The organism is Mannheimia granulomatis (assembly GCF_013377255.1).
Taxonomy (GTDB): domain Bacteria; phylum Pseudomonadota; class Gammaproteobacteria; order Enterobacterales; family Pasteurellaceae; genus Mannheimia; species Mannheimia granulomatis.
Genome location: NZ_CP016614.1, coordinates 1675243 through 1790585, shown reverse-complemented (window position 1 = coordinate 1790585; position 115343 = coordinate 1675243). Strand labels below are relative to the sequence as shown.

At 38.5% G+C, this 115343-nt stretch carries 104 protein-coding genes, 1 pseudogene and 1 riboswitch (2 of these 106 only partly in view); of the genes and pseudogenes, 50 read left to right on the top strand and 55 right to left on the bottom strand.

Annotated features, from left to right (window positions below; genetic code table 11):
• Window positions 1–728, top strand: partial view of a BaiN/RdsA family NAD(P)/FAD-dependent oxidoreductase gene (locus tag A6B41_RS08280; RefSeq protein WP_027074109.1) — the 3' portion only. 469 nt of this gene lie to the left of the window's left edge; only the last 728 of its 1197 coding nucleotides appear in the window; its start codon lies beyond the left edge, outside the window; its stop codon occupies window positions 726–728.
• Window positions 729–785: 57 nt separating this feature from the next.
• Here the strand turns inward: A6B41_RS08280 and infA are convergent, their stop codons facing one another.
• Entirely contained in the window at window positions 786–1004 is a 219-nt protein-coding gene (gene infA / locus A6B41_RS08275) for a translation initiation factor IF-1 (RefSeq protein ID WP_005598198.1), read from the bottom strand.
• Between the two features lie 110 nt (window positions 1005–1114).
• Window positions 1115–1774 carry a YtjB family periplasmic protein gene (locus tag A6B41_RS08270; RefSeq protein WP_027074110.1) on the bottom strand — a complete coding sequence of 220 codons (660 nt, stop codon included), beginning with the start codon at window positions 1772–1774 and terminating at the stop codon, window positions 1115–1117.
• A gap of 86 nt (window positions 1775–1860) precedes the next feature.
• Between A6B41_RS08270 and serB the strand changes: the two genes are divergently transcribed.
• The 3 genes from serB to A6B41_RS08255 all read left to right on the top strand — a co-directional run bounded on the left by serB (window position 1861) and on the right by A6B41_RS08255 (window position 3489).
• Entirely contained in the window at window positions 1861–2724 is an 864-nt protein-coding gene (serB, locus tag A6B41_RS08265; RefSeq protein ID WP_027074111.1) for a phosphoserine phosphatase SerB, read from the top strand.
• Between the two features lie 17 nt (window positions 2725–2741).
• Complete coding sequence (locus tag A6B41_RS08260; RefSeq protein ID WP_027074112.1) at window positions 2742–3233, top strand: YajQ family cyclic di-GMP-binding protein; 492 nt, start codon at window positions 2742–2744, stop codon at window positions 3231–3233.
• Window positions 3234–3315: 82 nt separating this feature from the next.
• A complete protein-coding gene (locus A6B41_RS08255) occupies window positions 3316–3489 on the top strand; it encodes a DUF5363 domain-containing protein (protein ID WP_167325176.1) in 174 nt (57 codons plus the stop codon).
• 51 nt (window positions 3490–3540) lie between these two features.
• Here the strand turns inward: A6B41_RS08255 and A6B41_RS08250 are convergent, their stop codons facing one another.
• Together A6B41_RS08250 and mdh are read right to left on the bottom strand one after the other, a co-directional pair.
• Window positions 3541–3834: a hypothetical protein gene (locus A6B41_RS08250; protein ID WP_027074113.1), complete on the bottom strand. Its 294-nt coding sequence runs from the start codon at window positions 3832–3834 to the stop codon at window positions 3541–3543.
• Between the two features lie 73 nt (window positions 3835–3907).
• Window positions 3908–4867 carry a malate dehydrogenase gene (gene mdh / locus A6B41_RS08245; RefSeq protein ID WP_032847366.1) on the bottom strand — a complete coding sequence of 320 codons (960 nt, stop codon included), beginning with the start codon at window positions 4865–4867 and terminating at the stop codon, window positions 3908–3910.
• A gap of 196 nt (window positions 4868–5063) precedes the next feature.
• Here mdh and argR point away from each other — a divergent pair, with 196 nt between their 5' ends.
• Genes argR through uvrD form a run of 3 tightly spaced genes read left to right on the top strand, consistent with a single transcriptional unit; the run spans window position 5064 to window position 8715 of the window.
• On the top strand, window positions 5064–5525 hold the full coding sequence (gene argR, locus A6B41_RS08240) for a transcriptional regulator ArgR (protein WP_027074115.1): 462 nt from the start codon (window positions 5064–5066) through the stop codon (window positions 5523–5525).
• A 48-nt stretch (window positions 5526–5573) separates the two neighbouring features.
• A complete protein-coding gene (locus tag A6B41_RS08235; RefSeq protein ID WP_027074116.1) occupies window positions 5574–6476 on the top strand; it encodes a TIGR01777 family oxidoreductase in 903 nt (300 codons plus the stop codon).
• A 40-nt stretch (window positions 6477–6516) separates the two neighbouring features.
• Window positions 6517–8715: a DNA helicase II gene (gene uvrD / locus A6B41_RS08230; protein ID WP_027074117.1), complete on the top strand. Its 2199-nt coding sequence runs from the start codon at window positions 6517–6519 to the stop codon at window positions 8713–8715.
• A 56-nt stretch (window positions 8716–8771) separates the two neighbouring features.
• Here the strand turns inward: uvrD and A6B41_RS08225 are convergent, their stop codons facing one another.
• Both A6B41_RS08225 and A6B41_RS08220 read right to left on the bottom strand, forming a co-directional pair.
• A complete protein-coding gene (locus A6B41_RS08225; protein ID WP_027074118.1) occupies window positions 8772–9401 on the bottom strand; it encodes a class I SAM-dependent methyltransferase in 630 nt (209 codons plus the stop codon).
• A 153-nt stretch (window positions 9402–9554) separates the two neighbouring features.
• Window positions 9555–9770, bottom strand: a complete 216-nt coding sequence (locus A6B41_RS08220) for a YdcH family protein (protein WP_027074119.1) — start codon at window positions 9768–9770, stop codon at window positions 9555–9557.
• Between the two features lie 191 nt (window positions 9771–9961).
• Here A6B41_RS08220 and A6B41_RS08215 point away from each other — a divergent pair, with 191 nt between their 5' ends.
• A complete protein-coding gene (locus tag A6B41_RS08215; RefSeq protein ID WP_027074120.1) occupies window positions 9962–10810 on the top strand; it encodes a hypothetical protein in 849 nt (282 codons plus the stop codon).
• A 71-nt stretch (window positions 10811–10881) separates the two neighbouring features.
• Here the strand turns inward: A6B41_RS08215 and adk are convergent, their stop codons facing one another.
• Together adk and A6B41_RS08205 are read right to left on the bottom strand one after the other, a co-directional pair.
• Window positions 10882–11526: an adenylate kinase gene (gene adk, locus A6B41_RS08210; RefSeq protein WP_027074121.1), complete on the bottom strand. Its 645-nt coding sequence runs from the start codon at window positions 11524–11526 to the stop codon at window positions 10882–10884.
• Window positions 11527–11712: 186 nt separating this feature from the next.
• Window positions 11713–13005 carry an AmpG family muropeptide MFS transporter gene (locus A6B41_RS08205; RefSeq protein WP_027074122.1) on the bottom strand — a complete coding sequence of 431 codons (1293 nt, stop codon included), beginning with the start codon at window positions 13003–13005 and terminating at the stop codon, window positions 11713–11715.
• Between the two features lie 160 nt (window positions 13006–13165).
• On the opposite strand from A6B41_RS08205, the gene metH reads away from it, so the two are divergent.
• From metH to A6B41_RS08190, 3 genes are read left to right on the top strand one after another with little or no spacing between them, the layout of a single operon-like run.
• Complete coding sequence (gene metH / locus A6B41_RS08200; RefSeq protein ID WP_027074123.1) at window positions 13166–16876, top strand: methionine synthase; 3711 nt, start codon at window positions 13166–13168, stop codon at window positions 16874–16876.
• Window positions 16877–16929: 53 nt separating this feature from the next.
• Window positions 16930–17547, top strand: a complete 618-nt coding sequence (locus A6B41_RS08195) for a hypothetical protein (RefSeq protein ID WP_027074124.1) — start codon at window positions 16930–16932, stop codon at window positions 17545–17547.
• Window positions 17548–17563: 16 nt separating this feature from the next.
• Window positions 17564–18397: a restriction endonuclease gene (locus tag A6B41_RS08190; protein WP_027074125.1), complete on the top strand. Its 834-nt coding sequence runs from the start codon at window positions 17564–17566 to the stop codon at window positions 18395–18397.
• 139 nt (window positions 18398–18536) lie between these two features.
• Here the strand turns inward: A6B41_RS08190 and A6B41_RS08185 are convergent, their stop codons facing one another.
• Together A6B41_RS08185 and A6B41_RS08180 are read right to left on the bottom strand one after the other, a co-directional pair.
• Window positions 18537–18779: a hypothetical protein gene (locus A6B41_RS08185; protein WP_027074126.1), complete on the bottom strand. Its 243-nt coding sequence runs from the start codon at window positions 18777–18779 to the stop codon at window positions 18537–18539.
• Window positions 18780–19019: 240 nt separating this feature from the next.
• Window positions 19020–21185: an SEC-C metal-binding domain-containing protein gene (locus tag A6B41_RS08180; protein ID WP_237052465.1), complete on the bottom strand. Its 2166-nt coding sequence runs from the start codon at window positions 21183–21185 to the stop codon at window positions 19020–19022.
• A gap of 113 nt (window positions 21186–21298) precedes the next feature.
• Between A6B41_RS08180 and A6B41_RS08175 the strand changes: the two genes are divergently transcribed.
• Entirely contained in the window at window positions 21299–21442 is a 144-nt protein-coding gene (locus tag A6B41_RS08175) for a hypothetical protein (RefSeq protein ID WP_156930217.1), read from the top strand.
• A 90-nt stretch (window positions 21443–21532) separates the two neighbouring features.
• Here the strand turns inward: A6B41_RS08175 and A6B41_RS08170 are convergent, their stop codons facing one another.
• From A6B41_RS08170 to oppB, 3 genes are read right to left on the bottom strand one after another with little or no spacing between them, the layout of a single operon-like run.
• Window positions 21533–23128 carry an ABC transporter ATP-binding protein gene (locus tag A6B41_RS08170; RefSeq protein WP_027074128.1) on the bottom strand — a complete coding sequence of 532 codons (1596 nt, stop codon included), beginning with the start codon at window positions 23126–23128 and terminating at the stop codon, window positions 21533–21535.
• 9 nt (window positions 23129–23137) lie between these two features.
• Window positions 23138–24037: an oligopeptide ABC transporter permease OppC gene (gene oppC, locus A6B41_RS08165; protein ID WP_027074129.1), complete on the bottom strand. Its 900-nt coding sequence runs from the start codon at window positions 24035–24037 to the stop codon at window positions 23138–23140.
• A 21-nt stretch (window positions 24038–24058) separates the two neighbouring features.
• Complete coding sequence (gene oppB / locus A6B41_RS08160; protein ID WP_027074130.1) at window positions 24059–24982, bottom strand: oligopeptide ABC transporter permease OppB; 924 nt, start codon at window positions 24980–24982, stop codon at window positions 24059–24061.
• Window positions 24983–25274: 292 nt separating this feature from the next.
• Between oppB and A6B41_RS08155 the strand changes: the two genes are divergently transcribed.
• Window positions 25275–26381 carry an MBL fold metallo-hydrolase gene (locus A6B41_RS08155; RefSeq protein WP_027074131.1) on the top strand — a complete coding sequence of 369 codons (1107 nt, stop codon included), beginning with the start codon at window positions 25275–25277 and terminating at the stop codon, window positions 26379–26381.
• An 89-nt stretch (window positions 26382–26470) separates the two neighbouring features.
• Here the strand turns inward: A6B41_RS08155 and ruvB are convergent, their stop codons facing one another.
• The 11 genes from ruvB to A6B41_RS08100 form a co-directional block, all read right to left on the bottom strand.
• Window positions 26471–27475 (bottom strand): Holliday junction branch migration DNA helicase RuvB, encoded by a 1005-nt coding sequence (gene ruvB, locus A6B41_RS08150; RefSeq protein WP_027074132.1) that lies wholly within the window; start codon window positions 27473–27475, stop codon window positions 26471–26473.
• Between the two features lie 10 nt (window positions 27476–27485).
• Window positions 27486–28091, bottom strand: coding sequence for a Holliday junction branch migration protein RuvA (ruvA, locus tag A6B41_RS08145; protein ID WP_027074133.1), 606 nt, complete (start codon window positions 28089–28091; stop codon window positions 27486–27488).
• 110 nt (window positions 28092–28201) lie between these two features.
• Window positions 28202–28828, bottom strand: coding sequence for a LysE family transporter (locus tag A6B41_RS08140; protein WP_027074134.1), 627 nt, complete (start codon window positions 28826–28828; stop codon window positions 28202–28204).
• Between the two features lie 7 nt (window positions 28829–28835).
• Entirely contained in the window at window positions 28836–29309 is a 474-nt protein-coding gene (locus tag A6B41_RS08135; protein ID WP_027074135.1) for a phosphatidylglycerophosphatase A family protein, read from the bottom strand.
• Between the two features lie 5 nt (window positions 29310–29314).
• Window positions 29315–30295 carry a thiamine-phosphate kinase gene (gene thiL / locus A6B41_RS08130; protein ID WP_027074136.1) on the bottom strand — a complete coding sequence of 327 codons (981 nt, stop codon included), beginning with the start codon at window positions 30293–30295 and terminating at the stop codon, window positions 29315–29317.
• Window positions 30296–30358: 63 nt separating this feature from the next.
• Window positions 30359–30772, bottom strand: a complete 414-nt coding sequence (nusB, locus tag A6B41_RS08125; RefSeq protein WP_027074137.1) for a transcription antitermination factor NusB — start codon at window positions 30770–30772, stop codon at window positions 30359–30361.
• Window positions 30773–30848: 76 nt separating this feature from the next.
• Window positions 30849–32153, bottom strand: a complete 1305-nt coding sequence (gene pilQ, locus A6B41_RS08120) for a type IV pilus secretin PilQ (RefSeq protein ID WP_027074138.1) — start codon at window positions 32151–32153, stop codon at window positions 30849–30851.
• An 8-nt stretch (window positions 32154–32161) separates the two neighbouring features.
• Window positions 32162–32569 (bottom strand): hypothetical protein, encoded by a 408-nt coding sequence (locus A6B41_RS08115; RefSeq protein WP_027074139.1) that lies wholly within the window; start codon window positions 32567–32569, stop codon window positions 32162–32164.
• Complete coding sequence (locus A6B41_RS08110) at window positions 32562–33107, bottom strand: hypothetical protein (RefSeq protein WP_027074140.1); 546 nt, start codon at window positions 33105–33107, stop codon at window positions 32562–32564. Before A6B41_RS08110 ends, A6B41_RS08115 begins: the two co-directional genes overlap by 8 nt.
• Before the next feature lie 3 nt (window positions 33108–33110).
• The gene (locus A6B41_RS08105; protein WP_027074141.1) at window positions 33111–33629 is read right to left on the bottom strand and encodes a hypothetical protein; all 519 of its coding nucleotides are present in this window, start codon (window positions 33627–33629) and stop codon (window positions 33111–33113) included.
• A 195-nt stretch (window positions 33630–33824) separates the two neighbouring features.
• Window positions 33825–34319, bottom strand: coding sequence for a hypothetical protein (locus tag A6B41_RS08100; RefSeq protein ID WP_237052464.1), 495 nt, complete (start codon window positions 34317–34319; stop codon window positions 33825–33827).
• 123 nt (window positions 34320–34442) lie between these two features.
• On the opposite strand from A6B41_RS08100, the gene A6B41_RS08095 reads away from it, so the two are divergent.
• The 12 genes and pseudogenes from A6B41_RS08095 (at window position 34443) to A6B41_RS08040 (ending at window position 47835) form a co-directional block, all read left to right on the top strand.
• Window positions 34443–36998, top strand: coding sequence for a penicillin-binding protein 1A (locus tag A6B41_RS08095; protein WP_027074142.1), 2556 nt, complete (start codon window positions 34443–34445; stop codon window positions 36996–36998).
• Window positions 36999–37239: 241 nt separating this feature from the next.
• Complete coding sequence (gene aroK, locus A6B41_RS08090) at window positions 37240–37761, top strand: shikimate kinase AroK (protein WP_027074143.1); 522 nt, start codon at window positions 37240–37242, stop codon at window positions 37759–37761.
• Window positions 37762–37794: 33 nt separating this feature from the next.
• The gene (aroB, locus tag A6B41_RS08085; protein ID WP_027074144.1) at window positions 37795–38883 is read left to right on the top strand and encodes a 3-dehydroquinate synthase; all 1089 of its coding nucleotides are present in this window, start codon (window positions 37795–37797) and stop codon (window positions 38881–38883) included.
• Between the two features lie 12 nt (window positions 38884–38895).
• Complete coding sequence (locus A6B41_RS08080) at window positions 38896–39723, top strand: Dam family site-specific DNA-(adenine-N6)-methyltransferase (RefSeq protein ID WP_027074145.1); 828 nt, start codon at window positions 38896–38898, stop codon at window positions 39721–39723.
• 82 nt (window positions 39724–39805) lie between these two features.
• Complete coding sequence (locus A6B41_RS08075; protein ID WP_027074146.1) at window positions 39806–41164, top strand: sodium-dependent transporter; 1359 nt, start codon at window positions 39806–39808, stop codon at window positions 41162–41164.
• A gap of 159 nt (window positions 41165–41323) precedes the next feature.
• Window positions 41324–42499, top strand: a complete 1176-nt coding sequence (locus A6B41_RS08070) for a phosphoglycerate kinase (protein ID WP_027074147.1) — start codon at window positions 41324–41326, stop codon at window positions 42497–42499.
• 101 nt (window positions 42500–42600) lie between these two features.
• Window positions 42601–43677 carry a class II fructose-bisphosphate aldolase gene (gene fbaA, locus A6B41_RS08065; RefSeq protein WP_027074148.1) on the top strand — a complete coding sequence of 359 codons (1077 nt, stop codon included), beginning with the start codon at window positions 42601–42603 and terminating at the stop codon, window positions 43675–43677.
• Between the two features lie 223 nt (window positions 43678–43900).
• Window positions 43901–44578 (top strand): annotated as a pseudogene (locus A6B41_RS08060) (peptide ABC transporter ATP-binding protein); the annotation flags it as partial.
• A gap of 135 nt (window positions 44579–44713) precedes the next feature.
• Entirely contained in the window at window positions 44714–45352 is a 639-nt protein-coding gene (locus tag A6B41_RS08055; RefSeq protein ID WP_027074150.1) for a nitroreductase family protein, read from the top strand.
• Window positions 45353–45459: 107 nt separating this feature from the next.
• Window positions 45460–45993, top strand: a complete 534-nt coding sequence (locus tag A6B41_RS08050; protein ID WP_027074151.1) for a TIGR00645 family protein — start codon at window positions 45460–45462, stop codon at window positions 45991–45993.
• 69 nt (window positions 45994–46062) lie between these two features.
• Window positions 46063–47433 carry a glutathione-disulfide reductase gene (gene gorA, locus A6B41_RS08045; protein WP_027074152.1) on the top strand — a complete coding sequence of 457 codons (1371 nt, stop codon included), beginning with the start codon at window positions 46063–46065 and terminating at the stop codon, window positions 47431–47433.
• 99 nt (window positions 47434–47532) lie between these two features.
• Entirely contained in the window at window positions 47533–47835 is a 303-nt protein-coding gene (locus A6B41_RS08040) for a hypothetical protein (RefSeq protein WP_237052462.1), read from the top strand.
• 114 nt (window positions 47836–47949) lie between these two features.
• Here the strand turns inward: A6B41_RS08040 and pgi are convergent, their stop codons facing one another.
• Window positions 47950–49590: a glucose-6-phosphate isomerase gene (gene pgi / locus A6B41_RS08035; protein ID WP_027074154.1), complete on the bottom strand. Its 1641-nt coding sequence runs from the start codon at window positions 49588–49590 to the stop codon at window positions 47950–47952.
• 31 nt (window positions 49591–49621) lie between these two features.
• Window positions 49622–49870 carry a ubiquinone biosynthesis accessory factor UbiK gene (ubiK, locus tag A6B41_RS08030; RefSeq protein ID WP_027074155.1) on the bottom strand — a complete coding sequence of 83 codons (249 nt, stop codon included), beginning with the start codon at window positions 49868–49870 and terminating at the stop codon, window positions 49622–49624.
• A 178-nt stretch (window positions 49871–50048) separates the two neighbouring features.
• Window positions 50049–50093, top strand: a riboswitch (PreQ1 riboswitch).
• A 3-nt stretch (window positions 50094–50096) separates the two neighbouring features.
• On the opposite strand from ubiK, the gene queC reads away from it, so the two are divergent.
• Genes queC through A6B41_RS08015 form a run of 3 tightly spaced genes read left to right on the top strand, consistent with a single transcriptional unit; the run spans window position 50097 to window position 51805 of the window.
• Window positions 50097–50753 carry a 7-cyano-7-deazaguanine synthase QueC gene (gene queC / locus A6B41_RS08025; protein WP_027074156.1) on the top strand — a complete coding sequence of 219 codons (657 nt, stop codon included), beginning with the start codon at window positions 50097–50099 and terminating at the stop codon, window positions 50751–50753.
• Window positions 50754–50756: 3 nt separating this feature from the next.
• On the top strand, window positions 50757–51179 hold the full coding sequence (queD, locus tag A6B41_RS08020; protein ID WP_027074157.1) for a 6-carboxytetrahydropterin synthase QueD: 423 nt from the start codon (window positions 50757–50759) through the stop codon (window positions 51177–51179).
• A complete protein-coding gene (locus A6B41_RS08015; protein ID WP_027074158.1) occupies window positions 51179–51805 on the top strand; it encodes a 7-carboxy-7-deazaguanine synthase QueE in 627 nt (208 codons plus the stop codon). Before queD ends, A6B41_RS08015 begins: the two co-directional genes overlap by 1 nt.
• A 90-nt stretch (window positions 51806–51895) precedes the next feature.
• Here the strand turns inward: A6B41_RS08015 and A6B41_RS08010 are convergent, their stop codons facing one another.
• Together A6B41_RS08010 and A6B41_RS08005 are read right to left on the bottom strand one after the other, a co-directional pair.
• The gene (locus tag A6B41_RS08010; RefSeq protein WP_027074159.1) at window positions 51896–52954 is read right to left on the bottom strand and encodes a hypothetical protein; all 1059 of its coding nucleotides are present in this window, start codon (window positions 52952–52954) and stop codon (window positions 51896–51898) included.
• A 239-nt stretch (window positions 52955–53193) separates the two neighbouring features.
• Window positions 53194–54495, bottom strand: coding sequence for an isochorismate synthase (locus A6B41_RS08005; protein WP_027074160.1), 1302 nt, complete (start codon window positions 54493–54495; stop codon window positions 53194–53196).
• Window positions 54496–54686: 191 nt separating this feature from the next.
• Here A6B41_RS08005 and A6B41_RS08000 point away from each other — a divergent pair, with 191 nt between their 5' ends.
• The 4 genes from A6B41_RS08000 to priA all read left to right on the top strand — a co-directional run bounded on the left by A6B41_RS08000 (window position 54687) and on the right by priA (window position 59744).
• Complete coding sequence (locus A6B41_RS08000) at window positions 54687–55904, top strand: pyridoxal phosphate-dependent aminotransferase (protein ID WP_027074161.1); 1218 nt, start codon at window positions 54687–54689, stop codon at window positions 55902–55904.
• A gap of 99 nt (window positions 55905–56003) precedes the next feature.
• Window positions 56004–56897, top strand: a complete 894-nt coding sequence (gene rarD, locus A6B41_RS07995; protein WP_027074162.1) for an EamA family transporter RarD — start codon at window positions 56004–56006, stop codon at window positions 56895–56897.
• 16 nt (window positions 56898–56913) lie between these two features.
• Window positions 56914–57534: a LysE family translocator gene (locus A6B41_RS07990; protein ID WP_027074163.1), complete on the top strand. Its 621-nt coding sequence runs from the start codon at window positions 56914–56916 to the stop codon at window positions 57532–57534.
• Window positions 57531–59744, top strand: a complete 2214-nt coding sequence (gene priA, locus A6B41_RS07985; RefSeq protein ID WP_027074164.1) for a primosomal protein N' — start codon at window positions 57531–57533, stop codon at window positions 59742–59744. Before A6B41_RS07990 ends, priA begins: the two co-directional genes overlap by 4 nt.
• A gap of 139 nt (window positions 59745–59883) precedes the next feature.
• On the opposite strand, the gene metQ is transcribed toward priA, so the two are convergent.
• The 6 genes from metQ to cysS all read right to left on the bottom strand — a co-directional run bounded on the left by metQ (window position 59884) and on the right by cysS (window position 65842).
• A complete protein-coding gene (metQ, locus tag A6B41_RS07980; RefSeq protein ID WP_027074165.1) occupies window positions 59884–60675 on the bottom strand; it encodes a methionine ABC transporter substrate-binding lipoprotein MetQ in 792 nt (263 codons plus the stop codon).
• A gap of 63 nt (window positions 60676–60738) precedes the next feature.
• Entirely contained in the window at window positions 60739–61569 is an 831-nt protein-coding gene (locus tag A6B41_RS07975; protein WP_027074166.1) for a MetQ/NlpA family ABC transporter substrate-binding protein, read from the bottom strand.
• Window positions 61570–61677: 108 nt separating this feature from the next.
• Window positions 61678–62508, bottom strand: a complete 831-nt coding sequence (locus A6B41_RS07970; RefSeq protein WP_027074167.1) for a MetQ/NlpA family lipoprotein — start codon at window positions 62506–62508, stop codon at window positions 61678–61680.
• A 22-nt stretch (window positions 62509–62530) separates the two neighbouring features.
• Entirely contained in the window at window positions 62531–63208 is a 678-nt protein-coding gene (locus A6B41_RS07965; protein ID WP_027074168.1) for a methionine ABC transporter permease, read from the bottom strand.
• Window positions 63198–64232, bottom strand: a complete 1035-nt coding sequence (gene metN, locus A6B41_RS07960) for a methionine ABC transporter ATP-binding protein MetN (RefSeq protein ID WP_027074169.1) — start codon at window positions 64230–64232, stop codon at window positions 63198–63200. The genes A6B41_RS07965 and metN overlap by 11 nt, the downstream gene beginning before the upstream one ends.
• Window positions 64233–64462: 230 nt before the next feature.
• Entirely contained in the window at window positions 64463–65842 is a 1380-nt protein-coding gene (gene cysS, locus A6B41_RS07955; RefSeq protein ID WP_027074170.1) for a cysteine--tRNA ligase, read from the bottom strand.
• 154 nt (window positions 65843–65996) lie between these two features.
• On the opposite strand from cysS, the gene A6B41_RS07950 reads away from it, so the two are divergent.
• Entirely contained in the window at window positions 65997–66506 is a 510-nt protein-coding gene (locus A6B41_RS07950) for a peptidylprolyl isomerase (protein ID WP_027074171.1), read from the top strand.
• A 70-nt stretch (window positions 66507–66576) separates the two neighbouring features.
• On the opposite strand, the gene A6B41_RS07945 is transcribed toward A6B41_RS07950, so the two are convergent.
• Together A6B41_RS07945 and fdhD are read right to left on the bottom strand one after the other, a co-directional pair.
• A complete protein-coding gene (locus A6B41_RS07945; RefSeq protein ID WP_027074172.1) occupies window positions 66577–67506 on the bottom strand; it encodes an AEC family transporter in 930 nt (309 codons plus the stop codon).
• On the bottom strand, window positions 67464–68321 hold the full coding sequence (gene fdhD, locus A6B41_RS07940; RefSeq protein WP_050436806.1) for a formate dehydrogenase accessory sulfurtransferase FdhD: 858 nt from the start codon (window positions 68319–68321) through the stop codon (window positions 67464–67466). The genes A6B41_RS07945 and fdhD overlap by 43 nt, the downstream gene beginning before the upstream one ends.
• 234 nt (window positions 68322–68555) lie before the next feature.
• Between fdhD and fdnG the strand changes: the two genes are divergently transcribed.
• The 4 genes from fdnG to fdhE are packed head-to-tail and all read left to right on the top strand — an operon-like array spanning window position 68556 to window position 74170.
• Entirely contained in the window at window positions 68556–71627 is a 3072-nt protein-coding gene (fdnG, locus tag A6B41_RS07935) for a formate dehydrogenase-N subunit alpha (protein ID WP_156930219.1), read from the top strand.
• Between the two features lie 2 nt (window positions 71628–71629).
• The gene (gene fdxH / locus A6B41_RS07930) at window positions 71630–72523 is read left to right on the top strand and encodes a formate dehydrogenase subunit beta (protein ID WP_027074175.1); all 894 of its coding nucleotides are present in this window, start codon (window positions 71630–71632) and stop codon (window positions 72521–72523) included.
• Window positions 72523–73197, top strand: coding sequence for a formate dehydrogenase subunit gamma (locus tag A6B41_RS07925; RefSeq protein ID WP_027074176.1), 675 nt, complete (start codon window positions 72523–72525; stop codon window positions 73195–73197). The genes fdxH and A6B41_RS07925 overlap by 1 nt, the downstream gene beginning before the upstream one ends.
• 55 nt (window positions 73198–73252) lie before the next feature.
• Window positions 73253–74170, top strand: a complete 918-nt coding sequence (gene fdhE, locus A6B41_RS07920; RefSeq protein WP_027074177.1) for a formate dehydrogenase accessory protein FdhE — start codon at window positions 73253–73255, stop codon at window positions 74168–74170.
• A 55-nt stretch (window positions 74171–74225) separates the two neighbouring features.
• Here the strand turns inward: fdhE and A6B41_RS07915 are convergent, their stop codons facing one another.
• The gene (locus tag A6B41_RS07915; RefSeq protein ID WP_032847378.1) at window positions 74226–74513 is read right to left on the bottom strand and encodes a hypothetical protein; all 288 of its coding nucleotides are present in this window, start codon (window positions 74511–74513) and stop codon (window positions 74226–74228) included.
• Window positions 74514–74617: 104 nt separating this feature from the next.
• Window positions 74618–75166, bottom strand: a complete 549-nt coding sequence (gene sodC / locus A6B41_RS07910) for a superoxide dismutase family protein (protein ID WP_027074179.1) — start codon at window positions 75164–75166, stop codon at window positions 74618–74620.
• A 182-nt stretch (window positions 75167–75348) separates the two neighbouring features.
• Between sodC and asd the strand changes: the two genes are divergently transcribed.
• Window positions 75349–76464, top strand: a complete 1116-nt coding sequence (gene asd, locus A6B41_RS07905) for an aspartate-semialdehyde dehydrogenase (protein WP_027074180.1) — start codon at window positions 75349–75351, stop codon at window positions 76462–76464.
• 56 nt (window positions 76465–76520) lie between these two features.
• Here the strand turns inward: asd and A6B41_RS07900 are convergent, their stop codons facing one another.
• The 10 genes from A6B41_RS07900 to A6B41_RS07855 form a co-directional block, all read right to left on the bottom strand.
• Complete coding sequence (locus A6B41_RS07900) at window positions 76521–77078, bottom strand: hypothetical protein (protein WP_032847381.1); 558 nt, start codon at window positions 77076–77078, stop codon at window positions 76521–76523.
• Window positions 77079–77146: 68 nt separating this feature from the next.
• On the bottom strand, window positions 77147–77722 hold the full coding sequence (locus tag A6B41_RS07895) for a hypothetical protein (RefSeq protein ID WP_027074181.1): 576 nt from the start codon (window positions 77720–77722) through the stop codon (window positions 77147–77149).
• 132 nt (window positions 77723–77854) lie between these two features.
• The gene (locus tag A6B41_RS07890) at window positions 77855–79039 is read right to left on the bottom strand and encodes an FAD-dependent monooxygenase (RefSeq protein ID WP_027074182.1); all 1185 of its coding nucleotides are present in this window, start codon (window positions 79037–79039) and stop codon (window positions 77855–77857) included.
• Window positions 79040–79120: 81 nt separating this feature from the next.
• A complete protein-coding gene (gene rapZ, locus A6B41_RS07885; protein ID WP_027074183.1) occupies window positions 79121–79987 on the bottom strand; it encodes an RNase adapter RapZ in 867 nt (288 codons plus the stop codon).
• Between the two features lie 12 nt (window positions 79988–79999).
• Entirely contained in the window at window positions 80000–80554 is a 555-nt protein-coding gene (locus A6B41_RS07880; RefSeq protein WP_027074184.1) for a PTS sugar transporter subunit IIA, read from the bottom strand.
• Between the two features lie 41 nt (window positions 80555–80595).
• Window positions 80596–81321, bottom strand: coding sequence for an LPS export ABC transporter ATP-binding protein (gene lptB, locus A6B41_RS07875; RefSeq protein WP_027074185.1), 726 nt, complete (start codon window positions 81319–81321; stop codon window positions 80596–80598).
• Window positions 81322–81331: 10 nt separating this feature from the next.
• Window positions 81332–81838, bottom strand: a complete 507-nt coding sequence (gene lptA / locus A6B41_RS07870; protein ID WP_027074186.1) for a lipopolysaccharide transport periplasmic protein LptA — start codon at window positions 81836–81838, stop codon at window positions 81332–81334.
• A gap of 29 nt (window positions 81839–81867) precedes the next feature.
• Window positions 81868–82452: an LPS export ABC transporter periplasmic protein LptC gene (gene lptC / locus A6B41_RS07865; protein WP_027074187.1), complete on the bottom strand. Its 585-nt coding sequence runs from the start codon at window positions 82450–82452 to the stop codon at window positions 81868–81870.
• Window positions 82453–82619: 167 nt separating this feature from the next.
• Entirely contained in the window at window positions 82620–83423 is an 804-nt protein-coding gene (gene xthA / locus A6B41_RS07860; protein WP_027074188.1) for an exodeoxyribonuclease III, read from the bottom strand.
• A 98-nt stretch (window positions 83424–83521) separates the two neighbouring features.
• Window positions 83522–84898, bottom strand: a complete 1377-nt coding sequence (locus tag A6B41_RS07855) for a Na+/H+ antiporter family protein (RefSeq protein ID WP_027074189.1) — start codon at window positions 84896–84898, stop codon at window positions 83522–83524.
• A gap of 230 nt (window positions 84899–85128) precedes the next feature.
• On the opposite strand from A6B41_RS07855, the gene A6B41_RS07850 reads away from it, so the two are divergent.
• Window positions 85129–86787, top strand: a complete 1659-nt coding sequence (locus A6B41_RS07850; RefSeq protein ID WP_027074190.1) for a putative transporter — start codon at window positions 85129–85131, stop codon at window positions 86785–86787.
• Window positions 86788–86934: 147 nt separating this feature from the next.
• On the opposite strand, the gene malQ is transcribed toward A6B41_RS07850, so the two are convergent.
• On the bottom strand, window positions 86935–89013 hold the full coding sequence (gene malQ / locus A6B41_RS07845) for a 4-alpha-glucanotransferase (protein ID WP_027074191.1): 2079 nt from the start codon (window positions 89011–89013) through the stop codon (window positions 86935–86937).
• 69 nt (window positions 89014–89082) lie between these two features.
• Window positions 89083–91452: a maltodextrin phosphorylase gene (gene malP, locus A6B41_RS07840; RefSeq protein ID WP_027074192.1), complete on the bottom strand. Its 2370-nt coding sequence runs from the start codon at window positions 91450–91452 to the stop codon at window positions 89083–89085.
• A 163-nt stretch (window positions 91453–91615) separates the two neighbouring features.
• Between malP and malT the strand changes: the two genes are divergently transcribed.
• A complete protein-coding gene (malT, locus tag A6B41_RS07835) occupies window positions 91616–94342 on the top strand; it encodes an HTH-type transcriptional regulator MalT (RefSeq protein ID WP_027074193.1) in 2727 nt (908 codons plus the stop codon).
• Between the two features lie 248 nt (window positions 94343–94590).
• Here malT and malG read toward each other — a convergent pair whose 3' ends face one another.
• The 3 genes from malG to malE form a co-directional block, all read right to left on the bottom strand.
• Complete coding sequence (malG, locus tag A6B41_RS07830; RefSeq protein ID WP_027074194.1) at window positions 94591–95481, bottom strand: maltose ABC transporter permease MalG; 891 nt, start codon at window positions 95479–95481, stop codon at window positions 94591–94593.
• 51 nt (window positions 95482–95532) lie between these two features.
• A complete protein-coding gene (gene malF, locus A6B41_RS07825) occupies window positions 95533–97071 on the bottom strand; it encodes a maltose ABC transporter permease MalF (RefSeq protein ID WP_027074195.1) in 1539 nt (512 codons plus the stop codon).
• A 102-nt stretch (window positions 97072–97173) separates the two neighbouring features.
• Window positions 97174–98361, bottom strand: a complete 1188-nt coding sequence (gene malE / locus A6B41_RS07820) for a maltose/maltodextrin ABC transporter substrate-binding protein MalE (RefSeq protein WP_027074196.1) — start codon at window positions 98359–98361, stop codon at window positions 97174–97176.
• A 357-nt stretch (window positions 98362–98718) separates the two neighbouring features.
• Between malE and malK the strand changes: the two genes are divergently transcribed.
• The 3 genes from malK to malM all read left to right on the top strand — a co-directional run bounded on the left by malK (window position 98719) and on the right by malM (window position 102206).
• A complete protein-coding gene (malK, locus tag A6B41_RS07815; RefSeq protein WP_027074197.1) occupies window positions 98719–99837 on the top strand; it encodes a maltose/maltodextrin ABC transporter ATP-binding protein MalK in 1119 nt (372 codons plus the stop codon).
• A 91-nt stretch (window positions 99838–99928) separates the two neighbouring features.
• Complete coding sequence (locus tag A6B41_RS07810; RefSeq protein ID WP_027074198.1) at window positions 99929–101200, top strand: maltoporin; 1272 nt, start codon at window positions 99929–99931, stop codon at window positions 101198–101200.
• A gap of 109 nt (window positions 101201–101309) precedes the next feature.
• A complete protein-coding gene (gene malM / locus A6B41_RS07805) occupies window positions 101310–102206 on the top strand; it encodes a maltose operon protein MalM (RefSeq protein WP_027074199.1) in 897 nt (298 codons plus the stop codon).
• A 145-nt stretch (window positions 102207–102351) separates the two neighbouring features.
• Here the strand turns inward: malM and ttcA are convergent, their stop codons facing one another.
• Entirely contained in the window at window positions 102352–103290 is a 939-nt protein-coding gene (ttcA, locus tag A6B41_RS07800; RefSeq protein WP_027074200.1) for a tRNA 2-thiocytidine(32) synthetase TtcA, read from the bottom strand.
• Between the two features lie 62 nt (window positions 103291–103352).
• Complete coding sequence (gene ubiG / locus A6B41_RS07795) at window positions 103353–104066, bottom strand: bifunctional 2-polyprenyl-6-hydroxyphenol methylase/3-demethylubiquinol 3-O-methyltransferase UbiG (RefSeq protein ID WP_027074201.1); 714 nt, start codon at window positions 104064–104066, stop codon at window positions 103353–103355.
• A gap of 63 nt (window positions 104067–104129) precedes the next feature.
• Here ubiG and A6B41_RS07790 point away from each other — a divergent pair, with 63 nt between their 5' ends.
• The 7 genes from A6B41_RS07790 to A6B41_RS07760 form a co-directional block, all read left to right on the top strand.
• The gene (locus tag A6B41_RS07790) at window positions 104130–104507 is read left to right on the top strand and encodes a pyrimidine dimer DNA glycosylase/endonuclease V (protein WP_027074202.1); all 378 of its coding nucleotides are present in this window, start codon (window positions 104130–104132) and stop codon (window positions 104505–104507) included.
• 110 nt (window positions 104508–104617) lie between these two features.
• Window positions 104618–107311, top strand: a complete 2694-nt coding sequence (gene gyrA, locus A6B41_RS07785; protein ID WP_027074203.1) for a DNA topoisomerase (ATP-hydrolyzing) subunit A — start codon at window positions 104618–104620, stop codon at window positions 107309–107311.
• Window positions 107312–107422: 111 nt separating this feature from the next.
• The gene (locus A6B41_RS07780; protein WP_027074204.1) at window positions 107423–108970 is read left to right on the top strand and encodes a type I restriction-modification system subunit M; all 1548 of its coding nucleotides are present in this window, start codon (window positions 107423–107425) and stop codon (window positions 108968–108970) included.
• Between the two features lie 149 nt (window positions 108971–109119).
• Window positions 109120–110031, top strand: a complete 912-nt coding sequence (locus A6B41_RS07775; RefSeq protein ID WP_027074205.1) for an Abi family protein — start codon at window positions 109120–109122, stop codon at window positions 110029–110031.
• 217 nt (window positions 110032–110248) lie between these two features.
• Entirely contained in the window at window positions 110249–111535 is a 1287-nt protein-coding gene (locus A6B41_RS07770) for a restriction endonuclease subunit S (protein WP_027074206.1), read from the top strand.
• A 15-nt stretch (window positions 111536–111550) separates the two neighbouring features.
• The gene (locus tag A6B41_RS07765; protein WP_027074207.1) at window positions 111551–112645 is read left to right on the top strand and encodes an ATP-binding protein; all 1095 of its coding nucleotides are present in this window, start codon (window positions 111551–111553) and stop codon (window positions 112643–112645) included.
• Window positions 112635–115343: the 5' portion of a type I restriction endonuclease subunit R gene (locus A6B41_RS07760; protein ID WP_027074208.1), read on the top strand. The gene runs 354 nt beyond the window's last position; 2709 of the gene's 3063 nt are visible here — the first part of the coding sequence; it begins with the start codon at window positions 112635–112637; the stop codon falls past the right edge of the window. The genes A6B41_RS07765 and A6B41_RS07760 overlap by 11 nt, the downstream gene beginning before the upstream one ends.

Below are 115343 nucleotides of genomic sequence, written 5' to 3'. Positions count from 1 at the left end.
TTGCCACAGGTGGTTTGTCTATGCCGGCATTAGGGGCGAGCCCTTTTGGCTATCAAGTCGCCGAACAGTTTGGAATTCCTGTTATCTCATCTCGTGCCAGCCTTGTACCTTTTACGTGGAAAGAGAGTGATAAATATTTTGCTGAACTTTCAGGTATTTCGATTCCTATCATGGTTTCAGCTAACGGCAAAAGTTTCAGCAATCAAATGCTGTTTACTCACCGTGGTTTATCGGGGCCGGCGATTTTGCAGATCTCAAATTATTGGGAGTTGGGCGAAACGGTAGAAATTGATTTGCTCCCATCAGAATCCATAATTGATATTTTAAGCGAACTTCGCCAATCTTCGCCGAAATTACAGCTAAAAACCGTATTAGGTCGCTATTTTCCGAAAAAATTAGTGGATCTTTGGTTAGTGCAAAACTTAGTTACGGATAAAGTTATCGCTCAGCTAAGCAAGGCTGATTTAGCGTTTTTAGACCAATTTATCCACCACTGGCATTTCTTGCCTAATGGCACTGAAGGTTATCGTACCGCTGAAGTGACAAAAGGTGGCGTTGATACCGATTTTATCTCATCTAAAACGATGGAAGCAAAAAACGTTGAAGGGCTTTATTTTATCGGCGAAGTACTAGATGTTACCGGCTGGCTCGGTGGCTATAACTTTCAATGGGCTTGGTCATCGGCTTTTGCCTGTGCGGAAGGGATTATTGAAAAAGCTGAAAAATAGAAAAGCAAAAAATAAAGGCAAACCTTAGTAGTTTGCCTTTATTTTTATACGAACCAATTATCTTGCACGGAAAATAATACGTGCTTTGCTTAAATCGTATGGGGTCATTTCAACGGTAACTTTATCGCCGGTTAAAATACGGATATAGTTTTTACGCATTTTACCTGAAATGTGTGCAGTCACTACATGACCATTTTCTAATTCCACACGAAACATCGTGTTTGGTAAGGTTTCTAAAATTGTACCTTGCATCTCAATGCAATCTTCTTTAGCCATTTATTCCTCTTTTAAGTTTTATTTTTTATGCTATTGCCTTTTGGCGAAAAACGGCGGATATTATACGCTTATTCGCTCAAATTACAATCGTTTATCTCTCTCAGTGCTAACTATTTCCGTTGCAGCAAACGGCGACGAGAATGGAATCGCTGTGTTTGTGTTTTTGTTTTATTCAGTATCGGTCTTGAAACCGCATGAGTGTGGTGAATTTTACGGCGGAAGTAGTAATAAAAACTACCTGCCAATAAAATACCGGTTAACACCAAAATAATCATCTCACCATAAAGTTGGTGGAATTGCTGTTCAACTCTGGCTTTGGTTGTTTGTCCATATTGTGCATCAAATGTGACTCGCAAAAAACCTACCAGCATTTGTTGAGAGAAAATCGGTTCTACAATCTGCTGTGTTTTTTCTACCTGATCAGAATGTAGTAAGGTTTTTAAATTTTTTGCATTTTGGCTGCTGGCAAGTAACATGCCTGCGGGCGAGTAGATATTAGCATCAATAATAAAATTTTCTTTAGCAAAGCTATCTAACGCATCAGCTAACTCTTCTGTTTTAGCATTTTTCACCAGCAAAAAGGAGAAAAGATTTGCTTGTTGGCGTACCAATAAATGTGACAGATTGGATACTTGGTTGATGCTGGCAAGTTGCGAGCCAAATTTAAATTGATTTACGCCCATTAGAATAACCGCAATAATTCCGGCACAGATCAATGTAATGCCTGCGAGTAAAAGCGTTTTTGCGATTTTTTCACGAGTGATATACATTAAAATCCCCTTAAAATGATACGTGATTGTAGCACGGTTTTCTGTTAGATTAACGCAGTAAATTTTAAACTTCATAAAAACAGACTATGACAAACACAATTTTTATCTATTCAAAAACTTTAACTGCGGGTGAAATTGAGCAGTTTTCGCAACAAGCTGAGGCAAAGCTTGTGAAACAAGCGGTTTATTTAGGCTATAAAATTGCATTTTTTGACATAAATTTGACCGCTTGCCAGCTGCGTGAAGCCGCAAAAAATGTGAATGCGGACATCAGTGATCTGAACATCGTTCCAAACCTTAATCAAGCGGGTTTATTACTGATGGATATGGATTCGACCGCTATTAAAATTGAATGTATTGATGAAATTGCCAAGCTTGCAGGCACCGGCGAGGTGGTATCAGCGATTACCGCAAGTGCTATGCGTGGTGAACTTGATTTTGAGCAAAGTTTGCGTAAACGTGTCAGCACATTGGAAAATGCCTCTGAAAGCATTTTGCAAAAAGTACGAGAAAATCTACCGCTTATGGACGGTTTTGAGCTTATGGTTTCCACTCTTAAAGCAAATGGCTGGAAATTGGCTATTGCCTCCGGTGGCTTTGACTATTTTGCTGATTATCTGAAAGAAAAATATGAGCTTGATTTTGCGGTATCGAACCAACTTGAAATTGTGGAGCAAAAGCTCACCGGCAAAGTATTAGGCAAAGTGGTGGATTCTCAATTTAAGGCGGAAACTTTGCAAAATTTAGCGAACACCTTTGATATTCCACAAAATCAATGGGTTGCGGTAGGCGATGGGGCGAATGATTTGCCAATGTTAAAAACGGCAAGTTTAGGCGTTGCCTTGCACGCAAAACCAAAAGTGCAAGAACAAGCGAATTTTGTGGTAAACTTTGGTGATTTAACCGCATTATGTGTCTTACTCAATGCGAATAATTTATTTAAAAGTTAATTTTAGAGGAACAAAAAATGCCATCATTTGATATTGTATCTGAAATCACCCTGCATGAAGTACGTAATGCGGTAGAAAATGCAAACCGTGTATTAAGCACTCGTTATGACTTCCGTGGCGTTGAAGCGATTATTGAATTAAACGAGAAAAATGAAAGTATTAAGCTTACAACCGAATCGGATTTCCAATTAGAGCAGCTACTGGAAATTTTAATTGGCTCTTGCGTAAAACGTGGGATTGAGCATAATTCACTAGATATTCCTTCTGAGAGCGAGCATCATGGTAAGCTCTATTCAAAAGAGATCAAGCTCAAACAAGGGATTGAGTCCGATACGGCGAAGAAAATTACTAAGCTGATTAAAGATTCAAAAATCAAAGTGCAGGCTCAGATTCAAGGAGATCAAGTGCGCGTTACCGGCAAATCTCGTGATGATTTACAAGCAGCGATTCAGTTAGTAAAAGGTGCCGATTTAGGACAACCGTTCCAATTCAATAATTTCCGTGATTAATACGATACAAGCGGTGATTTTTGGTAAAAAAATTGCGAAATTTGACCGCTTGTAATCCTAAAATAGATTTGGGAAGTAGAAAATGAGCGAACAAGCAGAAAAGAAAAGCTGGTTTAAAAAAGCTTTAGAAAAATATGATCGTTTTTGTGATGAGCTGGGCGTAAATCAAGGGGCTTGTCGTGGTTGTGTACCGGTAGTAAAGTTTGACCCGGAACTGGAAAAAGAGTCTAAAAAGCCAAATCAAGAAAAAGCCTAAAAAATGCACAATGGTTGTTATCATTGTGCATTTTTCTTTGAGAAAATTGAATTAATCGGCGTAATAGTGTGAGAACCTTAATTTAACGCCCCCTTCATTAGCACAAGGGTTTTGTATGTCAATAGAATAGCTTCCATTAACGCAAAGTGCTGTGGCATTTCTAGGTTTTACCTGTTCTATTTTTTGAAACCCAGATACAGTATTAGATTCACTAATATGAATATTTTTAGGTTGGGAATAGTCGATATTTTTATCCCCTTTTACTACATTAACAGTCTGCTTTGATGAGCAAGCGGCAAGACCTAATGTAATACAGGCGATTATGCCTAGTTTATATGCTTTCATAATCACTTCCTTTTGCTGGTTTTTCTTATAATGTATAAAAAAAGGGCTGATTACTCAACCCTTATCTTGTTTTTTAACCGTTAACGCTGAAATTCGCACCTTGTGCAATTTCATCATTTAAGGTTGGAATTAATTGTTCTAACTGTTTTTGCTCATATTCACTTAATGGGCCGAGTGATAGCACTTCTTCAACACCGTTCACACCAAAGCGAATCGGATAAGCGAAGAATGGTGAGTAACGAGAGTCATCACTGTCAATATAGGCATAACGAATCACGTTTTCACCCATCAAGCCGCGTAATACACCACAAGTAAAGCGTGCTGCAGCTTCTGCCATGGATAAGGTTGCAGAACCACCACCTGCTTTTGCTTCAACGACTTCTGTTCCTGCATTTTGAATACGATGAGTTAAACGCTCAACTTCTTCTTGAGTAAATTCAAGTTTTAGACCATTTGCGGTTGCTTGAGATAATAATGGTAGGATAGTTGGTGCCGAGTGACCGCCCACAACAGGCACTTTTACATATTTCACGTTTTCGCCTTTTGTTTCGGCCACAAAAGTTTCTGCACGGATAACGTCTAATGTGGTTACACCAAATAATTTACGTTTGTCGTAAACACCGGCTTTTTTCAATACATCTGCTGCAATTGGAATTAGGGTATTTACAGGGTTGGTAATAATAGCGATACAAGCATTAGGGCAAACCTGAGCTGCTTTTTCTACCAATTTATAGACAATGCTTGCATTGGTATTAAATAAATCTGCGCGTGTCATTCCCGGTTTACGGGCAACACCGGCAGAAATAACGACCAAATCAGCATTTTCAAGAGCGGGAGCCAAATCATCACCCGCATAACCGCTAACTTTTACACCGGTTGGAATATGGCTTAAATCCACTGCAACACCCGGTGTAACAGGGGCAATATCATAAAGAGCTAATTCGGTTTGTGCCGGTAAATTGAGTTTTAATAATAGGGCTAGAGATTGACCAATTCCACCCGCTGAACCTAAAAGTGCGACTTTTTTAGACATAAATATTCTCCTAAAAAGTGATAGAAATTTAATGAAAGATAGTGTATGAGAATTTATATTCTGATTCAAACATGAATTTTCATTTTTGAGACATACAGCAAATTTTTGTAGGATTTTTTTGTAAGTCAATTGCTTTTTCTGCATAGATAAGCAAAAATTGTGAATATTTTGATATTTAAATGAATAAGAGACAACTGTGGATAAATTAGATAAGCTTTCAGAAGCTTTTAAATTACTATTAAAAGAAGAAAAATTCGGTTCACAAGGTGAAATTGTAGCTGCATTGCAAGAAATGGGGTTTGATAACATAAACCAATCGAAAGTATCTCGAATGCTCTCTAAATTTGGTGCGGTGAGAACACGTAACACTAAAATGGAGATGGTTTATCAGCTTCCGGCAGAGCTCAGCGTGCCGACTACATCCAGCCCATTAAAAAATTTGGTAGTAGATGTTGATTATAACGAAGCGTTGATTGTTGTGAAAACCAGCCCGGGCGCGGCACAGCTTATTGCTCGTTTATTGGATTCTATCGGCAAATCAGAGGGGATCTTAGGTACGATTGCAGGTGACGATACTATTTTTATTACACCGGTTCGTCATGTGCTAACTGAAGATTTAACTAAGAAGATTACGGAATTATTTGAAACATCATTATAGTTAATTTTGAAGGAGGGCTTATGCCCTCCTTTATGTTAAGGAGTATTTATGAAAATTTTAGTAACAGGCGGTACAGGCTTTATTGGTACTGAATTGGTTAGATGCTTGAAATCTGAAAACCATCACTTTACTCTTTTAACGAGAAATAGAGAACTGAAAAGTGATGATAAACAGATTCAATATTGTTACTCGTTAGACGAATTTTCCGATCTAAATGATTTTGATGCTGTGATTAATTTTGCCGGTGAGCCTATTTTTGATAAGCATTGGACAGAAAAGCAGAAAGAAAAACTGTTTAAAAGTCGTATAGAGGTTACCGCTAAGTTGAGCAAATTAATTCAGCAAAGCCAGCAGCCACCGCATACTTTTCTTTCCGGTTCGGCGATTGGAATTTATGGCGATTTGCCACAGTCTTCAAATTTTTATACAGAATCGACCGCTTGTATTGCCGGCGATTTTGCTGCCACACTCTGCCAAGCGTGGGAAAATGAAGCTTTAAAAGCAGCGAGTGAGAAAACCCGAGTTTGCGTTATTCGTACAGGCATGGTGCTTTCACCTAATGGTGGCGCTTTAAAAAAGATGTTGCCTCTCTATAAATGTGGCTTAGGCGGAAAACTCGGTTCAGGCAAGCAATATTGGGGGTGGATAAGCCTGCAAGACCACGTACAAGCGGTTATTTTTTTACTGAAAAATGCAAATTGTTCTGGGGCATTTAATTTTGTTGCACCGAATCCGGTCACCAATGCCGAATTTAATGAAGCGCTTGCTAGAGCGGTGCAAAAACCTGCCATTTTTCATGTTCCGGCATTTATGTTGAAATTAATATTGGGCGAGCGGGCAAACTTACTATTAGACAATCAGCAAATCATTCCTGAAAAATTAGTGAAGGCAGGGTTTCAATTCCAAGATCCGATTTTAAGCGAGAAAGTTTTTCTTAAAGCACCAAAATAAGCTATAATGCTGTATAAAAGAACATATTAAAAGGTGTTTTATGGATTTTTCATTATTGTTAGACGGTTTAAATGACAGGCAGCGAGAAGCGGTTGCTGCTCCTATTGGCAATTATTTAGTATTGGCCGGTGCAGGTTCGGGCAAAACACGGGTGCTAACTCATCGTATTGCTTGGTTGATTGGCGTAGAAAATGTGCCGGAATCGAATATTTTGGCGGTAACCTTTACCAATAAAGCTGCGGCAGAAATGCGACACAGAATTGAGTATACGCTTTCTCAATCAAGTAATAACCGGCTGTTTGGTATGTGGGTCGGTACTTTTCATAGCATTGCCAACCGCTTACTGCGTTCGCATTATTTGGATGCCGGCTTGCCACAAGATTTCCAAATTATGGACACCGAAGATCAGCAACGTTTGCTTAAACGCTTGCTCAAACTGCATAATATTGATGAAAAACATTTCCCACCAAAACACGTCGCTTGGTATATCAATGCACAAAAAGATAAAGGAAAACGGGCAAAAGAGATCGAACACCACAACGATCCCAATGAGAAAAAATTGGTTGAGATCTATCAAATTTATCAAGATGCTTGCGATCGTGCCGGTCTTTTGGATTTTGCCGAGTTGCTGATTCGTGCTTATGAATTATTCAAACACAAGCCTGCAATTTTACAGCGTTATCAGCAACGTTTTCAGCATATTTTGATTGATGAGTTCCAAGATACTAACAATATTCAGTATGATTTGATCCGCTTGCTGGCAGGCGATTCCGGCAAAGTGATGATTGTGGGCGATGACGACCAATCCATTTACGGCTGGCGTGGGGCTCAAGTGGAAAATATCCAACGTTTTCTGGACGATTATGACAATGCTCAAACTATTCGTTTGGAACAAAATTACCGCTCGACAGGCCATATTCTAAATTGTGCGAATGAGTTGATTGCCAACAACGACAACCGGTTAGGTAAAAATTTATGGACAGACAGTGGTGATGGCGAACCGGTGGATATTTACTGTGCGTTTAACGAGTTAGATGAGGCTCGCTTTATTGCTTCACAAATCAAACAATGGAAAGAAGATGAGGGCGATTTGAGCGAATGTGCGGTACTTTACCGTAGCAACAGCCAATCTCGTGTGATTGAAGAAGCCTTAATTCAAGCCAATATTCCTTACCGGATTTATGGTGGAATGCGATTCTTTGAACGCCAAGAAATCAAAGATGCGTTGGCATATTTACGTTTGATTGCCAATCGCCAAGATGATGCTGCGTTTGAGCGGGTAATTAATACTCCAACTCGAGGGATTGGCGAGCGCACCTTAGATCTGCTTCGTCAAATTACCCGTAACCGCCAAATTACTTTGTGGCAAGCGGTGCAAGTGGCGATTCAAGAAGAACAACTTTCAGGGCGTGCCGCTTCCGCATTGTTACGTTTTGTTGAGCTGATTAATGCCTTAGATCAGGAAACCGAGCAGATGTCGCTTGCCGAGCAAACCGATTTTGTGATTAAAAAATCTGGCTTATATGAAATGTACAAGCAAGAAAAAGGCGAAAAAGGTGAGGTGCGGATTGAGAACTTGGAAGAGTTAGTGACTGCAACCAAGCAATTTGTAAAGCCGGATGAAGCAGAAGATTTAACTGACCTTACTGCCTTTTTAACTCATGCCTCCCTTGAGGCCGGAGAATCCCAGGCTTCACAACATGAAGATTATGTGGAATTAATGACCCTGCATTCAGCAAAAGGTTTGGAATTTCCACGGGTCTTTATGGTGGGGGTAGAAGAGGGTATTTTTCCAAGCGGGATGAGCTTTGATGAAGGTAGGTTGCAAGAAGAACGACGTTTAGCCTATGTGGGCATTACTCGTGCCAAGAAAAAACTAACTATCAGCTATGCAGAATTACGCCGTTTATATGGTAAGGAAGAGCGCCATATTCCGTCGCGTTTTATTGCCGAATTGCCGGAAGAAAACATTCGTGAAGTCCGCTTAAGAGGTTCGATTAACCGAGCAGCGAGTTTTGCTCAACCGACGGCATTTGCAAAAAATCCGCAAAAAACGACCGCTTCCATCTTAGATGACGATACTTGGAAAATGGGCCAGAAAGTCAGCCACGCTAAATTTGGGCAAGGCACGATTATTAACGTGGAAGGTTCAGGCGAGGCAACCCGCTTGCAAGTAGCGTTTGTCGGCAATGGCATAAAGTGGTTAATTGCTAAAATGGCAAATTTGCAGAAAATTTAGCAGATAAATATCGTTTCTCTATTTTAATAAGCCGTATCAAAATAGAGAAACTGATTTTAATCTTTTCTCTTAATCACATGCAGTTGATATGGCGGTAAATTTTGGACCACATGGAGTTTCTGTTGATAAGTATTCACATAGTGATCTACTGCCGGTTTAACTAACATATAATGCCTTTGTTCTCCTTCATTATCCGGCGACCAAAGATAATCATCAAAGCTAATTATTCCTCCTTGTCGAACAAGTCGATGAGCAAGTAGAGCATCGAATAATACATCAGGCGCTTCATGCGAGCCGTCAATATAAACATAGTCAAAGTAGCCTTCATAGCCATTTGCCAGCAGATCTATCATTCTTGAATGTGAATAGCCGCGTTTTTTATGTACGGTGGCAGTTGGGTAATGCTCTATAGCAAGCTTAATATTATGCACAAAATTTTGTTCAACTTGCCCCATATTCCAAACTCCTGCATGTTCTGCACCACCTTCCCAACTGTCGATACAGGTAATTTCTACATTCGGTTGATATTCAAGTGCTTTTTCAATAAAAAAGACGGTTGAACGCCCTTCAAAAGAGCCGATTTCTAAAATACGTTGTGGTTTTAGGTAATCAAAAATAGAGTTTAAGCTGGGAATATTATGGCTGAACCAATCGGAGCTGAATTGATATTCTTCCGGAGTAGGCATAATCTGTTTTTCCTGTTCATAGTGAATTAGTAAAGTTATTCTAGTGAATTGTTCAATATTTAGCAAAGAACAATCTTTATTTGACCGTTTTTCATTTCCAAAATAGAAAAGCCCAGAATCTCTGGGCTTTTACTCTACTATTTGATTGAGGTGTTAAGTGGATCTCTGTTTTAGAATGGCATAAAGCTGATCTTTTAGATGCAATTTCTCTTTTTTTAGCATCTCAACTTCTTCGTGGGTGGCAAGTTCTATATTGGCCTCCATATTTTTAATACGTTGATCAAGTTCGTTATGCTTATCAAACAAGCGAGCAAAATGTAAATCGTTTTGTTTTAATTGTGTGATTAAATCACGAAATTCTGGAAACATATTTGGCTCCTATAGGGTTGTTTGGAAATTTTCTTATGTTGAAATACTAGCACTTTTTTGCTTATTTACTGTTAAATCTTTCTATTTTTTTGAACTTGATCACAAAATTTATATCGAAAATTATAATTGTGATAGCAGTATTTAACGCTATAATAGCAAGTAGGAATTTTATTTTTAAGGACACAAAAATAATGCGTTACAAAGTGGTCTTTTCAATGTTGCTTTCTTTATTTGTAGGAACGGCAAATGCAAATTGGACAAAAATTAATGAAGTAGATTATACGTGGGGACCGTTTAATATTTACAATATCACGCTTTTTACAGAAAAGGGCATTTACACTGAGGGCACTCGTCCGTTAATGTTAACCTTACAGTATAAAAAACCGTGGGAAGGGCGTGATTTTGCTGTCTCGCTAGCAAGAACTTGGAATAATTTAGGCATTAAATTACCGGAAAAAGAAGTTGATGAAGTGATTACTCATCTTAGGAAAACTTTTCCTGATATCAAACCGGAAGATAACTTACATTACATTGCCTTAGAAGATAGAGGCTATTTTATTTTAAACGACAAAGTAGTATCTGATATTTTTAATAAAGAGTTTAGTGATGCTATTGTCGCGATTTGGCTTGACCCGAAAATGGATATTAGCCGTCAATTGCTCGATCCTTCTTACAAAGCTCAACCTAAGCCGGTTGAAGTAAAACCGCAAGAGGATGCCGTAGCCAATACAGAAAAAAAGGCTAAAGAAACAGAAGGTGAAGAGAAAGTTAAAGTGAATTCAGAAAAAACAACTGTACCGGCTGAACAGGAATTATCAGCAAAAACACCTTCCATGAGTGAAAAAGTGGACGCTGTCCCGGCTTTAAGCAATATTACATCAGAGAGTCATAGCGAGGGTACAGTAGAAAAGGCTGGGGAAGTAAAACAGACTGAGATAAAAAGCGAAGAAAAGCCGAAACAGGCAGAATTGGAAAATCCGGAAATTTTTATTTCACCGATTTATGATGATTTCTTAATGCTATCGAAAAATTATATTTAAGCGAATTAAAGCAAAAAAACAAGCGGTAAAATTTTCAAGAAATTTTACCGCTTGTTGGTTAAAAGAAAGGATTAACCTAAAATTTTCGCTAATTCCGCACTTACTTCTTCCACCGGTTTTGTACCGTCTAAACGTTCATAACGCGTGTTGCCTGCTTCTGCTTCAGCGGTGTAATAAGCGATTAATGGTTTAGTTTGTTTATGATAAATCGCCAAACGCTCTAATACGGTTTCTGGTTTATCATCTTGGCGGATAATTAAATCTTCACCTGTCACATCATCTTTACCTTCCACTTTTGGTGGGTTGTAAACCACATGGTAAGTACGACCAGACGGTTGGTGAACACGGCGACCGCTCATACGTTCAACAATCACTTCATCAGCTACATCAAACTCTAACACTAAATCAATTTTTACGCCTGACTCTTTTAACGCATCGGCTTGTGGAATGGTGCGAGGGAAACCGTCTAATAAGAAACCGTTAGCACAATCCGGCTGCGCGATACGATCTTTTACTAATGCTACAGTTAATTCATCCGGTACTAATTTACCTTCGTCCATTAATGCCTTTGCTTGTTTTCCTAATTCGGTTCCTTCTTTGATTGCTGCACGGAACATATCGCCTGTTGAGATTTGCGGAATCCCGAATTTATTCATAATAAACTGAGCTTGTGTACCTTTGCCCGCACCTGGTGCACCTAATAAAATCACTTTCATTTGAGAACCTCGCTAAAAATAAAAAATAGTAAATTGTTTTAGGCAGTAACCTTACCGATTACTGTCTAAAATTGCAAATTTTTTTCAACAAAATACAAGGCATTTTGAACATCAGCTTTGCCGATGGCTCCAAGGAGCGAACAAAATTATTTGCAATTTTGTGAGTAAATCTGATCGCTTGTTGCATTAATTTGCTTGCAACTTTTCTTGATTCCACGGCGCGATTTTAAACAGCATTAACATCCCCGGAATACCGATAAAAAAGCAGAACCAGAAGAATTGATAGTAGCCCATCATTTCCACCAAATGCCCTGTGTAGGCGCCTAACATTTTGCTAGGTAGGGCTGCAAGGCTTGTAAAAATTGCTAACTGCATTGCAGTATAGGCCGGGTTGGTTTCACGAGCCATATAGGCAACAAAGGCTGCGGTGCCAAGTCCTACACCTAAATATTCACCTGCCATTACCAAGCCTAATCGCCACAGCTCAGCAGCACCAATACTCTCGGTCGGGAAATGGCCGAAGCTGGAAAGGTAAGCAAATCCTAAAATGGTGATTAATTGCACAAAGCCAAACAACCACAAGGCGCGGTTTACGCCTAATTTCAGCATAGCAATACCGCCGATAATACCCCCGCCAATGCTACACCAAAGGGAGGTCATTTTGACAATGCCGGCAATGTGCGACTTAGTAAAGCCCATATCCAAAATAAATTTAGTTTGCAGGGTAGTCGCTAAAGAATCGCCCAATTTATAGAGAAAAATAAACAAGATTAAGCCAATTGCACCCATGACACCTTTACGGGTGAAAAACTCTTTAAATGGATCGACAAACGCCATATAAAACGGCTTAGAACGATCAATCGGATTGTGCTGAGGCTCTTTGGCAATCAGCGTAATCAGCAAGCAAGGCAGCATAAAACTGGCGGTGATGAAAAATACCATATCCCAATCAAAATGATCCGCTAAAAAGAGTGATAATCCACCGGGAATCAAGCCTGCGATGCGATAAGCATTAACATGGATAGAATTTCCTAATCCTAGCTCGTTATCACTTAGAATTTCACGCCGAAAAGCATCCACTACAATATCTTGTGAAGCAGATAAAAATGCCAATGCAACAGAAAGCGTAACAACAATCGAAATATCTTGTACCGGATCAAACAATCCAAAGCTGGCTAAAATTACCAACAAGCCTATTTGTGAAATGAAAATCCAACTACGACGTCTGCCTAAAAATGGCGGAAAATAGCGATCTAATAAGGCCGCCCAAAGAAACTTCCACGTGTAGGGCAAAGAGGTAAGGGTGAAAGCTGCAATCGTTTTAATATCAAGATTAGCACTGGTTAGCCAAGCGGGCATTAATTGAATTAATACAAACAGCGGTAAGCCTGAACAAAAGCCGGTATAGACACAAAGCAGCATATTTTTGGTGAAAATTTGCTTCCAAATAGAGGGCTGGGGCAGAGTACTAGCGGTCATATTTTTCCTATATTTTGCAAATTGGACAGTGAGCAAAATATAACACAATTTAAAATGCTTCCCCAACCCTTTTCATTGAGATATAGATAGGGTTTGACAGCTTATGAACATCTTCCTATTATTTCGTTAATCTTTAGCTTTGGAAATAAAAAAAATGAATATGCAACATAACAGTGATTTACTACAAAAGTCCCTTGCTGAGAGAATCTTAATTCTTGATGGTGCAATGGGGACGATGATCCAACAATATAAATTAACTGAGGCAGATTTTAGAGGTGAGCGATTTAAAGACAGCCTAATTGATCTCAAAGGCAATAATGACTTACTCACCCTAACCCAGCCGCTGCTGATTTTAGCCATTCACGAAAAATATCTTGCCGCCGGTGCGGATATTATCGAAACCAATACGTTCAGTGCCACCACCATTGCACAGGCGGATTACGACCTACAAGCGGTCGCTTATGAGCTAAATTTTGCGGGGGCGAAGCTGGCACGCACGGCGGCAGATAAATTCTCCACGCCTGACAAGCCTCGTTTTGTTGCCGGGATTTTAGGCCCGACCAACCGCACTTGTTCGATTTCGCCTGACGTAAACGACCCCGGCTTCCGTAACATTACCTTTATGCAGTTGGTGGAAGCCTATGCGGAGGCGACCCGAGGCTTGATTGAGGGCGGGGCGGATCTGATTATGATCGAAACCATTTTCGACACCCTCAACGCCAAAGCCGCTGTGTTTGCGATTGAACAGGTGTTTGACGAGCTGGACGTGAAATTGCCAATTATGATCTCCGGCACGATTACCGATGCTTCCGGGCGTACCCTTTCGGGGCAAACTACCGAGGCGTTTTACAACTCGCTCCGCCACGCCAAACCGCTCTCTTTCGGTTTGAACTGTGCATTGGGCCCGAAAGAGCTGCGTCCGTATGTGGAGCAGATGTCGAAAATCAGCGAAACCTTTGTCTCCGTTCACCCGAACGCCGGCTTGCCGAATGCCTTTGGTGGCTACGATCTCGGTGCAGAAGAGATGGCAGGCTACATTAAAGAGTGGGCGGAACTCGGCTGGCTCAACATCGTGGGCGGCTGTTGCGGCACAACTCCTGAACATATCAAGGCGTTTGCCGAAGTCACAAAAGGCGTGAAGCCTCGTGCCTTGCCGGAAATCAAAACCGCAATGCGTTTATCGGGCTTAGAACCGCTGACGATTGATGAAAATTCGCTGTTTGTGAATGTGGGCGAACGCAATAACGTGACCGGCTCGGCGAAATTTAAAAAGCTGATTAAAGAAGAAAAATTTGCGGAAGCGATTGAAATTGCGATCAATCAGGTCGAAAACGGCGCGCAAGTGATTGACGTGAATATGGACGAGGCGTTGCTCGATGCCAAAAAATGTATGACCCGCTTCCTCAACATTCTTGCCACCGAGCCGGAAGCGGCAAAAGTGCCGATTATGATCGACTCCTCCAAATGGGAGGTGATCGAGGCAGGCTTGCAGACCGTGCAAGGCAAACCGATTGTGAACTCCATTTCGCTTAAAGAGGGCGAGGAGAAATTTATTCAGCAAGCCAAACTCTGCCGCCGTTATGGGGCAGCGGTGGTCGTGATGGCATTTGACGAGGTGGGGCAAGCAGACACAGAAGATCGCAAGGTGGAAATCTGTACCCGAGCCTACCGCATTTTAGTCGATCAGCTCGACTTCCCGCCGGAAGACATTATTTTCGACCCGAACATTTTTGCGATTGCCACGGGGATTGAAGAACACAACAACTACGGTGTCGATTTTATCCAAGCCTGTGAGCGGATTAAGCGAGACCTGCCCCACGCCAAAATTTCGGGCGGGGTGTCGAACGTCTCGTTCTCGTTCCGTGGCAACAATGTGGTGCGGGAGGCCATTCACGCCGTCTTCCTCTATTATGCGATCAAAGCCGGTATGGATATGGGGATCGTCAATGCAGGGCAACTGGCGATTTATGACGATCTCGACCCTGAACTGCGTGAGGCGATTGAAGATGCAGTGCTAAACCGCCGAGCGGATTCCACCGACCGCTTGCTGGAAATCTCAGAAAAATACCGTGGTGTGAAAGTCGAAAGTGCGGACGGAAGTAGCCAAGAATGGCGTAACTTACCGGTGGAAGAACGGCTGAAACACGCCCTCGTCAAAGGCATTACCAACTACATCGTGGAAGATACCGAAGAGGCTCGCCAAAAATTTGCCTCGCCATTAGAGGTGATCGAAGGCCCTCTTATGGCGGGAATGGACGTGGTCGGCGACCTGTTCGGCGACGGTAAAATGTTCCTACCGCAGGTGGTGAAATCCGCCCGTGTGATGAAACAATCCGTTGCCTATTTAGAGCCGTATATCAATGCGACCAAACAGAAAGGCTCGTCCAACGGCAAACTGGTGATTGCGACCGTGAAAGGTGACGTGCATGACATCGGCAAAAACATCGTGAGCGTGGTGCTGCAATGTAATAACTTTGAAGTGATCGACTTAGGTGTCATGGTGCCGGCGGATGTGATTATCGAAACGGCGATCCGTGAAAAAGCCGATCTGATCGGGTTAAGCGGCTTAATCACGCCATCTTTGGACGAAATGGAGTATTTTTTAAGCGAAATGAACCGCTTGCAGCTCAATATTCCGGTGCTGATCGGCGGGGCAACCACCTCCAAAGAACACACGGCGATCAAGCTCTACCCGAAATACAACTACCCTGTGGTCTATACCGCCAACGCTTCTCGTGCGGTAACGGTCTGTGCCACGCTGATGAACCCTGAACTCAAAGCCGAATTTTGGGAAAAAACCAAAGCGGAATACGAAGAAATTCAACGCAAATTTGCGGTGCGAAAACCGCAACGAAACGGCTTATCGATTATCGATGCCCGAGCTAACCGCTTTGACGGTTTCAGCGGCGAATGGGCAAACTACACGCCGCCAACGCCAAAGCAGACCGGTATTATCGAATACAAAAACGTGCCAATTGCCACTCTCCGCCAGTTTATCGACTGGTCACCGTTCTTTATGCTCTGGGGATTGATGGGTGGCTATCCCGATGCCTTTGACTACCCTGAGGGCGGCGAAGAGGCTCGCCGAGTCTATAACGATGCCCAACGGGTACTGGACGAATTTGAGCAAAACGGTAAGCTCAACCCAAGCGGCATTATGGGGATTTTCCCTGCCGTGCGTGAGGGCGATGATATTGCTATTTTTAACGAAAATCGCACCGCTTGTATCGGCAAATCTTACCACCTCCGCCAACAATCGGAGCGTGGCAAAAACAGCAAAAGCCCGTACAACCTCTGCCTGAGCGACTTTATCTCCGACCGTGAAAGCGGCAAACAAGACTGGTTCGGTATGTTCGCCGTCTGTGCCGGCATTGAAGAACACGACTTGGTGGAAGGCTACAAAGCGGCGGGCGATGACTACAACGCCATTCTGCTCCAAGCGGTCGGCGACCGTTTAGCCGAAGCAATGGCGGAATACTTGCACTATGAACTGCGTACCAAAGTGTGGGGCTACACCGTGGAAGATGAAGACAACGGACGCTTAATCCGTGAAGAATATCAAGGCATCCGCCCCGCTCCCGGCTACCCAAGCTGCCCGGAACACACGGAGAAACAGATTATTTGGGACTTGTTAGAGGTGGAACAACGCATCGGTATGAAACTCACCGAAAGCTACGCCATGTGGCCCGCCGCCTCCGTCTGCGGCTGGTACTTCACCCACCCAGCGAGCAACTACTTCACACTCGGCAAAATTGATGAAGATCAGGTGTTGGATTATGCCAAACGCAAAGGTTGGGACGAACTGACTGCGAAGAAATGGTTGAGTGTGGCGATGAAACAGGATGTGAAGTCGCAGGTGGAAAACATATAATGTAGTGGCGGGTTTTAACTCTCCAGTTTCAAATTGTACTTTAAGGAGTGAATATGACAATATTACCTAATGTATATGATAAATTATTTCCCTTAGGGGATTTCGATAACATCAAAGATTATTTTGAATATTTTATCTTTGAAAAAAACACAAGTTTCATTGATGATAAATTGTATAATTCTGTAGAGAGAAAAAAGTGGTTAAAACATTATCCTAGTATAGAGCAATATCCAAATCTTATCTCATATATTCAAGATGAAAATTCGGTCTCATTATCCTTAATATCAGAGGAACTATCAGAAACCAAATTATACTTACCACTTGGTGAGACCATATTCCATTCTGGGAGCTTACCAAATGGAATAGATTTATCAATAGGAGAGAGTTTTTCTCTAAAAGAGGTATTTTCATCAACATTAGACCCTTATATTGCTAATGTTCATGATGGTGATGATGATATTTATTGGCTTATAACAATAAAGGACGACAGTATTCGCTGTTTCCCCGTGCCAGACGAATATGGTGAAATGGAGATAATAATTTTAGATTCACCTAGAGCAGAAATTATAGGAATAGAGAAGAGAAAAAGAGCAAGAAATTGGAATGGATACGACTCTATTTATGACAATGAAGAAAAAACTATAATTTACATCGATTTATATAAACAATAACAAAGGTGCTTGTAAGATGAAAAACACAGGAAAAGAATATGAAAACTTTGTAGGAGATGTTCAGCAAATACTCTTAAATATGGATGGTTATGAAACTATAAAAGTAGAACAAAACAAAATATTATATGATCGCTCTGGTAATCCAAGACAGTTTGATGTTTATTGGGAGTTCAAAGTTGGTGGACATTTATATAAAAATGTAATTGAATGTAAAGATTACAAATCTCCTATATCAATCGAAAAAATAGATGCATTCACTTCTAAAATTTCTGATATACCAGGACTAAAAGGTATTTTTGCAACCAAAAGATCTTATCAAAAGGGAGCAAAAAAGAAAGCAGAATTCAATAACATTAGTATATTGACGATTAGAAAACCTGAAAATAATGATTGGACATTAGATGATGGAACTCCTCTTGTTCGAGAAATCGTTATCAATTCTATATGCCATATACCTTGTCGTATTTTAGAGTTTACACCGAAATGCAGTGAAACTCCAAACGATGAAATAGAATTCAATGCATTAGAAGATGAAATATTCATTATTGATGGAAATCACAGAACATCTTTATATGAAATAAAAAATAAATTACCCTGTGGGCTAAATAAAGATATTGAAGAATATATTACTCTTGATAATGGACTTATAGAGATAAAAGGAAAAACTTTCAAAGCTGATGGATATTTCATTAAATATCGCTCTTTTCAAAATATTGTTAATGAATTCTCAATAAACGCAATGGATTATACAAAAGCTTATCTTGAAGATCACTTAAACGGTTCAAGAAAATTGATTAAAAATGACGGTGAAACTATATCTTTAAATAGCCTCGAAACTGACTCAGAATAGACTAATTTTACTAACCTATAGATACTCATCTCAGACGAGTATCTTACTATATTTATAGCACCCGTCAAAGATTAATCACAAGCGGTCCCTTTTCCAAAAAACTTTGCAAATTTCCCCGCAAAATCGACCGCTTGTCCTTTTACCCATTCACTACAACCAACTTCCTCACCACCCCACTCAAAATCGGTTCAACAATCTGTTCAGGTAAATGTTGTGTTGGGATGCTATGTAATTGTGATGAAGCCGTAACAATCTCCTGCAATATCTCTTCCACAGCCTGCTTTGATAAACCGGCTAATTTTGCTGTATGAAAAATATGCCGAAGTTGGATTTTATCCCAAAGATAATGCTTATTTTGCTCGCCGTGCCACGCCATCGCCATTTTAACTTTCTGTTTTTGCAAACCTTTCGGGCTAACTAGCGGAAGTGATAAAAAATCAAAAAAGGGTATTGTAGAAACGAGCGGATTAAGTGGGTATTGTGGTTTTCCACATATCAGGGGGAAGTTTGATTTGGGTCAAGGGGAGGGGGCAAGCGGTCAAAGTGCGGTGGGGATTTGCAAAGTTTTGGAGGAATTTGACCGCTAGTAAAAAATGTTATTAGAGCAGGAATCATAAATAGATTATAAGCCAATACAACATTTTTTATATTTTTTACCACTACCACATGGGCACATATCATTACGTCCTATTTTATTTTTATACCCTGATATATGAGAAGAGGAAATAGCTTTTCTAGAGAATGGAAAAATACCACATATTTTATCCATTTCATCAGACTGTTCCCACTTATATGTCTTATTAATTCCGAATCTTAGATCAGCCTTATCAATATCTACAGCAATCCCAAACCAACGATCTGCTTTGTATTTATACTTACGTATTTCACAATGATTATCTAGAGATTGTATTGCAATATCATTTGGTGAGTTAGTACAATGAATAATAAGTCCAATAGAATGATTTTCATCAAATGTTAAAACAAGATTATGTTCTTTTCTATCAATTATACTTTTACGATGGATAATATCAAAACTTTCGTTTAATGTTTTTACCGTATCTTCATTTACCATCAATAACTCTAACCCTAAATCAATTAAATTAGAGTCAGAATTTCTCTCAATATCTTTAATTAATTTTTCGAAAAAAGTCCCTTTATATTTAGTCAGTATTCCATCAACATCATATTGGTTAGAGAGTCCATTTCTCCTAGATTCCATAGCTAAATCAAGATCTACTCCTAAATCGTCACCTAAATGCATAAGAGTAAAATTATCTTGCAGGTATAAATTTTGTTTTAAATGATATGAGAGTATAGTAAGTTCATGATTGGCTAGGAATTTATCAGTATACATTGCTCTACGGTGAATATAGCTTAAGAAGTATAAAGGTGTACATAACATTTCACAAATAACATCTAAAGCAAATATATCAATAACAAATGCAGGTTTAATAATATTATGAACTGTCTGGTTTAAAAAATTTCTAGCTTGAGTTGCTAAAGCAGGATAGTGATCTGAAACAACGGAAAATGGATAAATTTCTGCAAAATCTCGATTAATTTTTAATTTATTTCCTGTTGGAAGAATTAATCTTGTTTTAGAGTCTAATAGGAAAATTCCACATTCTACTGCTTGATCGTATGATAATTGTATAGCCTTCTGAAAATCATCTTGCAGTGCATCATCATTTCCCTGACGAGCGAGTATAGTAAGTTTTTTAGCCTTAGCTTGTAAAATAATTGCTCTATTACCAAAAGTAACAAGTACATCAATTTCACCTAATTTATTACTATTTGTATCTTGTATTTCTACATTTTTGAATACATTATTATTTCCAAAAACAGATTTTAGACGCTCATAAGAAAAATCTTCAGTGAATTGCCCCCTATGTTCCATTGCTATATTTTGATAATTTTTATCCTTGTTAAACCAAAAGAATGGTGTTTCATAAACAGCTTCAGTCAAACTATAGTGTTGAAATAATATAAATTTTCCATTTTCTAATAATAGAATAGGGTAGGCATTAGTAGAGTTAAACGCTCCAAAGCTATTAAATAATGACATGTCTTCATAATTTGATAGACTAAAAGATTTAATGATATCCTCAACTATTTCCTTATCTATTCCAGTGTTAATTGAAATTTCTTTTATAGAGAATGTATAACCATCCAATATAGTCCATAAATAAGGATGTTTAAATTGTAACGATTGTATAGTATTACTAAGTTTTTCTGGAGCAATTTTCTCTAGAGCTATAATTACTTGATGTAACTGATCTACTGAATATCTTTTATTTTCTAAAAACCAATTATTATCATAGCTATATTTAATTTTAGAAAAGTCTCTATATTGAAAGCTATATGCAGACTCACCACCATAAAAGATAACCTCTCTTAACATCTTACCTGATTTTAAGAATGACTTTAATTTTTCAAGGGAATTTAATTTATTTCTATCTGCATATGTGATAGATAAGTGTAATTCTTTGAGTAATTCCTCGGTTTTATTGATAAGCGCTTCAAATTTTGGAGGTATAGGAATTTCTAGTGAAATTTTTTCCTTACACATTAATCCAATTAATAATGAAATCTCCGTTCTTAATAAACGATTTGGCTCATATTGTCCTAACATTTCTTCTCTAGTAACGTTATTTTGAGCAGATTGAATAGTATTGTCTCTATAACAAAAATATGCGATTACGTGAGCATAACCAGGTTGTTTACATAGTTTCTCTAGATCTTTAAAAATAATTTTCTCATCTCTAATATTATTTAATGAATTCATCATTACCTCACTTTAGCTAGATATTTTGATTGGGCTATAAAATAACGCAAGACTTTGCAAAATTCATATGCAATCAACCGCTTGCGTGAGCATAATTATGCTCAAAAAATTAAAAAATGAAACGCCTATTTCTCTTCCTTCTATTCCTCTCTCACACCACTTGGGCAGAAACCTACCTTAACTTGGCGTATGCTATCAGCTCTATCGAAAAAGAAGGCGTTGTAGGTGGAGAGCTTAGCGGGCTTAGTATAGAAAATTAGTGATTTGCAAAAAATTTAGAAAATATTACCGCTTGTAAGTATTTCATAAAGAAAAACCTTACCGTTTTGAGTTTCGGTAAGGTTTTGTTTTTATAGATTAGAGGCTGCAATTAACCGCTTGGTGTAGTCTTGTTGCGGGTTGTCGAAGATTTGCTTCACATCGCCACTTTCGACAATTTCGCCTTGGCTCATTACAATCACTCGGTCGCTTAAGGCATGAATTACGGCAAGATCGTGGCTGATGAAAATATAGCTTAAGCCGTATTTTTTCTGTAAGCGGTTGAGTAGTTCAATCACAGTAATTTGGGTTGAACGGTCAAGGGCTGAGGTCGGTTCGTCCAGCAACACAAATTTTGGCTCTAAAATAATGGCTCTGGCAATGGCAATACGTTGACGTTGTCCGCCGGAAAATTCGTGTGGGTAGCGGTTTATCATAGCAGGATTCAGGTTTACTTCCTCCAAAATCTTCATCGCTTTTTCACGTCGTTCTGCTTTACTCATTTGCGGATAATGCACGGTTAAGCCTTCGGTGATAATTTCACCGACGGTCAAGCGTGGTGAAAGTGAGTTGAACGGATCTTGGAATACCATTTGCATATCTTTTTTCAACGCTTGGTGCTCAGCTTTGCCAAGTTTGTTGATGGTTTTATCGGCAAAGGTGAGATTGCCTCGGTAGTCCAAAATTTGCATAATTGCACGCCCAAGGGTTGATTTGCCTGAGCCGGATTCACCTACAATCCCTAAAGTTTCGCCTGTTTTGAGGTGAAGTGAAATCTCTTTTAACGCATTAAATACTTTTTTCGGTTTGCCGAAAAGTGAGCGTTTTAAAATATAGTCCACCTCAATGTTTTCAGCCTTGATTAGCGTTGGCGTATCTGCCGGCAACTCACCCTTTAAGTTACTCGGAATTGGCGTTAATAGTTCAATAGTGTAAGGGTGCTGTGGGTTGGTAAAGACTTGCTCGGTTTCGCCACGTTCGATAATTTCGCCGTTTTGCATCACGCAAACAAAGTCACTGTATTTATGCACAAGGCGTAAATCGTGGGAAATGAGGATAATCGCCATGCCCATTTCACTTTGTAAGTCGTGCATTAAGTCCAAAATTTCCGCTTGGGTGGTTACGTCTAAGGCGGTAGTTGGCTCATCGGCAATGAGTAAATCGGGCTTATTGATAATTGCCATGGCAATCATAATACGCTGGAGTTGGCCACCCGAAAATTCGTGCGGGTAGCATGCCATTTTCTTTTCGGCATCGGGAATTTTCACCTTTTGCAAGGTTTCTAACACTAATTTTTGAGCTTCAGTTTTGGTTAACTTTTCATTATGGGTTAAAATTGCCTCGGCAACTTGTTCCCCGATTGGCATATAAGGGTTGAGCGAGGTCATCGGTTCTTGGAAAATCATTCCGATACGGTCGCCACGGATTGCTTGCATTGCTTTTTCCGAAAGAGTGAGTAGGTTTTGTTCTTCAAACACAATGCTTGATTTGTCGCCAAACTTCACGATGTTTTTCGGTAAAAGCTGCATAATTGCCATTGAAGTGACTGATTTGCCCGAGCCAGATTCACCTACAATTGCCAAAGTTTGCCCTTTTTCAATTGAAAAAGAGACATTACGTACTGCGTGAACTAATTCTTCGTCCGTTTTTAAATAGACATCAAGGTTGTTTACTTCTAATAATTTCATTCTAAACCTCTATTTATCTTTTGGATCGAGTGCATCACGCAAACCATCACCAATAAAGTTAAAGCAAAATAACGTTAAGCATAAGAAAAAGGCCGGGAAGGCAAGCAACCACGGGTAGGTTTCCATTTGTGCTGCACCATCACTTAGCAATGCGCCCCAGCTACTCATTGGTTCTTGTGTACCTAAGCCTAAGAAGCTTAAAAAGGATTCAAACAGAATTAAAGCAGGCACCTCAAGTGAAGCGTAAACGACTACTAAACCTAATACATTTGGCACGATGTGTCGCCAGATAATTTGACGGCGGGAGACGCCGCAAACAATGGCTGCTTCAACAAACTCTTTATTTTTTAATGCAAGGGTTTGTCCTCGAACAATTCGGGCAAGGTTAAGCCAAGCGACCATTCCGATTGCGATAAAAATCAAGAAAATATTTTGTCCGAAGAAAGTCACCAGCAAAATCACAAAGAACATAAATGGGAATGATCCTAATATTTCTAAAAAACGCATCATTACCATATCAACTTTGCCACCTAAATAGCCGGAAATTGCCCCGTAAATGGTGCCGATAATCACCGCAATTAAGGCACCGGCAATGCCAACCATTAAAGAAATGCGTCCACCAATAGCAACTCGCACTAATAAATCACGCCCTGCGGAATCAGTGCCAAAATAGTGCTGTGAAGCAAAATCAGGGGCATTTCCCATCATATTCCAGTCAGTATCTTCATAGCTAAACGGCATTAGCATAGGGGCAAAGGTAATAAAAAGTAAGACACAACATAAAATAATGAGGCTTGCTACAGCTGCTTTATTACGAAAAAAGCGACGGCGTGCATCTTGCCATAAACTTCTGCCTTCCAAGGTTGCAGTAACATCAACAAGCGGTTGATTTTTATTAGAATTTTGCATATTCCGCTCCCACTCCTTAAATTAAGAATAACGAATTTTCGGATCGATTACCGCGTATAAAATATCGACAATCGCATTAAATAAAATAGTTAAGGTACCGACTAAAATCGTCAAGCTCAGCACCAGTGAATAATCACGGTTTAACGCACCGTTTACAAAAAGCTGCCCGATGCCCGGTAAGCCGAACACGCTTTCAATCACCATTGAGCCGGTAATAATGCCGACAAATGCAGGACCTAAATAGGTAATCACAGGCAGCAGGGCAGGGCGTAAGGCGTGTTTGAAAATAATTTTACCCATAGGTAATCCTTTAGCTTTAGCCGTGCGGATAAAATTCGAGTGCAGCACCTCAATCATTGAACCTCGGGTAATACGGGCAATGCCTGCAACATAGCTGATGGTTAAAGAAAGCACCGGCAGCACCATATAATAAAGCTGCCCACCGTTCCAACCACCGGCAGGCAGCCATTTGAGATAAATCGCAAAAAACAGTACAAGCAGAGGGGCAAATACGAAACTCGGCATAATAATACCCGTCATTGAAAAGCCCATGACCAAATAATCCCACCTACTATTTTGTTTAAGTGCAGCAATAGTGCCGGCAGTTAAGCCGATAGTTACCGCAAAAATAAAAGAGATAATGCCAAGTTTTAAAGATACCGGAAAAGCAGAAGCAATTAGATTGTTCACCGATTGATCTTTATATTTAAATGAAGGGCCGAAATCACCTTTAGACAGATTTTCCATATAAATGAAATATTGTTTATAAAGCGGTTCGTTAAGATGATATTTGGCTTCAATATTTGCCATAACTTCCGGTGGGTAAGCTTTTTCGGTTGTGAACGGGCTACCGGGGGCAAGCCGCATTAGGAAAAATGAAAAAGTAATCAGAATAAACAGGGTTGGAATTGCCTCAAGAAGACGTTTAAAAATAAATTTCAACATAGCGTTACTCTTTGTAGTTATAGAATATTTAATTAATAGCGTAAATTAAAAGTTTTGTAAATAGGGTAAGAGCGGGAGATTGTTTAAGTTCAAGATGCTAGGTTGCAAGCGGTTATTTTTTACTAAATCTTTGCACAGTTGCCTGCATTGAGCATCAAAACAGCTATTTGCAGGTAGTGTGAGCGTAGCGAGTACATTTCTGCTAGAATCAAATCACCTGAGTGTAAAATGGCTTTACAAGCGGTCATATTTTAACAAAGTTTTGCAAATTTACTTAGAAAGCAATAGAGGTATGATTTTTTCATTATTTAAATGGCTGGTTTATATTGCTATCACATTAGCTATTTTAGGTTTTTCTGTGCTAACTTTTAACCCCGTTTTCGGTGGTAAGCCTGATGCGGAAAGCTTAGCAAAAATAAAGGCTTCGCCCAATTATCGTGATAGGGGTTTTGTCAATTTAGAGGAAACCTTCATCCAGACAGGAAATGAACCTATTTCTTGGAAAGATTGGCTGTGGCATAAAATTACTCCGCCTAAAGAGCGATACCCCGCTAAACCTCTACCAACTATGCCGCTAGCCCTTGGACAGTTTAAAAACGGCAGTATGGCGTGGTTGGGGCATTCGAGCATGTTATTCCAAACCGACGGTAAGTTTTTCCTGACCGATCCGCTGTTTTATTCTGCTTCCCCTGTGTCTTTTATGGTGAAGCCATTTGCTATGGAACATACGCCAACGATTGAGGAACTTCCCGACCTTGATGCAGTATTGATTTCACATGATCACTACGATCATTTGGATTATTATGCCATTCAACAATTGGATAGCAAAACCAAGAAATTTATTGTGCCGCTTGGGGTAAAAGGGCATTTACAACGTTGGGGTATCGCAAGCGATAAAATTACTGAGCTGGATTGGGATGAATCGGCTAATGTGGAGAATGTGAAGGTAACCTTAGTACCGGCTCGCCATTTCAGCGGTCGTTCTATTACGGATCAAAATTCAACTTTATGGGGCGGATTTGTGGTGAAGTCGCCCGATATTTCTCTTTATTTCAGTGCAGACAGCGGCTATGGTAAGCACTATCGTGAACGCATTGCAAGATATGGACCCTTTGATTTTGTAATGATTGAAAATGGGGCTTATAATTCGAAATGGGATCAGATTCACGAATTTCCCGAACAAGCTGTTCAAGCCTTGCTTGATGTGAAAAGTACCAAAGCCATGCCAATTCATTGGGCGAAATTTAATTTGTCCGAACACCATTGGACGGATCCTATTGAGCGTTTTCTAGCAGCAGTTAGTCAGCACAATATTGATGTTGCTACCCCGAAAATCGGTGAAGTGTTTAATATTTTCGAGCCGTTACCAAAAGAAAAGTGGTGGGAAGCGGTAAAATAAAAGCTGAGATGAAGCAAAACAATCGGTCATTTTCACAAGATTTTTTGCAGATATTGGCAAATTTTCAAGAGAAAATGACCGCTTATGCATTAGTCAATTTTGGTAATGCCTAAGTGAGCATAGGTGCGGTTGGTGGCAATTCGCCCTCTTGGAGTGCGTTGCAGAAAGCCTTGTTGAATCAGATAAGGTTCCAGCACATCTTCAATGGTATCCCGTTCTTCACCAATGGCGGCGGCAAGGTTATCCACCCCTACAGGGCCACCGTCAAAACGTTCTACAATGGCTTGTAGCAGTTTGATATCCATAAAGTCAAATCCTTCGGAATCAACATCTAGCATGGTAAGCGCTTGTTTGGCAATCCCTGAGGTAATGATACCGTTATTGCGAACATCGGCATAGTCTCGCACTCGGCGAAGCAGGCGATTGGCAATGCGGGGGGTGCCACGAGAGCGACGAGCGACTTCATAAGCCCCGTCCGGTGATAAATTTAAATTTAAGCAATCGGCACTGCGTTTAACGATAGAAGTCAGATCGTCCACCGAGTAGAATTCTAATCTTTGTACAATGCCAAAACGATCCCTTAGAGGCGAGGTAAGCGAACCGGCGCGAGTAGTTGCGCCAATGAGAGTAAAAGGCGGTAAATCTAGCTTGATAGAACGTGCAGCCGGGCCTTCGCCAATCATAATATCAAGCTGATAATCTTCCATTGCCGGATAAAGTACTTCTTCAATTGCCGGCGAAAGACGGTGGATCTCATCAATAAACAGCACATCATAGGGTTCCAGATTTGTCAGCATTGCTGCCAGATCACCCGCTTTTTCCAACACGGGCCCAGAAGTGGTACGGATATTTACCCCCATTTCATTGGCAACGATATTAGCAAGAGTGGTTTTACCTAAACCCGGTGGACCGAAAATCAAGAGGTGATCGAGGGCTTCTTCTCGCAGTTTTGCGGCTTTAATAAAGATTTCCATTTGATCACGTACCGAAGGTTGACCAACATAGTCAGTGAGTAATTTCGGACGGATGGCTCTGTCTATCACTTCTTCCTCACGCTTCGGTGAGGCACTAATGATTCTATCTGCTTCAATCATAAATCTTTACTTATAATGAATTTTTTAACGCTTCACGAATGAGCTGTTCGCTACTCGCGCCGGCTTTGTTTACTTTCTTAATCATTTTTTCTGCGTCAGCCGGTTTGTAACCTAAAGCAATTAAGGCATCAAGGGCTTCATTTGCCGGATCCGGTACATGCGTTGCAACAATTTGATCATGAGATGTTTCCACAAAGAAATCTGTTTGTGCCATGCCTTTGAATTTGCCTTTTAATTCAACTAATAAACGTTCGGCGGTTTTTCGTCCAATACCCGGAATTTTAGTGAGTTTCGCCAATTCTTCATTTTCAATGGCGGTGGCAAATTGGGAAACAGACATTGCAGAGAGAATCGCAAGAGCGAGTTTAGGACCAACACCGTTAGTTTTGAGCAGCTCACGGAATAAGGTTCGGTCTTGTTTTTGGGCAAAGCCAAACAATAAGTGGGCATCTTCACGCACCACCAAATGAGTGAAAAGGCTGGTTTCTTCACCAACTGGTGGCAAGCTGTAAAAGCTTGTCATGGGGAGTAATAGTTCATAGCCAACCCCTTGTACATCAAGTAAGATTTCCGGTGGTTGTTTTTCAATAATGTTGCCGTGTAATCGTCCGATCATGTTTTTGTCCAAAAGTGAAATTTGCGATAGCATAGCAGAAACTGTATAAAATAACACTATTTTATTCTAGTTTGCTGTCGCAAATTTTCGTAAAAATTTAACCGCTTGATCTAATGTATTAGGTGGGTAATACCTTCATAAATCAGCATTAAACCAAATAAAATAAAGATGATACCTGACACATTATCAATATAGTGGCTGTATTTGGCGTAAAATTGTCTTATCGGCTTGCGTGAAAACAGTAAGGCGATAAGTGCAAAATAGAGAAAAGTAGTGAAAACAAATAAAAACAGCAACTCAAACATTTGTGAGGTTTGGCTAAATTTACCTAAATAAGCAGATACTACACTGGTGAAATAAACACCGGCTTTGGCATTAAAAATATTGATTAGTAAACCTTTTTTAATTTCTGTGCAACTGTTTAACGGTATGAGGTTAGATTTATCTTCAACGAAGGTGATATTTTCCCGCACTCGTACCATTTTTAAGCCGATATAGGCAAGATAGCAGCCACCCAATAACATAATGCAGTATTGAAACAGAGAACCAATGTTATTGCTCAGCCACGCTAAGCCAAAAATAGCAAATCCTGCCCAGAAAACAATCCCAAGAGAAATACCGATTGCAGCTAAAATACCGCTTTTAGTTGAATGGCTGGCAGATTGTCTGACTACATAGAAAAAATCGGGGCCGGGACTGGCAAGCCCTGCGAGATGGATAAATAAAATAGTAAGCATAAAATCTTTAAATAAAACAGTACAAAATATGCAGTGAAATGAGGGAGTAAATAGCCGCGAGAATATCGTCAAACATAATACCTAATCCGTTTTCGAGTTTTTCGTCAAAATATCGGATAGGGTAAGGCTTTACAATATCGAAAAATCGAAAACTAATGAAGGTAAAAAAGTAACCGAGCAAGTTATATTCCGGTAGGCAGCTAAACATCAGAAAAATGGCGACAATTTCGTCCCAAACAATTCTACCGTCATCGTGGATACCTAGATCTCGGCTGGTTTGAGTGCAAATATAGCACCCAAAAATAAATGAGATGAGCGTCAGTAGAACAAAAAATAACGGAGATTTGGTTAGATGCCATAATATAATTGCTACAATTAAGCCTGCAACTGTTCCCCAGGTGCCGGGGGCCGGTTTTAATAAGCCTGAGCCAAATCCGAATGCAAAAAAATGGATTGGATTTTTAAGATCGATAGATTTCATACAGTTTATTTTTTGAAGTGATCATAGCCGATATAGCTAGGCAGCGAGTAAGGCTCATTATGACGTAATAAAGTTAGTCCTTCTTTTGCAGAACGAATTTGCCCTATACAAGTATAATTTACCCCGATATTCGTTAATTCTTTTTCTAATTTTTGTTTATTGTCATTGGGTACGGTAAAGCAGAGTTCGTAATCTTCCCCACCGGTTAATGCAAAATGCTCCGCCTCTGAACGAGAGTAACGCTTGAGTAATTCTTCTGAAAGCGGGAGATCTTCCAGATTTACTACCGCACCACATTCGCTGCGTTTGAGAATATGGCTTAAATCAGATAAAAGCCCATCTGAAATATCAATGGCGGCATTTGCGATAGGGGCAATAGTTAAGCCAAGTAACACGCGAGGTATTGGGCGTAAATGGCGTTGGATTAAGTAGCTTTCTTCTGCATTCCAAGTTGGTGTTTCTTCGGTCTGGTTAAGGAGTAATTTTAAGCCGCCTGCGCTATCTCCAAGCGTGCCTGAGACATAGATCCAATCACCTACTTTTGCATTATGGCGAAATAGGCCTCTATCTTGTGGCACAATCCCTTGGGCTGTAATAGTTAGTGAGAGATGCCCCTGTGTGGTATCTCCTCCAATTAAATCGACGTTATAATGGTCCAGAATCTCAAAGAAATGTGTGCTAAATTCCGCCAGCCATTCGTGATTAATTTCCGGTAATGTGAGTGCTAAAGAGAACCACGCCGGTTCAGCCCCCATTGCAGCGAGGTCACTTAAATTGCTTGCAACACTCTTGTAAGCGAGATCAGCCGGTGAAATAGTCGGCAAAAAGTGTGTGCCACAGACAAGCGTATCTGTTGTAATCGCAAGCTGTTGGTTAGGCTTAAGGGAGGTTACTGCACAGTCATCACCGATAGAAAGTAATACATCTTTGCGAGGTGGACGTTGAGAGGCATTAAAGTAGCGTTCAATAATATCAAATTCACCCATAAAATTTCCTTGAGATTATTTATTATCAAAATCCCCAATTTTGTTACAAAATTGGGGAAGTGGCTATTTCTTTCCTAATGCTGGGGCTAATTTGTCTAAAATACCGTTAATGTATTTGTGGCTATCATCGGAACCAAATACTTTTGCAACCTCAATACCTTCATTAATAACTACACGGAAAGGTACATCATGCTCAAATTTTAATTCATAGCCGGATAAACGCAAAATAGAACGTTCAATTGGGTCGATATCGGCTTCATTACGATCTAAATAAGGACGTAATGCTTCATCAATGGCTTCAACATTATTGACAACACCACGGAAAAGTTTACGGAAGTAAGGCATATCAACGCCATTCATATCTTGATCGGTAACAAAGGCTAATTCGACCTCTTCAACTGTATTGTGAGAAATGTACCAAGAATAAATTGCTTGCACTGCACATTCTCTTGCACGGCGACGGGGAGAAACTTTCATAATACCTCTTAATTTCTAACAGCAAAAAATGACGGCTGATTCTATCACAATTCCCCTCTTTTTGCTTAAATTTATGCTATTTTAATTTTGAGGTGGTGATGGTTTTCTCACTAGATTGCAAAATATAAGGGGTAACGAAAATGACTAATTCCCGCTTGCTGATTTTATCTCGGGTTTGGCTAAACAGCCGTTTAATAAAGGGAATTGAGCCTAAAATTGGTACTTTATCTTCTCCTTTTTGGGTTAAATGTTGGAAAATACCACCTAAAACAATGGTTTCTCCGTGTTTGGCAAAGACTTGTGTATTCAATTCTTGTTTATCTATGGTAATTAAACCACTGCTACCGGATTGCGAATTAGGAGAATTTTGAGTCACAATCAGATCCAGTAAGATCTGATTGTGCGTGGAAAGGTGAGGGGTAACTTCCAGCCCTAATACGGCTTCTTTAAACTCAACATCAGTTGCTTCTGATTTTGTGTTATACATCACATAAGGAATTTCCGTACCTTGTTTGATACTGGCGGCTTTTTTATTGGTAGTGAGTAGGCGGGGGCTTGCAATAATTTCTACACTGTTTTCTTGCTCAAGTGCAGAAAGCTCCAAATCTAGTAGGCGACTATTAATTGAGGCAACTTGTAATACCGCAGAAGCTCCATTTGCTACCGGGAAATTAACATTTAAATTGTTAGCCACATTGTTCAAACCATTGCCTTCCAGCTTGCCGCCAAATTTATAATGATCCGGACTTGAGGAAAACATACCCCAGCGTACACCAAGCTCTTGTAGGTGTTCGCTGCTAATAGTTACAATTCTGGCCTCTATAGCAATTTGCTCAGTTGGATGATCGAGTGTTTTTACTAATTTTTCTATATTTCGTAACGACTTTTCGCTGTCTTTAATAATCAAACTATTACTTCTTTCATCAAAATGAATATAGCCGTTTTCCGATAGAAATGTACCACTACCTTTAGTTAAAGAGTCTATTATTTCAGAAGCTTTAGCATAATAAAGTTTGATCGTTTTCGTGATAAGTTTTGGTGGAGCAAGCGGTTGAATTTTCCCATTATTTTGCAAATGAGCGATTGGTGGCATACTTTCTAACTTATTTTCTTGTTTATTGATATAAGCAATATCATTCTCTTGCTTTAACGATAATTTATTGATTTTACTTATTGTTTTTAATATTTCATCAATAGATTTATTGTCTAAACGTAAGGTGGTTTTAGTGTCTATATTATCTTCCAATACAATATTTTTATCGGTTTCTTCTGCTAAATAGGTCAATATTGCAGGTGTTGGGGCATTTTTTAATGAAATAGATAATGTATTTGCTAAGACAAGAGAAGGAGTAAGCAATAATAATGAGAGAATTTTGGACATATAAACCTCTATAATTTTAAGGTGACTTCATAAGGCGTATTACAGTGTTGAGTCAATTTCCAATCAATATAAGTAATAGATTTAAGCGTAATAGTTTTTATCTCAATTTGATGATTGTTGACTAATTCATTTTCCCTGAAGTCAAAAAGCTGATCTTTTTCATCAATAAATAATGCTCTAAAACTATTATCTATTTTTATTAAACCAACTAGTTTTAGTTTTTCAAATTCAGTAGGTAGATTAATAGAAAATAGATTTGTAGAAGGTTTGCAAGCGGTTAAATTTTCATTATTTTTTGCAATATCATTTTCTACCTCTGTTAATTGTTCATTTTCTGTAGTGTTAGTCGTGCCAAAAAAAGGATCTGCCACTGCATTGCAGCAAAGTAATAAAATAGATAAGAAATATTTATTCATATTCTTCCTTATTAGTACTAGGTACTAGAATAGTATTGAGCTCCAGTTTTCTTTCCTGAGTAGATTTAGTTAGAGAAATCATATTGAATTTTAAATAAGGAATCTGATTGAGTTCTTGAATAAAATTAAAAATGGATGAACTATGATGAACTACTTGCAGTTCAATACTTTTTCCTTTTTCTAAATTCCATTGCAGATTATGAATCTGAAGACGATTTTTCTGAGCAATTTGCTGTATGTTTTCGTTAATATTTGTTAAATTAAAGTTTTTATTGTTTAGTGCTTTCTCCTTTTCTAGCAAAGTGTTATATATTGCTTGTTGATGTTCAATAACTTTGGTTTGATTAATTATCTCTTGCTTTGTTTCTATTTCCCAAAAGTGTATTTTAACTACGTTAATTATTGGGTAAATAAGAAAAATAAGTGTTAATATTATCAATATAATCTGCTTTTTATAAATAATGGTAGAGAGAAAAATAAACCCGTTTTTATGTGGGTTTAGATATAAATGCATTAGTTTTTTCTTGATGAATTCCATTTTTTATCCTTGATATTTAAGGGTGAAAATAAATTCAGTTTCATTTTTATTGTTAACACTAATATGATCTGTTTTTAACTCAAAAAATTGTTGTTCTTTGAGGTATTTATCAAGTGCCTGAAAATCTTCTTGTGAGCTGATCTTTCCACTGATTTTTAAATAAAGTCGGTTGTCATGATAAAGTTGAATAGTATTGATTCCGCCTTTTTTTAGCGGAAATTGCATAATCAATGGTATGAATTTTTCTATCTCTTTTTTTGTACTAACAGGTAGTGAGACTTGATTATGGCTCTGTAAATTTGCAATCTTATTTTCTAGAGCGCGACTTTCTGTTTGTAATTGGTTTAATTTCTCTACAAGCGGGTAAATTTCTTGCTTTTTTTGCAAATGATAAAAAATGAGAAATAGAGCTATTCCAATAAGAGAAAATGACACCAATGCCATCTTTTTAATCAGATAGTATGTTGTAAATACCCATTTACTTTGTGCATTGCTGGCTAAATCAATACCTTGCCATTCCATAAACTTGCTCCTACAGCCAGCAGATAGAGATGCTTGTTGTGTATGCTATTTATTTCCGATTCTGAAATTTCAATATCTTCGATTTTGATACAGTTCTCCGGTGCTATTGGGAGAAAACGGATATTGGCTTCAGTGAATTGCACAGTTTTTTGTTGGAAAGAAAACGGTGGAAATTCAGTTTTGTCTGTTAGATTTTTAAAGTAAGTAAGAAATTGCTCTAATATAGCAATGTAGTTCACAATCTAATACGCAAGGTATTTGAGTGAGATTATCTGCATAGCTTTTACGTAATGCATAGATAACAATTTTATTAAGATTGTTATTACTGAGTGGGAATTGTTGATAATCAAAATTTAATGTTTCAATAGAAAGTGGCTGCTCATTTTTCAAAATTTGAATAATGTGTTGGTGTAATTGAATTGTGTTTAAAGTTTTTGGCAAAAAAACAGTTTTTCGCCAAATATAGCTGTGCGAAACAGGGCGAATTAGGTTCAATTTTTCTCTGTGTTGATTGAGTTTTTCGCTTGTATTCATTTGAATAAAGCAAGCTAAGTCAAAGGGCTTTTTTTGCCAGAAAACAGTGAATTTTTCGGTTTCTTTTTTGACTAAGCAGTAGTAATGTTCATCTTCACTTAGCCCTAAAACATAGGGCTGCAAACAAGCTTTTGAAACTTTCTGTAGTAATTTCATAATTGATTAATAAGTAAATATTTGTAATTAATTAGGGCAAAGTTAGCGTTTTTCGCTTATACTTAGGGCTTTAATATTGGCTTTATATTTCCTTTTAGTCATTAACCAAAAGAGATTTTTTCGATGCGGATCGCAAAAATAATATTTAGTACTTTACTTTCGCTCTTCATTTTAGGTGGGGTAATCGCCGGTTTGCTGTATATGCACATCAAATCAGATTTGCCAGATGTGGCAACGTTAAAGAATGTTGAGCTACAACAGCCTATGCAGATTTTTACTTTAGATGGTAAATTGATTGGTGAGGTAGGTGAAGAGCGCCGTATTCCTGTGAAATTGGAGGATGTTCCGCCAATGTTGCGTAAAGCCATTCTTGCAACAGAGGATGCTCGTTTTTATGAACATAAAGGGATCGATCCTAGAGGCATTATGCGTGCATTATGGCGTACCAGCCAAGGGGATACCCAAGGTGCAAGTACTATTACTCAGCAATTAGCAAAAAACTTTTTTCTTACTCCTGAACGAAGCTTAGAACGTAAGGCTAAAGAGGCGATTTTAGCCCTTGAAATTGAACAGGTTTTAACCAAGGATGAAATTTTAGAACTTTACCTTAATAAAATTTATTTAGGCTATCGTTCTCACGGTGTAGCAGCGGCAGCTAAAACTTATTTTAATAAAACGCTAAGTGAGCTTACGCTATCTGAAATTGCAATTATCGCCGGTTTACCGAAAGCGCCTTCTACAATGAATCCGCTTTATTCGGTTAAACGAGCAGAAGATCGTCGCAATGTAGTATTGGGGCGAATGTTAGAAACAGGGGATATCTCTAAAGAAGAATATGAAAAAGCAAAAGCCGAACCTGTGGTAGCAAGCTATTACGGAGCGGCTTTAGAGTTTAGAGCTGACTATGTAACGGAAATGGTACGCCAAGAGATTGTTAAACGCTATGGCGAGAATATCGCATATAACAAAGGCTTGAAAGTGTATGCGACCGTCATTTCGGCAGACCAGAAAGCTGCACAAGATGCTTTGCGTGAGAATTTAATTGATTATGATCGTCGTCATGGTTGGAGAGGGGCTGAAAAATTATGGACAGGTAACTCAGCTTGGGACGAAGAGAAGATTATCGATCACTTAAGTAAATTGCCAAAATCAGAACCTTTTACTCCGGCTGCAGTGATTGAAGTTGATAAATCAAAATATACAATTTTGCTGGCTAATGGTGAAAGCGATAGTTTGAAGCGTGTAAATGCTTCATTTGCAAGTAAAGGATTGAAAGCAGGTGAGCAAATTTGGGTACGCCAAAATAAAAATAAAGAGTGGGTACTGGGACAGATTCCGGAAGTTAATTCTGCATTAGTTTCAATTAATAGCGAAAATGGTGCAATTGAAGCGATTGTTGGTGGATTTAGTTTTGAGCAAAGCCGTTTTAACCGTGCAACTCAATCTTTAGTGCAGGTTGGTTCAGCAATTAAACCATTTATTTATGTAGCTGCAATGAATAAAGGTTTAAGTTTATCCACCACAATTAGTGATTCTCCTATTGTTATTAAAAAGAAAGGCCAGAAAGAGTGGCGACCTAAAAATGCTGATGGTGTTTATGGTGGACCATTACGGGCAAGGGTGGCATTAGGAAAATCAAAAAATATGGTAGCGATTCGTGTATTGCAAATGGCGGGTATTGATTATGTTGCCGGCTATTTACAACGTTTTGGCTTTAATCATAGTCAATATCTGGCAACGGAGTCTTTAGCGCTAGGGGCTGCTTCTTTTACTCCGCTTGAAATGGCTCGTGCCTATGCTGTTTTTGAGAATGGCGGTTATTTAATTGAACCATATATTATTGACAGAATTATTGATGCTCAAGGTTATGAGCTATATCAAGCAAATCCTGTAGTGGCATGCTCTGCCTGTGATAACCCTGTTATTTATCCTGAGCCGGAGTATTTTGAGTCAGTTAAAATTCATGATGAAACACAGGTAAATACCGCACCGGTAACCTTAACAAAAGAAGAAGATTTAGCTGAGGAGAATGCTGAGATTGATCCGGAATTACAGCAAACGAATAATGGTGAAAAAAGTGCTCCAAGTTTAATGGCTGAATCATCTCACCATGTTAAAGGACTTCGTTATGCGCCACATGTTATTAGCAGTGAACTGGCCTTTTTAATGCGTAGTGCTTTGGCAAGTGCAATTACCGGTGAACCGGAGAATGGCTGGCGAGGCACAAGCTATCGTATGCTAAATTCAATTAAGCGTGCTGATGTGGGGGGGAAAACAGGAACAACCAATAATGCTAAAGCTACTTGGTATGCCGGTTTTGGTGCAGATATTTCAACTGTGGTATATGTCGGTTTTGATGATAATAAAAGAAATTTAGGTAAGAATGCCTCGGGTTCTAATACTGCTTTACCGGCTTGGACAAGTTACATGAAAGTGGCTTTGGCTGATAAACCGGTTAAAAAAGATCCTTTACCGAAAAATATTATTGAAGTAAATATTGATCCTAATAGTGGCTTTTTAGGCAATGGACGTAAAGAGTTTTTTATTAAAGGAACCGAGCCAACGAAAAGATATATTATCGAAAGGGCTTATACGGAAAAAGCACCTACTACGGAAACGCAACCATTGCGTTTAGGTTTGCCGCCTCCGGGTGTATTGAAAGGTGGTGAATTATTTTAATTTACAATAAATTTATGGTGGGATTTACTCTTAAAAGTTGAAAAATAGGGGCATTTCTTGCGATAATAACCACCAATTTTATTTTGGGCGATTTGTGAGTTATTTGTATATTCCTTAGTCAATAAATAGATTTTATTGCAATTTTTATAAGAAATCAGACCGCTTGTAAGTCACAAGCGGTCGTTTTTTCTTTTAATTTCACAAATCAAATGTTTATTAAATTTAAAAAGAAGAAAGAATAATGGCTGAAAAACGTAACATTTTTTTAGTTGGGCCTATGGGGGCAGGTAAAAGCACTATTGGTCGCCAGCTCGCTCAAATTTTAGGTATGGAGTTTATTGATTCCGATAGTGTTATTGAGGAAAGAGCCGGTGCGGAAATTGATTGGATTTTTGATGTTGAAGGTGAAGCCGGATTTCGTAAACGTGAAGAGCGAATTCTGAACGAATTAACGCAAAATCATGGTATTGTACTTTCAACCGGTGGTGGTTCCGTATTATCCAAAGATAATCGTAATGTATTGTCTGCCCGTGGTATTGTGGTTTATTTAGAAACGACGGTTGATAAACAATTTGAACGAACTCAACGTGATAAAAAACGCCCTCTATTAAAAACGGAAGATCCACGTAAAACGCTAGAAGAGATAGCGAAAATCCGTAATCCGCTTTATGAAGAAATTGCCGACATTACTATTCATACGGATGAACAAAGTGCGAAAGTAGTTGCGACACAAATTATTGATTTAATAGATAATTTACAATAGTGTAGAGCGACACAGTAGGAAAGGAGCTAAGATATGTTGCAAGTAAATGTTGAATTAAAAGAACGCAGTTACCCGATTATAATTGGTGCGGGTCTATTAAATGATCCTGCCAGTTATCGCCCGTTAAAAGCAGGTGATAAAGTCATGGTGGTTTCAAATCCAACTATTGCAACACACTATCTTGCTACTGTTACACAAGCCTTGACAGAGCTAGGTTGTCAGGTTGATTCGGTTTTAATTCCTGATGGTGAACAGCATAAAACCTTAGACTCATTAAACTTAATTTTTACCGCGCTTTTAGAAAAAAATCACAATCGAGATACCACTCTTATTGCATTAGGTGGTGGTGTAATTGGCGATGTAGCGGGTTTTACAGCTGCGTCTTACCAGCGAGGTATCCGCTTTATCCAGATTCCTACAACCTTATTGGCACAAGTGGATTCATCTGTGGGTGGAAAAACAGCTGTGAATCATTCCCTTGGCAAAAATATGATTGGTGCATTTTACCAGCCGGTTTCAGTTATTGTAGATACTGATACTTTGCACACTTTAGCAAAGCGTGAAGTGAGTGCAGGATTAGCAGAGGTAATTAAATATGGTGCTATTTTTGACCTGCCGTTTTTTGAATGGTTGGAAAAGCATATTGATGATTTAGTTAATTTGCAACAAGATGCTTTGGAATATTGCATTCAGCGTTGCTGTCAGTTAAAGGCAGATGTAGTTGCCCGCGATGAAACAGAAAAAGGCGATCGTGCGTTATTAAACCTAGGTCATACTTTTGGCCATGCTATTGAAGCGAGAATGGGCTATGGTGTATGGCTGCATGGAGAAGCGGTTTCTGTTGGAATGCTTGAAGCTGCTGCCTTATCTCATATTTTAGGTGATTTAAGTGAAGAGGATGTAGGTCGTTTGGAAAAGCTCCTGGCGCGAGCCAATTTGCCGACCGTTTCTCCCGATGGTATGGAGCCTGTGGAATATTTGCCTTATATGTGGCGTGATAAAAAAGTGTTGAGTGGTCAATTACGTTTAATTTTATTGAAATCGCTTGGTCAAGCTTATGTTTCGGCAAAAGCAACTGAAGCACAAGTGTTGGCATCTATAGAGCGTTTTACCCAGCGTTAATTTTATCTGTTCATGAATCATCCTAAACATAGAGCCTTTTTAAAATGGGCAGGCGGTAAATATCGCTTAATATCAGATATCCAAACCCATTTGCCGAAAAAGGCTTGTTTAGTTGAGCCTTTTGTCGGTGCGGGTTCGGTTTTTCTAAATACTGACTTTGAGCGCTATATTTTAGCTGATGTTAATCCTGATTTAATCAATCTTTTCAATGTAGTAAAAGGTGACGTAGAGCAATATATTGCTCATACGAAATTACTTTTTTTACACCCTAAAGCAAATACAGAAGCCTTTTATAAAGCACGTCGTACGGAATTTAATCGTTCAAAGGATAGTTTTCGTCGCTCAGTAATTTTTCTCTATTTAAATCGTTTCGGCTATAACGGATTGTGTCGTTATAACAAAAAACAGGGTTATAACGTGCCGTTTGGGCGTTATAAAACGCATTATTTTCCGGAAAAAGAGCTGCGTTTTTTTGCAGAAAAAGCTCAGAAAGCGGAGTTTGTTTGTGCGGATTTTGAGCAAGTGTTTGAGCAGATTAAACAATCCCCAAGTGATTGTGTTATCTATTGCGATCCTCCCTATGCACCTTTAAAACAGGAAACTAATTTTACCCAATATGCCGGAGGAGGATTTAGTCTGGCGCAACAAATGCGTTTGGCCCAGTTAGCTTTTGAAATGAAAGAGCAGGGCATTCCTGTTTTAATCTCTAATCATGATACGGAATTTACTCGTCAGATTTATCAGTCAGCACAAATGCAGTCTATTCAGGTACAGCGTTCTATCGGGCAGAATGCAGATTCAAGAATCAAAGTGGGCGAGTTATTCGCACTTTTTATTTAACTATTAGCAAATTTTTCTAAAAAAATCACCGCTTGCTGTATTGGCAACAAGCTTTATTTTTATTTAGCCTCTGGAGTATGAAATGGCAAATCAAAAGGAAGAGCGTCAATCCTGGTCAAATCGATTGGCGTATATTATGACGGTTGCAGGGGCAACTGTTGGTTTTGGTGCAACTTGGCGTTTTCCCTATTTAGTTGGTGAAAATGGCGGTGGTGCTTATGTTTTCTTATTTTGTATCGCCATGATTGTTATCGGTATTCCGATGATTTTGGTTGAAAATGTTATTGGCCGTCGCATGCGTGTTAATGCGGTGGATGCTTTCGGTGGAGAAGCCAATGGTAAAAAAATTGCCTCAGCTTGGAAGATTTTAGGCTATATGGGGTTACTCGGTTCCTTTGGTATTTTGGCTTACTACATGGTACTTGGTGGTTGGGTACTGAATTATATCGGCAGTCTGGTAACAGGGAGCTTAGATCTTTCTACCCCAATTACAGTAGAGACAACTTACCAATTTTTCCAGCAAAGTATTTTTAACAACCCTGCAACCATTATTGGATATACAGCCTTATTTGTGCTGGTAAATTACTTTATTTTAGTGAAAGGGATTGTGGATGGTATTGAGCGCTCGGTCCAATATCTGATGCCGATTTTATTCGTTTTTCTGATTATTATGGTGATCCGAAATGTAACTTTGCCGGGTGCAGCTGAGGGGATTTCATTTTATTTAATGCCTGATTTTTCTAAAATTACACCTAAATTATTTGTGTTTGTACTAGGTCAGGTATTCTTTGCATTAAGTTTAGGATTTGGGGTATTGATTACACTTTCAAGCTATTTGGATAAAAATGAAAATTTAGTTAAAACGGCAGCTATTACAGGCATAATGAATACCGTGATTGCGGTACTTGCCGGTTTTATGATTTTCCCGTCCTTGTTTAGTTTTGGTGTGGCACCAAATTCTGGTCCGACTTTAGTATTCCAAAGTTTACCTATTGTATTTTCGAATATGTGGGGCGGAACGGTTTTTGCAATTATTTTCTTTAGCTTATTGGTAGTCGCTGCTTTAACTACTTCATTAACGATTTATGAAGTAATTATTACCTCATTACAAGAGAAAGCGAATATTAGCCGCAAAAAGGCTATCTTTTTAACATTAGCGACGATCTTCGTATTGGGGAATATCCCTTCCGCTCTTAGTGATAATGTTTTAAAAGAGGTACAAATTATGGGTAAAAGCATTTTTGATGCTTTTGACTATATTAGTGGAAATATTCTCTTTATTTTGACTGCCTTAGGTAGTGCTATTTTTGTCGGCTTTGTCTTAAAAGATGAAGCTAAAGAGGAGCTGGGAGCGGGTAAGACTTTAACGAATATCTGGTTTAATTACGTCCGCTTCGTGATTCCACTTATTATCTTAGTGATTTTCTTTAATTCACTTTAAAATTTTAGTTGAGTAAAGCTGTTTGAATAATAAGTCAAGCAGCTTTCTTTTTTGATAAAAATTCATCATTTATTTGATCTAAGTTACCCCCAAAATGATTATAAGCTGATATAATCCAACCGTTATCACTTTTAAACATTTATTAAAGAGGAACAAACTATGTCTGTTATTAAAATGGCTGACCTTGATTTAGCAGGTAAACGCTTATTTATTCGTGCTGATCTTAACGTGCCGGTAAAAGATGGCAAAGTGACATCGGATGCGCGTATTGTAGCAACTATCCCAACCTTAAAATTAGCCTTACAAAAAGGGGCTAAAGTGATGGTAACTTCTCACTTAGGTCGTCCAACGGAAGGCGTTTTTGAAGAAGCAAATTCTTTACAACCTGTAGTAGATTATCTAAATGCCTCAGATTTAGGCGTTCCGGTACGTTTAGTACGTGATTACTTAGATGGCGTTGATGTCAAAGAAAATGAAATAGTTGTACTTGAAAATGTCCGTATTAATAAAGGTGAAAAGAAAAACGATCCTGAACTTGCGAAAAAATATGCTGCACTTTGTGACGTATTTGTAATGGACGCTTTTGGTACGGCTCACCGTGCAGAAGGTTCAACCTATGGTGTAGCAGAATATGCGCCTGTTGCTTGTGCCGGTCCATTATTAGCGGCTGAATTAGATGCGTTAGGCAAAGCATTAAAAGAACCACAACGCCCGATGTTGGCAATCGTAGGTGGTTCAAAAGTTTCAACTAAATTAACTGTTCTAGATTCCCTTTCAAAAATTGCCGACCAATTAATTGTAGGTGGCGGTATCGCAAATACCTTTATCGCAGCAGAAGGCCATGCGGTAGGTAAATCATTATATGAAGAAGATTTAATCCCTGAAGCAAAACGCTTAGCTCAAGTGACTAATATTCCTGTGCCTGTTGATGTGCGTGTCGGTACGGAATTCTCTGAAACTGCACCGGCAACGGAAAAAGCGGTGAACGAAGTTCAAGCAGATGAATCAATCTTTGATATCGGTGAAAAATCAGCAGAGCAATTAGCAGAGATTATCCGTAACTCGAAAACCATTCTTTGGAACGGTCCGGTAGGTGTATTTGAATTCCCTAACTTCCGTAAAGGTACCGAAGTGATTTCAAATGCAATCGCAGAAGCAACTGCAAATGGTGCATTCTCTATCGCAGGCGGTGGTGATACATTAGCGGCTATTGATCTATTCGGCATCAAAGATAAAATTTCTTACATTTCAACCGGTGGCGGTGCGTTCTTAGAATTCGTTGAAGGTAAAGTATTACCGGCAGTGGAAATTTTAGAGAAGCGTGCAAACGGTTAATTGATTACAAGCGGTCAAATTTCAATGAAATATTGCAAATTTGACCGCGTATTTTAACAATGTGCGTTTGCACATTTCATACAATACAAAGGAAGCAAAAAATGTCATTATTAAACATCGTAAAACCGGGCGTAGTAACAGGCGACGACGTACAAAAAGTTTTCGCTTACGCTAAAGAACACAACTTCGCAATTCCTGCAGTAAACTGTGTAGGTTCTGACTCTGTAAATGCAGTATTAGAAACTGCCGCACGCGTTAAATCACCGGTAATCGTTCAATTCTCAAACGGTGGTGCACAATTCTATGCCGGTAAAGGCATTAAACCTACCTCAGGTGCTCGTCCTGATGTATTAGGTGCGATTGCAGGTGCGAAACACGTTCACCAATTAGCGGTTGAATACGGTGTGCCTGTTATTCTTCACACAGACCATGCGGCGAAAAACTTACTTCCATGGATTGACGGTTTACTTGAAGCAGGTGAAAAACACTTTGCAGAAACAGGTCGCCCGCTTTTCTCTTCACACATGATCGACTTATCTGAAGAGCCAATCGAAGAAAATATGGAAATCTGCCGTGAGTATCTTGCTCGTATGGACAAAATCGGTATGACCCTTGAAATTGAAATCGGTGTAACCGGTGGTGAAGAAGACGGCGTTGATAACTCAGATGTAGATGAATCTAAACTTTACACTCAACCATCAGAAGTGTTATATGTTTATGACCAATTAAGCCCAATCAGCCCGCGTTTCACTATCGCTGCTGCATTTGGTAACGTACACGGTGTTTACAAACCGGGTAATGTGAAATTAAAACCATCTATTTTAGGGGCTTCACAAGAGTATGTTTCTAAAGAACGTGGCTTACCTGCGAAATCATTAGACTTCGTCTTCCACGGTGGTTCTGGTTCTTCTCGTGAAGAAATCCGCGAAGCGATCAGCTACGGTGCCATCAAAATGAACATCGACACGGACACCCAATGGGCAGCTTGGGACGGTATTCTTCAATTCTACAAAGCAAACGAAGCTTATCTTCAAGGTCAATTAGGCAACCCAACCGGCCCTGATGCACCAAACAAAAAATACTACGACCCACGCGTTTGGTTACGTAAAATGGAAGAGTCTATGTCTAAGCGCTTAGAGCAATCTTTCGAAGACTTAAACTGCGTGAACGTATTATAATTTGCAAAGTTTTTAGCAGATTCGACCGCTTGTTATCAGACAAGCGGTCTTTTTTTATTTATTTTTTGCGGTAAACTATGGTTTTATTTTCTTTTGGTTCAATCTTATGGCATTACTTGAAGTCCACAATTTGAATAAACGATTTGTTGAACGCGACAGCTTGTTCCATAAACAAGATTTTTATGCGGTGAAAAATGTCTCTTTTACGCTCAATCGTAAAGAAACGCTTGCAATTGTAGGAGAGAATGGGGCAGGAAAATCAACATTGGCGAAAATGATTGCCGGCATGGTTGAACCGACCTCAGGTAGATTAGTGTTTCGTGGCAATGAGCTGACTTTCGGCGATTATAAATATCGCGCTAAGCATATTCGAATGATGTTCCAAGACCCGAATGATGCCTTTGACCCCAATTATAATATCGGACAAATTCTAGATACGCCTTTACGACTAGCAACTGATTTAAGTGAAGAAGAGAGAAATGAACGGATTTTTAATACGCTTAGATTAGTTGGTATGTATCCGGAACACGCATTAATCCCCATTTCAGAAGCTTCAAGTGGACAGAAGCAGAGAATTGCCTTAGCTCGAGCCTTAATTTTAGAACCCGAAATTATTATTGCAGATGACACTATGAGTGTGTTGGATTTCTCAGTTAAAACGCAACTAACCAATTTGATGTTAAGTGTGCAGCAACGGCAGGCAATTTCATATATCTATGTTGGACAGAATTTGGGACTTATCAAGCATGTGAGTGATAAGCTTATGGTGATGCAAGGCGGAGAAATTGTAGAATATGGTTCAACTAAAGAGATTTTATTAAATCCTCAACATCAAATTACCAAGCGATTGATTGAAAGCTATTTCGGTAAACCTCTAACTGAAGCGGCTTGGGCGGTTTAAGGCTTGTTAATGCTGTGGTCCATGTGATAATTTTGACCTATCTCAATAAATGAGTGAAATACCTCTTTGAGGTTCTTACATTTCATATTCCTAAGTTATAGACTGTTTAAATTTTGATGAATGCAAGGAAAAACTATGGAGTTAAAAAATGTAATTGAACAACGTAAGACCATTAAAGCGTTCGATTCAAGTGTAAGAATAAACCGAGTTGAGTTAGAAGAAATGCTCACTCTCGCACAACTTGCTCCTTCAAAAGCGAATTTACAGCCTTGGCGCTTTGTTGTGGTAGATGACCAACAGGTTAAAAAAGCGCTATCTGCTCATGTAGCCTTTAATGGACCTCCCTGTGAAACTTCTTCAGTAGTAATTGCTATTTTAGCCGACTTACAGTATGAAAGATTATTAGGCGATATTTTAGAAAATTCAGTGAAAAACGGTTGTTTGCATGAAAGTTTTAGAGATCGTAGTTTTGATTTTTTGTTGAATTTACATAATCAACTAAGTGAAGCAGAGATTCGAGATCAGGTTTTAATTGATTCTAGTTTAGTGTCAATGCAATTAATGTTGATAGCGAAAAATAAAGGTTATGACACTCATGCTATTGGTATTTTTGATCGTGATGCAGTGTTGGATTTGTTGAAAATTGATAAAGAACGCTATTTACCGGTTATGTTGTTAGCCATAGGGAAAGCTGCAGCTCCTGCATTACCAAGCTGTCGTTTGCCACTAGAATACACCGTTTCTTGGAATGATGGAAAAGGTTTTAAAAACTAAGAAAAATAGCTATTATACAAGCGGTCGAATCTGTTAATTTTTTTGCAAAAAATTGTCAGAATTTGACCGCTTGTTTTTTATTTTTAGTTGCTATTTATTGGAGTATTATGCAAACAGAATTAAATGCCCGAGCAAATATTTTAGGGAAAATTATTTTTGCCAGCCGTTGGCTACAATTACCGATTTACTTAGGGTTAATTGTCGTTCAAGGGATTTATGCTTATAAATTTATAAAATCGCTGTACGAATTAGTCGTAAATTTAAATCAAATGGATGCAAATACCGTTATGTTGGCGGTGTTAAATTTAATTGATGTGGTGATGATTGCAAACTTGTTAGTTATGGTGATTGTAGGAGGATATGAAACTTTTGTTTCTCGGTTGAAAGTAAACGATCATCCTGACCAACCGGAATGGCTTGATCATGTGAATGCGACTATTTTGAAAGTCAAGTTATCAATGGCAATTATTAGTATTTCTTCTATTCATTTACTGCAAACTTTTATTAATGCTTCCAGATTAGATGAAAAAACGATGTTATGGCAAGTGGTGATTCATATCGCTTTTATCATTTCTGCATTGGCAATGGCTTATATTGATAAGGCTCTTAATTCTTCACATACTAAGCATAAAGCCTATTAGAGTAATTTGAACTATTTTTTATAAAAGTTGTTAGAATAATTAGAGTAATTCATTGTAAGGAGCAAAATCATGGCTAAACATTATAATTATATAGCTATCGGTGGTGGTAGTGGTGGAATTGCCTCTATCAATCGTGCGGCCAGCTACGGTCAGAAATGTGCAATTATTGAAGCTAAATATTTAGGGGGAACCTGTGTGAATGTTGGCTGTGTGCCGAAAAAAGTTATGTTTTACGGTGCTCACATTGCTGAAGCTATTCATCGATATGCTCCGGACTATGGTTTTGATGTAGAAGTTAACCATTTTGATTATGCAAAATTGGTGGAAAGCCGACAAGCGTATATTGAGCGTATTCATGGTTCTTACAACAATGTATTAAGCAAAAATAGTGTTGATGTACTTAACGGTTTTGCCCGTTTTAAAGATGCTACAACCATTGAGGTGAGTTATCCTGATGGTTCAACAGAAGAAGTAACCGCAGATCATATTTTAATTGCAACAGGTGGACGCCCTAGTATCCCGGATGTGAAAGGGGCAGAGTATGGCATAACTTCTGATGGTGTATTTGCATTAACAGAGTTACCGAAACGTCTTGCCATTGTTGGGGCCGGCTATATTGCAGTTGAGTTGGCCGGAGTTTTTAACAGTCTTGGAGTAGAAACACACTTATTTGTGCGTCAACATGCCCCGGTGCGTAACCAAGATCCGTTAATTGTTGAAACTTTAGTTGAGGTGCTAGCTCAGGACGGTATAGCACTACACACTCAAGCTATTCCAAAAGAAGTGCTGAAAAATAAGGACGGTTCTTTAACTTTACAATTATCAGATGGACGTGAAACAACTGTAGATACGCTTGTTTGGGCAATTGGCCGGGAACCTGCAACTGATGTGATAAATTTGGAGGCTGTTGGGGTAGAAACCAATGAACGTGGTTTTATTAAAGTCGATAAATTCCAAAATACTAATGTGCCGAATATTTATGCGGTGGGCGATATTATTGAAGGTGGCATTGAGTTAACGCCTGTTGCAGTTGCTGCTGGTCGCCGTTTATCAGAACGTCTGTTTAATAATAAACCAAATGAGCATTTAGATTACAATTTAGTGCCAACAGTTATATTTAGTCATCCACCTATTGGTACCATTGGGTTAACAGAGCCTCAAGCTATAGAGCAGTATGGCGAAGGAAATGTGAAGATATATAAATCCTCATTTACAGCAATGTATACCGCAGTTACTGGGCATCGTCAGCCTTGCCGAATGAAATTGGTATGTGTAGGGGCTGATGAAAAGATAGTAGGGTTGCACGGTATCGGATTTGGCGTAGATGAAATGATTCAAGGTTTCGCTGTAGCGATTAAGATGGGGGCAACAAAAGCTGATTTTGACAGCACAGTGGCTATTCATCCAACAGGTTCTGAAGAATTTGTAACCATGCGTTAAATATAATACAATAAGTGTTCCCTATAGGAAAAAGGAAATTTTATTAATATTTGGATTAACATGAGATCTTCTCTTGGTTTTATAGCAATATGTTCTTTTATGGTTAATGATGTTTATGCGGATTATCCATCCAGCCATAAGGCTCAGCCTGACTATCTTAAAAAATCAGATAATAAACAAGCGTTTAAAATATCTGAACGTAAAATTTTGAAACAGGCTCAAAATGAAATGGAAGAAGAGGTGAGTAGCTTTTCGATGGAAGAGCTGAGGCTTGGTGCTCAACATATTCCGGATAAAGCCGAAGTTCAATATTTTAAATCACAGTGCCGATATGCGTTTATGTCTGATAAAGATATTATAGCCAACCGCTGTGAAGTAAAAAAAGTGATAAGAGATAAATAAAAAATGGAGCTTTGGCTCCATTTTTTATAATTTGAATTCAGTTTGCTTTGTTCATATAACAAGCGGTGGAATTTGCTAAAAATTTTGTAAATTTCACCGCTTGTAAAATATATACTAACGCCAAGCTTTAAATTGATTGATTAAACCGTTAGTCGAACTGTCATGGCTTGTGATTTCTTCATTATTTTCCAGTTCAGGCAAAATACGGTTAGCTAACTGCTTACCAAGTTCCACTCCCCATTGGTCGAAGCTGTAAATATTGAAGATCACACCTTGTACGAAGATTTTATGTTCGTACATTGCAATCAACGCACCTAAGCTGTATGGGGTAATTTTCTGTACTAAAATTGAGTTGGTTGGTTTATTGCCGGTAAAGACCTTAAACGGTACGATTTCAGCCACTTCATCTAAGGTTTTGCCTGCATCTAAGAACTCTTTTTCTACTGCTTCTTTTGATTTACCAAATGCAAGAGCCTCAGTTTGAGCAAAGAAGTTAGAGAGTAATTTATTGTGATGATCGCTTAACGGGTTATGCGTTTGTGCCGGTGCGATAAAATCACAAGGGATTAATTTTGTGCCTTGGTGAATTAATTGGTAGAACGCATGCTGACCGTTTGTTCCCGGTTCGCCCCAAATAATCGGTCCGGTTTGATGAGTAACCGGTTTGCCATCACGACCGACAAATTTACCGTTAGACTCCATATTACCTTGTTGGAAATAAGCTGCAAAACGGTGCATATATTGGTCATAAGGTAAAATAGCTTCAGATTCTGCACCTAAGAAATTGTTATTCCAAATACCGACTAAGGCTAATGTAGTTGGAATGTTTTTCTCAATCGGGGTGATTAAGAAATGGTTATCCATTGCGTGAGCTCCTGCCAGCAATTGTTCGAAATTGTCAAAACCGATAGAAAGGGCAATAGATAAACCGATTGCAGACCAAAGTGAATAGCGGCCACCAACCCAATCCCAGAATTCAAACATATTAGCGGTATCAATGCCAAATTTTGCTACTTCGTTCGCATTGGTTGAAAGTGCCACGAAGTGTTTCGCTACCGCAGATTCATCTTGAGCCAAATCTAATAACCATTTACGAGCTGAAAGCGCGTTAGTCATGGTTTCTTGGGTCGTGAAGGTTTTTGAGGCGACTAAAACTAAAGTTGTTTCAGGATTGACTTTACGTAATACTTCTGCAATATGTGTGCCGTCCACATTGGACACAAAATGCATATTTAAGTGGTTTTTATACGGTCGTAGGGCTTCTGTTACCATATAAGGCCCTAAATCTGAGCCTCCAATACCGATATTAATAACATCGGTAATCGCTTTGCCGGTGTAGCCTTTCCATTCACCTGAAATCACACGCTCACAGAAAGCTTTCATTTTTGTTAATACCGCATTAACTTTCGGCATTACATCTTTGCCATCCACAGCGATTGGCGTATTTGAGCGGTTACGTAAGGCTACATGTAAAACGGCACGGTTTTCGGTACGGTTGATTTTTTTGCCCGAGAACATTGCATTTTTGGCAGATTCTAAGCCACATTCGTTAGCAAGTTGGCGAAGTAGATTGAGGGTTTTTTCATTAATGGCATTTTTTGAAAAATCGACTAACAGCTCATTTTCAAAACGAAGTGAATATTTATCAAAGCGGTTTGCATCGGCTGCAAAAAGTTGAGGTATAGTCAGCTTGTCTGCTTTATGTTGCTCTAATGCATTCCAAGCAAAAGTTTGAGTTGGATTGATTTTTTGCATCTTTATTTCCTTTTACTAAATGTGAATAGGTTTAAGATTGTGCATCTTTTGTTAATTCATCAAGGCGTTTTTCTAATTCATTTAATTTTTCACGGGTGCGTAGTAAAACCTGCGATTGCACGTCAAATTCTTCACGGGTAACCACATCAAGACGAGCTAATTGGGCTTGCAATATTTGTTTAAATTTTTCATCGAGGTCGTTACCGACGTTTCTTAAACCTTGAGGTAAGGCATTGTGTAATTGTTGAGCAATGGCTTCTAAGTTTTTTGGGGTGAGCATTTTCTAATTCCTTACAATAAAATTACCCTAATTCTAGTTAATTTTGGGTATAAGAGAAAGTAAATTCTTTGATTTATTGCAAGAGTAGATGCTATTTAAATAGCCTTTTTATCAATTTCTCTGTAAAATGCCGCCTTTCGCAAAATACAAGGCAAAAAGTACCGCTTGTATTTTTTCATCTTACGTGGTTCGTAAACCTCCCACGCAAAAAAACTAAGGACACAATATGACTAACCAAACTCCAAAGGCTGTTGTGATTTTTTCCGGCGGTCAAGATTCCACTACTTGCTTGTTTCAAGCTATCGCTGAATTTGGCAGAGAAAATGTAGAAGTCGTCACTTTCCAATATGGGCAACGCCATTCCATTGAATTGGAAAAAGCAGCATGGATTGCCCAAGATTTAGGGGTGAAGCAAACTTTGATTGATACCTCAGTAATTAAAGCTATCACCACCAATGCCTTAATGGACGATAAGGCGGATATTCAACAACACGGAAGCACGCCAAATACCTTTGTGGATGGACGTAATGCATTATTTTTGCTCTATACCGCCATTTATGCCAAAGGACAGGGTATTCAAACTATTTTTACCGGTGTGTGTGAAACCGATTTTAGTGGTTATCCAGACTGTCGTGATATATTTGTGAAATCAATGAATGTTACACTCAATTTAGCGATGGATTACAATTTCAATATTCGCACGCCATTAATGTATTTAACCAAAAAAGAAACTTGGGCATTAGCCGATCGATTAGGGGCTTTTGATTACATTCGTGAACACACCCATACCTGTTATTTAGGCGTTGAGGGCGGCTGCCACACCTGTCCGAGTTGTGTATTGCGTGAAAAAGGCTTGCATGAATATTTGGCAGAAAGAGGTTAAATGATGTTTAAAATTGCAAAAGAATTTAGTTTTGATATGGCTCATATGCTAGATGGGCACGATGGTAAATGTCAAAACTTGCATGGACATACCTATAAGCTACAAGTTGAAGTGACCGGAGATTTACATCAAAATGGGGCAAAGCGTGGTATGGTGATGGATTATTCAGATCTGAAAGCTGTGGTGAAAACCTATATTTTAGAGCCAATGGATCATGCCTTTATTTATGATTTAAATAGCGAACGTGAAAGCCAAGTGGCTCAACTGCTGATTGATTTAAAATCTAAAGTTTATGGTATTCCAAGCCGCACAACGGCGGAAGAAATGGCGAAATATATGTTTGAAAAGCTAGAAAGAGTAGGCTTGCCGGTAAGTTTGATTCGTTTATGGGAAACGCCTACTTCCTATTGTGAGTACAGCAAATAATGGGAATGTTAATTTCTAATCCCAGTTTTCCGATTGTCGAGATTTTTGAGAGCTTGCAAGGTGAAGGTTTTAATACCGGAATGCCGGCAATTTTTGTACGCTTTGGCAAATGTAATCTTACTTGTCCATGGTGTGACACTAATTACAATCAATTTGAGTCATGGACATTAGGTGATATTCTTGCCAAAGTTCGAGGCTATTCGGCAAAAAATATTATCATCACTGGCGGTGAGCCAACTATTCAGCCGAATTTATCTCTGTTATTGGATCAACTAAAGCAAGAGGGCTATTTTTTAGCAATTGAAACTAACGGCTTAAAGGAAATTCCGTCACAAATTGATTATATCGCAACCAGCCCGAAGCGAATGTATCAGGAAAAATACCAACGCCGTTGTATTGCTTTCGCAAATGAAGTGAGAGTTGTGGTGGATGGTGAGGTACAAGAGTTTTGTGAACAGTTGGAAAACAAAATCAAAGCCGAACATTATTACCTTTCACCTTGTGAGGTTGAGGGAAAAATGAATTTGTTAGACACCATTACGCAGTTAGGTTTGTTGAACCAACGACCAAATAAGCCAAAATGGCAGTTGAGTATTCAAACCCATAAAATGGTTGGTATTGAATAGACTTGAAGAAGTTATTATTTCCCACAAATTTAAAGAACTGATGCCGATAGATACCAGCATCAGTTCTTTTTATTTTAGTTGAATTAATGCTTACTGTTGTTTTTCACTAACCATTACTGCTTGCCAGTTATCGTTTTTCGCTTCACCGATTAAATATTTCTGATCAGAAGCCCCAGATTTAGAATCAACAAACTTAATATCCATTACCGCTTTATCCATTCCTTGCGTATAGCTTTTTTGATTGTGGGTTAAAACTGCAGCAATAATAGGGTTGCTTTCTGTAGGTGTAACAATTAATTGCTTGGTATCGCCTGTGATAGTAAAAAGATCAGAGGTTTCATCTTTTACTTGACCTGTAGCTTTACCATTTTCAAATTTAATTGAGATATCGCCAAATTTGCTGATGCGTGCAGCAAACTCTTTATTTTGAGGGTTTGAACCATATATAAAGCCCTCTTTTTTACTATAAACCGCAGTTAAATCCTGAGCGATATTACTGTTTACGCGGTTTTCATCATACACCACAAAATAGCGACTAAATTTATCGGCAGCATCGACAAGATTCTTGCTATTTGTATCGTGATAGTAGCCGTAGAACAGATCATCACTGTGACGCACTATAAAATCTGCTGATTTATGCTCTGCTCCAATATTAGCTAATGGCAATACAATAGTTTCTTTTTCTTCAATAATTTTTTTGCCACTTACGCTATCATACTTTGTTTGAACGCCGGCTTTATCTACTAAGATAAATTGATTAAGGGTTAAGGTTTGTGCATCTTTGTCGAGTGTTACTGAGCCGATTTTGTCAAATGATGCATCTATTTTTTTCTCTTGTGGTTGTGATGCAACAGATGCGTGTTTTACAGAAGGTATCGTTTCAGGCTGAGGTTTTTTCTCTATTACATCACTTTGAGCTGACGGCTGCTGGTTTTGAGAGTTAGGCAATGCTTGTGCTTTATCCTGACCTTTAGAGCTAGCCGGTTCTTGAATGTTATTTTTTTCCTGGTCGTTATTTATTTCTGCAGGTTTATGTGAGACTGGAGTCGGATTCGGATTTGATACCGCACCGCCGCTACTACCACCTCCGCAAGCAGTTAAAACTATGCCTGCGGCAAGTGTTAGAATTAATTTTTTATTTAGTTTCATTGAGATACTCCTTAATTATAAAAAACGCGAAATTTTATCAAATATTTTTATATAAGATATGATTAAGTGGTCTGATGAGATTTTATGCAAACGATTTTATGATAAATAATTTTTAATTATGGAATATCAATATAAGTTTATGATGATAGAGGCTCTTATTTAGTAATAAATTGCTTTGAAATGAAAAGAGTGTACTAGTAGAAAGGGGAACCAGTTTTGAAGAGCTGGGTATTAATCCCTTAAATCTCACTTACTACCAAATCAATATTTAATAATTTCGCAATACCTTGTGATTTACGCTTGATTTCTTGCCATTCAGATTGAGGATCGGATGCCTCAACAATGCCGGCTCCTGCATATAAAGTAATGGTATTAAAAGAGATAAGAGCTGAACGTAAGGTAACACAAAACTCCGATTCTCTTTGACTCATTACCCCTAATGTTCCGGCATACCAGTGACGGGTAAATGGTTCATTTTGAGTGATAAATTGAATTGCATTTTGACGTGGTAGTCCTGCAACAGCAGCAGTTGGGTGAATTCTTAACAAACAATCTCTATCTGACATATTGCTTTTCAATTCGGCCTGAATTTTACGGCGTAAATGTTGAACATTATTTAGGCGTTTAATAGTGGCTTCTGCCACTTCAAAACTATTCACACAATCTTTTAGATTATTTTCGATATCATCAACCACTAATTGATTTTCATGGATATTTTTTGGATCGCTTAATAGCCATTGAGCATTTAATTCGGTTTGAATTTCACTTGGCATAACTGCAGAGGTACCGGCAAGGGCCTCAGTAAAAAAACATTTTCCTTGTCTTTGATATAGACGTTCCGGGGTAGAGCCGATAAAAGCATTTTCTGCACTTTCCGCCCATAAGAAATGGTAACATCCCAGATTAGTTTTTTCACTTTCGGCTAATAAATCATAGCAGGAAATCGGCAATTCAAAGTTAAGTGTGGTTGCATTTGCCAGCACTACTTTACGAAAAAATCCCTCTTTTATGGCTGCAATAGCCTTATCAATATTCTGTTTCCATTGCTCAAAATTACTGGCAGAATTAATGGAAAGCATAGTATTGTTGGTAAGACTTAACTGAGCAACTTGCTCAAAATTCGCGAGAAATTGCTCAAAAATGACCGCTTGTTGTTGGTAGTGGTCGCTGTCGAAATAAAAACAAGCGGTCAAATTTTGCTGATTTTTTATCAATGAAAATTGCGGCAAAATAAATTGTGTATTACCTTCAAATTGCATACCACCAATTAAAGGTAAGTTTTGTTGTTCAATAAAGGTTTGTGCCGCTTCAAGAGTATTAAATTGTTTAAGTATCCCGATAGTCGCGATGGCCTGAGCTGAATCGCGATATTGTAGAAAAAAATGCGGATAGTGGTTTTCTTGTGCTTTTAACCAACCAAGTAATGAGAAACTCTCTTCTGAATAGGCAACAGAGGCTTGAATGGCAATCAAACCTTGATGATGACTGATTTCTGTATAACCTTTTATAAGTTCTTGTTTTAGTTGATTAAAAATAGGCATTTGCAAAAAAATAAGAAAACTTAACCGCTTGTTTTTAGCTGATCGAAAAAAAGGTCCCCATTTTAACGCATTTCCTCTTTTTTTTCCTCCCAAATTAGAGTAATGTTTACAAATTCATTCCAAATTATTTATTTTTTGAGCAGATGGGATGAATACTACTATCAGAATAACAAAGTAATAGGAAGTTTATAATGGATCGTTTCCCAAAATCAGATAAATTAGCACAGGTTCGCTACGATATTCGCGGGCCTATTCACAAAGAGGCTCTTCGTTTAGAAGAAGAAGGGCATAAAATTTTAAAATTAAATATCGGCAACCCTGCTCCTTTTGGTTTTGAGGCCCCTGATGAAATTTTAGTAGACGTTATCCGTAATCTTCCAACCGCTCAAGGCTACTGCGATTCAAAAGGGTTGTATTCAGCCCGCAAGGCGATTGTGCAATATTATCAATCTAAAGGCATGCGTGGCATGGATGTTAACGATGTTTATATTGGTAACGGTGTGTCTGAGTTGATTACAATGTCTATGCAGGCGTTGTTAAATGATGGTGATGAAATTTTAATCCCAATGCCGGATTATCCGTTATGGACGGCAGCCTCAACCCTTGCCGGTGGTAAAGCGGTGCATTATCTGTGCGATGAAGAAAATGAATGGTTTCCGGATATTGAAGATATTAAATCAAAAATTACACCACGCACTAAAGGAATTTTGGTTATTAACCCGAATAACCCGACCGGGGCTGTGTATAGCCGTCAAATCTTATTAGAGATTGCAGAACTTGCCCGTCAACATAATTTGATTATTTTTGCGGACGAAATTTATGAAAAAATTCTTTATGATGGTGCGGTGCATCATCATATTGCGACCCTTGCTCCGGATGTATTAACCGTAACCTATAACGGTTTATCGAAAGCATACCGTGTGGCAGGTTTCCGCCAAGGGTGGATGGTATTAAGCGGTCCGAAAAATCAAGCAAAAGGCTTTATTGAAGGTTTAGATATGTTAGCCTCAATGCGTTTATGTGCCAATACGCCGATGCAACATGCTATTCAAACCGCATTAGGTGGCTATCAAAGCATTAATGAATTTGTGTTGCCGGGCGGTCGTTTATTGGAACAACGCAATAAAATGTATGATTTATTGGTGCAAATTCCGGGTATTAGCTGTGTGAAAGCCAAAGGTGCGTTATATATGTTCCCGAAAATTGATACGGAAATGTATGGCATTAAAGATGACCAAAAATTTATCTACGATCTACTGCAACAAGAAAAAGTGTTATTAGTGCAAGGCTCCGGCTTTAACTGGAAAAAACCAGACCACTTCCGTGTGGTCACATTGCCTTATGCACACCAAATTGAAGCGGCAATCGGGCGGCTTGCGAATTTCTTGAAAACATATCGTCAAGAGTAGCTCAAATCTTATCAATTCCCCTCTTTTCTAAAGATGGGAATTTGATCTCTATAGGTAGATTTGAAAATTATTCATTCATTTTTTAAAGTCTTATTTTAAATGTTAAAAGGTATTCTTTTTTCACTTTCAGCTTCCGTTTTATTTGGCTGTATGTATTATTTGGCGATTTTTCTACGCCCACTTTCCGGAGAAAGTGTGTTTGGCATTCGAATGGTAGTTACATTGCCTTTTCTTTTTTTGGCATTATTTCTATTTAAAAAACAAAAAGATTTTTTTGCCTTTATTCAACGTTTGATAAAAGAGCCTTACCTTTTGCTCGTTATCTTAGTTACCTCGGGCATTGTTGGTGGGCAGATGTGGCTATTTTTATGGGCACCGAATAGCGGAAAAGCGATTGAAGTTTCAATGGGCTATTTATTAATGCCGATTGTGATGGTTGCATTTGGTAAAGTAGTTTATCAAGAAATGCTTTCCTTCAATAAATGGTTGGCCATTATTTTTGCTTTTATTGGAGTGATGAGCAATATTCTCTTGTCCGGAAAACTGTCGCTCGAAAGTCTGTTTGTATGTACCGGCTATCCTATCTATTTCTATTTACGCCGTAAGTTTGGTTTGAGTCATCTATATAGTTTTGTCTGTGAAATTTTATTTTTGATTCCGGTTGCATTATATTTTATCGGAAAAACGGATATGCTTTATATTGAAAGCCAAAATCCGAATATCTACTATTTTATTGTCTTGCTTGGTTTAATCAGTGGGGCGGCGTTAATTTCTTATACCTTGGCAAGTACGATTTTACCTTTTAATGTGCTTGGACTTTTAGGTTATGCAGAGCCTTGTGTGATGCTGGTAATTTCATTTTTAATTGGCGAAACTTTAGCAAAAGAAGCTTATCTTTTAATGGGCTGTTTATTAATTGCGGTTTTACTTTTAGTTTTAGACGGTGCAATGGCACTTCGTCGGCAACGTAAATATCGCAAATTAGCGAAATAATTATTTTGAGGTCAAAATGGACGGAATTGTAAATTATTGGGGATTTTTAACCGCTTGTATTTTGCTGAATTTAACTCCGGGTTCAGACACAATTTATATTATTACTCGAACGATAGCTGAAGGGAAAAAAGCAGGCCTGGTGTCCGCTTTTGGTATTTTAGGTGGCATGCTGATTCATATTTTAGCAGTGTCGCTTGGGTTGGCAGGAATTGTTGCTCACTCTCCAACGCTATTTTATATTTTGAAATACCTTGGTGCGGCGTATTTAGTTTACCTCGGCATTAAAATGTGGCGAGAGCCTTTGGTAATTAACCAAGTGGATTTGGATAAACTGCCGCTTTGGAAAATTTTTCGCCAAGGTGTGTTAACAAATTTACTGAACCCAAAAGTAGTGCTGTTTTTCTTAGCATTATTACCTCAATTTGTATCACATAATTTAGAAAACACTTTCCTGCCTTTTCTATTATTGGGCCTAACGTTACTTACAACCAGCACGTTTTGGGTAACAATATTGGTGTTGGCAGCCGCTCCTTTGGGGCATTTTCTACGCTCTAACAAAACAGTTGGTGATATTATGAATAAAATCTGCGGCTCGATTTTTATTGCTTTGGCGACAAAAATTGGTTTAGAAAGATGAAATTAATTCGCCTAGCACTGCCGGTGCCGTTAAATCGCTATTTTGACTATCTGCTACCTGAAGGTGTGACGGCACACAAAGGCTGCCGAGTTGTTGTGCCTTTTGGTCGTCAAACCAAAATCGGGATTGTGGTCGATTTTCCGGAGTCTAGTGATATTCCCATTGAAAAACTCAAGCCAATTCAATCTGTGCTGGATACCCATTCGATTTTTGATAAAGAGATTTGGCTACTGCTGGATTGGGCTGCTCGCTATTATCACGCCCCGGTTGGCGAGGTGCTGATAAATGCCTTACCGATTAAGTTGCGTAATGGAGATTCTACCGAACGTACTCAGCCGGATTATTTTATTGTGACCGAACAAGGGCGGAAATCTCTGCTAAACGGTGAAAATAAAAAAGCGAAGAAGCAGGTTGAGTTGCTTACTGAGCTGGCAGAATTTGCAAAATTTTTTGAAAAACCGACCGCTTGTAGCCCCTCTGCGTGGAAGGGATTATTGGAAAAAGGTTATGTAGAAAAGATTGATGTGCCTTTTATCGCCCAAAGTTGGCAGCAAACTCTTGGTGAATTACCATTAGTCAATGCCTCAAACCGTTTAACACTTAATAAACAACAAACTTTAGTAGTAAGTCGATTAAATGCACAGAAAGGATTTACCGCTTTTTTACTTAATGGAGTAACCGGCTCGGGTAAAACTGAGGTCTATTTACAGCTCATTGAAGAAGTGTTAAAACGAGGCGAGCAAGTTTTGGTGTTGGTGCCGGAAATTGGCCTTACTCCACAAACGGTACAGCGTTTTAAAGCCCGTTTTAATGTGGAAATAGACGTTTTACATTCTAATATGAATGAAACTCAGCGGCTAAATGCGTGGCTGCGGGCGAAAAATGGAGAAAGTGCGGTTGTCATCGGTACTCGTTCAGCCCTTTTCACTCAATTCTACAAACTTGGCGCAATTATTTTAGATGAAGAGCATGACAGCTCATTCAAGCAGCAAGAGGGCTGGCGTTATCATGCCCGTGATTTGGCGGTGCTTCGTGCGAAAAACTGTGATGTTCCGATTGTGTTAGGCTCGGCAACTCCCAGCCTTGAAAGTATTCAAAATGCCCAAAACGGTAAATTTGTGGAACTTGCTTTAACCGCCCGGGCCGGTAATGCTCAGTTGGCAAATCAGCAGATTATTGATTTAAAAACCCAGCGAATTACTGCAGGCTTATCTGAGCGTTTGCTTTCAATGATGAAAACGCATTTAGAGCAGGGTAACCAAGTAATGCTATTTTTAAACCGCAGAGGTTTTGCCCCAGTATTACTTTGCCACGAATGTGGTTGGATCTGCGAATGTGAGGCGTGCAATAAACCTTTTACTTACCACCAAAAACAGCGGGTGCTACGCTGTCATCATTGTGCCAGCCAAAAAGTGATCCCACGTCAATGTGGGCATTGTGGTTCAACTAATCTGATTACCACAGGAATTGGGACAGAGCAGTTGGAGCAAGTGCTTAATGAGCAATTCCCAACTTATCAAGTGACTCGTATCGACCGTGATTCAACTGTTCGTAAAGGGACGTTGGAGAATCATCTAAAAGATATTCGAGAAGGCAAAAGCCGAATTCTGATTGGTACACAAATGTTGGCGAAAGGGCATCACTTTCCGAATGTAACATTAGTTGCAATTGTGAATGTGGATTCCACTCTATTTTCTACTGATTTTAGAGCAGAAGAACGTTTAGCCCAACTCTATTTACAAGTGGCAGGCCGTGCCGGACGAGCTGAGAAAAAAGGAGAAGTGGTGTTACAAACTCATTATCCTGATCATCCATTGCTGAAAACCTTACTTGAGCAAGGTTATGCTGCTTTTGCACAAGAAGCCTTAAAAATGCGCAAGCTAATGAGCCTACCACCTTTTGCTTCTCAGGTTTTATTTCGGGCAACAGGCAAAGATAACGCTCAAACTTTAACCGTGCTGGAACATTTACAGGATTACTTTCTGCAAAAAATTCAGCAATATAATTTACAAGGCGTACGGGTTTTATCGCCTTTTTCTGCTCCAATGGCAAAAAAAGCAGGGTATTATCGTTGGTTATTACTGATTCAGCACCCTACACGCAATGTATTGCAAAAGCTGTTAGATTTTTGGGATATGGAACGGGAAAGTTTGGTGATACCGGCTAATATTAGACTCTCCGTGGATATTGACCCGCAAGAGATAGGATAGAAAGGTAAAAACCACCTTCTAGAAGGTGGTTTAGAGATTATCATAAAAAAATAAAGCTGTGCTGTATTAAAAATCACTATAAACTATCACACAAAAATTGAGCTACAATTTATATGTAGATTCGCATTTTTAGTCATAATTACCAGCCTTTAACCATAGCTCCTTTAAATTCTTCATTCGCTTTATTATAGACTTCTTCTGTTTGATAAGCTTTTACAAAATCCTTAACTGCTTCTGAATGCTGATTATTTTCACGAGCAACAATTAAATTAACATAAGGAGAGTCTTTATCTTCTACAAATAATCCATCTTTTGTAGGCGTTAATCCATTTTGCCCTGCGTAAGTGGTATTAATGATAGAAAAAGTAACATCATCTAAAGTACGAGGTAAAAGTGGTGCTTCAATTTCTTGGATAACTAATTGGCGAGGATTTTCAACAATATCTACACTGGTCGCTTTTAAACCTGCGTCGGCTCTTAATTTAATTAAGCCTTGTTTTTCTAATAAAATTAATGCACGGGCTAAATTAGTCGGATCATTTGGCACTGCGATAGTATCACCATCTTTTAATTGGTCAAGCGACTTAATTTTCTTTGAATACTCTGCAATTGGATAAACAAAAGTATTACCGACCGGCACTAGTTTATAGCCCTTTTCTTGAATTTGGTTATCTAAATACGGCTTATGTTGGAAAGCATTAAGGTCTAAGTCTCCTTTATTGAGCGCTTCATTTGGGGTCGCATAATCAGTAAAGACGACTAATTCTACGTCACGATTATATTTTTCTTTCGCAATTTTAGCTGCAACTTCCATCACTTTATGTTCAGGACCGGAAATCACACCGACTTTCAGCTTTTCTGCTTTATCATTACAAGCGGTCAAAAATAGCGTAGAAATTGCAAATATACCTAAAATTTTGTTAAGTTTCATCATATCTCCTTGTTAAAAAGAATGAGCAGCAACATTAGCTACTGCTCATTTTGGTCATGTAAATTACCAACCTTTTACCACACCACCGTTAAATAATTTTAATGCTTCTTGGAACACTTCTTCAGTTTGGAATGATTTCACGAATGTTTGTAAACGAGGATCATCTTTATTATCTTCACGGCTAACTACTAAGTTAACATAGGGTGAATCTTTTGATTCTACAATGATACCGTCTTTATCAGGGCTTAAACCAGCTTGACCTGCATAAGTATTGTTGATTACCGCTAATTCAACATCATCTAACATACGGGTTAATAATGCTGTGTCAGCTTGCACGATTTTGATATTTTTCGGGTTTTCGATAATATCATTTTCAGTAGCAAATACATTTTTTGGATCTTTTAATTTAAGTAAATCATGTGCCTGAAGTAATAATAACGCACGGGCAGTGTTACTTGCATTATTTGGAATCGCAACCGTTGCGCCTTCTTTTAGCTCAGAAATATTTTTGATTTTTTTCGAATAAGCGGCAATCGGCCATACCAGGGTGTTACCAATAACAGCTAACTTATAGCCACGATCTTTTATTTCCTGTTCCATATACGGTACAGTTTGGAATGCGTTAGCATCTAAATCTTTCGCATGTAATGCCGCATTTGGTTGTGTGTATTCAGTAAATTGCACTAACTCCACATCTAAACCATATTTTTCTTTCGCAATTTTTACTGCGACTTCGGTCATTTGTGCTTCAGGTCCTGTCATTACGCCGACTTTTAACGGAGCTTGTTTCTCCACTTTTGCAGGTTCTGCTGCTGTTTGCGTTTTTTCTTCTTTACACGCGGTTAATGCTAAAGCAGACACTAACGCCACGCTTAATAGTTTTTTAAAGTTCATGTTTGTTCTTCCTATATTTAGAGATATTAAAGATAAAAAAGCGATTAATCTAAGAGCTCAAACTAACTGTTCAAACTAAGCGATTAATCGCTATGTTAAAAAAGGGTATTACCAGCCTTTTACAACACCGTCTTTAAAGTGTTTTTGTGCTTCTTGATACACTTCTTCGGTTTGGTAAGACTTAATAAAGTTTTGTACATTTGCAGAATCTTTATTATCTTGGCGAGATACAATAATATTCACATATGGTGAATCTTTAGATTCAACAAATACCCCGTGATCTTGTGTATTTAAGCCAACTTGCCCTGCGTAAGTGTTATTAACTACCGCTAAATCCACATCATCTAATGCTTTTGCAGCAACAGAAGTGTCTACTTCTTTAATTTTTAAATTCTTTGGATTTTCGATAATATCTAGCGATGTTGAAAATAAGTTAGTGTTATCTTTTAATTTAATTAAGCCTTGTTTTTCAAGCAAAATTAACGCACGAGCTAAGTTTGAAGGGTCGTTTGGTACCGCAATGACAGCCTCTTCTGCTAACTCAGATACATTCTTAATTTTTTTCGAATAACCTGCTAATGGATAGACAAAGGTATTACCTACAATCACTAAGTTATTTAAACCTTTTGATTGGCTATCTTTATCTAAGTATGGTTTGTGCTGCATAGCATTCACGTCCAAATCACCTTTGCTTACCGCTGTGTTTGGTAATGCGTAGTCATTGAATAAAACAAATTCTACTTCTAAGCCATATTTTTCTTTCGCAATTTGAGCTGCACGTTCTGCAACAGTATGCTCCGGACCGGACATTACACCCACTTTAATTTTTACAGCCGGTGTAGCAACTTGAGCGGCCGGCTCTGCTTTTTTCTCATCCTTACAAGCTGTTAATGCCAATGCAGATACTAACACCATGCCTAATACATTCTTGAAATTCATACAAACCTCTGTTAAATAAAAATTAACGATGATCGTAACGTTTTGCCAAATAGTCGCCTATTTTTTGGCTCACCATCACAATCGCGACAATAATGATTGTTGCGATCCATTTTACATAAACCATATTACGGTGTTCGCCGTAACTGATTGCTAAATTACCTAAACCACCGCCGCCAACAGCTCCAGCCATAGCTGAATAGCCAATTAAGGCAACTAAGGTTAAGGTAATACCATTGATTAAAATTGGTAATGATTCCGGCAAATAAAATTTACTTACAACCTGCCAATTAGTTGCGCCCATCGATTTTGCAGCCTCTGTCAAACCTGAGGGAATTTCCAATAATGCATTGGAAGTTAAACGTGCAAAAAACGGAATGGCTGAAATACTTAATGGCACAATTGCTGCGGTTGTTCCTAAAGTAGTTCCGACAATTAAACGAGTAAATGGTAATAAAATAATCAATAAAATAATAAACGGAATAGAACGCCCGATGTTAATAATGACATCTAAAATCTGATGTAATCTTCGGTTTTCCAAAATCTCGCCTTTGCCGGTCAAAAAGGCTAAAAAGCCGATTGGTAAACCAATCACCACTGCTAAAGCCGTTGCCACAAATCCCATATAGATGGTTTCAAAAGTAGATTCCCATACTAAGCCCCACATCTGTGGCGTCATCTCTTTTATAAAATCAGCCCACATAGCCTAACACCTCTACTTTTACATTATTATCCATTAAATAAAACTTAGCCTCAGCAATAGAATCCGGATTTCCTGTTACTTCTGCAATAACAAAACCGAATTTTACTCCACCGGCATAATCAATTTGCGACATCAAAATACTAAAATCAATACCAAATTTTTTCGATACAATTGAAAGCAATGGGGCATCAACCGAACGGCCGGTAAATTCAAATTTAATTATCGGCTTACTATTTTCGCTTGGCATAGCTGAAAGTTGCTCGGTATATTCTTGCGGCAAATCAAAATGGAAAGTTGATTGGATAAACTTCTGTGCCAATTCTGTTTTCGGATTAGAGAAAATCTCGCTTACCGAGCCTGACTCAATCAACTGTCCTCTATCAATTACTGCCACACGGTCGCAAATACGTTTTACCACTTCCATTTCGTGTGTAATCAATAAAATAGTTAAACCTAAGCGTTTATTAATATCTTTTAATAATTGAAGAATAGATTGCGTAGTTGCCGGGTCTAATGCACTGGTTGCTTCATCACAAAGTAACACATGCGGGTCGCTTGCTAACGCACGGGCAATTGCCACACGCTGTTTTTGTCCGCCCGAAAGATTTGCCGGATAAACATCTTTACGATCAGTTAACCCGACTAACTCCAATAATTCATTCACTTTTTTCTCAACTTGATCTTTAGGCGTATGACTTAAACGCAAAGACAACGCCACATTCTCAAATACAGTCTGTGAAGAAAGCAAATTAAAATGTTGGAAAATCATCGCAATATTACGGCGAGCTGAAATCAACTCTTTATCCGACATTGCAGTTAAATCTTGCCCATCAACAATCACTTGCCCAATTGTTGGGCGTTCTAATAAATTAACACAACGAATTAAGGTACTTTTCCCGGCACCTGATGCTCCGATTACACCATAAATTGTGCCTCTCGGAACCTCTAGGTTTACATTATCTAGAGCAGTAATTTTATTGCCCTTCACCTCAAATTGTTTGCTGATATTTTTCAGCTGAATCATTTTTTATTTATCCACATTAATTAAATATTATTTTTCACTATTTTAGACGTCTAGAATGCTATGTCAATTCACTCATACAAATTTTTTATTCCAAATGAGCATAGCGTATAAAATAATTGCTTGCATCTGAAATAAATTTGCATTCTGTATGATTGATTTTCATCATAAAATGACAAGCGGTCAGAATTTGCTAATTTTTTGCAAAATCCAACCGCTTGTAAATAATATGATTAAGCTTTACGCCAAATCGTGCCGTTTGGGGTGTCTTCGAGTACGATGTTCATTGCTTTGAGTTTATCGCGCACTTCATCAGCAACCGCCCAGTTTTTGCTAGCTTTTGCTTCGTTGCGTTGTTTAATCAGTGCCTCAATTTCAGCGGTTTCATCATCGTTAGTATTTCCTTTTAAGAAAATATCCGGATCTTGCTCTAGCAACCCTAATACGCCTGCAAGTTCCTTTAAGCGTACAGCCAAAGCATTGGCTTTTACCATATCTTCGGTTTTGAGCTTGTTTATTTCACGAGCCATTTCGAACAAAACAGCTAATGCTCCCGGCGTGTTGAAATCATCGTCCATTGCGGTTTTGAAAGCTTCAACATATTGCTCTCCTGTTGTTGCCACACCAGACAGATCACAACCACGCAGGGCTGTGTATAGGCGTTCTAATGCAGAGCGAGCTAAATCAAGGTTTTCCACACTGTAATCTAATAATGAGCGGTAATGTGCCGTTAAGAAGAAATAACGTAGCGATTCCGCATCGTACAAGCCGAGCATATGGCGTATACTGAAGAAGTTACCGAGTGATTTTGACATCTTCTCTTTATCAATCGTCAGCATGCCGGTGTGTAACCAATAGTTCACATAATCACCACCATGGGCACAGCAAGATTGAGCGATTTCGTTTTCATGGTGTGGGAACATTAAATCCGCACCGCCGCCGTGAATATCAAAGTGTTCGCCTAGCTCTTTGCTGTTCATTGCCGAGCATTCAATATGCCAGCCCGGGCGACCATTGCCCCAAGGGCTTTCCCAGCTTGGCTCTCCCTCTTTTGACATTTTCCATAACACGAAATCCATCGGGCTTTTCTTCACCGATTTAATTTCAACTCTTGCTCCTGCTTGGAGTTGCTCTAAGTTTTGACGAGATAACGCGCCATATTTATTGAATGACTCTACATCAAACATCACATCGCCATCCGCTGCGACATAAGCGTTGCCATTTTTAATCAACTTTTCGACCATAGCAATAATTTCAGGGATATGTTTGGTTGCTCGAGGCTCAACATCAGGACGTAAAATGTTTAAATCGTCAAAATCTTGATGCATTTCGGCAATCATTCTTTCAACTAACTCATCGCACGTTTCGTTATTTTCTAACGCACGTTTGATGATTTTATCGTCCACATCAGTAATATTGCGGACATAACGTAAATTGTAGCCCGAATATCGTAAATAACGAGCGATTACATCGAAAGAGACAAAAGTACGCCCATGCCCGAAATGGCAAAGATCGTAAACTGTCACGCCACAGACGTACATTCCCACCTGCTCAGAATTAATTGGTTTGAATTCTTCTTTTTCCCGTTTTAGGGTGTTATAAATTTTGAGCATAAAGTCCTCTGGTTTAATATTCTTTCAAAATACGTCTAAGTATAGCGAATAAGCGGTCTAATTTTGAGATTTTTTTGCAATTTGTTTTAAACTTTTTAATAATAACGACCGAAATTTATTTCCCATCCCATTTTTATTCATTAAGGAACTCAGCATGATTACATTACACACTAATTTTGGCGACATTAAAATTGAATTAAACTTTGAAAAAGCGCCAATTACGGCTAAAAATTTTGAAGATTACTGTAAAGAGGGTTTTTATAACGGTACTATTTTCCATCGTGTGATTGATGGTTTTATGATTCAAGGTGGTGGTATGACAGTTGGTATGTCAGAAAAAGCAACTAAAGCACCAATCCAAAATGAAGCCGGCAACGGTTTAAGCAACAAACGTGGTACACTTTCAATGGCTCGTACTTCCGATCCTCATTCTGCCAGCTCGCAATTTTTCATCAACGTGGCAGACAATAATTTCTTAGATTACCGTTCAAAAGAGATGTTTGGTAAAACTGTAGTACAAGAATGGGGCTATGCGGTATTTGGCGAAGTCGTTGAGGGTATGGATGTAGTTGATAAAATCAAAGGTGTAAAAACCGGCAATAAAGGCTTCCACCAAGATGTACCGGTTGAAGATGTAGTGATTGAATCAGTTACCGTTGCTTAGTCCTTTTCATTAAATTCATACAAGCGGTTAATTTTGAGCAAAATTTTACAAAAATTAACCGCTTGTTTTGTTATATCTGTTGATAAAGCCAAATAATCAGTGGCATAGTCACAACACAGAGTACCGTTGTTACCCCATAAATCGCACTGGCTTTTTTAGCATTTTGACCATAAGCCACAGCCATTTGGGTTGCAGTCGCTGCAGAAGGGCTGGTGGTGGCTAAAAAACTAATCATTGCAATAGTAACGCCATTTTCAACCCAGCCGGAAAATCCGCATAATTTAATCACGCCTAATAAAATTAAAGGAATCAGAATCAAACGTAGGAAAGCCACTAAATAAATTCGTTTATCCGTAATAATCTCTTTAAAAGGAATAGAGGCAATGAGCATGCCTGCAACCAACATAGATAGAGGCCCAAGCATATGACCTAAAGTTGATAAGGTAGCTGCAATAGTTGTAGGCAATTTAAAATGAAGTAAAAAGAGGGTAATGCCCACCATAATCGCAATAATATTGATATTAAAGATCATCTTTTTGAACGGCACACTGCCTTTGCCACAAATCAATAAACGTAAATGCGACCAAAATAAGAGATTTTGTACCACAATAAAGGCGATAGAATAAATTACCCATTCATTTCCAAATACAGAAGCAACAATCGGGATAATTAAGTTACCTGAATTAGAATAAATAGAAGTTGCTTGTTCAATATTATCCAGCTTAAATAGCTGCTTAAGCACCCAACCAAGAAAAACCAATATTCCGCTTAATACAAATGCCATCATAAAAGCCAGATATAAGCCATTAAGAATTTCGGTTGTATAATCTACCTGAAAGGCAGTAATCAGCATTGCAGGACTAATAATATATAAGCCTATAATTGAAATCGGATAACTTTGCTCAGAGGTCAATAATTTTGTTTTTACACTTAAATAGCCTAATAACACCATCAAGCTTAATTGTATGATTTTATCGGCAAGTAAAATTGCGATGTCCATTTTTTATCTAAAGAGAGTCTCTCTTCTCCGGCATAAATTGTGGCTTTCCCTTTACGGGTAAAAGCTAATAAAGTAAATTCATTTTCTGTTGCTATATTCACGGCCATTTCGGTGGTTGCTGAAATAGCACACAACATTTCTATCCCAACAGCCAGACACTTCTGAACCATTTCAAAACTCGCTCTGCTGGTGACAAATACAAAACCGATAGGAAAACCAACTTTGGCGTACCAACCGATGAGTTTATCTAACGCAACATGCCTACCAACATCTTCTCGAATTGCCAATAATTCTCCTTCAGGGCTGAAAAATGCAGCAGCATGGCTGGCACCAGTCTCTTTTGATAAATGTTGAGCTTTCTCAAGCTGGGCTAAACAATGTTCTAAAATTAGCGGATTTACCGCCTGTAAGCGGTTATTTTTTTTAACAATTTTACAACTTTGCTTAACTTGCTCTAATTGCTCAACACCACAAACTCCACAACCTGTTCGCCCTGCCATTGAGCGACGCTTATCTTTTAATAACACAAATTGCCGAGTGGAAATTTCCAATTGAATTTCAATGCCTGTGGGTTGCTCAATAATATCTAATCCATATAACTCTTGAGGGGTGTTTAAAATACCTTCCGCTAAAGAGAATCCAAGTGCGAAATCGTCTAAATTTATTGGTGTAGTCATCATAACCGTGTGCGAAATACCATTATAGACTAACGCGACGGGCACTTCTGAAATCAAATTATCCTCACAATCTTGTTTTTCAATTCCGCCAATTGAAAATGATAATTTTTTGGCCGTTTTTTTTGTGATCTTATTCACAATATTCATCTCTTACATGCTTAAAAAGTGGTTTGTTTTGTTAAAAAGTTGTATCATAAAGCGACATTAATTTGGTTTAAATCAAACTTTGTATAGATTTTACCGATTTACTTAGAAAAGAGTATATCTATTTGCCTTTGTCCAAAGGAAAATAATACACCTCTTCGACCAATTTATTAATCTATTTTGGTCAAATTTTCTTTTATTTCTCATATTATGTGATTTGGAGTGATTATGCAGATCTCAAGACGTAAGTTCTTTAAGGTCTGTGCAGGTGGTATGGCGGGCACTTCTGCTGCAATGTTGGGCTTTGCCCCGGCAACAGCATTAGCCGCACCACGCGAGTACAAGCTCTTACGAGCGAAAGAAACTCGCCAAACCTGTACTTACTGTGCTGTAGGCTGTGGAATGATTATGTACAGCCTAGGCGGTGAAGCAATGAATAGCAAAGGGAAACTTTTCCACATTGAAGGTGACTCTGACCATCCGGTAAGTCGCGGTGCATTATGCCCTAAAGGAGCAGGTGCATTAGATTATGTCAATAGCGATCGCCGAGTGCATTATCCGGAAGTGCGTGAACCAGGTTCAAAAGAGTGGAAACGTATTTCATGGCATGAAGCGGTAGAGCGTATTGCCCGTCATATAAAAAATGACCGTGATGATAACTTTATTGAAAAAAATACAGAAGGTACACCGGTCAATCAGTGGCTGACAGCCGGTTTCTTAGCAGGTTCTGCATGTAGTAATGAAACAGGTATTATCACGCAGAAATGGATTCGTTCTCTCGGTATGGTCTTTACCGACAACCAAGCGAGTATCTGACACGGACCAACGGTAGCAAGTCTTGCTCCATCATTTGGTCGCGGTGCGATGACCAACCACTGGGTTGATATTAAGAACGCTGATCTTGTAATCGTTATGGGCGGTAATGCCGCTGAAGCTCACCCTGTCGGTTTCCGCTGGGCAATTGAAGCAAAAAAGCAAAACGGTGCTAAATTAATGGTGGTTGATCCACGCTTTAATCGTAGTGCTGCTGTTGCTGACATCTATATGCCGCTACGTCCGGGTACGGATATTGCGTTCCTGTTAGGTGCGGTCAACTACCTGTTGAAAAACGATAAAATTCAACACGAGTATGTCAAACACTATACCAATGCGACTTTCTTAGTGCATGAAGGCTTTAAATTTGAAGACGGTTTATTTACCGGCTACGATGAAGCTACCCGTACTTATAAAGATCGTTCGACTTGGGCATATCAAATGGACGAAGAAGGCAACCCGAAACGGGATATGACTCTTCAAGATCCTCGTTGTATACTAAATATGTTGCGTGAACACGTTTCCCGTTATACACCGGAAATGGTTGAACGTATTACCGGTACATCACAAAAAGATTTCCTGATTTTCTGTGAAGAGATTGCTAAAACCTCTGCACCGGATAAAGCTGCTACATTCCTTTATGCATTAGGCTGGACACAGCACACCGTAGGTGCGCAAAATATTCGCTCAATGGCAATTATCCAATTACTGTGCGGTAATATTGGTGTTGCCGGTGGTGGGGTAAATGCTCTACGTGGTCACTCAAATGTACAAGGAATTACTGATTTGGGTCTATTCCCTGCACGACTACCGGCATACCTTCCTTTACCAAGCGAATCTGATGTTTCCCTAGAAGCATTCTTAGCTCGAATTACGCCAAAAACGATGGGGACAGGACAAACCAACTACTGGCAGAATACGCCGAAATTCTTCATCAGTATGATGAAGTCCTTCTACGGCGATAAAGCCACTGCGGAAAACGAGTTTGGTTTCCACTATCTGCCGAAACTACAAAAAGGTGGTATCGACCACTTCCGTTTCATTGAGCAGATGTACGAAGGTAAAATTAACGGTTATTTCTGTCAAGGAATGAACCCGATTGCTTCTTACCCGAACTCGCAGAAGATCATCAAAGCATTAAGTAATTTGAAATATTTAGTCATTTTTGACCCGCTTGTTACCGATACTTCCGAGTTCTGGAAAAATCACGGCGAGTTCAATAATGTTAATTCAGAAGAAATCCAAACTGAAGTATTCCGTTTACCAACTACTTGTTTCGCTGAAGAAGAAGGCTCAATTGCAAACTCCGGTCGTTGGTTACAATGGCACTGGAAGGCTTCTGATGCACCGGGTGAAGCAAAGCCGGATATTGATATTTTATCGGAAATCCGTGCAGAACTTATCCATCTTTACCATAAAGAAGGTGGGAAAGCACCGGTTGAACCATTAGAAGCAATGACATGGAATTATACTAATCCGTTAGAACCAAAAGCTGAGGAAATCGCAAAAGAAAATAACGGTTATGCATTAGAAGATGTAAAAGATGCTGATGGTAATGTGATTGTTAAAAAAGGCGAGTTACTTTCAAGTTTCGGTCAAATGCGTGATGATGGTACAACCTCCGGTGCGTGCTGGATTTATACCGGTCAATGGACACAAAAAGGTAACCAAATGGCAAACCGCGATAACTCTGACCCGTCAGGTTTAGGAAATACACTTGGTTGGGCATTTGCATGGCCTGCGAACCGTCGTATTTTATATAACCGTGCATCAGCAGATTTAAGCGGTAAACCATGGAACCCGAGACGTCAGCTGGTTAAATGGAACGGTAAAAACTGGAACTATATTGATGTCGCTGACTTTGGTACAGCTCCACCAAATGCTCCAACAATGCCATTTATTATGCAACCGGAAGGGGTTTCAGGCTTGTTCGTGCGTGAGCGTATGATTGATGGTGCGTTCCCAGAACACTATGAGCCGTTAGAAACACCGATCGGTACTAACCCGTTACACCCTAATGTAATTTATAGCCCTGTTGCACGTATTTTACCAACAGATAAAGCTGATTTAGGTACAAGCGCGGATTTCCCTTATGTAGGGACAACATACCGCTTAACCGAGCATTTCCACTACTGGACGAAAAATTCAATGATCAACGTTATCGCTCAACCTGAGCAATTCGTTGAAATCAGTGAAAAACTGGCTGCCGAAAAAGGTATTGCTAATGGTGATAAAGTTCGTGTTTGGTCTAAACGTGGTGAAATTAAAGCGGTTGCTGTGGTTACTAAACGTATTCGTTCGTTAGTTTCAGACGGCAAACCAATTCACACTATAGGTATTCCGATTCACTGGGGATTTGCAGCTACAACCGGTGCTAAAAAAGGTTACTTTGCGAATAACTTAACTGTGCGTTCGGGTGATCCAAGTTCAAATACGCCGGAATCGAAATGTATGTTGTTAAATATTGAGAAAATTGTGGGGGCATAACAATGGGTGTAGTTCAATCACAAAACATTATTAAAGCCTCTGCAATGTCAGGGTTAACGCCACCGCCTCAAGCTCGTGGACATCAAGTTGAAGTGGCAAAACTGATTGATGTAACAACCTGTATCGGTTGCAAGGCTTGTCAAGTAGGCTGTTCAGAGTGGAATGATATCCGTTCTGATGTCAATGCGGCTTGCGTTGGCGTATATGATAACCCTGCAGATCTGAATGCAAAAGCATGGACGGTAATGAAATTCAACGAAGTTGAAGAAAATGACCGCTTGGAGTGGCTAATTCGTAAAGATGGCTGTATGCATTGCTCTGAGCCGGGCTGCTTAAAGGCTTGCCCTTCTCCGGGTGCAATTATTCAATATGCGAACGGTATTGTTGATTTCCAATCCGACAAATGTATCGGTTGCGGTTATTGTATCGCTGGCTGTCCGTTTAACATTCCACGTATGAATCCGGAAGATAACCGTGTTTATAAATGTACACTTTGTGTTGACCGTGTTACTGTTGGTCAAGAGCCTGCTTGCGTGAAAACCTGCCCGACCGGTGCAATTCGTTTCGGCAGCAAAGAAGAGATGAAACATTATGCGCAAACGCGTATTGCTGATCTAAAATCTCGTGGCTATGAAAGTGCCGGACTGTACGACCCGGAGGGTGTGGGTGGTACGCACGTAATGTATGTATTACACCATGCAGATAAACCTGAGCTTTACTCCGGTTTACCAAAAGATCCGCAAATCGACCCAACTATTACGCTTTGGAAAGATGTTCTCAAGCCAGTAGCTGCCGTAGCAATGGGAGGTTTAGCATTAAGTGCCGCTGCACATTACATCAGTATTGGTCCAAACGTTGAAGAAGATGTGGAAGATCATCACGAGGAGACAAAATAATGAGCAAAGTGACTATTAGCAACGATACCAAAATCGTACGCCACAAACGTCCCGCACGTTTAAGCCACTGGCTTTTGGTTCTCTGTTTCTTCACAACCGGTTTGTCTGGGTTAGCATTTTTCTTCCCTGATATGGCGTGGATTGCCGAAATTCTTGGTACTCCGGCATTAGCGAGATTTTTGCACCCATTCACGGGTATTGTGATGTTCCTTGCATTCATTAACCTTGCTCGTATTTATTGGCGACATAACATTCCGGAAAAGAATGATATTCGCTGGGCAAAAGGTATTGTCGAGGTACTAAAAGGTAATGAACACGCTGTAGCTGATAACGGTAAATACAATTTTGGTCAGAAAATGCTGTTCTGGACACTGATTTTAGCGATGGTAACTTTACTTGCAACAGGGATTATTATGTGGAGACAGTATTTCTCACATAATTTCTCAATTCCGGTAATTCGAATTGCTATTTTACTTCACTCTGCAAGTGCATTTATGTTATTTACCGGCATTATGGTGCATATCTACATGGCTTTCTGGGTGAAAGGCTCTATTCGTGGTATGGTTGAGGGGTGGGTAACCGTTCGCTGGGCGAAGAAACACCACCCGAAATGGTACCGTGAAGAAGTACTACCGAAGTTAGAAAAAGAAATCGCTGAACAAAACAGCAAATAATGAATCAAGTGCGGTATGATTACCGCACTTTTATTTTAGCGACTTAGAGAACATTATGAGCATCAAAATACTACATCAAGATGAAATCAAGCAAGCTGCCAGCTCATTTCAGCAACCCGAATTATTATTTGCTAATCCTAAAAATCTTTATTACCGTCGAGCAAAAAGATTAAGAGAATTAGCCAAAGAAAACCCTTTTGGCGAATACATGGAATTTGCAGCTAACTTAGTTGATATTCAGCTAGAATTGTTAGAGAGCAGACCAATTGCAAATGATTCGGAAAAAATAACCGCTTGTGTCGAGATTACTCAAGGGGAAAAGCCACTAAATGGTAAAACCTTCCAACGCAGTGATGAGTGGAGATATTTGCTGCTCGCGATCGTTGAGAAGTTCAAGCCTTATGCTAACGATGTCATCTATCCAACACTTGAATGGTTTGAAAAAGCGTCTACCTCCGAAATTGAATCACTTGCTGATAATTTATTAAATGAGCGCTATGAACTTGTCGGTACAGATAAAGCTGTGTTTGTTTGGGCGGCACTCTCACTCTACTGGGTTCAATTAACCCAACAATTACCTCGTAATACTCGAGCAGAAGTTGGAGATAAACACCTATGTCCTGTGTGTGACTCAGCGCCTGTTACCAGCGTTATTCACTTTGGTGAGGTTCAAGGCTTACGTTACTTGCACTGTTCATTATGTGAAAGTGAATGGCATGTTGTACGTTCAAAATGCACAAACTGTGATGAATCAGGTAAACTGGATTATTGGAGTTTAGATAACGTCGAAGCCGCAGTAAAATCAGAAAGCTGTGGAGACTGTCACTCCTATTTAAAAGTTTTATATCAAGATAAAGATGTTAATGTAGAACCTGTTGCTGATGATTTAGCCAGCTTGTTCCTAGACTCAGAAATGGAACAAAAGGGCTTTTCTAGAAGTGCATTAAACCCATTCCTATTTCAAGCGGAATAAGTAGGACAATCTAAAAATATAAGGCAAGAAATCATCTTGCCTTATGGTTGAAATACTATTTTTCACTAATATTTAACACTGAGTGATAAATATTAACGCCTTTTCCTAATAATGGTTTTCCAACAATCAACGTTAATTTGTGCTGACCAATTGGTAAATTAGTAAACTGGATACGGTTGCGTTTTACCGTACCCGAATTACGTTCGCCATTGTCCATTTCTAACTCCCATACTGCCTGCACCTTTTTGGTTTTATCTGCAAAAAAAAGTGGAATATAAACAGGAGAAGATTGGCAAAAATAGAGTTGCTCAGGAATTACTCGACGAGATAGTTTATGTGACATAATGTAGTCCTTAAAAATAAAGTTGGTTTATTTTAACGTTAAAAATAAATAAAGTGTTGGAAATATAATGCTAAAACCAACACTTCTCTAATTTAGATCAAATTTTATTTAATTACTCCACACGCCATACGTGCTCCGCCCCCACCAAGAGGTGCTGGATGATCTGAGTGATTATCTCCACCTGCGTGGATCATCAAAGAACGACCTTTAACTTCTTCTAATTTCTTTAAGCGAGGAGCTAATACTGGGTTAGTTGCTGACCCATCATGAAGTACGGTTAATGCGGGAAGGTCGCCCAAATGAGCATCGTCAGACCATGGTAAGCCGTGAGTTGCTTTTTTATTAGGACTCCAATGACCACCAGCAGCTAGACCAGCTGTTAGTTTTCCCTCTTTTTCCTTTGCTTCACAACTTGGATTTTCATGAATATGAAAACCATGTAAGCCTTCACTTAGATGCGTTAAATTAGGTGTAAAAACTAACCCATACGCAGATTCGGTAATTTCAATAGTACCAATATCTTTATTGCCTTTTTCTACATCAAGTTGCTGGATGTTAACGACAATTTTTGCCGGTTGCTCTGTAGCAAATACAGCGGTTGAACTTAGTACTAAAGAACTTAATACAATAGATAAAGCTGCTTTCATTTTTATAAAATTCTCCTTTTAAGTGCTAATTTTCTGCCTAGCTGGCACTTTGTTATTTTAACCATAGCGGTCAAATTTTGTCAAAACTTTACAAATCAACAAAAAACATTGATTTTTCACTCGAAATCCTGTATTTATTCCTACCTTAACAACAATTAATTTTTTATCTCTTGGTAGGAGCAAACACAATGCAAAACGTAGGTTTTATCGGTTGGCGTGGTATGGTTGGTTCAGTTTTAATGGACCGTATGGTTGAAGAAAACAATTTCGCTAACATTAATCCGATTTTTTTCACCACTTCACAAGCGGGTCAAAAGGCCCCTGTTTTTGCCGGTAAATATGCAGGCGAATTGAAAAATGCCTTTGATATTGAAGAATTACAAAAATTAGACATTATCGTTACCTGTCAAGGTGGTGACTACACCAACGAAGTCTATCCAAAATTAAAAGCAACCGGCTGGAACGGTTATTGGGTCGATGCAGCTTCTGCACTTCGTATGCAAGATGATGCCATTATCGTATTAGATCCTGTAAACCAGCATGTTATTTCAGAAGGTCTGAAAAATGGCATTAAAACATTCGTTGGTGGAAACTGTACTGTTAGCTTAATGTTAATGGCTATTGGTGGATTATTTGAGAAAGATTTGGTTGAATGGGTTTCTGTTGCAACTTACCAAGCAGCGTCAGGAGCTGGTGCAAAAAATATGCGTGAGCTGCTTTCACAAATGGGAGAATTACGTGACTCCGTACAAGCTGAATTAGCAAATCCGGCCTCTTCGATTTTAGATATTGAGCGTAAAGTAACTGCTAAAATGCGTGCTGAAGATTTCCCAACAGAGAATTTCGGCGCAGCCTTAGGTGGTAGCCTAATCCCTTGGATCGACAAATTATTACCTGAAACAGGGCAAACCAAAGAAGAGTGGAAAGGTTATGCGGAAACTAACAAAATTTTAGGATTAAGTGATAACCCAATCCCTGTTGATGGCTTATGTGTGCGTATTGGTGCATTACGTTGCCATAGCCAGGCATTTACTATTAAACTGAAAAAAGATATTCCACTAGCAGAAATCGAGCAAATCATCGCAGCTTATAACGAATGGGTGAAAGTGATTCCGAACGATAAAGAAACGACATTACGTGAGTTAACGCCTGCTAAAGTAACAGGTACATTAAGTGTACCTGTTGGACGTTTACGTAAACTAGCTATGGGGCCTGAATACTTAGCGGCATTTACCGTAGGGGATCAATTACTATGGGGTGCTGCAGAACCTGTTCGTCGTATTTTAGTGCAATTAACACAATAGTTTAAACTGCTGAAAATGAAAAAATGGTACATACTTTTAATATGTACCATTTTTTATTATTGCTGTGGAGCTGGCTCGTATTTTGCTTTTAATGCTTTTTCTAATTGCTGCCCTTGTTCAGCCACTTGGTTGAGTCTGGTTTGTAATTCACCAAAGGCTTTATGAGCCTCTGGAGTTGGATTTTTCTCCATTTTGGCACCTTCAACAATCATTTCAGTGCCTAGAGTCAGCACTTCTAATGTTTTATCTTTAAGCGCTTTCACTTCAGCATTTTGAATATTTAGGTTTTCAGCACTGGTTTTGATATTTTCAAGTTGAGATAATAAAGCCTGATTAACCGTTTCTTGCATTAATGCAGCATCGTTTTTTTGTTTTTCATTGAGCTTATTTGTGGCGCTGCTAATTGTATCGCGTAGCGCTTTTTCTTGTGCATCTTGCCATTCACGTAATGCTTTATAGTCTTGTGCACCGGTATCTTTTGATTCTTCTACTTTTTCTTGTGTTTGACTTGGAGTTTGTTCCGATTTTTGTACTTCGGGAGATGATGGTTTCTCACAAGCGGTTAAAAAAATCGTCAATAATGCAGATAGACCTACTTTAGTTAATGTATTCATGATGATTCCTTGTTATTCAGAAAAAAAGCTAGAGCAAAACACTCTAGCTTCTGAATTTGAGCGCTAAATTATTTAGCTGTAAATCTTTGTTGTAACTCAGCATTGAGTTTTTGTAGCTCATTACCTTCTTCAATTAAGGCTTGAGTTTTTTTCTGCAGTGCTTCTACTAAAGCTTGGTCATTTGGTGTTGCCATTGTTTTAACTTGTTCAGATAGCACTTCACTTGAAAGTGTTAATACAGATTTTGTTTTTTCTTTAAATGCTTTGATTTGAGCATCAGAAACTTCGATACTTTCTAAACTTTTTACAACCTCAGATACTTTTTGGTTGAATACTGTTAAGCCTTCTTGCATCTGTTTCGGATCTTGAGTTGCTAATTTTTGTTGTAATTCAGCTTGTGCTGTAGCCATTGTTTTTTCTTGAGCAACATTCCAGTCAACTAGCTTTTGGTAATCTGCTTTAGCTGCTTCTGTTGGTGCTTCAACCATTGGTTTAGCTGTTTCTGTTGCAGGAGCTTGAGCTGCCGGTACAGATTCAGTTGTTTTTGCAGGCTCTGCCACAGGTGCTTTTTGCTCTGGTTTATCACATGCTGCTAAGAATAAAGCAACTAATGCTGTTGCACTGATTTTAGTTAATTTGTTCATTAAAAAATCCTTAAATGAAAATAAAAAGAAACCCGACTAGGGATACGATATTGTACCAACAAATAGACAGATAATGTTATTATTAGTTCACAAAATCGGGAATATTTACGCTATCTCAATTAAATTTACATTTTAAAGGTGAATTGCTTGTTGAATAAGCAGCTTTTTTATAAATGGTAGCTGATCAGTAGCATTTAGCCCTAATCCTCTAAACAGTTTTTTTATAGGATGATTACCGTGGAAAAGTTGTTTTAGTCCTTCCATTGCAACTAATAGTTTTACCGCTTCGGCTTTGCGTTCGCGTTCAAATTGACGTAAATGGCGGTATTCTCCGATGTCCTCACCGTTTGCTAAATGTGTTTGGATTTCCTTGGCGAGTGTGGCAACATCGGTAAAGCCTAAATTTACTCCAAGACCGGCAAGCGGGTGGATAGTATGGGCGGCATCGCCAACTAATGCCACTCTTGATTGAGCGAAATCGCGGGCATAGCGTGCGGTAAGCGGGTAAATTTCGCGTAAACTTTGCAATTCGCATAAGCCTAAGCGGTTGTCAAAGGCGATAGTAAGTGCCTTATTAAATTCCTGTTCACTGCAATTTTTTAGCTCATCTGCCTTTATTGGCGGTAATGACCATACAATTGAACTTAAATTTTCGTCTGCCAATGGTAGAAACGCGAGAATGCTATCCTCAGCAAAAATCTGACGCGCAGTTTTACCGTGTTTTTCGCTGGTTTTCACATTACAGACTAACGCAGTATGTTGATAGTCACGGCTGGTTAATGGAATTTGAGTTTGGTTACGTACCCAAGAATTCGCTCCGTCAGCCCCTACCACTAATTTGGCTGAAATCATTTCACCGTTATCCAGTGTTAAAAAAGCCCCGTTATCGCTAATACCTAAGGTTTGAGGCATAGCGACAATATAGTCAACATTTGATTGAGTAGAAACTTGCCGCCAAAGAGAATGTTGAATTACTTGGTTTTCTAAGATAAAGCCAAGTTGTGAGAGTCCGAGTTGTTTAATTTCACTATCATTATTATCAAAATGGATATTTGCAAAACTGTCTTTTTCCCAGACACACATTTCCGAATAAGGAGAAATGCGTGCTGACGGAATATGCTGAAAAGCACCAATCTGTTCCAACATTTTTTGGCTGCTGGCGTTAATGGCACTGACACGGTGGAATATCGTATCGGCATCGAATGTTGGCATATTTTTTTCAATGATTGTAATTTTGCAAGGCGCGTCTTTGAGTAACCCGGCGAGCGCTAGCCCGACCATTCCTCCACCAATAATAACAATATCTGTAGATTTCATAGGCAATAGTGTATTAATTAGTTGAAACAAGCGGTTGAATTTTTGCAAAATTTTACTGAAATTTAACCGCTTGTAGAATTATCAATCTGTAGATTTCTTATGGTGTTTTTCCAAACTCTTATGGCGAATTTGAACGTTTTTCCCTTTCGCTTGGAAATATTTCGCCAACTGTTCTGTAATATACACAGAACGATGTTTTCCACCCGTGCAGCCTATTGCAATTGTTAGGTAACTGCGGTTATTTTGTTCTAACATAGGTAGCCACATTTCCAAATAGGTTCGGGTATGGTAGATAAAATTATGCACCTCAGTTTGGCGGTCTAAAAAGTCAATGACAGGTTGCTCTAAGCCCGTCATCGGACGTAGTTCCGGATTCCAATGAGGATTAGGTAAAAATCGAACGTCAAACACATAATCGGCATCAGCAGGCAAGCCGTATTTAAAACCAAATGATTCAAAAATAATCTTTAATTCTTTATCGCTTGAGCCTTGAAGAATATTACGGAGATTTTCTGCCAGTTCGTGTGAGGAAATATTGCTGGTATCAATAATGTAATTGGCATTTTGTTCCAGCGGTTCAAGCAGTTTTTGCTCAAGGTCGATAGCACTTTCAAGCGAAAGATCATCTTGGGTTGAAAGCGGATGAATGCGGCGAGAATCACTATAGCGGCGAATAAGCGTATTGCGTTCGCAATCTAAAAAGATCAACTTAGTATTTAATGGCATAAGCTGGGAAAGTAATTCATCAATCGCTTTTGGCGTATCTGGTAAATTACGGATATCTAAGCTTATTACTGCAGAGAGCTTTTCTTTGCTAAGGTATTCGGTTAAGCTTGGGATAAGTGGCAGAGGAATATTATCTACGCAGTAATAGCCTGCATCTTCTAGTGCTCTTAATGCAACCGATTTGCCGGAACCGGAACGCCCGCTGATGATGATCAATTCCATATAGCCTCAACATTATTCTTCAATTTTGACTGTATGATTATCAGCATACATTAAAATTTGCCAAATATCTTCTTCAGATTCTGCTGCTCGGAGCTGTTTAAGTAATGCTTTATCCGATAATTGGCGTGCAATTTCCGGTAAGCAGTGCTTATATTGCATGCAGTTGTTTTCCGGGAACATGATAGCATAAATTAAATCAACTTCTTTATTATCTTGTGCTTCATACTCAATCCCTTCTTCTAACTGCAAGAAAACCGCGACAGGTTTATCTATTGCCAGTGCTTCGCAAGCCGGAAGTTTGGCGTGAGGAAGGGCAATGCCTTGATTTAAGCCGGTAGTACCAAGTTTTTCTCGTTTAAATAAATTAGCAAAACATTCAATTGGGCAAATAAGTTCATTTTCTTCTGGTCTTTCTAACTGTTCAGTATTTTGCTGAATATGATTTACTTTATTATTTAACGATTGAGCAATGATTTTGCCTACAGTTTCTAATGCCCGTTTTTTGCTTGAAACTAACACCCCCTGGCGAATATTTTCAGGGCTTAAAAAATCAGTTAATTTTGTCATAATTTTTCATCTAAAGATGAAATCCCCAAAAGGGGATTAGTTTAGAGTTTAAATTGATCGCCTAGATAAACACGTTTTACATCTGGGTTTTCCAGCACTTCTTGTGGTGTGCCGTTGGCTATCATTTCACCGCTGCCTACAATATAGGCACGTTCGCATACATCTAAAGTTTCTCGTACATTATGGTCTGTAATCAGAACACCTAATCCACGTTCTTTTAGATTGACGATAATTTTTTTAATATCGATAACTGAAATGGGATCAACACCGGCAAAAGGCTCATCCAACAAAATAAATTTAGGATTTGCAGCCAACGCTCGGGCAATTTCTACGCGGCGGCGTTCGCCCCCTGAAAGCGATTGTCCTAAATTGTTTCTGATATGTTCGATGTGAAATTCAGCAATTAATTCTTCCGCTCGAGCTTTGCGTTGTTCATTATTAATATCTTTACGTACTTGCAGCACAGACATTAAATTATCATACACTGTCAAACGGCGGAAAATAGAAGCCTCTTGCGGTAGATAGCCAATACCTTGTTTGGCTCGGTCGTGCATAGGTAGTGTGCTGATATCTTCGTCATCAATGCGGATTTTGCCCTGATCGTGGCGAACCAAGCCTACCACCATATAGAATGTAGTCGTTTTTCCCGCACCATTTGGGCCAAGTAAGCCGACAATTTCACCTGATTTTACATTCAAGCTTACATCTTTCACCACTTGGCGTTGTTTATAACTTTTTGCTAAATGTTCTGCATAAAGCACAGACATATTATCTACCTTATTTTTTCTTGCTATCTTGAAGTTCGTTTGGAATCAACACGGTTTTCACGCGTGCTTTTCCGCCGCTGGTGGCTTTAAGTTGTTGTTTTTTCACATCATAGGTGATTTTATTCGCTCGAATAAAACTCCCTTGTTGCTTTAATTCAGCATTACCGATTAAGGTTAAAAATTCAGAATTTAAATCATAATGTACACTATTACCTTTACCATTAACCGGTTTTCCGTTATCTAAGGTTTGTTGAAAGGTAACAGGAGAACCTGTCGCATCAATGGTCTCTTTTTTGCCTTCTTGACGAGTGATTTTCACATTCGCGGCTGTTACTTTAATTGAGCCTTGGGTGATCACCACATTGTCACTAAATGTCACAATATTGCTGGTCATATCTAATGATTGACTGCCGGAATCAATGTTAATTGGCTGATCGGTATCTCCTTTTAATGCATAAGCAGAGAAGCTGCTGCCTAAAAGTAGAGTAACTAAAATAGATTTAAACAGTAATTTCATTATTTTTCCTTATTGAAAAAGCGAATTGGTTATTCTTGAGTTTGTTTGATAATCGTTGGCTCAAGATATGATTTTACATCTTTTTGTAATGTTGCTACCTGTTGCTTTAAATTTCCTTTTAGCCCCACACCGGTAGTTGTAAAGCCCAGACCTACTGATTTGACCGTACTTTCAGTAAAAATATCCTGAGTGTTTAAATCGACGGTTAATTTATCGGTAGAGATTTTTTGTAAGCGAGAGAGTGGGTCTAAAGCATTCAGTTGCACATTACCGGTTAAATTTAAGATCTTATCTTTAGTAATTTCAGCGTGATCTGCACTCACTTTCCACTGCTTTACATCTGAATCTTTGGCGAAAAGCTCAATAAATGGCTTTAAAAATTCGGTTCGCTCGGTAGATTCATAACGTTTAATTTCATCGGCTTGTGCAAAATATTGCGGTTTACCTGTTAGATCATAAACCGAGGTAGACATTTTATTCCCCACATATTCGGGCTGGCCCTCTTTTTTGATCAGTTGGTCAAGTCCGCTATTGTCTTTTTCTTGCAGGCTGTAATACCACCCACCTAGCACAGCAACAATAAGTAATAAAACTACAGTTAAACGTGTATTCATAAATCTTAAAATGGCTTAAAAATAGAGATTGATTGTAGCATAAATTTAGATAGTGTTATAGTAGACAATCTTAAGGGCAGAAATGTGCAAAATTTTCTAAAAAATAACCGCTTGTAAAGTCTAACTTCAGCCCTACAAGCGGTCAAAAAATATAAATTTTTTACAAATTATTTAAAGGTTGCCCAAACAGGTGAGTGGTCAGACGGTTTTTCCATTGCTCGAATTTCTAAATCAATACCGGTTTCTATACAGCGCTCGGCTAGCATTTTTGAAGCTAGAATTAGATCAATACGTAAGCCTCTGTTATCGTCAAAGCCTTTTGATCTATAATCAAACCATGAGAATTTATCATTGATTTCCGGATTTGCCGCACGGAATGTATCGACTAAACCGAAGCTGTGTAAACGTGCTAACCATTCGCGCTCTTCCGGTAAGAATGAACATTTTCCATCACGAAGCCAACGTTTGCGATTCGCTTCTCCAATCCCAATATCTAAGTCTGTAGGGCTGATATTCATATCGCCCATAATGATAATTGGGTTTTCTGGCTTTAATTCGCTTTCCAAGTAATGTTGTAAGTCGGAATAGAATTTCTGTTTTGCCGGAAATTTAGTTTCATGTGTGCGGCTTTCACCTTGTGGAAAATAACCGTTTAATACAGTGAGGATGCCAAATTCTGTTTCAATATCAGCCATAATCATTCGTTTTTGAGCATCTATGTCATCGGTTGGGAAACCTTTACGTACAGCCAGCGGCTCTTGTTTTGTTAGAAGCGCTACACCATAATGCCCTTTTTGCCCGTGGTGAAAAACGTGGTAGCCCAAATGATTCACTAAATCGTAGGGGAAATCTTCATCGGCAACTTTAATTTCCTGCAAGCCAATCACATCGGGTTGATGTTTTTCAATAATCGCTTCAAGTTGGTGCGGTCTGGCACGTAATCCGTTAATGTTGAAAGAGATAAATTTCATTTGTAATCCTAATCGTAGGGTTTGCAAAAAATAAATGAAAATAGACCGCTTGCAGCTTACAAGCGGTCTTTTTCTAACAAAATTTTGCGTATTATAACTTAAAGTGTCATTGCTGCAATCCAACCAAACACTAATAATGGAATATTAAAGTGAATAAAGGTTGGCACTACTGAATCCCAAATATGCTCGTGCTTACCGTCTGCATTTAAGCCTGATGTTGGACCAAGTGTTGAGTCAGAAGCCGGAGAACCTGCATCGCCTAACGCGGCGGCAACACCAATAATAGACATTGTTGCAAGTGGTGAGAAACCAAAAGAAACACAAAGTGGCACGTAGATTGAAGTAATAATCGGCACTGTTGAGAATGATGAGCCAATTCCCATTGTGATAAACAAACCGACTACTAGCATTAATAGAGCCGCCATTTCTTTTGAACTAATTACCGTACGTAAACTTTCTACTAATTCAGGTACGCCACCGGTAGAATTCACCACGCCGGCAAAGCCGGAGGCTGCAATCATCACAAAGCCAATCATTGCCATTAAACGTAAGCCGTCTTGGAAAACATCGTTGCTTTGTTTTAATTTAAATACGCCGCCAAATGCGAAAATGACTAAACCGGCTAATCCCCCGATAATGGTTGAGTTAGTGGCTAATTGGATAGAACAGGTGGTGATAATCGCAATAATACTAATACCAATGTGGAATGGCTTAATATTGGCAACACGTGCTTCGATATTATCTACAGTTAGCTCTGCTTGTGGTTCTACGTAAGTACGTGGTTTGCGATAAGAAACAAAAAATGCAAATAATAAACCTAAAATCATACCCGAAACCGGAATTAGCATTGCTTTAGTCATTTCAGGCGTGGTGGCGACTAATTGGAATTGCTCCCCGGCTTGGTTAATGTTCTTAACCAAAATACTTTCAATAAAGATTTGTCCGAAACCTGCCGGAATTAACATATAAGTTGCTGTTAAGCCAAAGGTTAATGCACAGGCAACTGCACGGCGGTCAATCTGTAATTTATTCATGACGCTTAACAGTGGCGGAACCAAAATCGGAATGAAGGCAATATGAATCGGAATTAAGTTTTGCGAAGACATTGCAAAGCCGGTCAATACAAAGAGTACGATATATTTAAACCAAAATACCGAACGTCCTGACGGGCTGTGACCGAAGGATTTAATCACTTTATAAGCGAGTAAATCAGTTACGCCTGATTTTGAAAGCGCAACCGCAAAAGCACCTAAAACAGCATAGTTCATCGCGGTTTCTGCACCGCCACCTAAGCCTCCGGTGAAACTTTTAATCGTTTTATCTAAGGCATCAGCAAAGCCCACACCTTCGACTTCTAAATTGCCAATCATTCCGCAAGTTAATGCAGAAATAATCAATGCGATTACCACGTTAATTCTGAGTAAACTCAGCACTAACAAAACGATAATCGAAATAAAAACTTCGTTTGATAACATTGTGTTTGTTTCCTTAAGTAATATAAAACTTATTTAATTTACTGAAAAAAAATAAGTTGTCGAGAATTTTTTTGCAATTGGGGAACTTTTTTGAAATTTTACTTTGGTGTGTGGCAGTGCAGTGTTGCTATCAATATTCCGTTTTTTGACATAGATCGCATTTTTACGTGTAGAGATTTGTTAGAATAAGCTACCATTTTGGAGGTATTTTATATTAAAGAGAGGCTGTAATGAGCGAAATTGCACTTACTGTCAGTTTGTTATCTTTAGTGGCAGTATTAGGATTGTGGATTGGGCATATTAAGGTAAGAGGAGTTGGATTGGGTATCGGGGGGGTACTCTTTGGTGGATTATTGGTCTCCCATTTTATGGGGCAGTTTGATATCAAACTTGACGCTCATACTTTGCATTTTATTCAAGAGTTTGGCTTGATTTTGTTTGTTTATTCGATTGGTATCCAAGTGGGGCCCGGCTTTTTTGCATCGCTTAAACATTCCGGCTTAAAGCTAAATGCTTTTGCAGTATTAATCGTACTGTTAAGCGGTGTATTAGTAGTACTTATTCACAAATTCTTTAATGTGCCTTTACCGGTAATTTTAGGGATATTCTCCGGTGCGGTAACCAATACGCCTTCTTTAGGGGCAGGACAGCAGGTTCTGTCTGAATTAAGTAATAGCAATGTGACCGAAATTATGGGGATGAGCTATGCAATTGCTTATCCTTTTGGCATTATCGGGATTTTGCTTACGATGTGGTTGGTTCGTATCCTATTAAAAATCAATATAGATAAAGAAGCAGAAGCATTTAATCAAGAACAAAATCCCGGTAAAGAGCAACTTAATAGTTTGAATGTTCGCTTAACTAATCCGAATATTAATGGGCTAAAACTCAATCAGTTACCGGATTTCGATTTGCATGAGGTTTCTTATTCTCGACTAAAACGAGGCGATGAACTCTCTATCCCTAAAATTGATACAGTATTACAAGTTGGCGATATATTACATTTAGTTGGAGAAGAAGCTGCGTTACATAAAATGCAGATCATTTTAGGTGAAGTAGCTGATGTATCGGTTTCAACTAAAGGTACGATTTACCGTTCAGAACGTGCAGTGGTAACCAATGAAAAAGTTTTTGGTAAACAAATTCGCCAACTAATGCTTAAAGGCAAATATGATGTCGTAATTTCACGTCTCAATCGAGCAGGAGTAGAGTTGGTTCCAAATGGTGATATGACTCTGCAATTCGGTGATGTACTGAATTTAGTTGGTCGTCAGGTTGATATTGAAACAGTAATGGGCATTATTGGCAATGCACAATCTAAATTACAACAAGTACAAATGCTGCCGATTTTTATCGGTATCGGATTAGGGGTATTATTAGGTTCGGTGCCTATTTATTTACCCGGTTTCCCTGTGGCATTAAAGCTCGGCTTAGCCGGCGGGCCTTTGGTTGTAGCATTAATTTTGGCTCGTATCGGTAGCTTCGGTAAACTCTATTGGTTTATGCCACCAAGTGCGAATCTTGCCTTACGTGAAATCGGAATTGTGCTTTTCTTAGCGGTAGTAGGTTTAAAATCAGGCGGGCGATTCCTTGAAACTTTGCTCAGCAGTGAAGGTATGGAATGGATTCTCTATGGCGCTATGATTACCTTTATTCCGCTGATGATCACAGGCTTGATTGCCAGACTTTATGGCAAATTGAATTACCTCACCCTTTGTGGATTACTCGCAGGTTCAATGACTGACCCACCGGCTCTCGCCTTCGCTAATGAAATTAAAGAAGGCAACGGTGCTGCCGCACTTTCTTACGCTACTGTTTACCCACTGGTCATGTTCTTACGCATCATGCTGCCACAGATACTGGCGATAATGCTATGGGTGGCGGGGTAGTGGAAGCTTACTTAAAACAAGCGGTTAAATTTGGTGATTATTTTGTAAATAAAAGCACGTCGGAAATTTTAGTTTGGATTGAGATAAAACAAGGCGACTATTAGTCGCCTTTCCTTTTTATTGTGTATATCATTTAGATAATATTTGTTATTTCCCTTTACGGATATCGTTAATTTTTTTCAATAAATCTTGGATATCTGTATCAGCAAAAATATCTTCAACGTTTACATTCAAGCGTCGTCGCCAGTTGGCATATTGCGTACTGGTTCCCGGTATATTAACCGGTTCGGTCATGCCCAACCAATCTTCAGGTTGGAAGCCGAATAGTCCGCTACTCACATTTGCTACATACGTTTGTAAACGGTGAATAAATGAGGTATTTACCGCGGAATTGAGCTGTTCGTTGATTTCAGGTTCTATCGTGACATTATGTTGCTTTAGTCGTTTTAATATTTTCGCTTTTGCATTTACCCGTTCTTGCTTCAGAATTGCCAGAATATCTGCATTCGGATATACGCCGAATTTTTCGCCTAATTCAAAATCATAGCCTCGCCAATAACCGTTAATAGTTGGTAAATCATGAGTGCTTAATGTTGTCATTGCTTGATAAGGATAATGCTGCAAATCACGGCTTTGGCCATGTTCGTCAAATTCAAAGTAGAAGATTTTGTAAGACAAAATGCCTGCATTTTTTAGTTTACTTACAATTTCTTTTGGCACTGTGCCTAAATCCTCACCTATAATCAAGCATTGATGGCGTTGGCTTTCAAGTGCCAGGATGGCAATTAAATCATCTACCGGATAACGTATATAAGCCCCGTTAACCGCACTATCACCTTTTGGGATCCACCATAAACGTAATAAGGACATAATATGATCAAGTCGCAAAGCACCACAATGTTTCATATTGGCTCTGACAAGTTCAATAAAAGGGCGGTAGGCTTGCTGTTTTAATATGTGAGGATTCATTGGTGTTAACCCCCAATTTTGTCCTTGCGGACCTAATACATCGGGTGGTGCGCCGACAGAAGCGTTTAAGCAATAAAGTTGTTTGTCGCTCCATGTTTCTGCACCATTCGGGCTTACGCCAACGGCGAGATCCCGATACATTCCGATACTCATTCTTTGTTGGCGGCAGAGAGCATCACATTCGGCCAATTGCTGATCGGCAATAAATTGTAGCCAGAGGTAAAACTCTACCTCTGCTTTATGCTCTTCTCTAAATCGCTGTACAGTGGCGGAATTGTAGTCTTGGTAGTCTTTTGCCCAAAAATCCCAGCCCCATTGGTTAGCAAATTGATTTGATAAATGTTGATGGAGGGCATCAAAAGTAGCTTGGACTTGTAGATTTTTGCCGCCTTTTTTGACAAATTCGGTGAAAGCTTGTTGAGAACAAGCGGTCATATTTTGCTGAAATTTTGCAAAGGCAAAGCGTAATCCCTTTAATTTTAATCGAATGATTTGCTCATAGTTTAGCCAATCTTGGTTACGCAATTGAGATAACTGTTGTTGGATTTCCGCAGACTTAAACCAAGCCTGAGCTTCATCACTTTGCTTAAATTCTACTAACTGATTAACATCAATATATGCAATATTCAGCCATTGGCGGGAAGACGGGCTGTAAGGGCTCGCTGAGTCTGGGTTTGCCGGAAAAAGCGAGTGGATCGGATTTAAACCGATAAAATCTGCTTGGTAAGGAGCAATTTGTTGGATAAAGTTTTTTAAATCACTAAAATCACCAATTCCCCAGTTATGTTCAGATTTTAGCGTATAGAGTTGTAGAAATGTTCCCCATAATTTTTTGTGTTCAAGTAATGCTTGTGGTTGATAGCAATGTTTAGGCGCAATAATAATGGTGCAATTAAAAGTCTTATTAAGGGTTTTTAATTGTAATTGATGATAACCTAAGGGTAAGTCTTTAGGTAATGTAATTCCCTGAGTTTTTATTTTTCCGGAAATAATTTGTGTGGAATGTTCTAATTGTAATTGCCAAGTTCCGGTTAATGGCTGTTTTTTATTCGCTAAGTGAAAAGGTAAAAAACAAGGTTGATGTTGATAAAAAATTTTTACCGCAGGAATCGGCGTGATATTTGCTCGAATATTACCATTAAAAGCTTTGAATAATGTTTGTTTTATTTTTTCGGATGCCTTTTTTTTCACACCACGTTCATCGAAAAAATAGGGCATGATGCCTGCCTGATGGCACTGTTTGGCAGTAATTTTCATTATTTCTCTCCATATTGAAATACAGTAGAAAATAAGCGACCTCTTATTGGAAAGAAGCCGCTGAGGTAATTATCTATTTAACCAAATACGTTGTTGATAATCTTTAATTGAGCGATCTGAGCTAAATGCACCTAAACGAGCAGTATTTAAAATCGCACTACGTAGCCAAGCATCTTGATCTAAATAAGCTACACCAATTTTCTCTTGTGCTTGGCGGTAGCTGTCAAAATCAGCAAAAACTAAGAATGGATCGCGTTCTAGTAGGCTGTCTAGCATCAGTTGGAATGTCTTTTTATCCCCCTTGGATGCTTTTCCTTTAGCTAAGAAATCAACTGCATTTTTCAGTATAGGATTCTGCTTGTAATAGGCTTTTGGTTGATAACCTTTAGCTAATAATTCCCGCACACTTTCTACGGTGTGTCCGAAGATAAAGACATTCTCTTCACCTACCATCTCGGCAATTTCTACATTAGCACCGTCTAACGTGCCTAAGGTTAATGCACCATTGAGTGCCAATTTCATATTACCGGTACCGGAAGCTTCTTTGCCTGCCATCGAGATCTGTTCGGATACATCGGCAGCCGGAATAATTTTTTCCGCAAGACTGACTCGATAATCTGGTAAGAATGTCACTTGTAGTCGATCATTAACCTGTTTATCGTTGTTGATAATATCTGCCACATTGTTAATAGCATGAATAATATTTTTTGCCAAATAATAACCAGGCGCAGCTTTACCTGAGAACAAGAATAACCGTGGTGTATAGTCTTGATTTGGATTTGCTTTTAATGATTGATAAGTAGCAATAATATTTAACAAATTTAAATGTTGACGTTTATATTCATGGAAACGTTTGATTTGTACATCAAAAATAGCATTTGGATTGACGTTTAAACCTAATGTTTTGTGTATTCCATTCGCTAAAATGATTTTGTTATTATGTTTAATATGTTGATATTCTTCTCGAAAGCCGGAGTCATCAGCATATTTTTCAATGCCTTTTAATAATTCCAGATTATGTGTCCAATCTTGTTTTAAAGTGCGATCCAATAAATCGCTTAATTGTGGGTTTGCTTGTTGAATCCAACGGCGAGGCGTGATGCCGTTAGTTACATTGCAGAACTTGGTCGGGAATAATTGGTGGTATTCCGGGAATAAATCGGTCACTAATAGCTCTGAGTGAATTTCTGCAACACCGTTGACACGGAAACAGGTTACTACACAAAGGTTAGCCATACGCACACGATAGTCAAACAAGATAGCCAATTTTTCCCAAATTTTTGAATCTTCACCAAATTCTGAACGAACTTTGTCATGGAAAATATCATTAATTTTTTCCACAATTTGGTAGTGGCGAGGTAATAATTGCTTAAACAGACGTTGATCCCATTGTTCAAGCGCTTCAGGTAATAAAGTATGGTTAGTATAAGCAAAAGTATTGGAACAAATATCCCACGCTTGCTCCCACTCAAACCCGTGCTCATCTAATAGCACCCGCATTAATTCAGGTATTGCTAAGGTCGGGTGTGTATCGTTAAGTTGGACCACTTGGTGTTTAGCTAAATCGGCTAATGAGTGACCTTCAGTCAGGTGACGATCTAAAATATCTGCTATAGAACAAGCACAATGGAAGTATTGTTGCATCAAGCGTAATTTTTGCCCTGCTTTATGGTTATCATTTGGGTAAAGTACTTGCGTAAGTGCGGCTGCATTGACAATCGTTTTATCTGCCGTTAAAAATTTGCCGTCATTAAATGCATCGAAATCAAAGGATTGATCACTATCTGCCTGCCATAAACGCAATGGTTGAACAATATTATTTTTATGACCTACGATCGGTAAATCGAAAGCTTTGCCTTGAATAGTCAATTTAGGTTGCCATTCATATTGATCGGCTTTAATTTGTTTGATTTTTCCACCAAACCCGATATGACGGGTTTTAGATGGATTAAAACGATGCCAAGGGTAGCTGTCACGATCCCAAGTATCTGGCGCCTCTTTTTGCATACCGTCTTTAAAACTTTGTTTAAACAAACCATATTGATAATAAAGACCATAGCCTGTTGCATTTTGTCCTACAGTTGCCATTGAGTCTAAAAAACAGGCGGCGAGACGACCTAGCCCACCATTTCCAAGTGCCGGATCACGCTCTTGTTCTAAAACATCTACTAATTCAACTTGATATTGTTTAAGATAGTCGCGAATTTGTTTGTAATAACCCAAATTCATTAGATTATTGCCTGTTAAACGACCGATTAAAAATTCCATAGAGAGGTAGTTTACATGGCGGGATTCAGCCGGTTTCGTTGTAGGTTGGCTATAAATAAGCTCAAGGGAACCTTCTGCAACGACTTGATACCATTGCTGTAAAGTAAAATGTTTTGGATCTGCTACATCAAAATAACGACAGTATTTTGCTACAATAGATTTAAATGTCATAGGAAACCTCCGGTTAAAGATGAATACCGCTATTATGTAAAATCCGAATAAAATCAAATCATCCTTCTAGTTACCTTGTGTGGTATGATTATTAGGAAGTAGTTAGAACATAAATGGAGTATATATCATCCCCATTTTGTTATGAGAGAAAATTGAATTTATTATGTTAATACCATCAAAACTTGTCTGCTCTTTTCGATTACAAAATAGTATTCCTCGAAAACGTTTAATTCAAGAATTGGATAAATCTTCTGATTATCCGGTTGTATTGATTAATGCTCCTGCTGGTTATGGCAAAACTACGTTAGTGTCTCAATGGATTGAAGATAAAAAGAATGTTGGCTGGTATGCTTTAGATGAAGGAGATAATAATCCAGATCGTTTTGCGGTCTATTTTAGTGCAGCATTGCACTCAGCAATCAACAAAGAAATAGACGTTTTATTAGAAGAAAATCGTAAAGCTAACTTATTAGCTTCATTTAATCAATTATTGATTAAAGCTACCATGTTTTCGGAACATTTTTATCTCGTGATTGATGATTATCATGTGGTTGAAAATGAAGAGATCCATGATGCGTTAAAATATTGGGTTAAACATCAGCCAAATAATATGACATTAATTCTTATTTCTCGCGCTGTTCCACCGCTAGGTATTGCAAGTTTAAGAGTTCAGGAACAATTATTGGAAATAGATATTAATCAACTGGTATTTGATCATCAAGAAAGTGCTGCATTTTTCCAAGCAAGATTGGGTTCTGAGTTAAATCAGAAAGATATTATCGCATTATGTAATGAAGTTGAGGGGTGGCCGACTGCACTTCAATTAATCAGCTTATTTGTTAAAAATAAATCGCATACGTTACAAGTTCCATTGCAAGATATTGCTAAACGATTAGCCAAATCAAATCATTTTCACATTAACGAATATTTGGCTGATGAAGTGCTAAATAAAGTCGATGAAGATACCCGTTTATTTATTTTACGTTGCTCTGTATTGCACTCGATGAATGAATCTTTAGTTAAGGCGGTTACTGGAGAACAAAATAGCCGAACAAAATTAGAGTCTCTCGAAAAGCAAGGCTTATTTTTACAACAAATGGCAAATAGTAAATGGCAAAGTGGAGATGATATTTGGTGGAAATTCCATCCGCTTTTTGCTTCTTTTTTAAATTTATGTTGTCAGCACGAATTATATGATGAATTACCACAACTGCACCAGAAAGCTGCACAAGCCTGGTTGAAGCTAGGTTATGTGACAGAAGCGCTATACCATGCAATGCAATTATCTAATACTGAATTATTGCTCAATATCTTAGATGAACATGCTTGGACAGTATTTCATCAAGGCGATTTAAACTTATTAGAAGAAAGTTTAAATTGCCTTAATTATAAACATTTAACCGAACATCCTAATTTGGTCTTATTAAGAGCTTGGCTGGTACAAAGCCAACATCGTCATGTAGAAGTTGGTGGAATTTTGGCTGATTTTTCTCAAGCATTAAGCGAAAATAAAATTGAATTGAGTAAAACGGCAAATGCGGAATTTAATGTGCTACGGGCACAGGTTGCGATAAATTCCGGAGATGAAAATACTGCGCTTCAATTAGCTTCAGAGGCATTAAATGATCTTTCGGAAAATGCGTATTATGCCTATATTGTTGCGATTTCTATTATTGGTGAGGCTCATCATTGTCACGGTAATCTGGCAGAAGCATTAGCCATGCTACAGAAAGCTGAACGTATGGCTCGTCAGCACCATACATATCACAATATTTTATGGTCATTGCTTCAACAGTCGGAAATTTTACTTGCTCAAGGATTTTCACAAGCAGCTTATGAAATGTTAGATAAGGCAAGCGAATTTGTAAAAGAAAACCATCTGCAAAAAGTACCAATGTATGAATTCTTATTACGTTCAAAAGGTAAAATTTTGTGGGAATGGTATAACCTAGATAAGGCAGAATCTATGGCAGTAGCTGGGATGAATGTATTATCAAAATTTGAAGATAAGTTACAATGTTTAACATTATTAACTAAGATTTCGTTAGCAAGAGGAAATCTCGATAATACTTCTCGATTATTAAGAGAGGTTGAACAGTTAGAACACTCTCACTCTTATCACCATGATTGGATTGCTAATGCAGATCAAGTTCGTATGATCTATTGGCAAATGAATAATGACATTTCGGCAGCTCGAAGTTGGTTGATTCAAAACCCATTACCGATTTCTGACAAGAATCATTTTACTCAGATTCAATGGCGAAATATTGCACGAGCAGAAATTTTATTAGGGGAATATGATAAAGCGAAAGAAATTTTAGATAATTTAATTGAAACAGCTGAAAAGTTTTCTCTTATCAGTGATCTGAACCGTGCATTAATTGTACGTAACAGACTTTATTTTTTACAAGGAGAGAAAGAGCTAGCTCAGCAAGATTTAATTCATGCTCTAAAACTCACACGGCAGACAAACTTTATCAGTGCTTTTGTGATTGAGGGCGATGTGATGGCGCAGCAAATTCGTCATTTATTGCAATTAAACGTGTTAGATGAGCTGGTTCTGCACAAAGCACAGTTTATATTGAGAAATATCAATCAGTTTTATCGACATAAATTTGCTCACTTTGATGAAAATTTTGTTAATCAATTACTTAAAAACCCTAAAGTTCCTGAGTTATTAAAGATTAGCCCGTTAACCCAACGGGAGTGGCAGGTATTAGGCTTAATCTATTCCGGTTATAGTAATGAGCAGATTTCGGATGAATTACAAGTTGCTGCAACCACAATAAAAACGCATATTAGAAATTTATATCAAAAAATTGCGGTAACAAATCGTAATGAAGCGATAAATTATACAAAAGAGTTATTAACCTTAATGGGTTATAATTAAGGCTATTATTTATCTGCCAAAATTACGATAAGCTTATTGTTACTCAATTATTCGTCTAAAAGCAAAATATTGCACTGTTGCAAATGTTTGGCGTTTTATTGGGATTTTTATTTGCAAAAAATTGGAGTAATTTGACCGCTTGTTCACCTCTGTTTTTAATATGGGTAAACATTATTTCATTGTTACAAGCGGTCATTTTTCGAGAATTTTTTGTAATCCCAAAAGAAGTTTGCAAAAAGAGTGACTGTTTAGCCTTTCACGCCACCGGCAGTTAATCCACCTATTAACCAACGTTGTGCCAACAAGAATACCAACGTAATAGGAATGGCAGATAATACCGCAGCAGCAGCGAAATCGCCCCATAAATAGTTTTGAGGATAGAGATATTGTTGCATACCAACCGCTAAAGTATAGCTGTTTACATCGCGTAGCAGCAATGAGGCGACTGGTACTTCGGTAATGGCAGCAATAAATGAAAGAATGAAAACCACCGCTAAAATTGGTACCGAAAGTGGTAATAAAATTAAACGGAATGCTTGCCACGGCGTTGCACCATCAAGTGCAGCTGCTTCTTCTAAAGATCCATCAATTGTTTCAAAGTAGCCTTTAATTGTCCAAACGTGCAAGGCAATTCCCCCTAAATAGGCAAAAATAACGCCGCCATGAGTATTTAAGCCAAGGAATGGTACATATTGGCCAAGACGATCAAATAACGCATATAAAGCGACTAAAGAAAGTACCGCCGGGAACATTTGGAAAATCAGCATTCCCTGCAAAATGGTCTTTTTACCTCTAAATTTCATTCGGGCAAAAGCATAAGCACAGGTTGTAGATAAAGTTACAATACCAATTGAGGTTATAGTTGCAACTTTGATTGAATTCCATAACCAACGTAATACAGGGAATGGGGGAGGTGTTACCGTACCGTCTGAGTGGGTGACATCAAAGCCTAGTGCAGCTTGCCAATGTTCCCAAGAAATTTGGCTTGGAATAATATCTCCAATGGCAAGATTTCCTGGACGTAGTGAAATACCAATTACCATCAATAAAGGAAAAATAATCAAGGCTAGAAAACAAATTAAGATTAAATGGGTTGCCCATACCCGATAACGCACAGATTTAGATTGAACAATTGCCATGTATAACTCCTGAAGTTAATTGAGGTTAAGGGTTCTGAATACTTAACACTTTTATAATTCCATTTTGGTTGCTTTAATATTTAAGAGAGCCAACCCACCGACTAATAAGAAAATAATAGTTGCGATAGCCGCAGCCAAGCCGAAATCTTGCGTACCGCTTCCTTCAAAGGCAATACGGTAGGTATAGCTGACTAACAAGTCGGTATAACCGGCCGGTGTAGTTGTTCCAATCATATCCGGACGACCGTTTGTTAATAATTGAATCAATACAAAGTTGTTAAAGTTAAATGCAAAAGAGGCAATCATTAACGGAGTAAGTGGTTTTAACAATAATGGGAAAGTGATTTTACTGAAGTTTTGCCAAGTGGAGGCTCCATCCATTGCGGAAGCTTCATATAAATCGGACGGAATGGCTTTGAGTAATCCCATACATAAAATCATCATATAAGGATAGCCTAACCACGTATTCACAATTAGGATCATCACTTTAGCAAGAAACGGATCATTGAACCATTCTGGGCTGATACCAAATAATTGATTCAAAATCATATTGATTTCACCAAAACTTTGATTAAATAACCCTTTGAAAATTAAAATCGAAATAAAGGAAGGAACTGCATAAGGTAAAATCAATAATAAGCGATATATAGCTTTCCCTTTGAGAGCTTCCCATTGTACCAAACAGGCAAGTACCATGCCTAAGATAACGGTAAAGACGACGGTTAATAAAGAGAAGACGACTGTCCAAATGAATATTTGTACAAAAGGTTTGCTAATTCCTTCATCAGTAAAAATTTTAACAAAATTATTAAAGCCTGATGTAACGGTATAACCCGGCTCAAGCGTTTCATCCTGCCAGTTTCCGTTTGCATCAATAGCCTGGAAGAATCCGGTTTCATCATTAGCTTGATAAATTTTGCCGGTTTCGTTATTTAATAATGTTTTTTTATCTTCATCAAAGTGATAGCGTTGTTTTTGTTCTGAAAATTGGCGTAATGAACTCATTGTAAGTTGATTGCCATTCGGTAAAATCACATTCATTGACTGAAGAGTCGAGCGGTTCTGTGTGATAGTTTTAAGAGGAGCAATTTTTCCGTTCGGGATACTCTGTTCGGTAACAGTAACATTGAGACCGGCAGTTAATGGAACAGCTTCTGAGACAAAAGTTTGTTCTGTAACAGGATTAGTTAATGCAATGCTATATTGATTATCTGCTTGTTGATAAAGCGTAAAATTGTATTTTTCTCCGGAAAAATAACGTTGTTCAGTTAGCACTGAAACCGCACGCTCGAATGCTAATTGGTTAGAACCACTATAATTAGTAAATGCAATAGCAATGGTTGCAACTAAAGGGAATAAGATAAAAATAGCCATTCCGGTAATGCCGGGATAAACATAGCGCCAAGCATATGCATTTTTATTGGTAAAAATATATACGCCAGAAGTAAGAATAATAAGTGTTAAAATAGCAAAAAGATATTCACCTTGTGAGTACATTAATACAACAAGATAGAAGTCAAGGAGTAATACTAGTCCTGCGAAGAGATATTTGAGCCAATTAGTTGGTTTGGATGGGGGGTGAGTCAGCATAATAGCACCTCGAATTTTTTACTGCATTTTTTTACTATACTTGGGGCGAATCTAAAAAATGAGTGAGTTATAAGCTAACCCACTCTGAATAATGAAGGATTATTATTGTTTTTGAATGCGGGAATGTGCATCATCTAATGCTTCTTTTACAGGTTGACGCCCTGTCACCGCATTGTTGATAGCGGATTTTTCGGCATACCAGAAGGAAGACATCTGTGGGATATTTGGCATAATTTCACCATTTTTCGCATTTTCCATAGTGGCTGCAATGCGTGGATCGGCTGCCAATTTTTCTTGGTAAGATTTTAATGCAACTGCACCTAAAGGTTTATCTTTATTCACAGCATCTAGACCTTCATCTGTTAGTAAGTAATTTTCTAAGAATTCTTTCGCTAAATCTTTGTTTGGACTTGAGCTGTTAATGCCGGCACTTAATACTCCAACGAATGGTTTAGAGGCTTGACCATTTAATGTTGGTAGTAGAGCTACACCGTATTTAATACCGCTTTTATCAATATTTCCCCAAGACCAAGGACCATTGATTGTTAATGCTGTTTGTCCTTTGTTAAAAGAGGCTTCAGCTACAGCATAGTCCATATCGGCACTAATATGTTTATTTTTAACCATATCAACGACAAATTGTAATGCTTTTACTGCGCCTTCATTGTTCACACCAATATCTTTTGCATCATATTTGCCATCAGCAAATTTAAACGCATAAGCTCCGTTTGAAGCAGCAATAGGCCAAGTGAAATATGGTTCGGCTAAATTCCACATAATGGCATTTTTACCCTCTTTTTTAAGTTTTTTATCTAACTCGATAATTTCTTCCCAAGATTTAGGAGCTTCTTTAACTAAATCTTTATTATAAATTAACGAAATGGCTTCAATTGCCACCGGGTAGCCGATAATTTTGCCGTTGTAGGTTTCTGCATCCCAAGCAAAATCAACAAATTTATCTTTAAATTCTTTACTTACATTCACTTCTGCTAATAAACCCGATTGAGCATAGCCACCAAAGCGGTCGTGTGCCCAAAACATGATATCAGGACCATCATCGGTTGAGGCAACCTGCGCAAATTTTTCTTCAAGTTTATCCGGATGTTCAACTAATACTTGAATACCTGTATCTTTTTCAAACGTCTTACCGACTTCTGCAAGCCCGTTATAACCTTTATCGCCATTGATCCAGATAACGAGTTTACCTTCGGTCATTTTTGCCATAACAGTTCCAGAAAAAACTAAGGTAGCAAGGGTAGTTAATGTGAATTTGACGCATTTGTTTTTCATAAAAAACTCCTTGAGGTTAAATGAAAAGGGATATTTACAACCCATTTATTAAATTGTGACAAATTATGAGCTATTCCGTCTATTTGAGATCATCCTTTGCTCTACGCCCCCCGAGATAAAAGTATGATCCAATTAACATTTTGGCTAATTTTGTGATCTATCTCACAAAAAAAAGAATAAAAAATGAGAGTTTGATCACAAAATTTATAAAAATTTAATTACTCGTTATTTTTTAACCAAATAAACGTAATTAAGCTTCTAACCCTGCAAAAAAGTTTTCTAGGATGATTTACTCTTTAAATAAAAGAGCGATGATTTAGCCTAAATTCAAACCAACAAGAAATAAGAGGTTTAATCATGGCAAATGTATCATTGCGCAATGTAGGGAAATCGTATGGTGATGTTCATATTTCTAAGGATATTAATTTAGAAATTAATAAAGGTGAATTCGTTGTTTTTGTTGGCCCGTCAGGTTGTGGAAAATCAACTTTGTTGCGAATGATTGCAGGACTTGAAGATATTACTACAGGTGAGCTTTATATCGGCGATAAATTAATGAACGATGTAGAGCCCTCTAAACGTGGGATTGGGATGGTTTTCCAGTCTTACGCTCTCTATCCACACCTAGATGTAGCGGAAAATATGTCTTTTGGATTAAAACTGGCCGGGGTCAGTAAAGCGGAAAGAGAGCGGAGAGTAAATCAAGTAGCGGAAATTTTGCAGCTTGCTCATTTATTAGATAGAAAGCCTAAAGCTCTCTCGGGAGGACAGCGTCAGCGAGTAGCTATTGGTAGAACTTTGGTTTCTCAACCAGAGGTATTTTTACTGGATGAGCCTCTTTCCAATCTTGATGCTGCATTGCGAGTGCAGATGCGAGTGGAAATTTCCAAATTACATAAAAAATTAAATCGTACGATGATCTATGTGACTCATGATCAAGTTGAAGCAATGACTTTGGCGGATAAGATTGTGGTATTGAATGCAGGAGGCATTGCTCAGGTAGGAAAACCATTAGAGCTTTATCATTACCCGGCTAACCGTTTTGTTGCTGGATTTATAGGCTCTCCTAAAATGAATTTTTTACCAGTGAAAGTCACAGAAGTAGAGCTGGAAAGAGTAAAAATTGAATTGCCAGATGCAAATCATCACAACTTTTGGATTCCTGTTTCAGGCGAAGATGTAAATGTAGGAGACAATTTATCTCTAGGTATTCGTCCGGAACATTTATTACCTTCAGACCAAACTCAAGTAACCTTACACGGCATTGTACAAGTAGTGGAATTGTTAGGGAATGAAACACAAATCCATCTTGAAATCCCTGAAATCAAACAACCAACCTTAATTTATCGCCAAAATGATGTGGTATTAGTTAATGAAGGCGATGAAATGAATATTGGTATCTTACCGGAACGTTGTCATTTATTTAAAAAAAATGGTACTGCTTGCAAGCGATTGTTTGTCGAGAAAGGGATATGACAATTTCAATTTATTTACTGATTTTAGGAGATATTTTCTATCCCCTAATAATTTAACCTAAGCAAAACCAAATATTAAGAGAGGTTCTATTATGAAAAAAACAGTCTTAGCAGTTGCAATCAGTGGTGCAATGTTTGCAGCAAGTGTATCAGCGGTCGAGTTCCATGGTTATGCACGTTCAGGTATCGGTTGGACATCAGGTGGTGGTGAGCAATCCGCTTTTACTGTAAACGGCGGTGGCTCAAAATACCGTTTAGGTAATGAATCAGATACTTATGCAGAATTAAAATTAGGGCAGGAATTGTTTAAAAGTGGTGAAAAAGCTGTCTACTTTGATACAAACCTTGCTTATGGTGGGGCACTTCATAATAACGACTGGACAGAAACCAGTCCGGCATTACGTGAATTAAACGTACAGTTTAAAAATTTTGCGGATAGCTTACCAGGCGCAACTTTATGGGCAGGTAAACGTTTCTACCAACGTCACGATGTACATATGAACGACTTCTATTACTGGGATATTTCAGGACCGGGAGCAGGGGTTGAAAATATTGATTTAGGCTTCGGTAAACTCTCTTTAGCGGTTACCCGCGATACAGAGAAAGATGGTGCATTTTCTTATTACTATGACTATGTTAAAAAAGCCTATGTAGCCAATCGTAATGCGAAAAAAGATGTATATAACGATATTTTTGACGCTCGTTTAGCCGGTATTGAACTATGGAAAGACGGATCATTAGAACTAGGCTTTGATTACGGTAATGCACATACTAAAGACGGTACAAAACTCAATAATGATAAAGCCACTAAAAATGGTTATATGGTAACAGCAGAATATACTCAAGGTAACTTCTTTGGTGGTTTTAATAAATTTACCGCACAGTATGCAACCGATTCGATGACTTCTTGGAATAACGGCCACGCACAAGGTTCTTTGGCAGATAATAAAGGCAATATGCTTCGTTTAATCAACCAAGGCGTAGTACAAGCGAGTGAGAACGTTGAAGTTATGTATGCTTTAATCTACGAAAAAACAGACTTAGATAATAAAAAAGGCAAAACTTGGTATTCTGCAGGTATCCGTCCAATGTACAAATGGAACGATACAATGAGTACATTATTGGAAGTTGGTTACGATCGCATTAAAGATCAAGCAACGGGCAAGAAAAATGACTTAGTGAAATATACTATTGCACAACAATGGCAAGCCGGTAACAGTATTTGGGCTCGTCCTGCGATCCGCGTATTTGGTACCTATGCACATTGGAATGATAAATTCAACACTCAAGCTCGCACAGATGCAGGCTACAAGGCTAAAGATGGGGAGTTTATTACTGGCGTTCAATTTGAAGCCTGGTGGTGATCATCAACTTATTACTGTGGGGAAGGTTCTTTTGCCTCCCCGCTATTTATAAATTGATGATATTAAGAATCTGATTAACACAATATTTTCGCGATTTTAAGAGGTTAAGATGAAAAAAATTCTTCTTTCTACAGCGCTTTTATTCTCCTATCTTTTAGTGGTTCCATCAAGTATCGCAACTGGCTCGGCAGTTAAGCCTATTTATATTAATTCATCTGAGATTGCTCAACTTCAATGGCAGGATGTTCCGTTCTCGCAAACGGTAAAAACAGATTTAACTGAAAAACAAAAGAAGGCATTTACTGCCTCTTTTGCAGGTATTGAAAGCCCTATTGCCGCTTATCGCATTCCGGCAAATCAAGGAACTGTAGAAATTGAAATAGAAAGTCTAGTAATTGATAAAAATGTTTTTGTGCCTACGGTTGTTGTGCTAGATAGTCACTTTAATGTGGCGGCAACTTATCCCTCTTCTACATTTAAATTACTGGAAGAGCGGGGTTTGAAAGGAAATCGTTTGGGTGCAGAGCTTAATTTAACCCCTGCAATGAACCAAGAATATATTTACTTATTAATTTATACTACGCAGCAAGATTTGGCGAAAACAACCATGATGCCCCATCCTGCAAAAGTCTATGCGAAAGCAACGGGAAAACAACCGCCGGCTATTAATGATATCGAAGTGACCCACAGTTTAAACGGTCAAATTCATATTAATGTGTTAGGTTCAAACGGCACTAAATTTATTGGCTTGCCAACAGACATTTTCAGCTCAAACAAATCATCAACATCGGTAGGGCAAACGACAGTTCGAATGGTGAAAAAAGACAGTTCAATGGCTATAAAGACAGCGGTAGATAAAGATACGGAGGACTATTTTAATCAAGCGGTAATGAAAGCCATTAAATCGAAAGATATTAATAAAGCGATGAATTTGGTTAATGAGGCAGAAAAATTAGGATTAACTTCACCACGCCAAATTTTCTTGAAAAATGTAAGTTCAAATTAGTTCACAGTTCATAATTGTTTTTTTCATGGGTATTCTTCTTGTCATCGTGTGATGGTTACTTGCCATCAACGCCCTATCGGAACATCTGATAGGGCGCTTTTTTAGGAAATTTGCAAATTTGGGGGGAAATTTAACCGCTTGGAAGTTAATTAATCGCTTTAAATTGAATTACACCCGCTTCAGCAAAGTTGTTATCATCATCTTCATCTAAGAAGGTTTTTGCTTCAATTTTAATATTATCAAATGCGGTGTCGCCTTCTACGCCGTCAATCATTTGGCCGTGTTTAATGCCTTTGAAATCAAACAAGTTTGGATCGCATAAATGAGATGGCACAATATCTTGTAAGGCACTGAACATGGTTTCTAATCTACCCGGGTATTGGCGATCCCAAGTGTTTAGCATCTCTTTCACTACTTGGCGCTGAAGATTCGGTTGTGAGCCGCACAGGTTACACGGGATAATCGGGAATTGCTTGGCTTCAGCGTATTTAATAATATCTTTTTCTTTACAATACGCGAGAGGGCGGATCACAATCTGTTTGCCGTCATCAGAAATGAGCTTTGGCGGCATACTTTTCATTTTGCCACCGTAGAACATATTTAAGAATAAGGTGGCAAGCATATCGTCACGGTGATGTCCTAATGCGATTTTGGTTGCTCCTAATTCTGTCGCGGTACGGTATAAAATGCCACGACGAAGTCGTGAGCAGAGCGAGCAGGTGGTTTTTCCCTCCGGAATTTTCTCTTTCACGATACCGTAAGTATTTTCTTCCACAATTTTATATTCCACGCTGATGCTTTCTAAATAGCGAGGCAGCACATCTTCAGGGAACCCCGGCTGTTTTTGATCTAAGTTCACCGCAACCACACTGAAATTGACCGGTGCACTTTGTTGTAGATTTAGCAAAATATCTAATAACGTGTAGCTATCTTTACCACCGGATAAGCAAACCATGACTCGGTCGCCTTCTTCAATCATGCCAAAATCGGCAATCGCATTACCCACATTTCGGCGTAAGCGTTTTTGTAACTTATTGAAATTATATGTAATTTTTTTGTCTTTTTGTTGGGTTTCGTCTGTCATAATCTGTTATATAGGCTGAGAAATAAGCGGTGTATAGTAAAGATTTCGTGCTATTTTGCAAGTTAATTGTTGATTTTAAGCGTGGCAATATAGTTACAGCTCACATCATTATTTAACCGGAATTTTTCGGTTAATGGGTTGAAATGATAGCCTTTCATCTCATCACAGCGTAAATTGGCTTCATCGCACCATGCCAATAATTCCGCGGGCTTAATAAATTTTTCAAATTCGTGGGTGCCTTTAGGTAACATTTTTAACACATATTCTGCCCCAATAATTACCAACATATAAGCTTTAAAGGTACGGTTGATGGTGGAGAAAAACAAAATACCGTTTGGTTTTAGCAACGCTTTGCAGCTCTGGATAATGGACAGCGGATTTGGCACGTGTTCCAGCATTTCCATACAGGTAATCACATCAAATTTTTCAGCCTGACAAGCGGTCATTTTTTCCAAAAAATTTTCAATTGTGGTCTGTTGGTAGTCAATTTCCAAACCACTTTGTTTGGCGTGCTGTTTGGCAATTTCAAGCGGTTCGGTGGTCATATCAATGCCGGTGACAATCGCTCCTTGTTTCGCCATCGCTTCACTTAAAATGCCACCGCCACAACCGACATCTAGTACTTTTTTGCCGAATAAACCGTTCGATTTTTCTAAAATATAGGCTAAACGAAGGGGATTAAGTAGATGAATTGGCTTGAAACTGCCGTTAGGCTCCCACCACGTTTGTGCCATTTTTTCAAATTTTGTAATTTCTTGTTGGTCGACATTTTGCATAAGCTATTCCTATGGTAAATTTGGCTGTTACTATAACGTATTTAGTCTAAAAGGAAAATCACAATGACTCGAATTAACCTTGTTCCGCCCGCGGAATTGTGCGATCAACATTTATTGGCGGAACACCGCGAACTTACTCGTGTCCCTAATGCGGTGGCGAAAGGTAAGTTCAGCTTAAAAGGTCAGCCGGAAGATTATAAATTAGGCGAAGGACATGTTCGTTTTTTCTTCAATAAACTCGCTTTTTTGAAAAAACGTTACGATTTACTGCATGAAGAGTGCTTGGCAAGAGGCTTTAATGTGCAATATTTCTGGGCTGAGAACTTGCCGGAAGATTCCTCACTTTGGCTTGATTATGAGCCGACTGAAACCGCATTAGCTACAAATCGTGAGCGAATTGCGTTAAGAATGCCGGCAAAACCGCGTTTTACCGAAAAATAACCGCTTGTTCCCCCTTTTTGTTGCTTTTTATGCTATACTTACGACAATTTTTCGCCTGATTTAACCATAGCGGTTTAAGGCTCTTTTACCAATAAAATTAGGAAATTTCAATGAGCGAATTAGCCAAAGATATTATCCCCGTAAGTATTGAGGACGAATTAAAAACCTCTTACCTTGACTATGCCATGTCGGTTATCGTTGGGCGTGCATTGCCTGATGTGCGTGACGGTTTAAAGCCGGTTCATCGCCGTGTACTATTTTCAATGGATCAAAATAGCAATACCTATAATAAACCACACGTAAAATCAGCCCGTGTGGTGGGTGATGTTATCGGTAAATATCACCCGCATGGTGACTCTGCGGTGTATGACACTATTGTGCGTATGGCACAACCGTTCTCATTACGTTATATGTTAGTTGACGGGCAGGGTAACTTTGGCTCAATTGACGGTGATGCACCGGCGGCAATGCGTTATACCGAAGTGCGTATGCAAAAAATTACGCAGGAATTATTAACCGATCTTGATAAAGAGACAGTGGATTTCTCGCCAAACTACGATGGCAAAGAGATGATTCCTGACGTACTTCCAACCAAAATTCCTGCCTTATTGGTAAACGGTTCTTCCGGGATTGCAGTGGGTATGGCAACCAATATTCCGCCTCACAATTTAGGCGAAGTGCTGGATGGCTGCTTGGCATACATTGATAATGAAAATATTAGTGTTGAAGAGTTAATGCAATACATTCCGGGGCCGGATTTCCCAACGGGAGCAATTATCAATGGTCGCAAAGGGATTGAAGAAGCTTATCGTACCGGTCGTGGTAAAGTTTATGTGCGTGCGAAAGCAAGTGTGGAAACTACCGATAAAGGCCGTGAGCAAATTGTGGTTACCGAGCTGCCGTACCAAGTGAATAAAGCCAAACTCATCGAAAAAATTGCCGAGCTTGTAAAAGATAAGAAAATCGAAGGCATTAGTAAAATTGATGATTATTCGGACAAAAAAGGTATCTCAATTGTTATTGAAATCAAACGTGATGCAGTGGGCGAAGTGGTGTTAAATCACCTTTATTCTTTAACCCAAATGCAAGTCACCTTTGGTATCAACATGGTTGCCCTTGATAACGGTCAGCCAAAAGTGTTGAATTTACAGCAAATTATCGAAGCCTTTGTGAAACACCGCCGCGAAGTCGTTACTCGCCGTACGATTTTTGAATTACGCAAAGCGCGTGAACGTGCACATATTTTAGAAGGTTTAGCGATTGCATTAGCGAATATTGATCCTGTTATTGAATTAATCCGTGCCTCAAAAACGGCTGAAGAAGCGCGTGAAGGCTTATTAGCTCGCCCTTGGGCATTAGGAAATGTTGCCCCAATGTTAGAAGCCGCAGGGGTGGATGCCTCTCGTCCGGAAGATTTACCGGAAAACTTAGGCGTACGTGATGGTCAATATTATTTATCAGAAGCCCAAGCCCGTGCGATTTTGGAATTACGTTTACACCGTTTAACAGGCTTAGAACACGAAAAAATCGTTGAAGAATACAAAGAGTTACTCACTGAAATTGGCGAATTATTGCGTATTTTAAACAGTGCTGAGCGTTTAATGGAAGTAATTCGTGAGGAATTAGAGCTGGTTAAGGCGACCTTTAACGATGAACGTCGTACTGAAATTACCGCAGCCTCTGGCGACATTAACATTGAAGATTTAATTGCCCAAGAAGATGTGGTAGTAACACTTTCTCACGCAGGCTATGTGAAATATCAACCGTTATCTGACTACGAAGCTCAACGCCGTGGTGGTAAAGGTAAGTCTGCAACGAAAATGAAAGAAGACGACTTTATCGAAAAACTATTGGTGGCCAACACTCATGATACGATCCTCTGCTTCTCAAGCCGCGGTCGTTTATATCAGTTAAAAGTGTATCAATTACCGCAAGCCAGCCGCGGTGCACGTGGTACGCCGATTGTGAATATTCTGCCGTTAGTGAAAGAAGAAAACGAACGCATTACCGCGATTCTCCCGATTCCAAACGGCGAATTCTCAGCAGATAAATTTATCTTTATGGCAACCGCAAGTGGTGTGGTGAAAAAAGTTTCGTTAGATGCATTCAGCAACGTCAGATCAAGCGGTCTAATTGCATTAAAACTTCGCGAAGGCGATGAATTAATCGGTGTGGACATCACAGACGGCGAAAGCGAAATTATGTTGTTCTCGGCACAAGGTCGAGTGGTTCGCTTTGCAGAAAAAGCCGTGCGTGCAATGGGCCGTACCGCAACAGGTGTACGTGGTATCAAACTTGCTACTACCGAAATTTCAAGTGATGAAATTGAAGACGCAGAAATCATCGAAATTGAAAATGAGGAAGCGGAAGATTCAACCAGCGTGAGCCTAGACACCGACCGCGTGGTTTCATTGGTCATTCCTCGCACCGAAGGCGATATTTTAACTGTCACCCAAAACGGCTACGGTAAACGTACCGTCATTGGCGAATATCCGGTGAAATCTCGTGCAACAAAAGGTGTGGTTTCTATCAAAGTGAATGAACGTAATGGTAAAGTGGTTGCGGCAGTTCAGGTGTTTGATACCGACCAAATTATGCTGATTACCGATGCCGGCACACTAGTTCGCACAAGGGTTGCTGAAGTCAGCCTAGTTGGACGAAATACCCAAGGCGTTCGCATTATTCGTACCGCAGAAGATGAACATGTTGTGAGTTTAGAACGAGTGTGCGAGCCTGAAGAAGATGATGAAAACATCGAAGCAGTTGAAAACGCGGAAAATGTAGAAACATCAACAGAAGAATAATCTCACTCAAACAAGCGGTCGTTTTTTCAGAGAATTTTGCAAATAAACAATGTGCAAAAATTTGGGGAAATTCGACCGCTTTAGTATACGAGTAATATTAGGAACAAATAAATGGCAACTATTCAACAAAGAGCAGAACTCCAGCGTCAAATCTGGCGAATTGCAAACGAAGTTCGTGGAGCGGTAGATGGTTGGGATTTTAAGCAATATGTATTAGGCACATTGTTTTACCGATTTATTAGTGAAAATTTTGCAGAATATATCGCTAACGGTGATGAAAGTGTTGATTATTCTACCTATTCCGATGAAGAAATTGATGCATTTGGCATTAAAGAAGATGCGATTAAAACCAAAGGCTATTTTATTTATCCAAGTCAGTTATTTAAAAATGTAGCAAAAACTGCACACCAAAATCAGGCACTCAATACTGAATTGGCTGAGATTTTTGAGGCTATTGAAAGTTCTGCTGTAGGTTATCCATCGGAACAAGATATTAAAGGCTTATTTGCTGATTTTGATACAAGATCAAGTAAATTGGGCAGTAGTGTCAGTGAAAAAAGTAAACGTCTTGCTGCGGTATTAAAAGGCGTAGCGGAACTCGATTTTGGTCGTTTTGAAGATAATCAAATTGATTTGTTTGGTGATGCTTATGAGTTTCTGATTTCAAACTATGCAGCAAATGCTGGTAAATCTGGTGGAGAGTTTTTCACTCCGCAAAATGTGTCTAAATTGATTGCACAACTAGCTTTATATGGACAAACTACTGTTAATAAAATTTATGATCCGGCTTGTGGTTCTGGCTCGTTATTACTACAAGCGAAAAAACAATTTGATGATCACGTGATTGAAGAAGGCTTCTTTGGGCAAGAGATCAATCATACCACCTACAACCTCGCTCGTATGAATATGTTTTTGCATAATATCAATTATGACAAATTCCATATTGAATTGGGCGATACGCTGATCAACCCAAAATTAAAAGATGATAAACCTTTTGATGCGATTGTATCTAATCCGCCTTATTCGATTAAATGGATTGGTTCTGATGACCCAACATTAATTAATGATGAGCGTTTTGCACCGGCGGGTATTCTCGCACCGAAATCCAAAGCCGATTTTGCCTTTATTCTGCACGCCTTAAATTATCTTTCAGCAAAAGGGCGTGCTGCGATTGTCACTTTCCCCGGTATTTTCTATCGTAGCGGTGCAGAGCAAAAAATTCGTCAATATCTCATTGAGCAAAATGTTGTAGAAACCGTAATTGCACTACCGCCAAATCTTTTCTTTGGCACAAGTATTGCAACGAATATTTTAGTGCTTTCCAAGCATAAAACTGATACAAAAACCCAGTTTATTGATGCAAGCGAACTGTTTAAGAAAGAAACCAACAATAATGTACTAACCGATGAGCATATTGCTGAAATTCTCCAACTTTTTTCTGATAAAGCCGATGTGGATCATTTAGCAAAATCAGTCGATAATCGCAAAATTGCGGATAATGAGTACAATCTTGCGGTAAGCTCTTATGTCGAACAAAAAGATACCCGAGAAGTGATTAACATTACTGAACTCAATGCCGAAATTAGTGAAACGGTGGCAAAAATTGACCGCTTGCGGAGGGAAATTGATGAAATAGTGGCGGAGATTGAAAACGGATAAATGATTAGAGGGCGGATATAATCCGCCCCTACAAAAATAGATAAATATTCCCAAAATCAGGATTATCATCGTAGCAGCGAATCATATTCGCCCTAAGACATAAAAACAAGCGGTATAAAAATCAGAAAAATTTGCAAATAATTATAAATATGAAGCAGCAGAAACTTTGGAAAAGTTTTAATGAACAACTCGATCTTTTACAAGAAAGAGGGCTATTGATTAATGACGAAAAGAAAGCTTTAGGCTACTTGAAAAGTCTTGGTTATTATCGGCTAAGTGGGTATCTGTATTCTTTTCGACAAATAGATCCAGGCAATCCTAAAAATCGGCTAGATCAGTTTATTCCTAATAGCCGTTTTGAAGATGTAAAAGCATTGTATATTTTTGACAAAAAGCTCAGACAGTTAGCACTTGATGCTTTAGAACGTATTGAAATTGCTTTAAGAGTGAGTATTGCCTATGAATTAGGTAAATATGAACCATTAGTTCATCAAAAATCACAGTATTTTGAACCGCACTTTGAACATCAAAAATGGTTAGATAAATATCAAAATCTAATCAATAGAGAATCAGAAAGTAGTTTTGTTAAGCATCATTTAGAACATTATGGCGATTTACCGATTTGGGCAGCCAGCGAAGTATGGGATTTCGGCACAATGTCGATGCTTTACAAGGGAATGTTATCGAAAGATAAAGACCGCATTGCCAAAATTTATCACTTAAAAGACGGGAAACATTTACAAACGCATTTGCACGCTTTTAATTTTATCCGAAATGTCTCCGCTCATCATAGCCGCTTGTGGAATAAGCCGATTATTTTCAAAGCAAATCTGAAAGGCTTACAAGATGCACAATGGAAACAGCTTAATGTTGCTCAGCCTTTTGTCTATTTTTGTTTAATGAAGCGTATGTTAGATGTGATTTGCCCAAATTCAACTTGGGGAGCAAGATTTTTGGCACTTTTGGAAGAATTTCCCAATGTTGAAAATGATGCGATTAATTTACAACAAATGGGTATTGTGACAGATTTGAGTCAGTGGAAATTATGGCAGAAAGCCTAAAAAGAAAGCCCCCAACCTTGTAGTTCCAACCTCGTGGGTTGGCAAAGCTAGGGGAGTTATTGGGGGTCATTATACTGAAATGGATCAAAAGGTCAATAATTTAAATTGTCAAGACTTGAAAAACGGTTGAAATTTTATCAAAGGTTATCATCGTAGGGGTGAATTACATTCGCCACAATCTAAAACAAGCGGTATAAAAATCAGGAAAATTTGCAAAATGAGTAATCAAATTATTGAGAAATTATTAAATGGGGCTGAGGTTGAGTGGAAGCCTTTGGGGGAAGTTTGTCATTCGATAAAAACAGGTTTAAATCCAAGACAATTTTTTACATTAAATACACCTGATGCAACTAATTACTATGTAACAATTAGAGAATTACAAAATCATAAAATCATTTTTACTGATAAAACTGATAAATTAAATGATGAAGCGTTGAAATTATGTAATAACCGTTCTAATTTAGAAATTGGAGATATTTTATTTTCTGGAACAGGGACTATTGGAAATGTAGCACTGATTGACAAAGAACCTAGGAATTGGAATATCAAAGAAGGAGTTTATGCCATAAAACCAAAGAAGAATATAATTTTGCCTAAATTCCTTTTATATCTTTTTGAAATAGATTTCATTAGAAAAGATTTTTTAAGTAAATCTGCTGGAGGTACGGTTAAAAGTGTTCCAATGAAGGAATTAGCTAAAATAATAATCCCAATCCCCCCACTCTCAACCCAAGAAAAAATTGTAAAAACACTTGACAAATTCACTGAGCTGGAAGCTACGCTGGAAGCTGAATTAGCACTGCGGAAAAAACAATATCAATATTACCGAGAAACCCTATTGACATTCCCGCAAGATTTAGATAGGGGGGGGTATAATGACATCACCAAAGCCTTGTACCACAGTGGTCAAGTGGTGTTTAAGGCTTTGGGGGAAGTTGGTGAGTTAATTCGTGGAAATGGATTACAGAAAAAAGATTTTACTGAAAGTGGAGTACCTGCAATTCATTATGGGCAGATTTATACTTATTATAGTACTTTTGCAGATAAAACGAAGTCTTTTGTTTCTGTTGAATTAGCCAAAAAACTCAAAAAAGCCAGAAAAGGCGATGTGTTAATTGCGGGGACAAGTGAAAACATTGAAGATGTAATGAAACCATTAGGTTGGTTAGGCGATGAAATAGTTTTTTCAGGTGATATGTTTGCATTTAGACCTAATAATGATTTAGAAACAAAATATCTTACCTATTTATTGCAAACAGAACGTTTTGCAAAATATAAAGAAAAATATGCACAAGGAACAAAAGTCATTCGCCTTAATTCAAATAATTTTTTGAAATATGAGATTCCTGTTCCTTCATTAACAGAACAACAAAAAATTGTCAAAATTTTAGATAAATTCGATCGCTTGACTAATTCTATCAGCGAAGGATTACCGAAAGAAATTGCGTTAAGACGGAAACAGTATGAGTATTATCGGGAGCAGTTGTTGGATTTTCCTAAATAATAAGGTAGTAAGATTATGAGTAAAGATTTGACTGAAATTGCAACAATGCTAAGGGACAAACAGCAGAAAGTTCAACTCATTTACGCGTTTAATGGTTCAGGTAAAACAAGGCTTTCAAGAGCATTTAAAGAATTAGTTTCCCCCAAGAATCATAGTGAATTTGCAAGAAATGACATTCTTTACTATAACGCATTTACTGAAGATCTGTTTTATTGGGATAATGATTTAAATGAAGATAGTCAGCCTAAGTTGAAAATTCAGCCAAATAGTTTCACCAACTGGGTATTAAAAGATCAGGCTCAAGACCAAAATATTATTACTCATTTTCAACGCTATACCAATGATAAACTGACACCAAAATTTAGCGAGGACTTTAATGAAGTTACCTTTTCTTTTACTAGAGGTAATGATGAAGTAGAAGATAATATTAAAATTTCAAAAGGAGAAGAAAGTAATTTTGTATGGAGTGTTTTTTACTCGCTACTTAAATCAGTAATCGAAGAGTTGAAAATGGACGAGAGTGATCGTTCCACTCAAGATTTTAATAAGTTGCAGTATATTTTTATAGATGATCCAGTTAGCTCATTAGATGAAAATCATCTAATACAATTAGCAATTGATTTAGCAGATTTAACTAAGTCTGTAAGTGGTTTAAAATTTGTAATCTCTACGCATAACACATTGTTTTATAATGTTTTATATAATGAATTAGGTTTAAAAAATGGTTATTTTCTTAAAAAGCATGATGATGGCAGTTTTGAGCTAGATGAGAAAAAAGGAGATTCCAATAAAGCATTTTCTTATCATTTATTTTTAAAGAAGACTATTGAAGAGGCTATTATAAATAGAGAGATTCAAAAGTATCACTTTACTTTGTTACGAAATCTTTATGAAAAAACTGCTAACTTTTTGGGTTATGCAAAATGGTCTGAATTGTTGCCAGATGAGAAAGAGTTATATACTAGACAAGTTAATCGATTTAGCCATTCAACATTAACCGACGATGAAGTGGCAGAGCCAACAGAAGCTGAAAAGAATATTGTAGTCTATTTATTAAATCATTTAATTGATAATTATAGCTATTGGAAGGATGTAAATAATGAACCTTGAAACAACTCCCATCACAGAAACCAATAATTTCATCGTTTTAGATAAATATGAAACAATCGAGAAGCCAAGTTCTTATCAAACCGAAGCCGATTTAGAGCAAGAGCTGATCGCCGATTTGCAGTTTCAAGGTTATGAATATCGCCCTGATTTAAATAGCCAAGAAAAATTGCTAATGAATGTGCGTGAGCAGTTGGAAAAATTAAATAATGTGCGTTTTTTAGATTCGGAATGGAAACGTTTTGTTGATGAATATCTCGATAAATCCTCAGAAAGTATTATCGAGAAAACCCGAAAAATTCATCAAGATCATATCTATGATTTTGTGTTTGATAATGGGCGGATTCAAAATATCTATTTGTTAGATAAAAAAGAGATTGCTCGTAATAAAGTGCAAGTTATCAATCAATTTGAACAAAAAGGTGAATATCTTAATCGCTATGATGTGACTATTCTTGTGAATGGCTTGCCGTTAGTCCAAATTGAGTTGAAAAAGCGTGGCGTAGCCATTCGAGAAGCCTTTAACCAAATTCATCGTTATAGCAAAGAGAGTTTCAATTCAGAAAATTCACTGTTTAAATTTCTGCAAGTTTTTGTTATTTCTAACGGCACAGATACCCGTTATTTTGCCAACACCACTAAGCGAGATAAAAACAGTTTTGATTTTACGATGAACTGGGCAAAATCAGATAATACGCTGATTAAGGATTTAAAAGATTTCACTGCTACGTTTTTCCAAAAAAATACTCTACTTAATGTGTTGATCAATTATTCGGTTTTTGATGTAAGCAACACATTATTGATTATGCGCCCGTATCAAATTGCGGCAACCGAGCGGATTTTATGGAAAATCCAAAATACCCATTTAACTAAAAATTGGGGAAACTTAGAAAGCGGAGGTTATATTTGGCATACCACAGGTTCAGGTAAAACGCTCACCAGCTTTAAAGCGGCACGTCTTGCCACCGAATTGGATTTTATAGATAAAGTGTTCTTCGTAGTAGATAGAAAAGATCTGGATTACCAAACAATGAAAGAGTATCAACGTTTTTCCCCTGATAGTGTAAATGGTTCGGAAAGTACATTAGGTTTAAAACGTAATCTTGAAAAAGATGACAATAAAATTATTGTCACCACAATTCAGAAACTCAATAATTTAATGAAATCTGAAAATGATTTGGCAATTTATTCTCAACCGGTCGTCTTTATTTTTGATGAGTGTCATCGATCTCAATTTGGCGAGGCCCAAAAGAATTTAAAGAAAAAGTTTAAAAAATTCTGCCAGTTTGGATTTACTGGTACGCCGATTTTTGCCGATAATGCATTAGGGGCGGAAACAACAGCAACTGTATTTGGTTCACAATTACATTCCTATGTGATTACCGATGCAATTCGTGATGAAAAAGTGCTGAAATTTAAGGTAGATTACAATAATGTTCGCCCGAAATTCCAAGATATTGAAACAGAAAAAAATCCGGAAAAACTGACCGCACTTGAAACCAAAGAAGCCTTATTGCACCCCAAAAGGATTGAGGAAATTACCCAATATATTTTGACCCATTTTAATCAAAAAACACACCGCTTAAATACCACCGGCAAAGGCTTTAATGCAATGTTTGCGGTAAGTTCCGTTGATGCGGCAAAAGCCTATTACGAGCAGTTCAAAATTCAACAACAAGCGGTACAAAATCCGTTAAAAATTGCAACGATTTTCTCGTTTGCCGCCAATGAAGAACAAAATGCGATAGGTGAAATTGTTGATGAAACCTTTGAGCCAACGGCAATGAATAGCTCAGCAAAAGAATTTTTGACATCGGCAATCAATGATTACAATCAGTTATTTAAAACCAATTATGGAGTAGAAAGCAAAGAATTCCAAAATTACTACCGTGATTTGGCGATGAGAGTTAAAAATCAAGAAGTGGATTTATTGATTGTAGTCGGCATGTTTTTAACCGGTTTCGATGCCCCTAAACTGAATACGTTATTTGTGGATAAAAATCTACGTTATCACGGTTTAATACAAGCCTTTTCCCGTACAAACCGTATTTATGATGCAACAAAGCCATTCGGGAATATTGTCACTTTCCGTAATTTAGAGCAAGATACGATAGATGCCATTACTTTGTTTGGGAATACAAATACTCGAAATATCGTATTAGAGCGTAGTTTCAAAGAATATATGGACGGTTATCAAGATACTAATGGAAATTATCATCGAGGTTATCGAGAGGTTGTTAAGGCACTACAAATGACATTCCCAGATCCGACTCAGCTTGACACCGAGGAAGATAAAAAAGCCTTTACCAAACTATTTAGCGAGTATCTGCGTTTGGAAAATGTGTTGCATAATTACGATGAATTTTACGTATTAAAAAACACCACATATCCAGACAATGCATTGAAAGAGCCTGAAGGCCTATATCTTCCGAACAATAATGTGATTTTATCTGATAGGCAGCTACAAGATTATCGTTCTGCCTATAACGATGTTCGTGAATGGAAAAGGAAACAAACTCAAAACGGCAATGCGGAAAAATCTCAAATTGATTGGAGCGATGTCGTTTTTGAAGTCGATCTATTAAAATCCCAAGAGATCAATTTAGATTATATTTTAGAGTTGATCTTTGAACATAATAAGAAACTCAAAAACAAACCAGCATTGATTGAAGAAATTCGCCGAACAATTCGTGCGAGCATT

Excerpts from the sequence above, each read along its gene's own strand:
- infA (WP_005598198.1), bottom strand. The coding sequence starts at position 1,004 with ATGGCTAAAGAAGATTGCATTGAGATGCAAGGTACAATTTTAGAAACC.
- A6B41_RS08270 (WP_027074110.1), bottom strand. The coding sequence starts at position 1,774 with ATGTATATCACTCGTGAAAAAATCGCAAAAACGCTTTTACTCGCAGGC.
- serB (WP_027074111.1), top strand. The coding sequence starts at position 1,861 with ATGACAAACACAATTTTTATCTATTCAAAAACTTTAACTGCGGGTGAA.
- A6B41_RS08260 (WP_027074112.1), top strand. The coding sequence starts at position 2,742 with ATGCCATCATTTGATATTGTATCTGAAATCACCCTGCATGAAGTACGT.
- A6B41_RS08255 (WP_167325176.1), top strand. The coding sequence starts at position 3,316 with ATGAGCGAACAAGCAGAAAAGAAAAGCTGGTTTAAAAAAGCTTTAGAA.
- A6B41_RS08250 (WP_027074113.1), bottom strand. The coding sequence starts at position 3,834 with ATGAAAGCATATAAACTAGGCATAATCGCCTGTATTACATTAGGTCTT.
- mdh (WP_032847366.1), bottom strand. The coding sequence starts at position 4,867 with ATGTCTAAAAAAGTCGCACTTTTAGGTTCAGCGGGTGGAATTGGTCAA.
- A6B41_RS08235 (WP_027074116.1), top strand. The coding sequence starts at position 5,574 with ATGAAAATTTTAGTAACAGGCGGTACAGGCTTTATTGGTACTGAATTG.
- uvrD (WP_027074117.1), top strand. The coding sequence starts at position 6,517 with ATGGATTTTTCATTATTGTTAGACGGTTTAAATGACAGGCAGCGAGAA.
- A6B41_RS08225 (WP_027074118.1), bottom strand. The coding sequence starts at position 9,401 with ATGCCTACTCCGGAAGAATATCAATTCAGCTCCGATTGGTTCAGCCAT.
- A6B41_RS08220 (WP_027074119.1), bottom strand. The coding sequence starts at position 9,770 with ATGTTTCCAGAATTTCGTGATTTAATCACACAATTAAAACAAAACGAT.
- A6B41_RS08215 (WP_027074120.1), top strand. The coding sequence starts at position 9,962 with ATGCGTTACAAAGTGGTCTTTTCAATGTTGCTTTCTTTATTTGTAGGA.
- adk (WP_027074121.1), bottom strand. The coding sequence starts at position 11,526 with ATGAAAGTGATTTTATTAGGTGCACCAGGTGCGGGCAAAGGTACACAA.
- A6B41_RS08205 (WP_027074122.1), bottom strand. The coding sequence starts at position 13,005 with ATGACCGCTAGTACTCTGCCCCAGCCCTCTATTTGGAAGCAAATTTTC.
- metH (WP_027074123.1), top strand. The coding sequence starts at position 13,166 with ATGCAACATAACAGTGATTTACTACAAAAGTCCCTTGCTGAGAGAATC.
- A6B41_RS08195 (WP_027074124.1), top strand. The coding sequence starts at position 16,930 with ATGACAATATTACCTAATGTATATGATAAATTATTTCCCTTAGGGGAT.
- A6B41_RS08190 (WP_027074125.1), top strand. The coding sequence starts at position 17,564 with ATGAAAAACACAGGAAAAGAATATGAAAACTTTGTAGGAGATGTTCAG.
- A6B41_RS08185 (WP_027074126.1), bottom strand. The coding sequence starts at position 18,779 with ATGGCGATGGCGTGGCACGGCGAGCAAAATAAGCATTATCTTTGGGAT.
- A6B41_RS08180 (WP_237052465.1), bottom strand. The coding sequence starts at position 21,185 with ATGATGAATTCATTAAATAATATTAGAGATGAGAAAATTATTTTTAAA.
- A6B41_RS08175 (WP_156930217.1), top strand. The coding sequence starts at position 21,299 with ATGAAACGCCTATTTCTCTTCCTTCTATTCCTCTCTCACACCACTTGG.
- A6B41_RS08170 (WP_027074128.1), bottom strand. The coding sequence starts at position 23,128 with ATGAAATTATTAGAAGTAAACAACCTTGATGTCTATTTAAAAACGGAC.
- oppC (WP_027074129.1), bottom strand. The coding sequence starts at position 24,037 with ATGCAAAATTCTAATAAAAATCAACCGCTTGTTGATGTTACTGCAACC.
- oppB (WP_027074130.1), bottom strand. The coding sequence starts at position 24,982 with ATGTTGAAATTTATTTTTAAACGTCTTCTTGAGGCAATTCCAACCCTG.
- A6B41_RS08155 (WP_027074131.1), top strand. The coding sequence starts at position 25,275 with ATGATTTTTTCATTATTTAAATGGCTGGTTTATATTGCTATCACATTA.
- ruvB (WP_027074132.1), bottom strand. The coding sequence starts at position 27,475 with ATGATTGAAGCAGATAGAATCATTAGTGCCTCACCGAAGCGTGAGGAA.
- ruvA (WP_027074133.1), bottom strand. The coding sequence starts at position 28,091 with ATGATCGGACGATTACACGGCAACATTATTGAAAAACAACCACCGGAA.
- A6B41_RS08140 (WP_027074134.1), bottom strand. The coding sequence starts at position 28,828 with ATGCTTACTATTTTATTTATCCATCTCGCAGGGCTTGCCAGTCCCGGC.
- A6B41_RS08135 (WP_027074135.1), bottom strand. The coding sequence starts at position 29,309 with ATGAAATCTATCGATCTTAAAAATCCAATCCATTTTTTTGCATTCGGA.
- thiL (WP_027074136.1), bottom strand. The coding sequence starts at position 30,295 with ATGGGTGAATTTGATATTATTGAACGCTACTTTAATGCCTCTCAACGT.
- nusB (WP_027074137.1), bottom strand. The coding sequence starts at position 30,772 with ATGAAAGTTTCTCCCCGTCGCCGTGCAAGAGAATGTGCAGTGCAAGCA.
- pilQ (WP_027074138.1), bottom strand. The coding sequence starts at position 32,153 with ATGTCCAAAATTCTCTCATTATTATTGCTTACTCCTTCTCTTGTCTTA.
- A6B41_RS08115 (WP_027074139.1), bottom strand. The coding sequence starts at position 32,569 with ATGAATAAATATTTCTTATCTATTTTATTACTTTGCTGCAATGCAGTG.
- A6B41_RS08110 (WP_027074140.1), bottom strand. The coding sequence starts at position 33,107 with ATGGAATTCATCAAGAAAAAACTAATGCATTTATATCTAAACCCACAT.
- A6B41_RS08105 (WP_027074141.1), bottom strand. The coding sequence starts at position 33,629 with ATGGAATGGCAAGGTATTGATTTAGCCAGCAATGCACAAAGTAAATGG.
- A6B41_RS08100 (WP_237052464.1), bottom strand. The coding sequence starts at position 34,319 with ATGAAATTACTACAGAAAGTTTCAAAAGCTTGTTTGCAGCCCTATGTT.
- A6B41_RS08095 (WP_027074142.1), top strand. The coding sequence starts at position 34,443 with ATGCGGATCGCAAAAATAATATTTAGTACTTTACTTTCGCTCTTCATT.
- aroK (WP_027074143.1), top strand. The coding sequence starts at position 37,240 with ATGGCTGAAAAACGTAACATTTTTTTAGTTGGGCCTATGGGGGCAGGT.
- aroB (WP_027074144.1), top strand. The coding sequence starts at position 37,795 with ATGTTGCAAGTAAATGTTGAATTAAAAGAACGCAGTTACCCGATTATA.
- A6B41_RS08080 (WP_027074145.1), top strand. The coding sequence starts at position 38,896 with ATGAATCATCCTAAACATAGAGCCTTTTTAAAATGGGCAGGCGGTAAA.
- A6B41_RS08075 (WP_027074146.1), top strand. The coding sequence starts at position 39,806 with ATGGCAAATCAAAAGGAAGAGCGTCAATCCTGGTCAAATCGATTGGCG.
- A6B41_RS08070 (WP_027074147.1), top strand. The coding sequence starts at position 41,324 with ATGTCTGTTATTAAAATGGCTGACCTTGATTTAGCAGGTAAACGCTTA.
- fbaA (WP_027074148.1), top strand. The coding sequence starts at position 42,601 with ATGTCATTATTAAACATCGTAAAACCGGGCGTAGTAACAGGCGACGAC.
- A6B41_RS08055 (WP_027074150.1), top strand. The coding sequence starts at position 44,714 with ATGGAGTTAAAAAATGTAATTGAACAACGTAAGACCATTAAAGCGTTC.
- A6B41_RS08050 (WP_027074151.1), top strand. The coding sequence starts at position 45,460 with ATGCAAACAGAATTAAATGCCCGAGCAAATATTTTAGGGAAAATTATT.
- gorA (WP_027074152.1), top strand. The coding sequence starts at position 46,063 with ATGGCTAAACATTATAATTATATAGCTATCGGTGGTGGTAGTGGTGGA.
- A6B41_RS08040 (WP_237052462.1), top strand. The coding sequence starts at position 47,533 with ATGGTTAATGATGTTTATGCGGATTATCCATCCAGCCATAAGGCTCAG.
- pgi (WP_027074154.1), bottom strand. The coding sequence starts at position 49,590 with ATGCAAAAAATCAATCCAACTCAAACTTTTGCTTGGAATGCATTAGAG.
- ubiK (WP_027074155.1), bottom strand. The coding sequence starts at position 49,870 with ATGCTCACCCCAAAAAACTTAGAAGCCATTGCTCAACAATTACACAAT.
- queC (WP_027074156.1), top strand. The coding sequence starts at position 50,097 with ATGACTAACCAAACTCCAAAGGCTGTTGTGATTTTTTCCGGCGGTCAA.
- queD (WP_027074157.1), top strand. The coding sequence starts at position 50,757 with ATGTTTAAAATTGCAAAAGAATTTAGTTTTGATATGGCTCATATGCTA.
- A6B41_RS08015 (WP_027074158.1), top strand. The coding sequence starts at position 51,179 with ATGGGAATGTTAATTTCTAATCCCAGTTTTCCGATTGTCGAGATTTTT.
- A6B41_RS08010 (WP_027074159.1), bottom strand. The coding sequence starts at position 52,954 with ATGAAACTAAATAAAAAATTAATTCTAACACTTGCCGCAGGCATAGTT.
- A6B41_RS08005 (WP_027074160.1), bottom strand. The coding sequence starts at position 54,495 with ATGCCTATTTTTAATCAACTAAAACAAGAACTTATAAAAGGTTATACA.
- A6B41_RS08000 (WP_027074161.1), top strand. The coding sequence starts at position 54,687 with ATGGATCGTTTCCCAAAATCAGATAAATTAGCACAGGTTCGCTACGAT.
- rarD (WP_027074162.1), top strand. The coding sequence starts at position 56,004 with ATGTTAAAAGGTATTCTTTTTTCACTTTCAGCTTCCGTTTTATTTGGC.
- A6B41_RS07990 (WP_027074163.1), top strand. The coding sequence starts at position 56,914 with ATGGACGGAATTGTAAATTATTGGGGATTTTTAACCGCTTGTATTTTG.
- priA (WP_027074164.1), top strand. The coding sequence starts at position 57,531 with ATGAAATTAATTCGCCTAGCACTGCCGGTGCCGTTAAATCGCTATTTT.
- metQ (WP_027074165.1), bottom strand. The coding sequence starts at position 60,675 with ATGAAACTTAACAAAATTTTAGGTATATTTGCAATTTCTACGCTATTT.
- A6B41_RS07975 (WP_027074166.1), bottom strand. The coding sequence starts at position 61,569 with ATGAACTTTAAAAAACTATTAAGCGTGGCGTTAGTGTCTGCTTTAGCA.
- A6B41_RS07970 (WP_027074167.1), bottom strand. The coding sequence starts at position 62,508 with ATGAATTTCAAGAATGTATTAGGCATGGTGTTAGTATCTGCATTGGCA.
- A6B41_RS07965 (WP_027074168.1), bottom strand. The coding sequence starts at position 63,208 with ATGTGGGCTGATTTTATAAAAGAGATGACGCCACAGATGTGGGGCTTA.
- metN (WP_027074169.1), bottom strand. The coding sequence starts at position 64,232 with ATGATTCAGCTGAAAAATATCAGCAAACAATTTGAGGTGAAGGGCAAT.
- cysS (WP_027074170.1), bottom strand. The coding sequence starts at position 65,842 with ATGCTCAAAATTTATAACACCCTAAAACGGGAAAAAGAAGAATTCAAA.
- A6B41_RS07950 (WP_027074171.1), top strand. The coding sequence starts at position 65,997 with ATGATTACATTACACACTAATTTTGGCGACATTAAAATTGAATTAAAC.
- A6B41_RS07945 (WP_027074172.1), bottom strand. The coding sequence starts at position 67,506 with ATGGACATCGCAATTTTACTTGCCGATAAAATCATACAATTAAGCTTG.
- fdxH (WP_027074175.1), top strand. The coding sequence starts at position 71,630 with ATGGGTGTAGTTCAATCACAAAACATTATTAAAGCCTCTGCAATGTCA.
- A6B41_RS07925 (WP_027074176.1), top strand. The coding sequence starts at position 72,523 with ATGAGCAAAGTGACTATTAGCAACGATACCAAAATCGTACGCCACAAA.
- fdhE (WP_027074177.1), top strand. The coding sequence starts at position 73,253 with ATGAGCATCAAAATACTACATCAAGATGAAATCAAGCAAGCTGCCAGC.
- A6B41_RS07915 (WP_032847378.1), bottom strand. The coding sequence starts at position 74,513 with ATGTCACATAAACTATCTCGTCGAGTAATTCCTGAGCAACTCTATTTT.
- asd (WP_027074180.1), top strand. The coding sequence starts at position 75,349 with ATGCAAAACGTAGGTTTTATCGGTTGGCGTGGTATGGTTGGTTCAGTT.
- A6B41_RS07900 (WP_032847381.1), bottom strand. The coding sequence starts at position 77,078 with ATGAATACATTAACTAAAGTAGGTCTATCTGCATTATTGACGATTTTT.
- A6B41_RS07895 (WP_027074181.1), bottom strand. The coding sequence starts at position 77,722 with ATGAACAAATTAACTAAAATCAGTGCAACAGCATTAGTTGCTTTATTC.
- A6B41_RS07890 (WP_027074182.1), bottom strand. The coding sequence starts at position 79,039 with ATGAAATCTACAGATATTGTTATTATTGGTGGAGGAATGGTCGGGCTA.
- rapZ (WP_027074183.1), bottom strand. The coding sequence starts at position 79,987 with ATGGAATTGATCATCATCAGCGGGCGTTCCGGTTCCGGCAAATCGGTT.
- A6B41_RS07880 (WP_027074184.1), bottom strand. The coding sequence starts at position 80,554 with ATGACAAAATTAACTGATTTTTTAAGCCCTGAAAATATTCGCCAGGGG.
- lptB (WP_027074185.1), bottom strand. The coding sequence starts at position 81,321 with ATGTCTGTGCTTTATGCAGAACATTTAGCAAAAAGTTATAAACAACGC.
- lptA (WP_027074186.1), bottom strand. The coding sequence starts at position 81,838 with ATGAAATTACTGTTTAAATCTATTTTAGTTACTCTACTTTTAGGCAGC.
- lptC (WP_027074187.1), bottom strand. The coding sequence starts at position 82,452 with ATGAATACACGTTTAACTGTAGTTTTATTACTTATTGTTGCTGTGCTA.
- xthA (WP_027074188.1), bottom strand. The coding sequence starts at position 83,423 with ATGAAATTTATCTCTTTCAACATTAACGGATTACGTGCCAGACCGCAC.
- A6B41_RS07855 (WP_027074189.1), bottom strand. The coding sequence starts at position 84,898 with ATGTTATCAAACGAAGTTTTTATTTCGATTATCGTTTTGTTAGTGCTG.
- A6B41_RS07850 (WP_027074190.1), top strand. The coding sequence starts at position 85,129 with ATGAGCGAAATTGCACTTACTGTCAGTTTGTTATCTTTAGTGGCAGTA.
- malQ (WP_027074191.1), bottom strand. The coding sequence starts at position 89,013 with ATGAAAATTACTGCCAAACAGTGCCATCAGGCAGGCATCATGCCCTAT.
- malP (WP_027074192.1), bottom strand. The coding sequence starts at position 91,452 with ATGACATTTAAATCTATTGTAGCAAAATACTGTCGTTATTTTGATGTA.
- malT (WP_027074193.1), top strand. The coding sequence starts at position 91,616 with ATGTTAATACCATCAAAACTTGTCTGCTCTTTTCGATTACAAAATAGT.
- malG (WP_027074194.1), bottom strand. The coding sequence starts at position 95,481 with ATGGCAATTGTTCAATCTAAATCTGTGCGTTATCGGGTATGGGCAACC.
- malF (WP_027074195.1), bottom strand. The coding sequence starts at position 97,071 with ATGCTGACTCACCCCCCATCCAAACCAACTAATTGGCTCAAATATCTC.
- malE (WP_027074196.1), bottom strand. The coding sequence starts at position 98,361 with ATGAAAAACAAATGCGTCAAATTCACATTAACTACCCTTGCTACCTTA.
- malK (WP_027074197.1), top strand. The coding sequence starts at position 98,719 with ATGGCAAATGTATCATTGCGCAATGTAGGGAAATCGTATGGTGATGTT.
- A6B41_RS07810 (WP_027074198.1), top strand. The coding sequence starts at position 99,929 with ATGAAAAAAACAGTCTTAGCAGTTGCAATCAGTGGTGCAATGTTTGCA.
- malM (WP_027074199.1), top strand. The coding sequence starts at position 101,310 with ATGAAAAAAATTCTTCTTTCTACAGCGCTTTTATTCTCCTATCTTTTA.
- ttcA (WP_027074200.1), bottom strand. The coding sequence starts at position 103,290 with ATGACAGACGAAACCCAACAAAAAGACAAAAAAATTACATATAATTTC.
- ubiG (WP_027074201.1), bottom strand. The coding sequence starts at position 104,066 with ATGCAAAATGTCGACCAACAAGAAATTACAAAATTTGAAAAAATGGCA.
- A6B41_RS07790 (WP_027074202.1), top strand. The coding sequence starts at position 104,130 with ATGACTCGAATTAACCTTGTTCCGCCCGCGGAATTGTGCGATCAACAT.
- gyrA (WP_027074203.1), top strand. The coding sequence starts at position 104,618 with ATGAGCGAATTAGCCAAAGATATTATCCCCGTAAGTATTGAGGACGAA.
- A6B41_RS07780 (WP_027074204.1), top strand. The coding sequence starts at position 107,423 with ATGGCAACTATTCAACAAAGAGCAGAACTCCAGCGTCAAATCTGGCGA.
- A6B41_RS07775 (WP_027074205.1), top strand. The coding sequence starts at position 109,120 with ATGAAGCAGCAGAAACTTTGGAAAAGTTTTAATGAACAACTCGATCTT.
- A6B41_RS07770 (WP_027074206.1), top strand. The coding sequence starts at position 110,249 with ATGAGTAATCAAATTATTGAGAAATTATTAAATGGGGCTGAGGTTGAG.
- A6B41_RS07765 (WP_027074207.1), top strand. The coding sequence starts at position 111,551 with ATGAGTAAAGATTTGACTGAAATTGCAACAATGCTAAGGGACAAACAG.